Origin of the sequence: Providencia huaxiensis, assembly GCF_002843235.3 — a bacterium.
GTDB lineage: Bacteria > Pseudomonadota > Gammaproteobacteria > Enterobacterales > Enterobacteriaceae > Providencia > Providencia huaxiensis.
On sequence record NZ_CP031123.2, the window covers coordinates 2,133,849 to 2,249,191 of the forward strand.

The 115,343-nt window shown below is 40.2% G+C and carries 96 protein-coding genes, 8 tRNA genes and 2 pseudogenes (2 of these 106 cut by a window edge); 40 read left to right on the top strand and 66 right to left on the bottom strand.

What is annotated here, in order from left to right; translation table 11 throughout:
• From hutU to hutI, 3 genes are all read right to left on the bottom strand, one after another.
• Positions 1–937, bottom strand: partial view of a urocanate hydratase gene (gene hutU, locus CYG50_RS11640; RefSeq protein ID WP_102137602.1) — the 5' portion only. It extends 743 nt beyond the left edge of the window; only the first 937 of its 1,680 coding nucleotides appear in the window; it begins with the start codon at positions 935–937; its stop codon lies off the left edge, out of view.
• A 322-nt stretch (positions 938–1,259) separates the two neighbouring features.
• Positions 1,260–1,997, bottom strand: coding sequence for a histidine utilization transcriptional repressor HutC (gene hutC / locus CYG50_RS11645; RefSeq protein WP_181490110.1), 738 nt, complete (start codon positions 1,995–1,997; stop codon positions 1,260–1,262).
• Between the two features lie 270 nt (positions 1,998–2,267).
• Positions 2,268–3,506, bottom strand: a complete 1,239-nt coding sequence (gene hutI / locus CYG50_RS11650) for an imidazolonepropionase (protein ID WP_102137600.1) — start codon at positions 3,504–3,506, stop codon at positions 2,268–2,270.
• Positions 3,507–3,776: 270 nt separating this feature from the next.
• Here hutI and smrB point away from each other — a divergent pair, with 270 nt between their 5' ends.
• Positions 3,777–4,319 (top strand): endonuclease SmrB, encoded by a 543-nt coding sequence (smrB, locus tag CYG50_RS11655; RefSeq protein ID WP_102137599.1) that lies wholly within the window; start codon positions 3,777–3,779, stop codon positions 4,317–4,319.
• Between the two features lie 18 nt (positions 4,320–4,337).
• Here the strand turns inward: smrB and sixA are convergent, their stop codons facing one another.
• The 4 genes from sixA to CYG50_RS11675 form a co-directional block, all read right to left on the bottom strand.
• Entirely contained in the window at positions 4,338–4,820 is a 483-nt protein-coding gene (sixA, locus tag CYG50_RS11660; protein WP_102137598.1) for a phosphohistidine phosphatase SixA, read from the bottom strand.
• Between the two features lie 360 nt (positions 4,821–5,180).
• Positions 5,181–7,403 (bottom strand): fatty acid oxidation complex subunit alpha FadJ, encoded by a 2,223-nt coding sequence (gene fadJ, locus CYG50_RS11665; RefSeq protein ID WP_102137597.1) that lies wholly within the window; start codon positions 7,401–7,403, stop codon positions 5,181–5,183.
• Positions 7,403–8,722 (bottom strand): acetyl-CoA C-acyltransferase FadI, encoded by a 1,320-nt coding sequence (gene fadI / locus CYG50_RS11670; protein WP_102137596.1) that lies wholly within the window; start codon positions 8,720–8,722, stop codon positions 7,403–7,405. The genes fadJ and fadI overlap by 1 nt, the downstream gene beginning before the upstream one ends.
• A gap of 273 nt (positions 8,723–8,995) precedes the next feature.
• On the bottom strand, positions 8,996–9,292 hold the full coding sequence (locus tag CYG50_RS11675) for a YfcZ/YiiS family protein (protein ID WP_102137595.1): 297 nt from the start codon (positions 9,290–9,292) through the stop codon (positions 8,996–8,998).
• Between the two features lie 353 nt (positions 9,293–9,645).
• Here CYG50_RS11675 and fadL point away from each other — a divergent pair, with 353 nt between their 5' ends.
• Positions 9,646–10,950, top strand: a complete 1,305-nt coding sequence (gene fadL / locus CYG50_RS11680; RefSeq protein ID WP_102137594.1) for a long-chain fatty acid transporter FadL — start codon at positions 9,646–9,648, stop codon at positions 10,948–10,950.
• Between the two features lie 570 nt (positions 10,951–11,520).
• On the opposite strand, the gene mlaA is transcribed toward fadL, so the two are convergent.
• Complete coding sequence (mlaA, locus tag CYG50_RS11685; RefSeq protein WP_102137593.1) at positions 11,521–12,273, bottom strand: phospholipid-binding lipoprotein MlaA; 753 nt, start codon at positions 12,271–12,273, stop codon at positions 11,521–11,523.
• Between the two features lie 353 nt (positions 12,274–12,626).
• Here mlaA and CYG50_RS11690 point away from each other — a divergent pair.
• Together CYG50_RS11690 and CYG50_RS11695 are read left to right on the top strand one after the other, a co-directional pair.
• A tRNA-Arg gene (locus CYG50_RS11690) sits at positions 12,627–12,701 on the top strand.
• A 154-nt stretch (positions 12,702–12,855) separates the two neighbouring features.
• Positions 12,856–13,221 (top strand): tyrosine-type recombinase/integrase, encoded by a 366-nt coding sequence (locus CYG50_RS11695; RefSeq protein WP_102137592.1) that lies wholly within the window; start codon positions 12,856–12,858, stop codon positions 13,219–13,221.
• 154 nt (positions 13,222–13,375) lie between these two features.
• On the opposite strand, the gene CYG50_RS11700 is transcribed toward CYG50_RS11695, so the two are convergent.
• The 5 genes from CYG50_RS11700 to CYG50_RS11720 form a co-directional block, all read right to left on the bottom strand.
• Positions 13,376–13,723, bottom strand: coding sequence for a hypothetical protein (locus tag CYG50_RS11700; RefSeq protein ID WP_102137591.1), 348 nt, complete (start codon positions 13,721–13,723; stop codon positions 13,376–13,378).
• A 72-nt stretch (positions 13,724–13,795) separates the two neighbouring features.
• Entirely contained in the window at positions 13,796–14,218 is a 423-nt protein-coding gene (locus tag CYG50_RS11705; protein ID WP_102137590.1) for a GNAT family N-acetyltransferase, read from the bottom strand.
• 108 nt (positions 14,219–14,326) lie between these two features.
• The gene (locus CYG50_RS11710) at positions 14,327–14,857 is read right to left on the bottom strand and encodes an MltR family transcriptional regulator (RefSeq protein WP_102137589.1); all 531 of its coding nucleotides are present in this window, start codon (positions 14,855–14,857) and stop codon (positions 14,327–14,329) included.
• A gap of 101 nt (positions 14,858–14,958) precedes the next feature.
• A complete protein-coding gene (locus tag CYG50_RS11715; RefSeq protein ID WP_102137588.1) occupies positions 14,959–16,119 on the bottom strand; it encodes a mannitol-1-phosphate 5-dehydrogenase in 1,161 nt (386 codons plus the stop codon).
• Between the two features lie 11 nt (positions 16,120–16,130).
• Positions 16,131–18,080, bottom strand: a complete 1,950-nt coding sequence (locus CYG50_RS11720) for a PTS mannitol transporter subunit IICBA (protein ID WP_102137587.1) — start codon at positions 18,078–18,080, stop codon at positions 16,131–16,133.
• Positions 18,081–18,712: 632 nt separating this feature from the next.
• Here CYG50_RS11720 and CYG50_RS11725 point away from each other — a divergent pair.
• A complete protein-coding gene (locus CYG50_RS11725) occupies positions 18,713–19,948 on the top strand; it encodes an ArsB/NhaD family transporter (protein ID WP_102137586.1) in 1,236 nt (411 codons plus the stop codon).
• Positions 19,949–20,000: 52 nt separating this feature from the next.
• Here the strand turns inward: CYG50_RS11725 and CYG50_RS11730 are convergent, their stop codons facing one another.
• Both CYG50_RS11730 and CYG50_RS11735 read right to left on the bottom strand, forming a co-directional pair.
• Positions 20,001–20,738: a cyclase family protein gene (locus CYG50_RS11730; protein WP_102137585.1), complete on the bottom strand. Its 738-nt coding sequence runs from the start codon at positions 20,736–20,738 to the stop codon at positions 20,001–20,003.
• Between the two features lie 226 nt (positions 20,739–20,964).
• The gene (locus CYG50_RS11735) at positions 20,965–21,807 is read right to left on the bottom strand and encodes a MetQ/NlpA family ABC transporter substrate-binding protein (RefSeq protein WP_102137584.1); all 843 of its coding nucleotides are present in this window, start codon (positions 21,805–21,807) and stop codon (positions 20,965–20,967) included.
• A gap of 213 nt (positions 21,808–22,020) precedes the next feature.
• On the opposite strand from CYG50_RS11735, the gene CYG50_RS11740 reads away from it, so the two are divergent.
• The 5 genes from CYG50_RS11740 to CYG50_RS11760 all read left to right on the top strand — a co-directional run bounded on the left by CYG50_RS11740 (position 22,021) and on the right by CYG50_RS11760 (position 28,431).
• A complete protein-coding gene (locus CYG50_RS11740; protein ID WP_102137583.1) occupies positions 22,021–23,145 on the top strand; it encodes a CMD domain-containing protein in 1,125 nt (374 codons plus the stop codon).
• A gap of 4 nt (positions 23,146–23,149) precedes the next feature.
• Complete coding sequence (locus CYG50_RS11745) at positions 23,150–24,610, top strand: FAD/NAD(P)-binding protein (protein WP_102137582.1); 1,461 nt, start codon at positions 23,150–23,152, stop codon at positions 24,608–24,610.
• 3 nt (positions 24,611–24,613) lie between these two features.
• On the top strand, positions 24,614–25,627 hold the full coding sequence (locus CYG50_RS11750) for a methionine ABC transporter ATP-binding protein (protein ID WP_102137581.1): 1,014 nt from the start codon (positions 24,614–24,616) through the stop codon (positions 25,625–25,627).
• Complete coding sequence (locus tag CYG50_RS11755; protein ID WP_102137580.1) at positions 25,624–26,292, top strand: methionine ABC transporter permease; 669 nt, start codon at positions 25,624–25,626, stop codon at positions 26,290–26,292. The genes CYG50_RS11750 and CYG50_RS11755 overlap by 4 nt, the downstream gene beginning before the upstream one ends.
• A 372-nt stretch (positions 26,293–26,664) precedes the next feature.
• Positions 26,665–28,431 carry a potassium/proton antiporter gene (locus CYG50_RS11760; protein WP_229597465.1) on the top strand — a complete coding sequence of 589 codons (1,767 nt, stop codon included), beginning with the start codon at positions 26,665–26,667 and terminating at the stop codon, positions 28,429–28,431.
• 236 nt (positions 28,432–28,667) lie between these two features.
• Here the strand turns inward: CYG50_RS11760 and CYG50_RS11765 are convergent, their stop codons facing one another.
• Positions 28,668–28,961, bottom strand: coding sequence for a helix-turn-helix domain-containing protein (locus CYG50_RS11765; protein ID WP_102137798.1), 294 nt, complete (start codon positions 28,959–28,961; stop codon positions 28,668–28,670).
• A gap of 1,158 nt (positions 28,962–30,119) precedes the next feature.
• Here CYG50_RS11765 and CYG50_RS11770 point away from each other — a divergent pair.
• Positions 30,120–30,728, top strand: coding sequence for a hypothetical protein (locus CYG50_RS11770; RefSeq protein WP_102137579.1), 609 nt, complete (start codon positions 30,120–30,122; stop codon positions 30,726–30,728).
• A gap of 51 nt (positions 30,729–30,779) precedes the next feature.
• Here the strand turns inward: CYG50_RS11770 and CYG50_RS11775 are convergent.
• The 5 genes from CYG50_RS11775 to CYG50_RS11795 form a co-directional block, all read right to left on the bottom strand.
• Positions 30,780–30,855 (bottom strand) — tRNA-Lys (locus CYG50_RS11775).
• A 37-nt stretch (positions 30,856–30,892) separates the two neighbouring features.
• Positions 30,893–30,968 (bottom strand) — tRNA-Lys (locus CYG50_RS11780).
• Between the two features lie 37 nt (positions 30,969–31,005).
• Positions 31,006–31,081 (bottom strand) — tRNA-Val (locus CYG50_RS11785).
• A 37-nt stretch (positions 31,082–31,118) separates the two neighbouring features.
• Positions 31,119–31,194, bottom strand: a tRNA-Val gene (locus CYG50_RS11790).
• Positions 31,195–31,220: 26 nt separating this feature from the next.
• Positions 31,221–31,296: transfer RNA gene (locus CYG50_RS11795), tRNA-Val, on the bottom strand.
• Positions 31,297–31,718: 422 nt separating this feature from the next.
• Between CYG50_RS11795 and gltX the strand changes: the two genes are divergently transcribed.
• The 3 genes from gltX (at position 31,719) to CYG50_RS11810 (ending at position 33,509) form a co-directional block, all read left to right on the top strand.
• Positions 31,719–33,140: a glutamate--tRNA ligase gene (gene gltX, locus CYG50_RS11800; RefSeq protein WP_102137578.1), complete on the top strand. Its 1,422-nt coding sequence runs from the start codon at positions 31,719–31,721 to the stop codon at positions 33,138–33,140.
• Positions 33,141–33,315: 175 nt separating this feature from the next.
• Positions 33,316–33,391, top strand: a tRNA-Ala gene (locus CYG50_RS11805).
• A gap of 42 nt (positions 33,392–33,433) precedes the next feature.
• Positions 33,434–33,509: transfer RNA gene (locus CYG50_RS11810), tRNA-Ala, on the top strand.
• Positions 33,510–33,579: 70 nt separating this feature from the next.
• Here CYG50_RS11810 and CYG50_RS11815 read toward each other — a convergent pair.
• Positions 33,580–34,332, bottom strand: coding sequence for an SDR family NAD(P)-dependent oxidoreductase (locus CYG50_RS11815; protein ID WP_102137577.1), 753 nt, complete (start codon positions 34,330–34,332; stop codon positions 33,580–33,582).
• A 123-nt stretch (positions 34,333–34,455) separates the two neighbouring features.
• Between CYG50_RS11815 and CYG50_RS11820 the strand changes: the two genes are divergently transcribed.
• A complete protein-coding gene (locus CYG50_RS11820) occupies positions 34,456–34,872 on the top strand; it encodes a MarR family winged helix-turn-helix transcriptional regulator (RefSeq protein ID WP_102137576.1) in 417 nt (138 codons plus the stop codon).
• On the opposite strand, the gene CYG50_RS11825 is transcribed toward CYG50_RS11820, so the two are convergent.
• From CYG50_RS11825 to zipA, 4 genes are all read right to left on the bottom strand, one after another.
• On the bottom strand, positions 34,869–35,084 hold the full coding sequence (locus tag CYG50_RS11825) for a DUF3820 family protein (RefSeq protein ID WP_004912576.1): 216 nt from the start codon (positions 35,082–35,084) through the stop codon (positions 34,869–34,871). The two genes, CYG50_RS11820 and CYG50_RS11825, sit on opposite strands and share 4 nt — an antisense overlap.
• 81 nt (positions 35,085–35,165) lie before the next feature.
• Positions 35,166–36,350 carry a NupC/NupG family nucleoside CNT transporter gene (locus CYG50_RS11830; protein WP_102137575.1) on the bottom strand — a complete coding sequence of 395 codons (1,185 nt, stop codon included), beginning with the start codon at positions 36,348–36,350 and terminating at the stop codon, positions 35,166–35,168.
• A 276-nt stretch (positions 36,351–36,626) separates the two neighbouring features.
• Entirely contained in the window at positions 36,627–38,645 is a 2,019-nt protein-coding gene (gene ligA, locus CYG50_RS11835; RefSeq protein WP_102137574.1) for an NAD-dependent DNA ligase LigA, read from the bottom strand.
• A gap of 57 nt (positions 38,646–38,702) precedes the next feature.
• On the bottom strand, positions 38,703–39,704 hold the full coding sequence (gene zipA / locus CYG50_RS11840) for a cell division protein ZipA (RefSeq protein ID WP_102137573.1): 1,002 nt from the start codon (positions 39,702–39,704) through the stop codon (positions 38,703–38,705).
• Positions 39,705–39,922: 218 nt separating this feature from the next.
• Here zipA and cysZ point away from each other — a divergent pair, with 218 nt between their 5' ends.
• The 5 genes from cysZ to crr all read left to right on the top strand — a co-directional run bounded on the left by cysZ (position 39,923) and on the right by crr (position 44,916).
• On the top strand, positions 39,923–40,687 hold the full coding sequence (cysZ, locus tag CYG50_RS11845; RefSeq protein WP_102137572.1) for a sulfate transporter CysZ: 765 nt from the start codon (positions 39,923–39,925) through the stop codon (positions 40,685–40,687).
• Between the two features lie 239 nt (positions 40,688–40,926).
• On the top strand, positions 40,927–41,880 hold the full coding sequence (cysK, locus tag CYG50_RS11850) for a cysteine synthase A (RefSeq protein WP_102137571.1): 954 nt from the start codon (positions 40,927–40,929) through the stop codon (positions 41,878–41,880).
• Between the two features lie 352 nt (positions 41,881–42,232).
• On the top strand, positions 42,233–42,490 hold the full coding sequence (gene ptsH, locus CYG50_RS11855) for a phosphocarrier protein Hpr (protein ID WP_004264876.1): 258 nt from the start codon (positions 42,233–42,235) through the stop codon (positions 42,488–42,490).
• Between the two features lie 140 nt (positions 42,491–42,630).
• Positions 42,631–44,358 (top strand): phosphoenolpyruvate-protein phosphotransferase PtsI, encoded by a 1,728-nt coding sequence (gene ptsI / locus CYG50_RS11860; RefSeq protein WP_102137570.1) that lies wholly within the window; start codon positions 42,631–42,633, stop codon positions 44,356–44,358.
• A gap of 48 nt (positions 44,359–44,406) precedes the next feature.
• Entirely contained in the window at positions 44,407–44,916 is a 510-nt protein-coding gene (gene crr, locus CYG50_RS11865) for a PTS glucose transporter subunit IIA (RefSeq protein WP_004264878.1), read from the top strand.
• A gap of 131 nt (positions 44,917–45,047) precedes the next feature.
• Here crr and CYG50_RS11870 read toward each other — a convergent pair whose 3' ends face one another.
• Positions 45,048–46,016 carry a fimbrial protein gene (locus tag CYG50_RS11870; protein WP_102137569.1) on the bottom strand — a complete coding sequence of 323 codons (969 nt, stop codon included), beginning with the start codon at positions 46,014–46,016 and terminating at the stop codon, positions 45,048–45,050.
• A 793-nt stretch (positions 46,017–46,809) separates the two neighbouring features.
• Positions 46,810–47,295, bottom strand: a pseudogene (locus CYG50_RS23645) (Tn3 family transposase).
• An 837-nt stretch (positions 47,296–48,132) separates the two neighbouring features.
• Between CYG50_RS23645 and CYG50_RS11885 the strand changes: the two are divergent.
• The 3 genes from CYG50_RS11885 to CYG50_RS11895 all read left to right on the top strand — a co-directional run bounded on the left by CYG50_RS11885 (position 48,133) and on the right by CYG50_RS11895 (position 51,992).
• On the top strand, positions 48,133–48,663 hold the full coding sequence (locus tag CYG50_RS11885) for a fimbrial protein (protein WP_102137568.1): 531 nt from the start codon (positions 48,133–48,135) through the stop codon (positions 48,661–48,663).
• Positions 48,664–48,748: 85 nt separating this feature from the next.
• Positions 48,749–51,232: a fimbria/pilus outer membrane usher protein gene (locus CYG50_RS11890; RefSeq protein ID WP_102137567.1), complete on the top strand. Its 2,484-nt coding sequence runs from the start codon at positions 48,749–48,751 to the stop codon at positions 51,230–51,232.
• 22 nt (positions 51,233–51,254) lie between these two features.
• Positions 51,255–51,992, top strand: coding sequence for a fimbrial biogenesis chaperone (locus tag CYG50_RS11895; RefSeq protein WP_168222851.1), 738 nt, complete (start codon positions 51,255–51,257; stop codon positions 51,990–51,992).
• 326 nt (positions 51,993–52,318) lie between these two features.
• Here the strand turns inward: CYG50_RS11895 and cysM are convergent, their stop codons facing one another.
• The 8 genes from cysM to CYG50_RS11935 all read right to left on the bottom strand — a co-directional run bounded on the left by cysM (position 52,319) and on the right by CYG50_RS11935 (position 60,080).
• The gene (gene cysM, locus CYG50_RS11900; protein ID WP_102137565.1) at positions 52,319–53,203 is read right to left on the bottom strand and encodes a cysteine synthase CysM; all 885 of its coding nucleotides are present in this window, start codon (positions 53,201–53,203) and stop codon (positions 52,319–52,321) included.
• Positions 53,204–53,577: 374 nt separating this feature from the next.
• Positions 53,578–54,666, bottom strand: a complete 1,089-nt coding sequence (gene cysA / locus CYG50_RS11905; protein WP_102137564.1) for a sulfate/thiosulfate ABC transporter ATP-binding protein CysA — start codon at positions 54,664–54,666, stop codon at positions 53,578–53,580.
• 2 nt (positions 54,667–54,668) lie between these two features.
• On the bottom strand, positions 54,669–55,529 hold the full coding sequence (cysW, locus tag CYG50_RS11910) for a sulfate/thiosulfate ABC transporter permease CysW (RefSeq protein ID WP_102137563.1): 861 nt from the start codon (positions 55,527–55,529) through the stop codon (positions 54,669–54,671).
• Entirely contained in the window at positions 55,529–56,359 is an 831-nt protein-coding gene (cysT, locus tag CYG50_RS11915) for a sulfate/thiosulfate ABC transporter permease CysT (RefSeq protein WP_102137562.1), read from the bottom strand. Before cysT ends, cysW begins: the two co-directional genes overlap by 1 nt.
• On the bottom strand, positions 56,359–57,381 hold the full coding sequence (locus tag CYG50_RS11920) for a sulfate ABC transporter substrate-binding protein (RefSeq protein WP_102137561.1): 1,023 nt from the start codon (positions 57,379–57,381) through the stop codon (positions 56,359–56,361). Before CYG50_RS11920 ends, cysT begins: the two co-directional genes overlap by 1 nt.
• 428 nt (positions 57,382–57,809) lie before the next feature.
• Entirely contained in the window at positions 57,810–58,709 is a 900-nt protein-coding gene (locus tag CYG50_RS11925; RefSeq protein WP_102137560.1) for a Dyp-type peroxidase, read from the bottom strand.
• 242 nt (positions 58,710–58,951) lie between these two features.
• Positions 58,952–59,557 (bottom strand): RpoE-regulated lipoprotein, encoded by a 606-nt coding sequence (locus CYG50_RS11930; RefSeq protein WP_102137559.1) that lies wholly within the window; start codon positions 59,555–59,557, stop codon positions 58,952–58,954.
• Between the two features lie 91 nt (positions 59,558–59,648).
• Positions 59,649–60,080 carry a GNAT family acetyltransferase gene (locus CYG50_RS11935; RefSeq protein WP_004264887.1) on the bottom strand — a complete coding sequence of 144 codons (432 nt, stop codon included), beginning with the start codon at positions 60,078–60,080 and terminating at the stop codon, positions 59,649–59,651.
• A gap of 136 nt (positions 60,081–60,216) precedes the next feature.
• Here CYG50_RS11935 and hemF point away from each other — a divergent pair, with 136 nt between their 5' ends.
• Together hemF and CYG50_RS11945 are read left to right on the top strand one after the other, a co-directional pair.
• Positions 60,217–61,134 (top strand): oxygen-dependent coproporphyrinogen oxidase, encoded by a 918-nt coding sequence (gene hemF / locus CYG50_RS11940; protein ID WP_102137558.1) that lies wholly within the window; start codon positions 60,217–60,219, stop codon positions 61,132–61,134.
• Between the two features lie 158 nt (positions 61,135–61,292).
• Positions 61,293–62,429, top strand: coding sequence for a M4 family metallopeptidase (locus CYG50_RS11945; protein WP_166267520.1), 1,137 nt, complete (start codon positions 61,293–61,295; stop codon positions 62,427–62,429).
• A 119-nt stretch (positions 62,430–62,548) separates the two neighbouring features.
• Here CYG50_RS11945 and rluF read toward each other — a convergent pair whose 3' ends face one another.
• The 22 genes from rluF to trmJ form a co-directional block, all read right to left on the bottom strand.
• Positions 62,549–63,418 (bottom strand): 23S rRNA pseudouridine(2604) synthase RluF, encoded by an 870-nt coding sequence (gene rluF, locus CYG50_RS11950; protein WP_102137557.1) that lies wholly within the window; start codon positions 63,416–63,418, stop codon positions 62,549–62,551.
• A gap of 180 nt (positions 63,419–63,598) precedes the next feature.
• Positions 63,599–65,077, bottom strand: coding sequence for a ribosome biogenesis GTPase Der (der, locus tag CYG50_RS11955; protein ID WP_102137556.1), 1,479 nt, complete (start codon positions 65,075–65,077; stop codon positions 63,599–63,601).
• A gap of 130 nt (positions 65,078–65,207) precedes the next feature.
• The gene (gene bamB / locus CYG50_RS11960) at positions 65,208–66,380 is read right to left on the bottom strand and encodes an outer membrane protein assembly factor BamB (protein WP_102137555.1); all 1,173 of its coding nucleotides are present in this window, start codon (positions 66,378–66,380) and stop codon (positions 65,208–65,210) included.
• A gap of 20 nt (positions 66,381–66,400) precedes the next feature.
• On the bottom strand, positions 66,401–67,024 hold the full coding sequence (locus CYG50_RS11965; protein ID WP_102137554.1) for a YfgM family protein: 624 nt from the start codon (positions 67,022–67,024) through the stop codon (positions 66,401–66,403).
• 10 nt (positions 67,025–67,034) lie between these two features.
• Positions 67,035–68,312, bottom strand: coding sequence for a histidine--tRNA ligase (gene hisS / locus CYG50_RS11970; RefSeq protein ID WP_102137553.1), 1,278 nt, complete (start codon positions 68,310–68,312; stop codon positions 67,035–67,037).
• A gap of 219 nt (positions 68,313–68,531) precedes the next feature.
• Positions 68,532–69,650, bottom strand: a complete 1,119-nt coding sequence (gene ispG / locus CYG50_RS11975; protein ID WP_004264895.1) for a flavodoxin-dependent (E)-4-hydroxy-3-methylbut-2-enyl-diphosphate synthase — start codon at positions 69,648–69,650, stop codon at positions 68,532–68,534.
• Between the two features lie 173 nt (positions 69,651–69,823).
• On the bottom strand, positions 69,824–70,768 hold the full coding sequence (gene rodZ, locus CYG50_RS11980) for a cytoskeleton protein RodZ (protein WP_102137552.1): 945 nt from the start codon (positions 70,766–70,768) through the stop codon (positions 69,824–69,826).
• 202 nt (positions 70,769–70,970) lie between these two features.
• Positions 70,971–72,152, bottom strand: a complete 1,182-nt coding sequence (gene rlmN / locus CYG50_RS11985; RefSeq protein ID WP_004912645.1) for a dual-specificity RNA methyltransferase RlmN — start codon at positions 72,150–72,152, stop codon at positions 70,971–70,973.
• Between the two features lie 161 nt (positions 72,153–72,313).
• Positions 72,314–72,739 (bottom strand): nucleoside-diphosphate kinase, encoded by a 426-nt coding sequence (gene ndk / locus CYG50_RS11990; protein WP_004264899.1) that lies wholly within the window; start codon positions 72,737–72,739, stop codon positions 72,314–72,316.
• A 277-nt stretch (positions 72,740–73,016) separates the two neighbouring features.
• Complete coding sequence (gene pbpC / locus CYG50_RS11995; RefSeq protein WP_102137551.1) at positions 73,017–75,338, bottom strand: peptidoglycan glycosyltransferase PbpC; 2,322 nt, start codon at positions 75,336–75,338, stop codon at positions 73,017–73,019.
• Positions 75,339–75,411: 73 nt separating this feature from the next.
• Positions 75,412–80,451, bottom strand: coding sequence for an alpha-2-macroglobulin family protein (locus CYG50_RS12000; protein ID WP_102137550.1), 5,040 nt, complete (start codon positions 80,449–80,451; stop codon positions 75,412–75,414).
• A gap of 315 nt (positions 80,452–80,766) precedes the next feature.
• A complete protein-coding gene (locus CYG50_RS12005; protein ID WP_102137549.1) occupies positions 80,767–81,219 on the bottom strand; it encodes an enhanced serine sensitivity protein SseB C-terminal domain-containing protein in 453 nt (150 codons plus the stop codon).
• 112 nt (positions 81,220–81,331) lie between these two features.
• Positions 81,332–82,627 carry an aminopeptidase PepB gene (gene pepB / locus CYG50_RS12010; RefSeq protein ID WP_102137796.1) on the bottom strand — a complete coding sequence of 432 codons (1,296 nt, stop codon included), beginning with the start codon at positions 82,625–82,627 and terminating at the stop codon, positions 81,332–81,334.
• A gap of 173 nt (positions 82,628–82,800) precedes the next feature.
• Positions 82,801–83,001 carry a Fe-S cluster assembly protein IscX gene (gene iscX, locus CYG50_RS12015; protein WP_004912658.1) on the bottom strand — a complete coding sequence of 67 codons (201 nt, stop codon included), beginning with the start codon at positions 82,999–83,001 and terminating at the stop codon, positions 82,801–82,803.
• Between the two features lie 618 nt (positions 83,002–83,619).
• Complete coding sequence (fdx, locus tag CYG50_RS12020) at positions 83,620–83,955, bottom strand: ISC system 2Fe-2S type ferredoxin (RefSeq protein ID WP_042844637.1); 336 nt, start codon at positions 83,953–83,955, stop codon at positions 83,620–83,622.
• Positions 83,956–83,957: 2 nt separating this feature from the next.
• The gene (hscA, locus tag CYG50_RS12025; protein ID WP_102137548.1) at positions 83,958–85,808 is read right to left on the bottom strand and encodes a Fe-S protein assembly chaperone HscA; all 1,851 of its coding nucleotides are present in this window, start codon (positions 85,806–85,808) and stop codon (positions 83,958–83,960) included.
• A gap of 12 nt (positions 85,809–85,820) precedes the next feature.
• Positions 85,821–86,342 (bottom strand): co-chaperone HscB, encoded by a 522-nt coding sequence (gene hscB / locus CYG50_RS12030; RefSeq protein ID WP_102137547.1) that lies wholly within the window; start codon positions 86,340–86,342, stop codon positions 85,821–85,823.
• An 88-nt stretch (positions 86,343–86,430) separates the two neighbouring features.
• Positions 86,431–86,754 carry an iron-sulfur cluster assembly protein IscA gene (iscA, locus tag CYG50_RS12035; protein WP_004912669.1) on the bottom strand — a complete coding sequence of 108 codons (324 nt, stop codon included), beginning with the start codon at positions 86,752–86,754 and terminating at the stop codon, positions 86,431–86,433.
• Between the two features lie 201 nt (positions 86,755–86,955).
• On the bottom strand, positions 86,956–87,342 hold the full coding sequence (iscU, locus tag CYG50_RS12040; RefSeq protein WP_004264914.1) for a Fe-S cluster assembly scaffold IscU: 387 nt from the start codon (positions 87,340–87,342) through the stop codon (positions 86,956–86,958).
• A gap of 24 nt (positions 87,343–87,366) precedes the next feature.
• Positions 87,367–88,581, bottom strand: coding sequence for an IscS subfamily cysteine desulfurase (locus CYG50_RS12045; protein ID WP_004264915.1), 1,215 nt, complete (start codon positions 88,579–88,581; stop codon positions 87,367–87,369).
• Positions 88,582–88,702: 121 nt separating this feature from the next.
• Complete coding sequence (iscR, locus tag CYG50_RS12050; protein ID WP_004264917.1) at positions 88,703–89,200, bottom strand: Fe-S cluster assembly transcriptional regulator IscR; 498 nt, start codon at positions 89,198–89,200, stop codon at positions 88,703–88,705.
• Positions 89,201–89,319: 119 nt separating this feature from the next.
• Entirely contained in the window at positions 89,320–90,051 is a 732-nt protein-coding gene (gene trmJ / locus CYG50_RS12055; protein WP_102137546.1) for a tRNA (cytosine(32)/uridine(32)-2'-O)-methyltransferase TrmJ, read from the bottom strand.
• Positions 90,052–90,174: 123 nt separating this feature from the next.
• On the opposite strand from trmJ, the gene suhB reads away from it, so the two are divergent.
• Entirely contained in the window at positions 90,175–90,978 is an 804-nt protein-coding gene (suhB, locus tag CYG50_RS12060; protein ID WP_102137545.1) for an inositol-1-monophosphatase, read from the top strand.
• A gap of 85 nt (positions 90,979–91,063) precedes the next feature.
• Here the strand turns inward: suhB and CYG50_RS12065 are convergent, their stop codons facing one another.
• Positions 91,064–92,080, bottom strand: a complete 1,017-nt coding sequence (locus CYG50_RS12065) for a zinc-binding alcohol dehydrogenase family protein (protein WP_102137544.1) — start codon at positions 92,078–92,080, stop codon at positions 91,064–91,066.
• A gap of 143 nt (positions 92,081–92,223) precedes the next feature.
• On the opposite strand from CYG50_RS12065, the gene CYG50_RS12070 reads away from it, so the two are divergent.
• From CYG50_RS12070 to CYG50_RS12115, 12 genes and pseudogenes are all read left to right on the top strand, one after another.
• The gene (locus tag CYG50_RS12070) at positions 92,224–93,129 is read left to right on the top strand and encodes a GntR family transcriptional regulator (protein ID WP_102137543.1); all 906 of its coding nucleotides are present in this window, start codon (positions 92,224–92,226) and stop codon (positions 93,127–93,129) included.
• Positions 93,130–93,492: 363 nt separating this feature from the next.
• On the top strand, positions 93,493–94,938 hold the full coding sequence (locus CYG50_RS12075) for a tagaturonate reductase (RefSeq protein WP_168222852.1): 1,446 nt from the start codon (positions 93,493–93,495) through the stop codon (positions 94,936–94,938).
• A 52-nt stretch (positions 94,939–94,990) separates the two neighbouring features.
• On the top strand, positions 94,991–95,995 hold the full coding sequence (locus CYG50_RS12080; RefSeq protein ID WP_102137541.1) for a C4-dicarboxylate TRAP transporter substrate-binding protein: 1,005 nt from the start codon (positions 94,991–94,993) through the stop codon (positions 95,993–95,995).
• 77 nt (positions 95,996–96,072) lie between these two features.
• The gene (locus tag CYG50_RS12085) at positions 96,073–96,552 is read left to right on the top strand and encodes a TRAP transporter small permease (RefSeq protein ID WP_004264924.1); all 480 of its coding nucleotides are present in this window, start codon (positions 96,073–96,075) and stop codon (positions 96,550–96,552) included.
• A complete protein-coding gene (locus CYG50_RS12090) occupies positions 96,543–97,820 on the top strand; it encodes a TRAP transporter large permease (protein ID WP_102137540.1) in 1,278 nt (425 codons plus the stop codon). The genes CYG50_RS12085 and CYG50_RS12090 overlap by 10 nt, the downstream gene beginning before the upstream one ends.
• Before the next feature lie 419 nt (positions 97,821–98,239).
• A complete protein-coding gene (locus CYG50_RS12095) occupies positions 98,240–98,830 on the top strand; it encodes a fimbrial protein (protein ID WP_036958998.1) in 591 nt (196 codons plus the stop codon).
• Positions 98,831–98,879: 49 nt separating this feature from the next.
• Positions 98,880–99,569 (top strand): fimbrial biogenesis chaperone, encoded by a 690-nt coding sequence (locus CYG50_RS12100; protein ID WP_168222853.1) that lies wholly within the window; start codon positions 98,880–98,882, stop codon positions 99,567–99,569.
• Positions 99,570–99,583: 14 nt separating this feature from the next.
• Positions 99,584–100,138, top strand: coding sequence for a FimD/PapC N-terminal domain-containing protein (locus CYG50_RS23120; RefSeq protein WP_238706850.1), 555 nt, complete (start codon positions 99,584–99,586; stop codon positions 100,136–100,138).
• Positions 100,139–100,188: 50 nt separating this feature from the next.
• Positions 100,189–101,778 (top strand): annotated as a pseudogene (locus CYG50_RS23125) (fimbria/pilus outer membrane usher protein); the annotation flags it as partial.
• Between the two features lie 15 nt (positions 101,779–101,793).
• Positions 101,794–102,087, top strand: coding sequence for a FimD/PapC C-terminal domain-containing protein (locus CYG50_RS23130; RefSeq protein ID WP_238706860.1), 294 nt, complete (start codon positions 101,794–101,796; stop codon positions 102,085–102,087).
• A gap of 11 nt (positions 102,088–102,098) precedes the next feature.
• A complete protein-coding gene (locus tag CYG50_RS12110) occupies positions 102,099–103,178 on the top strand; it encodes a fimbrial protein (protein WP_102137538.1) in 1,080 nt (359 codons plus the stop codon).
• Between the two features lie 13 nt (positions 103,179–103,191).
• Entirely contained in the window at positions 103,192–103,896 is a 705-nt protein-coding gene (locus tag CYG50_RS12115) for a fimbrial biogenesis chaperone (protein WP_102137537.1), read from the top strand.
• A gap of 37 nt (positions 103,897–103,933) precedes the next feature.
• On the opposite strand, the gene CYG50_RS12120 is transcribed toward CYG50_RS12115, so the two are convergent.
• Both CYG50_RS12120 and glyA read right to left on the bottom strand, forming a co-directional pair.
• Entirely contained in the window at positions 103,934–105,085 is a 1,152-nt protein-coding gene (locus tag CYG50_RS12120; protein ID WP_102137536.1) for a 3-phenylpropionate MFS transporter, read from the bottom strand.
• A gap of 81 nt (positions 105,086–105,166) precedes the next feature.
• Positions 105,167–106,420: a serine hydroxymethyltransferase gene (glyA, locus tag CYG50_RS12125; protein ID WP_102137535.1), complete on the bottom strand. Its 1,254-nt coding sequence runs from the start codon at positions 106,418–106,420 to the stop codon at positions 105,167–105,169.
• A 462-nt stretch (positions 106,421–106,882) separates the two neighbouring features.
• Between glyA and hmpA the strand changes: the two genes are divergently transcribed.
• Positions 106,883–108,082 (top strand): NO-inducible flavohemoprotein, encoded by a 1,200-nt coding sequence (gene hmpA / locus CYG50_RS12130; protein ID WP_102137534.1) that lies wholly within the window; start codon positions 106,883–106,885, stop codon positions 108,080–108,082.
• A 189-nt stretch (positions 108,083–108,271) separates the two neighbouring features.
• On the opposite strand, the gene glnB is transcribed toward hmpA, so the two are convergent.
• The 5 genes from glnB to CYG50_RS12155 all read right to left on the bottom strand — a co-directional run bounded on the left by glnB (position 108,272) and on the right by CYG50_RS12155 (position 113,940).
• The gene (gene glnB / locus CYG50_RS12135) at positions 108,272–108,610 is read right to left on the bottom strand and encodes a nitrogen regulatory protein P-II (protein WP_004912721.1); all 339 of its coding nucleotides are present in this window, start codon (positions 108,608–108,610) and stop codon (positions 108,272–108,274) included.
• Between the two features lie 12 nt (positions 108,611–108,622).
• Positions 108,623–110,245: an NAD+ synthase gene (locus CYG50_RS12140; protein WP_102137533.1), complete on the bottom strand. Its 1,623-nt coding sequence runs from the start codon at positions 110,243–110,245 to the stop codon at positions 108,623–108,625.
• 88 nt (positions 110,246–110,333) lie between these two features.
• On the bottom strand, positions 110,334–111,674 hold the full coding sequence (gene glrR, locus CYG50_RS12145; protein WP_102137532.1) for a two-component system response regulator GlrR: 1,341 nt from the start codon (positions 111,672–111,674) through the stop codon (positions 110,334–110,336).
• Entirely contained in the window at positions 111,671–112,501 is an 831-nt protein-coding gene (qseG, locus tag CYG50_RS12150; protein ID WP_102137531.1) for a two-component system QseEF-associated lipoprotein QseG, read from the bottom strand. The genes glrR and qseG overlap by 4 nt, the downstream gene beginning before the upstream one ends.
• Complete coding sequence (locus tag CYG50_RS12155; protein WP_102137530.1) at positions 112,501–113,940, bottom strand: sensor histidine kinase; 1,440 nt, start codon at positions 113,938–113,940, stop codon at positions 112,501–112,503. Before CYG50_RS12155 ends, qseG begins: the two co-directional genes overlap by 1 nt.
• Positions 113,941–114,993: 1,053 nt before the next feature.
• Here CYG50_RS12155 and CYG50_RS12160 point away from each other — a divergent pair.
• A protein-coding gene (locus CYG50_RS12160) for a response regulator transcription factor (protein WP_102137529.1) crosses the window boundary here: on the top strand, positions 114,994–115,343 show its 5' portion. The gene runs 277 nt beyond the window's last position; 350 of the gene's 627 nt are visible here — the first part of the coding sequence; its start codon is at positions 114,994–114,996; its stop codon lies beyond the right edge, outside the window.

A 115,343-nucleotide genomic window follows, 5' to 3' on the forward strand; every position in this document is an offset into this window, starting at 1 on the left:
CCAGCATCGCTTTAACGTGTTCCGCCATGGATTTTTTTGCAGCCAATGCAGTCGCTTGCGGGTCTTGAACACTGCGTTCACGGTACTCTTCCCAGCTCATCCCAATTGGCAAATAACCATTTAGCGGGTCATGGGCACTTGTCTGGTCGGTCACCATATCCGGTTTAACACCGCGTTTGACGAGCTCAGGAAGAACTTCAGCGGCATTAGCACACAGTGCGATAGAAATGGCTTTGCCTTCCGATGTGTATTTTTTGAGACGCGCTAGAGCATCATCAAGATCGACCGCTTGTTCATCCACATAATGGGTTCTTAAACGGAAATCGATACGGCTTTGTTGGCACTCAATATTCAATGAGCAAGCACCTGCCAGTGTCGCGGCTAGAGGTTGTGCGCCCCCCATGCCACCTAAACCCGCGGTAAGTACCCAGCGCCCAGTTAAATCACCGTTAAAGTGCTGACGAGCGGCTTCCACAAAGGTTTCATAGGTTCCTTGAACAATGCCTTGGCTGCCGATATAAATCCAGCTACCTGCCGTCATTTGGCCATACATGGCGAGGCCTTTCGCATCCAACTCATTAAAATGTTCCCAGTTTGCCCAATGTGGCACGAGATTTGAGTTAGCGATTAAAACACGTGGGGCATTTGCATGGGTTTTGAAAACACCGACAGGCTTACCTGACTGAACCAGCAGTGTTTCATCGCTCTCGAGTTGTTTCAGGGACTCAACAATTTGGTCATAGCATTGCCAATTCCGTGCCGCGCGCCCAATACCACCATAAACCACTAATTCATGAGGGTTTTCTGCAACATCTGGGTCAAGGTTATTCATTAACATACGTAATGGAGCTTCAGTGAGCCAACTTTTGGCACTTAAGGTATTCCCCCGCGGTGCCCTAATTTCGATATTTCGATATTTATTATTCAGTGCTGTCACTTGTATACCCTCTTTTATCTGTCCATTAGCTACCTTTTATTGTTCTTATAGATATAGTTGTATATACATGTACGATCAATTAATTTTTTAACATAAAGATTAAAAAAATGTGATATGAAAATGTTTTTATACAAATAAAACAATTAGATAAAAAACAAGGCTGATATTTTGGTGTGTTTTCTTTATTCTAAATATGCCTACCAGATCACATTTTATTTACAATAAATTCACACAAAATAGGTATGGAAGAGAATAACTCGATACGATAAGCGGAAAATAGGTTGTATATCATTCCGCCCATATTTTTACGTGGTGAAAGAACTTATGACGTGAAACTACCTTTAAGCTTATAACGGTGACCAGGAAACAATAGTTTGGTACTTGTCACAGTGAAAGACTGGGACCAAGTACGCCTTGTAATTAACAAACAAGATGCGCCTGTGGTAATTTGCAATAACCTCGCTGAGCGCTCATCAGCTTCTACGGCCTCAACAATATGCTCCCCTTGTGTTAAAGGGGCGACTTGGGACAAATAATCATGGGGGGTAATCGATAAAAAGTTTTGCTGTAAATAATCAGGCGCTGCTAACGCATTGACATATCTGTCTTCAATTTGTACAGGGACATCATTTTCTAAATGTACAATAATAGAATGAAATATCACGGTATCTGGACTAATATTTAACTCATTTGCGAGCGCGGGTGACGCTTGTATTTCTTCGAGTTTAATTATCCTGCAGCTGTACTTATGGTTTCTCGCCAGTATTTCCGCTTCAATACTGTGGATTTCAAATAGCGCAGATTGCCCCTTTGGTTCAGCCACGAACGTTCCCACACCTTGCAAGCGAACCAATAACCCTTCTGCGGTTAATTCACGTAGTGCTCGGTTTGCCGTCATTCGACTACATTGAAACTGTGTAACTAACTCAGCCTCAGATGGAATACGGTCATTTGCCTGCCACTCTGCAGTGTGGATTTTTTCAATAATCGATTGTTTTACTTGCAAATATAGCGGGAGCGGTACCCCCTGCTTATCCTTTTTATCGGCTGTCACAGTCATTTCCAATTTAATGATTAAAATCTTAAGTATTAATATGCTATTTATTGAATAGCATACAACACGACCTTAGTGCTATCGGACATTTTTTATCCTGACAGTCGCGAATAAAAACATCATGCTTAATTATTTAGCATTCACATAATTAAACGATGTAATTTTAATAGAAACAAACAAAAAACAGAAAATATTTAGGGCAAATTGCGGCAAACAACATTATTTACCGCTATTAATTATTATTATTTTCGTAGCTAGAACTGCGAGTCACATATATCACCCGTTTCGATGGGTAATTTTGCCTTCATGGACTCTAATGAACAATGGGTTACTCCCCTGCTCATAAATCATTTCGACTGGCTCTTGCGCGTTCCACACAACAAAATCAGCAACAAAGCCCGTTTTTAATTGCCCATGGCTACTTTCACGGCCTAACGCCTTCGCAGCGTGACGTGTCACACCTGCCCATATCTCCTCCGGTGTCAGCTTAAATAAGACGGCCGCCATATTCATAATAATACGTAACGAGGCAAAAGGACTGGTGCCCGGGTTAAAATCCGTTGAAACCGCCATAGGAACGTTGTGTTCCCTCAACAGCTCAATTGGCGGTAATTTGGTTTCCCTCAGAAAATAAAATGCCCCCGGTAGCAAGACCGCGACTGTTCCGCTCGCTTTAAGTGCTTTAACCCCTTCTAAATCTAAATATTCAATGTGGTCAACCGATAACCCTTTGTATCGGGCAACTAATTCGCTCCCACCTAGATTTGATAACTGCTCCATATGCCCTTTCACAGGAATGCCTAATTTCTGCGCCGCTGCAAATAACTTTTCGCTTTGAGCAAGGGAAAAACCCACGCTTTCACAGAAAACATCGACTGCTTCAAACAAGCCTTTTTCCCATAGTCTAGGCATGATTTTTTGGCAAATCAAATCAATGTATTCATCAGGTTTATCTTTATATTCAACGGGAACGGTGTGAGCGGAGAGCAAGGTTGAACTGACTGAAATAGGATATTGTGCAGATAACCGTTTTGCGACTTGTAACTGTTTTTCTTCATTTTCATAATCAAGCCCATAACCTGATTTCATTTCTATACTTGTCACACCTTCTCGAATTAATGCTTCTAGCCTTGGCTTAGCGCGTTCAAATAATTCGTTCTCGCTCATCTTACGGGTTTCACGCACAGTAGAATTAATTCCACCACCTTGAGAACTAATGGTTTCATAAGAGACCCCATTCATTCGCTGTTCCCATTCAGAAGCTCGGTCACCACCAAAAACTAAATGTGTATGGCAATCGATTAATCCTGGGGTTATTAATTTACCCTTTACATCAATAACCTGGCAGTCATTTAATTCAATTTCCTGAGTAGGAACAATTGCAACTATTTTATTATCACGGACAACTAAATCATGGTGTTCAACAAGCCCATAAGGGACTGATAGTTCTGGATCCATAGTGGCAATACGGCCATTACGCCAAACGATATCTTGAGAGTGTGTTTTGAATACCATCGTTTTTCCTATTGTTATTGAATTCATTGTTATTGAATTCATTGTTATTGAATTCATTGTTATTGAATTCAGTTTTAATCATTGTATTAATAAATAGTATAGATATGTATATACAATTAGACTAGCAAGTCCCCTTTTGTCAATGCTTACCTGTAAAAAGGTTATAAATATGTTACTTAGCGCGAACAATCTACGATTATCACCATTCATTAAAAATGAGTTACACTAGCAATCAGAAAAATTAATCACAAAAAATATATTATTAAAATTATGAAGAAAAAATTTGGTCTAGAAGATGAAGAGATCCGTCTTTTCAAAGAAGCCATTAATGGAGCAAAGAAAATCCATCAGGACCAAGTCCTGCACGCACCTGTTCGTGCCAAGGTGACACAACCATCAAATAAAAAAGTCATGCAAGAACAGGTTGACGCCTCTTTTTATTTTTCAGATGAATTTCAACCGCAACTTGAAAATGAAGGCCCAACGCGTTATTTAAGGCCCGACGCTAACCCTTATGAATTAAAAAAACTTCGTCGGGGTGACTACGTTCCTGAGTTGTTTTTGGATTTACATGGCTTAACACAAATGGAAGCAAAGCAAGAAATTGGCGCGCTTATTGCGGCCTGTAAGCGTGAAAATGTCTATTGTGCCTGCATTATGCACGGCCATGGTAAGCATGTTTTAAAGCAACAAACACCGCTATGGCTTGCCCAACACCCTGATATTATTGCTTTTCACCAAGCACCTAAAGAATGGGGGGGTAATGCAGCATTATTACTACTCATTGAAACCGCGGAGAGCGCTCGCCGTTAAGCGCTCATCCGTTCTGTATTATTTCGCAAATAATAGTTGTGATGGACTCAGCATCCATTCTAAATGACTTTTCTGATGGGCCACATCAATATCAACACATGCAACTGTTGATGTGGTGAACATCGGAGGTTCTTTATGTGGACATAGCTCCGACACTAAATACCCCACCAGCGGTAAATGAGATACAACTAATATCGCATTAGCGCCTAGCACAGCAAGATCTCGAATATGGTCAGCCACAAATGCGGCATTCCCTCCTGGCGTTAATTGCCCTAAAACCTCCGCCTTTACGGGTAAATCGAGGTGCTGACTCACAACCTGCCTAGTTTGTTCGGCTCTTAGATAGGGGCTCACTAACACCGAATCAATCTTAATACCTTGGTTCTGTAACCATTGAGCCATTAATACTGAGTCGTCTTTTCCCTTTTGAGTCAATGGGCGCTCAGCATCGCTAGGCGCTTGTATCGCTGCATCACCGTGACGCATAATGTAAACTTGCATAATCCACCATCTGAGTAACCTACCTTATTAAGGTGGCTATTCTTTTGTTGTTAAGATAATTGTTGTAAAAGTAACCATCAGTTGGGGTGAAATGTGATTCTGCATGAAATGACCAACAAAGAAAATGATTTGAGTAAATTTTTATGCATGTTTCTTTAGCAGGCTATGTTGCGAGCTAAATTTTGGTATTTATTATCAATCAGTTAAAGATAATATAATTAGTTATTCTAACTGTACGAACTTGGCTTAAAAAAGCCTGATAACCAAGGATATATTTGGTATCAGGCCTTGACTGGTTTTATTGAATCAAACAACCATTGGCTAACAGGCTACCCTGCTATGCCATGATTGTTGATGCTATTACTGTTCGTTACTTGATTTTGTTGCATTAACCCCATCTTCTGCATCTGCAGAAAAAAAGGTTCGATTATTTTCTGCCATGTTACATAGCAATTCACAAGGCTGGAATTTATCACCATATTTCATAGCGAGGTTATTCAGGGTTTCCACGGTTTTTGCAATCCCCAGGCTATCCATATACCTGAATGGGCCACCAAAGAAAGGTGGGAAACCGATACCAAATACCGCCCCGACATCCCCATCACGTGCACTTTTAATAATCTTTTCATCAAGGCAACGGGCAGCCTCGTTAAGCATCATCATAACGCACCGCTGTGCAATATCCGCTTTAGTCAATGTATCGTTGGGAACTACACCAATCAGTGAATAAATGGTTTTATCGACTTGACGCTTACTGGCTTTTTTCCAAAACCACAACTTATTAGTGTGGTGACCATATTCATAAAAACCTTTGCCATTTTTCTTACCTTTACGGTCGTCTTTAACGACTTTGTCGAGTAAATCAGGGGCTTTGAAACGCTCACCAAAACGCTCAACTAAAATCGGTAAAATTTTAGTTCCTACATCAATACCGACTTCGTCTAATAGATTAAAAGGCCCGACAGGGAAGCCAAATTCGACTAAAGCACGGTCAATATGCTCTATTGATTCACCTTCAACAAGGCATTGGGCAGCTTCACATAAGAATGGGGCTAAAATGCGATTTACATAGAAACCGGCATCATCCCCCACGACAATTGCTGTTTTGCCTTGGCGTTTTGCTAGAGCAACAACGGTTGCAATCGTTGTTTCGTCTGTGTGTTGATGAGGGATTACTTCAACCAAAGGCATTTTATCGACTGGGCTAAAGTAGTGTAAGCCGATGACTTTTTCAGGATGCGTCGCATTCTGTGCAATTTGGTGAATAGGTAAGGATGATGTATTAGAAGCAAAAATAGCTTGTTGTTTCGACATCTTTTCAACTTCAGCAACCATTTTTTGTTTTAATGCTAAATCTTCAAATACCGCTTCAATGATAACATTAGCGTTTTCCAGCCCTTGATAACTTAATGTGCCTGATACCTTAGCCATAACGGCTGCTCGTTCCCGGGCTAGTAACCGCCGTTTGATAACTCGCTGAGTCAGTAGGTCCCAGCTATAACGCAGGGCTTGGGTGACACCTTTGTCTGAAATATCTTTAATACGAACGGGTAATTTACCTTGAAAAGCGGTGACATAAGCAATTCCGCCGCCCATCAACCCACCGCCAAGCACACCAACTTGGTTAATTTTCAAGGGTGCAGCTTGCGCCCCCGTTTCATTTTTTAACGCGGTAACCGCAAAAAATAAATTACGTAATGCAGCAGACTCTGGTGTCATCACAAGCTCACCGAAGGCTTTCGCTTCTTCTGCATAACCGGCTTGCAACCCTTTATTCATTCCTGTTTTCACAACATGAATAATTTTTTCAGGGGCTGGGTAATGGCCTTTGGTTTTGCTGAGTGCTTTTTGTTTGGCGCTATCGAACACTTTATTGCGTAATAATTTGCTGCTTAATAAGCGCTGTTGCCAATGGATAGCAGGACGCTGAACGCCCCCTTTTTTCACCATTTTAACTGCAACGTCGAGTAAAATAGACTCAGGAACTACATCATCAACTAACCCTATTTTCAGCGCCTGTTTCGCTTTTAGCTGGCGGCCTGTCAGCATTAAATCCAATGCATGTGGAATACCAATCAACCGAGGTAAACGCTGCGTTCCTCCAGAGCCAGGTAATAACCCCAATTGTACTTCAGGCAAGCCTAACTTCGTTTTATCATCATTAGAACAAACCCTCGCATGACATGCCAAGGCAAGCTCTAGCCCGCCGCCTAAACACGCACCATGTATTGCGGCAATAATAGGCAATGGGTAATTATCGATTTTATCAAATAGTACGTGACCTGCTTTTGACAACTCACTGGCTTGGGCTTTATTTTCACAGCCAGCTATCATGCTAATGTCTGCGCCTGCAATAAAACTGTCTTTTTTCCCTGAGGTGATAACTAAGCCTTTCAAACCAGAGGTAGACTGCGCTTGCTGTAAAACTGCAAGGAATTGCTCCGCAAATTCCGCTTTTAATGTATTCACTTTTTCATTCGGTACATCAATGAAGATGACCCCGACGTTTTCATCATGAATTTCTAAGCGAAAAGCCTGTTGTGTTTTTTCTCTTGCAACTTCTATAGCAGAATTTTGAGCCATTATTCCACCTCTAAGATCATAGCTGCACCTAAACCACCCGCAGCACAAGCTGTTGTTAAACTAAAACCACCACCCCGTCTGCGCAATTCATTTAGGGTTTGTGTCACCATTCGTGCGCCTGTGGCTGCAAATGGGTGCCCATAAGCGATAGAGCCCCCTAAGACATTAAATTTATCCATATCCACTTCGCCAATTGCGTTATCTATTCCTAATTTTTCTTGAGCGAATTTACGGCTACCAAACATTTGTAAATTAGCGAGTGTTTGCGCAGCAAAGGCTTCATGCATATCAATCAGGGATAAATCTTGCAGTGATAACCCCGCTCGTTTCAAAGCAAGCGGAGTGGCATAAGAAGGCCCCAAAAGCATATCTTCCCATACGTCTATCGCTGAAAACGCATAACTTCGAATATAGCCTAGCGGCGTATAACCCAGTGATTTCGCTCGGGACTCGGTCATCATCAATACTGCAGCGGCACCATCTGTCAACGGTGTGCTGTTCGCAGCGGTAACACTACCGTGCTTACGGTCAAAGGCGGGTTTTAATTTCGCATAGGATGATAGTACTGAGTTTGTACGCACATTGTTATCTTGGGAAAAAGCTTGCTTAAAGGGCGGCATATATGCGGTCATAACTTCATCATTTAAAGCGCCATTTTCCCACGCTTTTGTCGCTAACATATGCGAGCGATGAGCAAGCTCATCTTGCTGGGCTCGGCTAATTTGATAACTTTTCGCCATTTGCTCCGCGGTATCTCCCATACGCAGCCCTGTAGAATATTCCGCAACACCGGGTGCAACTGGTGCTAGATCCCTCAAACGTAATTTCGCTAACAATGATAATTTTTGCCCAACAGACTTTGCTTTGCTTAATGCTAATAACGTCTCGGCCAATTTTTTTGATACGCCAATAGGAAGCACAGAAGATGAATCTGCCCCGCCAGCAATACCGATAGAAATATCGCCTACCCTCATACTTTGAGCAACATTAACAATTGCTTGAAAACTTGTCGCGCAAGCTCTTGATACACTGTAGGCATCTGTTGAGACACTCATCCCTGTACCAAGAACAATTTCCCGCGCAATATTCGGTGCTTCTGGCATTTGTACCACTTGCCCAAATACCAATTGCTCAATCAGGTTTCTATCTAAATCATTACGGGCTAATAATTCAGCAACTACGGCTTTACCTAGATCGACTGCTGGAATTCCTGCGTATGCCGTAGATTGCTTTGCAAAAGGTAAGCGTAGACCACTGACAATGGCGATCCTTTCATTTGTTTTATCTGTATTTTCACCATGGTTGAGATGTTGATTCATGGTCGCTCCTGCTAAAGCAAAAATGAAAATTATAGTTAATTAGCTCTCTAAGCGGACAAAGAGGTCTGACCTGTAACAATTGTTAACATAAAATTCACAATTATCAATGGGTATTGATAAAAAATGCGAGCAGGTACGCAACTTAGAGTAAAAACCCAACAAATTGCAGCAGAGGAAAACAGGAGGGAAATAAGGAAGCCTTTTATCACTGGGCGTTAATCACGCCATCGTTTTAGTGATAAAAGGCAAATCAGAGCAAATTCAATCGTTTGATTAACGAAGACCTAATTGAAAAATCAAACTTTCTGCTTCACAGCTAAAACTAAACTCCGCCGTAAGCTCAACACCATCCTCTACAGGCTTAATAGAATGGGTTATCGCACAAGGGTCTGACTCAACAGATTTTGCTTTCTCTGTGAGTGTTTTCAACATAGTTTCCGCTTCATTTTGTGTAGCGAATACATGCTGATACGAGGCAGTGCAGTCTTTATTATCTAATACTGTTCCCACATCTACACAGCAGCAGGCTGCGGTTTCATCCGCGCTACAACGGTTAATCGCATCAGTCATTTTACTCTCCAAATAAACAAACTGTTAAGTCGCTATCATAACGCTGAAAAAGTGCTAAAAACTAGTATGTATCAAAATATATCGCTAATAATTAAACATAAGTTTGATCTTACCCCGTATTCGTATACTTTTCGCTCCCAATTCGTCAGTTAATGTTGCCATTTTGTTAAATATGTCGCATTTTTGAAAACAAAGTCACAATAACTGCAAAACAAGCTTGCAACATATCAGGTGGTCAGACCTATACTCTAGTAACTGGTCTGATTTGTCATAACGGCAAGGGACCCTACAATTCTGCGCTTCTTGCGATAGAAGTCGCTTTATTCAAAATAAAACATAAGAGGGTTTTGGTCATGAGCCAGAAAAACCTGTTTTCTAGATCAGCTTTAGCAATAGCAGTGGCAATTGTATCATCCAACGCAGGCGCGGCTGGTTTTTTGCTTAATGAATATTCTACATCCGCACTGGGACGCGCGTTTTCGGGAGCGGGTGCAATGGGCGACAACGCAAGTGAGGGAAGCCGAAACCCTGCTGCCATGATGTTGTTTGATCGCCCTTCTCTTTCTGTTGGTGCCGTTTATATTGACCCAAGCGTTGATATCAAAGGGCGTGATAAAGATATGTTTACTTCAAACAATATCGCACCAAATGCACTGGTTCCTAACGCTCACTTTATCTTTCCTATTAATGATAAATGGGCCGTTGGTACTTCAATGACGACCAACTTTGGTTTAGCAACTGATTTCCCTAAAGATTACGCTGGTGGCCCAGTTGGCGGCAAAACTGATTTAAAAACCGTTAACTTAAATTTAAGCGGTGCATATCGTTTAAATAACCATTTTAGTTTTGGTGTAGGTGCTAACGCAGTTTATGCAGATGCTGAAATAACTCGTCATGCGGGAGTGTTATCCCTACAACCCCCTGTCTCAAGCCTACCCGGTGTTAGCCCAAGCTCAACCATGGCAAAGCTAAAAGGAGATGACTGGGGCTATGGTTGGAATGCGGGTCTGTTGTATGAGATCAATGAAGACAACCGTTTAAGCTTAACTTACCGTTCTAAAGTTAAAGTTAAATTTGAAAATGGTAAATACTCAAATGACCTACCAAATATGCCCCTTCCAAATGGTCTTGTAGGGACTGGTGGTGAAAAAATCAAGGGAACTTTAGACCTTAACTTACCTGATATCTGGGAATTCTCTGGTTACCATAAAGTCGCACCTAAATGGGCACTGCATTATAGCGTTGCTTACACGGGCTGGAGTGAATTTAAAGAATTAACCGCTTATCGTAAGAGCGATGGCCAAGAACTATTCCATAAACCAGAAAACTTTGATGATGCATGGCGTCTCGCTATCGGTACCACTTATTTCTATGATGATAATTGGACTTTCCGTACAGGTATTGCCTATGATGAAAGCCCTGTACCAGCTAAGTATCGTTCAATTTCGATTCCTGACCAAGACCGTTACTGGTTAAGTGCAGGAACCACTTATGCATTTAATGAAAACGCTTCTGTTGATGTGGGTATTTCTTATATGCACGGCAAAAAAGTCAATATAAATGAAAGGCTTGTAGAAAAAGACCCTAGAACTATGACGAGTTTCAAATCTGAAGGTTCTGCTTGGTTATACGGTGTAAACTTCAACTATACGTTCTAATTAATCGAATTTTTAAGTATCAGGGAGTTCTCTCCCTGGTACTATTATCAATGTCAATTGCCCCATCCCACTAATTTTCAAAACTTAACATAAATTTTCTTGACCCTCACCTGCATCATATGTAAATTAAATGTTAAGAATATGAGTTCACCTCATCATTTCTTTATAAAATACACACTATCGCATTTTTAAGATAAATCGCTTTAGATTTCATTAGATTATCATTCATTCTCTGAATGTTCTTATTTGCAAGCACAACCCAATAGCATATTTTATACTGATGATATCCACTAATATATATGGCTTTTCATCAAACTGTATTAATCACGCTATATTCTATTATTGGCTACGGCCACGAAGGCATGTAAAAGAGGCAACAATGACTAAAACTTAGGAGGCTGTATGGGAACACTGTTTACTGTCGGTTTTATTGGTGTATTAGGGGTAATAGCCTTAATTGACACCGTCTCTCAACGAGGAAAGCGAGACAATGATTAGCTTTTTATTTATCACTCTCTAGTATCATTCGTATACAAGAGAGTGATAAACCTTCCAAAACAATTCAATTTACTAATCTATCGAATCAAGCTGGTCTTCAATCGCTGCTGCATTTGGGTTTTCTGTTGCTTTTAACGCGCCACCACTTGATAAAAAGTCATTACGTTGGAAATAGGCTTCTCGCATCATTAAGTACGGGTCTGAAGAGTTCTTCAATAATCCATCTGAATCTAATAGCCTTGCTCGGGTTTCAATTCCTTCCAGTGCCCATTTACCCGCGGACATCCAGAATGTGAGATAGCTTAGCATTGGATATAAATCATCAACTAAGTCCCCCCCTTGTTCCCTCGGTGTTGCACTGCCATACCCCGGTAACACCACATAAGGACCATAGCCCACATCGTAATAGCCTAAGGTATTACCAAAACGTTTTGGCTCTTCTTTCGCTAATTGAGGGTTTGCCATTGTCGCCACATCAATGAGCCCCCCCATACCGAAGACAGTATTAAGGAAAAAGCGGTTAAAATGTTTGAAACCTTGAGTCACTTCCCCACGCAGAAAGCTATTTAACATACTTGCAGGTTCTTCAAGGTTAACAAAAAAATTGGTTAATCCATTACGGGCAGGCATCGGGACATAATCATTCCAAGCAACAGCAACTGGCCTCAAGACATAAGGGTCAAGGACGTTATAGTTGAAATTAAACATTGCTCGGTTGAACCCTTCTAATGGGTCCGAACGTTCATGTGTTTCTGGATCAATGCTACTTGCACAACCTGCAATTAACACCCCTGCCAGAAAAACGCCCGTCATGCGAAACTTCATAACACTTCTCCATTCCCTGTACCGTCCTACTGCGGTACTTTTCCACTGTAATAACTGCTTTGCTTATAGTAAGGCGAAAAAAAGAATTATGTTAATCCTTTTGAGTTATTCGATTATCTTAAAGGCTAATTATACGCCATTTAATAATATTCTTATTATAAGAAAATTGAACAGTTAGTACAAAATAGAAATGCGCCCACTCAACCATAAAGATGATAACCACCCTATTTTCGAATGAAAAACAGTCAAATAAATATTTATGGAAGATAAATTCGATTATTTGTCCGTAACAACTTGATTCAATTAGACCTGAACAGTAAAATGCTTTCGCTATCGTAATTACGACTCCAAAAGTCCCCTTAGTTAAATGGATATAACGAGCCCCTCCTAAGGGCTAGTTGCAGGTTCGATTCCTGCAGGGGACACCATTACCACGTCTAAATACTTCCAATTTTTCAAATAAAAACAACAAATTAATTATTTTGACTTCCAAGAAGATCTAGTAACTTCTAGTGGGGTCTAAGTACTCATGTGTATAGTACTGTGTATAGGTCTAGGTTCGATAAAAAAACTATACACATTATGCTGCTCACTGATATCCAAATTCGTAAAGCTAAGTCTAAAATGATTTCATTTGGTGTGTATGGACAAATTTCTTTAGCCGATGCCAGAAGAAAAAGAGATGAAGCAAAAAGGCAGTTTTCAGATGGTATAGACCCAAGTGATGCGCGCAAATCGGAAAAGATCACACAAAAATACGCTGCTGGAAATACGTTTAAAGCGGTTGCAATGGAATGGCACTCATCAAAATGCTCTACATGGTCAAAAGGCTATGCGAGCGAAATATTGCGTTGTTTTGAAAATGATGTTTTTCCTTTCACACGAAATAAAGTTCTCAACCACGTAAAATTCACTACACCGCACCCGCCTGCACAATTTGGATCATAAAATTATTTCAGTTTCAAAGTGAAGTACATTTAGTGAATAAATTTATAATTATTTGAATATAAATAGTTTTTTATTTTATGTGAGATTTTTACTTAAGAGTATGAGTCGCATAAAAACTGAAAAACTAAACTATTAGCCTCACTACCCTGCTACATTATTTGTACATTGCTTCATTTATAGTTCCAGACACATTATCTAGATCAATACAATTGAATGTCAGTGTTCTATCCTCCATCCACACCCTAATAGAATATAACTTCTCCATTGAAACCCCTATTTTCTGAGGATATGCAGCGTATGGTGTCAACTGTTCTTTTTGCCACTCTTTGCAAGCGTTGAAATCACCTAACTCTTTCACTTTTATAAGCTGCTTATAAGGACGTACTATTTCTGGCTTTTTATTGTTAACTGACATCGCCTGTAGTTCATCCAAGCTATATGTCGTCGCCATTAAAGGCGACTGAAAACACGTAAATAATATAACCGCTAAGGCTCTTTTCATCTCACCATCCCATCAATTAATTTCAGTCATGTTAACTTAACGGGTGTGCGAATTTAAGCAAACAAAAAATACCTACGCTAATTCAGTTTTAGTGAGATAATGCCTTTCCATACCTTTCTCTGGGAAATCAGGCAATGACATTTGTTTCACATATCCTAATTTTTCATAAAATGGCAAGGCTTGAAAACTGAAGGTGTCAACTAAGCTATGAATACAACCTAGTTTAATTGCTTCCCGTTCAGCAGCCTTCATCAATTTACTGCCTAATCCCATTTTTCTGGCGTCTTCACTTACCCATAGAAAATCGATACAGAGCCAATTCGCCTTGACAGAAGCCAGTAATCCTCCAAGCATAACACCAGAATCATTTTTAAAATAAACGCCTAGCTCACCAAAACGTTCTGCACTCAAATATTGGATATTAAAACTACGTAACCCTGCAAGGAGTTCTTCTTTATCTTCAGTGGTGATTTCATGTGCAACAATAATATTCATTCGATGCTCTGCTGATACTCTGCTAATACTCGGCTAATAACGTGTTATTTCAAACATATTTACTTTGATAAGAAAACAGTAAAATAGGAGAGGATTGAATATGCTATTTTAAAATACATCAGTTTCTATAATTTGGGTAATTAAAGCCGTTACAGACAATACCAATGAAGATTTGATCATTTGCTGAAAACGGTGTTTTTGTAATTCAATTAATTGGTTATCGACAAGATCCTCTGGTTGATTGAATCTCATCATTTCTGGTAAAGGTTCCATACAATGGAGCATTTTAATACTGCCTAAAATTTCATCATCCGTAAAATTTATATTTAAATCCTCTGCCGATAACGATTCGTTTAAAGCAAGAAATAATTCTATATCTTCATAGGTTTCGCGAGAAATAGCCCCTAATGCAAATAGGAGTTTCAAACGAACTGATAACTCCCCTAATGGCCCATTTCCAGTTAAAAGTGGTTCAACGGCATACTTTACCGCATAATCATCCTTTCTAAAAACTTTTAACATTAATTTATCAATAGCTTGTGAAATTAAAACAACGACTTCTTGAACAAACAAATATACTTCTGGCCGTTGATTTAACCGCTCAAGGATCTGATTTTCAATGTTTTGTTTATTTTCCATATTAGCTTCTTTTATCACTTTACAGCTATACTACTTACTATCATACAGTAGATAGCCATAAAGTGACTGAACCTCAGTTAATCAATCTATTATCCGTAATATCACTTGTTACTCAATATCAATAACTGGTATTGGGAACTAATTCTATCAACAACCTCGGGATATTTCTCTAACCCACAAAGCTCAACAACCGCTTGATATATACCTTTATCAGCTATTAACTTTGCCATTTTATTTGCTTGAGGATCGGCTTCACATCTGAAATGCAATGCGGCAGCAATTCCTATGATCAGATTTTCATTTGGTAATTGATATTCTAATGTGCCTAGCAAAGGCTTAATTAAGCGATCATTAGAACTTAACTTTCTTATAGGCTGTCGCCCAACTCGACTAACATCATCTTTTAAATATGGGTTTGCAAAGCGACTTAGTATTTTATCTATGTATTGATTATGTATTTGTGAATCAAAACCATAACGTTGAATTAAAACTTGTCCACTTTCTTGCATAGCCGATTTAACAACAGTATAGATCCTCAAATCTCCAATTGCCTCGCTAATTGTCTGGTATCCATATCGCTGCCCTAAATACGCTGTCATTGCATGACCTGTATTTAATGTAAATAGTTTACGTTCAACAAATGCCATTAGATTGTTCGTCAATTCCATTCCATCGATAATAGGAATATCACCAACAAATTGTGTTCGGTCAACAATCCACTCGCTAAAGGATTCGACAGTAACATCAAGTGGGTCATCATTCGCTGCATCCATCGGAGGAACGATCCGGTCAACTGCGGAGTCTACAAAACCAATATGTTGGTCAACCCATTGATGTAATTCTTCCGGCAAATGAACCAACACATGTTGTTTTAATTGGCTAGTTCCCCTTACCATATTTTCACATGCAATTATATTGAGTGGCTGGTTATTTCCCTGCGATTTTCTATAAACTATGCCTTTAGCTATGGTTGACGCTATTTTTTCAAGTACTTGTGGCCCGACAGCAGTTGTAAGCATATCCGCTGTTGCAATAAACTCTATCGTTTTAGGGTCATTACTATTAACAGCGTGAATGTGTTGGACTTTCTCAATACGATTTTCCTGACCAACCACGTGAACATTATAAGATTGCTGATGCGCGAGTTGGTCAATTAATGGCTGATTAACATCCGTAAAAGTCACTTGTGAATTTGCGTCTGCTAATAATTTACCAATAAACCCACGGCCTATATTTCCTGCACCAAAGTGAATGACTTTCATTATTATTCTCCTTATGCTGCACTTTGAGACGCTAAAATTTCGAGTACTTCCTGAACATCTTGGGTTTCACATAAACGCTCAATAACCCCATCTTCATCTAAAGCGGAAGTAATTCGTGTGATAACTTCAATGTGCTCATTATTTTGTGCGGCAATACCAATAACTAGGCGGGCAATTTCATCGGGTTCTTCACCAAATTGTACGCCTTCGGGGTATTGGCAAATAACAATGCCGGTTTTTAATACGCGGTCTTTGGCTTCTATCGTTCCGTGAGGTACCGCAATAGACTCGCCAAGATATGTGGGAGTTAGTTTTTCGCGAGCTAACATCGCCTCAATATAGTCAGGCTCAACATAGCCACCCTCAACTAATTTTTGCCCCGCAAATTGGATGGCTTGCGTTTTATTCTGTGCAGATAGGTTTAAATGAATATGCTTTGCACTCAATGTAAATATCGCATCATCATAATTTTCTATTTCATAGGATTCATCATTTGCTGCAATAATCGTTTGCTTAATCAGTCGTCCGTCATTCGCAGCTTTAGGATTTTTTTTAGCTATTAAATTGGTGACTAGATCATTATACGTTTGGCTATCTAAGAAGTTTGTTAAAGAAATATGCATTGCATTTGGCGCAAATGACTGTGCCCTTTGTGTTAGATCTCTATGAGTAATAACAATATCAACGTTATCTGGCAGGTCGTTAATTGCCATATTAGTGACTGCAATATCGATTAAGCCTGCATCTCGTACTTTTTTGGCTAATACCCCGGCCCCCATTGCACTTGACCCCATGCCTGCATCGCAAGCAACAATAATGTTGCGCACTTGAGCTAAATTGATAGAGATATCTTTACTGGTTGAGCTTGTTGCTGATGACTTTGATTGCGTTTTCATATTGCGCATTTTTTTCGTCGCACTTTCGAGCTCATCATCATCGCCAATTCGTGTTCGTTTTAATAAAAGCACTGAAACGATAAAAGAAACAGCTGTAGCACTTGTGACTGATAAAATAACGCCAATAAGTGATGATTTAGGGGTCATCAGTAGAACTGCAAATATTGAACCTGGTGATGCAGGAGAGACTAAGCCCGCATGAAAAAGGTTCATCACAAATACCCCTGTCATCCCTCCAAGAATTACAGCAAGAATTAATCGAGGATTCATTAAAACATACGGGAAATAAATTTCATGGATACCGCCAAAAAAGTGAATAATTGCTGCCCCTGGTGCAGATTGCTTGGCATTACCTTTACCAAAAAACATATAAGCGAGTAAAACGCCTAAACCTGGTCCAGGGTTTGCTTCAATTAAGAAAAAAATGGAGGAACCTGTTTCAGATGCTTGCTGAATACCTAACGGTGAAAAAATACCGTGATTAATAGCATTATTGAGAAATAAGATTTTTGCAGGTTCAACAAAAATAGACGTGAGTGGAAGTAAGTTATTCTCCACCATCACGTTCACACCAGCCGCTAATATTTTGGATAACCCTGCAACAAGAGGACCTATCGCTAAATAAGCCAAAATAGCTAATAACATGCCGATAATGCCAGATGAAAAATTATTCACTAACATTTCAAAACCCGTTTTAACTTTGCCTTCGATCCACAAATCAAAACGTTTTATTGCATATCCGCCTAATGGGCCAGCAATCATTGCCCCCATAAACATCGGCATGTCAGCACCGACAATGACCCCCATTGTTGTTATTGCACCAACTATTCCCCCCCGCTCTCCACCGACCAAACGGCCACCGGTATAACCGATTAATAGAGGGAGTAAATAGGTGATCATAGGACCAACAAGTTGAGCTAATGTCTCATTAGGCCACCAGCCCGTTGGGATAAATAACGCGGTAATTAATCCCCAAGCGATGAAAGCACCGATATTAGGCATAACCATATTACTGAGGAAACGCCCAAAATTCTGTACCTTTAATTTGATATTTGATGTTACCATGATAGAACCCCGTGGTACGAGAATGATAAAGTTGTAACGTTATCGCCAAATAACGTCTGTGATTTTTTCAACTCTTTCACTCTAGCATGAGCTTTATCAGATCCGCACCACGTGGGCCTTTATGTGAACAAGATCACTATTACCCCCCGGCTCACCCCACCTTTATATTGATGAAGATCACATAAAATTCATGTCACTAAATTACACTGCTCTTTTTTTACACAAAAAAACCATTTTTAGTGATATTGGTCACAGCTTAAAACTCGTTATTTATCTTAGATTAGTGATGAGCATCACAATTTATTTTCTATTTATCTTTTTTATCCTGTGGACTAATGTCAATTATCCAACTGTACAAGTCACTTTTTATATTTTGTAATAAAATTACTAAACGTACTTTCTTCATTTTTCTTTGCATGCTGCAATAAATCACATTATCGTCTTTCGTAGTCAATGCCTGTTATTGCTATTTGAAAACTTCATTTTCTATTTCATTATTACCATCATCTTTTTGCGATAATCTTAAATTGAATTAACGACAACGTATTATTATCAATACATTATTTAACCTTGCTTCGTCTGGTCTTCACCGATAAATTACCTCTAATTTTCTTAATTAAAATGTGAATATCATGACGTCAACCGTTATTGTTTTTCTTTTGGTTTATATTGCGATGGGCTTTGGTAAGCTACCCGGCTTCAAAGTTGATAGAACTGGCGCTGCGGTTATTGGTGCCCTAGCTATGATGGCTATTGGTAGTATTACCCCTCCCCATGCATGGAATGCTATCGATTACCGAACGATTGGGATGTTATTCGGGCTTATGGTCGTTTCTGCTTCTTTTGTTGTGTCTGGTTTTTATAGCTGGACCGCAAATAAAGTCGCAATGCTAAAAGTTTCGCCCCCGATATTACTCGCTGTTTTAATTCTTGTTGGTGGCTTTCTTTCCGCATTGCTCACTAATGATGTTGTTGTTGTCGCGATGACTCCATTATTAGTATCAATTAGTTTATCTCGCGGTTTAAACCCAATTCCTTTTTTACTTGGCTTTTGTTTCGCAGCGAATAACGGGGCCGCAGGTTCATTAATTGGTAGCCCACAAAATATGATCGCAGCACAAGGGCTTGATATCTCGTTTGTTGGCTTATTACTGGCATCAGCAATACCAGCCCTGCTTTCCTTACCATTAACATGGTTAGTACTCGTTTGGTTATATCGTCATCGTTGGTATTTGACTAAAGAAAATACGCTCTCAACTCCCCCTAAATCAACCCAAGAAACATTAGATGTCTGGGAGACAGCAAAAGCGGGTGTCATTACTTTCGCAGTCATCATTACCTTTATTGTGACTGATATTCCTAAAGAACTTATTGCATTAACGGCTGCTGGATTTTTATTATTAAATCGATCTATTGCCTCGAGTGATATGCTTAAACTCGTTGATGGTAATCTTTTATTACTCATCATGGGGCTATTTGTTGTCAATGCCGCTTTTGCCGCCACAGGACTACCTCAGCAATTATTAACTGATTTGCGAAACTACGGTGTGGAACTCAATAACCCATTAGCCCTATTTTTAGTGACAGGCGTCCTAAGTACTATCGTTGGAAACAACCCTTCAGTCATGCTACTCGTCCCCTTCTTAACACCTGAAGGCAATGCCGATTCGTTAGGCGCTGCTCTCGTATTGGGTTCTGGTTTTTCAAGTAACTTACTGGTCTTCGGTAGCCTTGCTGGCATTATCGTCGTTGAGCAATCAGCGGCATATGGCGTAAAAATTTCTTTCGGTGAGTTCTCTAAATCAGGGGGAATTGTCGCGCTATTGTGTATGCTATTAGCCGCTGCTTGGATTTTACTTGCGTTATAGTCGTTTTAACCAATCTGCTATCACACTGGCAGATTGGTTATCATTATATTTCCTATGGCAATATCGCAAAAGAACGAACAGGAAAACCACTGGCATTATTTGGTTTAGCGACGATATTAAAAATTACCGCGCCACGTGTAGGCACTTGGTCTAAATTAGCAAGTAATTCAACTTGGTATGTATCTTGTTCTAATACGTAATACTCACCGAGTAATGCATTATTTTTTCGAAAATCTTTTGCAGCATCAGTATCAAATGTTTCATGTCCAATCGCTTTTATACCGCGTTCTTCAAATAAAAATTTGAGTGCGTCCATTCCCCAACCCGGTATTTGGTTATTGCCCTCATCATCTTTATTATCCATAAGCTCTTGTGATGGCCAACGTTTACTCCAATCCGTACGTAATGCAACAAAACTCCCTGATTCAATTCGACCATTTTTCGCTTCAAAATTAAGGATATCATCGAGAGAAAATGCAAAGTTAGGATCTTCTTTGGCCCTTTCTGACTGGTCAATAACAATCAGTGGCAGAACAAGTTCTTTTAATTCGAGCTCATGTAAATAACGTTTCCCTTCAACGAAATGACAAGGAGCATCAATATGGGTGCCATATTGCCCTGGAAATGTAAATTGCTGTGCAAAGAAACCTTCTGGATAGCCAAATAATGTTTTAAATTCGGCAGAGTCAAACATAAAAAAATGTGGTGAGTCTTTATCGAAGCTATGTGTCAAATCAACCCATTTTTTAGATTTTATTACATTAAATGCATCTATTAATTCATTGCTCATATTTTCCCCTGTCAGTTCTATTGTCTAAATAAACTTATCTACAGACTATTTTTATAATGCCTTTCCTAACCTATTAAATAACGAAAAAACATTCTGTTGTCTACAAATTCAACACGAATCTTTTTCATATTAAATCAGTAAGATATTTAATTTATATAGAAAAAACCACTAATTAATAAAAATTAGTGGTCAACGTAATAATCAGAATAAAAAATAGACTAGGATTTTATTTAGGATATTTGTTCCAGCTGTCAGGTTCAATAAAACCATCATAAATACGCTGCGAACGAATATAATCTGCGTACTCTTTAGACTCAAAAGCTTCTTTCAAATCTTTTGCCCACTGAGCATCTAAATCTTTTTGCATAACAGTCACAATAACGCGATGCTCTAGCGGTGAATTTTCTACAACTAAACCATCAGCAATACGTTGGCCAGCACTTGCCACATAGTTACCATTCACAACAACAAAATCAACATCATCTAATAATCGCAACCCTTGTGCCGCATCGGTTTCTCGAATATCTAAGTTATATTCATTTGGGGAGATATCATTAACACTAAAACTTAATGTACTCACATCTGGATTAATTTTTATCCAACCTAACTTTTCCAAGATCCTCGCGCCACGCTCTGCATTAACGGGGTCATTAGATAACGCAACAATCATACCGTCTTTCACTTCATCCAGTGTTTTATGTTTATTTGACCGCAGACTTTGAGGCGCACTCGGTGAGTCTGTCAATGCCACCATATTAATATTATTTTTTTTGTTATAAGCCTCCATATAGGCACGGCTTTGATTTACAGAAGCATCAATAGAGCCTTCTTCAAAAGCAGGATTTATTTGTCTATTCTGTGAAAATTGGCGCAAATTAACGGTATAACCTTTTTTCTCTAAAATCGGTACGATACCTTTGTCTACTTGGTCAATATAATTGCCAACACCAAAACCTATTGTAATTTGTTTTTTATTAGGATTATCTTTTTCACTATTATCGCCACACCCAGCCAGCACCGCTAAAGCAGTAGTAATTAAAGATAAATTTATTAATTTTTGTTTTAACATAGATAACAGCCCTGTAAAGATATTTTAGGCAGTATAATCATAATTAGAGAGTACAACTTAGACTATATCGTTATAACTTAATACTAAAGTAATATAAGAGTGGCATTTGATTCCTTTTGGTTATAAGCATATAACAAACAGATCGTTCGATTAGTAATGTGATTGATATGTAATGAAGGAGATAAAAAACATTTAAAAAAAGTGAGTTGCTTTATGACTATTTCCTATAATGATGTAATTAATTCTTTAACTAATTTAACACCAGATTCCAGCCTAGCTAAAATTCGCCATGAACGCGCGGTGGCGACTGAAAATACTCAAGCCGTATTTGAAGCCATTTTTTCTGCACCATCGACACTTCTCACAAATAATGTGAAATATTATTTTGCCTATGAAGTTGCAAAAATGACAGGAAGTCCCCGCCTAGCTGAATTTTATTTTCAATTAATAAACTCAATGCCTGATGAACCTCTTAGCAAACCACTGGCTACAGCAAAAGAATATCTGCAAGTTTTAACACAATCACCTAAAGATACCCATTACCAATTAATTGCTGCGTTAGCTGAACAAGGTTGGCAAGAAAGTGACATCATTTTACTTGCTCAATTAATAACTTATGTCACCTATCAAGCTCGGCTAATCGAAGGGGTTCTGTTACTGACGAATAGTAGTCATCTTACACATAACTCACCTAAAGTTGTGGCTGGTAAATGGAACCACCAACCATTAACCCGCAAAGGAAAACCTTCACCAACGGCTTTTACACAAGATAATTTAGGATGGGAAGCTTGGATTTCAGCAAGGGATGCAAAAACGCTATCCGTTGAAGAAGCCCAAGTCATGAAAAAATTTGGTCAATTAAACTCTGAATATTTTTTACTGCTCGCCCATCAAAGTAAAATTTTAGAGTTACGAACTTTAGTTGACCGAGGCGTGTTTTATACCTCAGAAGGGTTACCTCGCTGGGAACGTGAATTTGCTGCGGCCGTAACTAGCAAAGTTAATGGCTGCATATACTGCGCTTCTGTACATGCTAGAAAAGCCAGTCAGTATGCAAAAGAACGACGTGCTGATGTTGATAAATTACTAGCAACTGCGACGGGTTCAGTACTTGCTGAAGGTTTTGATGACAGACTCCTAGCCATCACAGATTTAGTCGCCTCTTTATCTGCAACCCCCATCCAAGCCACACCATCACAAATTAAAGAGTTACAAAACTTGGGTTTATCTGAACTTGAATTACTTGACTTAGTTCAATCAACGGCCTTCTTTTCATGGGCGAACCGCTTAATGTTATCGCTGGGTGAGCCCTTTGAAATAGTAGAGGATAAGGAGTAATTCAATGGAACTGATTATGGGTTTAGAGGCATTAGAAGCGCAAATAAAACAAGATTTGCAGTATTTAAATTTACCAATAACGTCTTGGTCATTATCAAAAAATAACCCTGAAAACCAAATTATTGATGTCGCTATCATTGGTGCGGGTATGTCAGGAATTACAGCCGCATTCGCTCTGAAATTACGAGGTATCAATGCAATTGTTTTCGACCAAGCCCCTGCTGGCAAAGAAGGCCCATGGCAAAGCCCTGCATTAATGGAAACATTGCGTTCCCCAAAACATGTGGTTGGCCCTGCGCTTGCATCCCCCTCTTTAACTTTTCAAGCTTGGTTTAAAGCCCAGTTTGGCATTCAAAAATGGGATGAACTCGATAAAATTCCACGTTTGCAGTGGGGAGAATATCTGCAATGGTATAAAACCATGACAGAACCCTATGTACTTAATCAATACCAATTAGTCGATGTGCAATTAAACGATAACTACCGTGAATTAATTTTTGACACTCCTAACGGTACCGTCAGGTATCAAGCGCAACATGTTATTTTATCGACGGGTATGGAGTCTTTTAGTGAAGCTAATATCCCTAGTTTTATGAATGATATCCCAACGACCTATTGGGAACATTCATATGCAGGTACTGACTATCGTCGTTTTAAAGGCTTAGACATTGGTGTTGTTGGATATAGTGCCGGTGCGATGGATAGTTCAGCAACGGCATTAGAAAATGGTGCTAATTCAGTTGAGATTTTGATCCGCGCTAGCGACATGCCCCGAGTAAATCGAGGAAAAGTTGCTGGAAGTGCAGGATTTACCAATGCGTATGCCTATTTTACAGATGCTCAGAAGTGGCATTACACTGATTATGTTGCCAAAGCCAAAACGCCAGCTCCTCATGGCAGCACGTTGAGAGTTTCTCGCCATAAAAATGCTTATTTCAATTTCAATACCCAAGTTAAATTTATTGAATTGAAAAATAAAAAATTGCATGTCACAACAACAACAGACAAATTCGTATTAGATTATTTAATCTTAGCAACTGGCTATCGGATTAATTGGGCCAAACACAGCGCTTTTCATCAATTATCTCCGCTAGTTAAAACATGGGGGGATGCATACACGCCATCCATTCATGAAGAAAATGCAGAGTTAGCTTCACACCCTTATTTAGGTAATCATTTTGAATTTCAAGCTAAAAACAAGTCAGATACATTAAAAATCAATCAGTTATATTGTTTTAACTTAAGTGCATCGCTCAGTATGGGCCCGGTCATAGGGTTAATCCCTGGAACGAATATTGGGGCAGAACGATTGGCTGACCATATTGCAGCTCAATTGTACCTAAGCTACCAAGAGCAACACCTTGAGCAAGTTAAAACTAGCCAAGAAGCTGAATTATTGGGGGATGAGTGGCAACCCGCTGTACCGCCTTCAGAACGTGTGCAATTAGCTGATAGTGTAGAGTAGATTATGATTACCTTTCAAAACATTCAAAAAGTTTATGAAAAAGATGGGCAGTCTTTAGTTGCATTGCAAGACATTAATTTGCATATCAATAAAGGTGATATCTTTGGGTTTATTGGTTATAGCGGGGCTGGTAAAAGCTCACTGATCCGTTTGGTTAATCAATTAGAAAAGCCAACCAGTGGTGCCGTTATTATCAATGGCCAAAATATTGCTGAGCATACCCCAGCAGAAACGCGCTCACATAAAAAAAGCATCGGTATGATTTTTCAGCATTTCAATTTGCTAGAAACGAAAACTGTTGCTCAAAATATTGCGATGCCCTTATTACTCTCAGGTGTCAATAAACAAGAAATCAATCAGCGAGTTGATAGCATTCTTGAATATGTCGAGCTTAGTGATAAAAAAAACCAATACCCTGGGCAGTTATCTGGTGGGCAAAAGCAGCGTGTGGGTATTGCGCGTGCTTTGATCAACAACCCACAAATTTTATTATGTGATGAAGCCACTTCAGCACTCGACCCGCAAACAACGCGCTCAATTTTGCAATTACTAAAAAAGATCAACCAAGAACAGCATATTACTATTTTGCTAGTTACTCACGAAATGGAAGTTATTGAACAAATTTGTAACCGTGTTGCTGTTATGGGGTCTGGCAAAATTGTCGAAGAAGGAACTGTACTTGATATTTTTGCCAACCCACGCCATGACACAACCAAGAAATTTGTAGGAACCGTATTAAACGAAGAAATTCCAGAACGCGTTCTGCATAACTTAGAACATCAACAAGATGTTTATCGTCTTGAATTTTTAGGGGCTTCCGCACAACAACCTGTCGTTAATGAGTTAATACTCAAAGAAATTGTCAAAATAAATATCTTATTTGCCAATATGAAAGAGATCAGTGGTGTCGTGCTGGGCAGTATGTTTGTCCAATTTATTGGTGATAAAGAAAAAATTGATGAAGCCGTCTCTTTTCTTCGCCAACGCGGAGTTGCAGTCAATCAGGGGGCACTATGACACAATTATTCGAAACCGCTTTAACGGCGAAACAGTTTTTATTAGCGATGTCAGAAACCTTTACGATGGTCAGCATTGCGCTCGTATTAGGTTCTATATTTGGGATCCTATTAGGTATCGTACTTGTTGTAACGAGGCCAGAGGGTATTTGGGAAAATAAATGTATTTATCGCATTGTGAACCCGATAATTAATATTATTCGTTCATTGCCTTTTATCATCTTATTAGTTGCGATGATCCCCCTTACACGCTTTATGGTAGGAACCTCAATAGGAACAACTGCAGCAATTGTGCCATTAGTGATTTTTATTGCCCCCTATACTGCACGTTTAGTTGAAAACTCATTACTCAGTGTACATTCAGGTATTATTGAAGCGGCTGATTCTATGGGAGCAACAAATTGGCAAATTGTTTGGCACTTTATTCTACCTGAAGCGAAGTCATCATTAATTCTAAGTTTAACCGCTGCCAGCATTACTTTAGTTGGTGCAACCGCAATGGCAGGAGCCGTTGGTGGTGGAGGTGTCGGTGACTTAGCACTAAACTACGGCTACCAGCGTTTTGATAATGTTGCAATGGCTATCACCGTTGTTACATTAGTAATTATCGTACAAGGCATGCAATTTATTGGTGACTATTTAGCGAAAAAAGCGCGCTTCCATTAGTCATTAGTTTCGTGGAAAAGGTCGAAAATATATTCGGCCTTCTCTCTTTTACCTTACTTTATAAGTGTCGATTATCCCCCTTAAGACTTGTGGCGAGCCCCAACACCATAATTATCGTTAATAGAAAAAATTAACAATAAAACTCACTCTAGTGCTTACTTATTCATATCTATCAATTTTTTACGTGTTTTAACGCTTTTTTATAGTGAGAAATGCGATAAATAATCAAATTATTTAAATTTATTTATATTATAATCATGTAGATATATATTTTAATGGATGTTATCCGCTTTTCGCTAAAATAATCTATTCTCAATGTATATTTAGTCGTCTTGCTATTTTGTTGTTTTTGCTTTCTACGCGCGCTTTACGATGCATCGTCAGCGTTTTATTCACTTACAGATTAAACTGATTATGCCAACTATTGAACAGCTCATTTTATTGATTTCTATACTCATTCTTTTGGGAATTTTTTCTAGCAAACTGTCCGCTAGGCTCGGTTTACCCATGCTTGTCATGTTTTTATTTGTTGGCATGCTAGCGGGTGAAGATGGGATAGGTAAGATTACGTTTGATAACGTTAATGTTTCGTATGCCGTTGGCTCTCTCGCGCTTGCTTTAATTTTATTTGATGGGGGTCTACAAACATCAGTAAAATCTATTCGTCTAGTTTGGAAACCGTCTTTTACACTAGCAACGCTAGGCGTTCTTGTAACCGCTGGGGTGACTGGTCTCGCGGCTGCTTATATCCTCGACGTCCCTCTTCTGGAAGGGCTATTACTAGGCGCTATCGTCGGTTCTACCGATGCTGCCGCCGTCTTTTCCTTACTGCGCAACGCGGGGATCTATTTAAATGAACGCCTGCAATCGACGTTAGAAATAGAAAGCGCAACCAATGACCCGACAGCCATATTCTTAACTGTTGGCTTATTACAACTCTTAATGAATCCACAAGCTTCAGGTAGTGAATTAATTCTGTTATTTTTTAGCCAAATGGGGATAGGTACAGTTGTTGGCTTAAGTGTTGGCTGGGTTTCAGTCAAAATTATCAATAAGATTAAACTAATCGCAACTGGGTTGTATCCTGTGCTTGTTGCTGCTTGTGGGTTGCTTTCTTTTGGACTCGCGAGTAATTTAGAAGGTAGTGGCTTCTTATCTATTTTTGTTACTGGTGTGGTGATTGGTAACCATCGGTTTGTTTTTCAACGCAATACCTTTTTGTTTCATGATGGATTAGCATGGCTAAGCCAAATTATCATGTTTGTTATGTTAGGGCTACTTGTCAACCCAAGTTCTCTAATTGAAGTCTGGCTTGAGGGTTTAATTATTGCTCTTGTCTTAACGTTTATCGCAAGGCCATTAGCTGTAATACCGGTTCTAAAATTATTTGGTTTCCCTAAACCTGAAATTACATTAATTTCTTGGGTAGGATTACGTGGCTCTGTCCCTATTATTCTCGCCATTTTCCCATTTATCTATGGTTTACCTAATGCCCATCTGATTTTTGACGTGGTTTTCTTTGTGGTATTAATTTCAGCAACATTACAAGGTTCAACCTTACCTTATGTTGCACGTAAATTAAATTTAATGCAGCCACCGCCATTGATCCCTGCAGCAACGTTAGATATTACCGCGGTAGACCAAATAGATGCAGATTTAGTGGAATATACATTAGGTGAGGATTGCGCTGTAGTAGGTCGTCGATTATCACAACTTGCATTACCTGACCAAACTGTCATTGCTATGATCACGCGAGAAAAAAGTGTTTTACCGCCAAGGGGGTCAACTACGCTTCATGCTGATGATCATTTATTTGTTGTTCTTAAACCTGAAAATCGTATTTTTCTTGAACATCTATTTTCAGAAAAAAACATCTCTGAAAACACGCCTATTGAACTACCCGATACCGGGTTAAGTTTAAAAGGAACGACTCGGTTAAATGAGATCCACTCATCTTATGGTATCCAAATTGATAATGGTGATGAAAGAACCCTTAACCAATTTATTTATGCTTCTATATCGGAACCTTTACAAGATACCGTCATGAAATTAGAACAACTGCAATTAAAAATTGGAGAAATGATAGGCACACGCATCATAACCGTAATATTAGAACCTATTAAAGCGCAGGAAGGTTAATTACACATAAATGTGCTAGAGATAATGACTCTAATGTTAAGTAATAATTAGTTCAAAGATACAAAAATAAAAGCCCTTTCGGGCTTTTATTTGTTCTTTTATGAAACCTAGGATAATAATAGATATTGTCTTATTTAAACTATAAACAGCAAATGTATTTAATTTACGTTCCTAATTTAAACAGGTAAGAATGAGAGCTAATTACGTTTCATTCTGGGACAATATGGTTTATTCGGCTATATAAGGGTGTATGCAGAACTTTCAAACCCTTTATTAGCTGTGTCCTCATCTACTTGAGTATCCTCTTGTAGGACTTCACTAAAAAACTCACCCATGTTAACGTCTAAAACTTTTAGCACTCGAACAAGACAGTCTATATCAATACGATTAACACCACGCTCGTAACGAAATAGCTGCTGTTCACTTATATCTATCTCTTTAGCTAACTGAAAAACAGTAAAGCCTTGAGCTCTTCTAAGGGCTTTTATTTTTTGTCCAACTGCACAAGCGACAGGATATTTCGTGTTCATAAACATTCTCGCTTCAATTTATTATTAAGGAAATAAAAATTAACAGATAATTACCTGCATATTTTATTTTTTATATTTATGTGTATAACAGTGATAATGCTATAGACGATTCAGCATATATCGGAAAGAATGATATACTACCCTTATAATTAGTTTCAACTAGTCCTAAATTGACATTGCAACTATGTAACAAAGTATTTCATGCTATACATTATGCATTTAAAAGCAAAATAACACTTTAAAATCACTCAGTTACACCAAATATGTGTAATTTCATTTGATAGTAATCCAAAAGACACCCCTCCCCCCTCGGAATATTCATCTAAAAAAGACCCATATGGCCGATGTATAACCTAAAAATAAAGGAAATAAATAGAATTATTTAACACTGTAACAATATTAATGTTATTGATACAATTTAACATGGTCTGAAATGATAAAACCTGTATTCATGATACTTTTATGTAAAAAATAGTAAAAACAGTCAATTTTATCTCTAAAACTCTCTAATTTGACAAAATATCAGTACATTAAAAAACCAGCCAGTCTGTTACAATTAGTAAAATACTAAATTTTTAAAGTAGCAAAATATGGATTTATTATATTCAAGTACCAAACATAACAAAACCATAACGTTAAGAAAGCTTATTATTCATTTTACTAGATGAATATCACAAAATTATGAAAAATAATTTTCATCGACAATGCGTTTTTGATTTAACTGTTTTTTTGTTTTTTGCTGTGTGCAAACTGACGTAAAACTTCAAAAACAAACAAAATCACAGGATTTATTGCTATATTATAGTATCTTACATTTACTATATAATAATATTCGTTTATAAAAAATTATATTTACTTTTTCTATCCCACACTCGATATTTATCCTCGCAGCTTTATTCTCTCATTTATACATAGTGAAATCATTATATTCTATAACGCACCAAATATATCCTGCTAGTACCATATTGAAACTTAGATGTAAGTACTAAAGGACTTTTATAAGATACATTCTGAATTATTCTGCATATAAAGCGAGTGACGCGATCATTAATTTTTGCCCCTTTATCATGCTACTTAGAGAATGTAACTTACAAAACATGTGTATATTCGTTAGATTTAATTTGTAATAAAGTTATGTTTGATTTCTAATGACTTGAGATGGTGGGTCGTGCAGGATTTAAATTCTGCGAATTTAGCCTTCGGCCTGAACCTGCAACCAGCTTGTCGAGGTATGTCTTAGCGACTGAGTGTTTACTTGATTGGGGATGTATTCGAATTTACGACTTTGAGATGATGGGTCGTGCAGGATTTAAATTCTGCGAATTTAGCCTTCGGCCTGAACCTGCAACCAGCTTATCGAGGTATGTCTTAGCGACTGAGTGTTTACTTGATTGGGGATGTATTCGAATTTACGACTTTGAGATGGTGGGTCGTGCAGGATTTAAATTCTGCGAATTTAGCCTTCGGCCTGAACCTGCAACCAGCTTATCGAGGTATGGCTTAGCGACAGAGTATTTACTTGATTGGGGATGTATTCGAATTTTCGACTTTGAGATGGTGGGTCGTGCAGGATTTAAATTCTGCGAATTTAGCCTTCGGCCTGAACCTGCAACCAGCTTATCGAGGTATGTCTTAGCGACTGAGTATTTACTTGACTGGGGATGTATTCGAATTTACGACTTTGAGATGGTGGGTCGTGCAGGATTTAAATTCTGCGAATTTAGCCTTCGGCCTGAACTTGCAACCAGCTTGTCGAGGTATGCTTAGCGACTGAGTGTTTACTTGATTGGGGATGTATTCGAATTTACGACTTTGAGATGGTGGGTCGTGCAGGATTCGAACCTGCGACCAATTGATTAAAAGTCAACTGCTCTACCGACTGAGCTAACGACCCATCTGGATTACTTCTTTTTACTACTAGAGGCTTTAGATGGTGGGTCGTGCAGGATTCGAACCTGCGACCAATTGATTAAAAGTCAACTGCTCTACCGACTGAGCTAACGACCCATCTAAATTTGTGTTTTAATGCGAGTAATGAATGAAGTGGTGGGCGATAGCGGGCTCGAACCACTGACCCCCTCCTTGTAAGGGAGGTGCTCTACCAACTGAGCTAATCGCCCACTTCATGACTTATACTACCACATTGTAATAAATAATTGGTGGGCGATAGCGGGCTCGAACCACTGACCCCCTCCTTGTAAGGGAGGTGCTCTACCAACTGAGCTAATCGCCCAATTATTTATCATTCATCGTCAACGGTGGTGGGCGATAGCGGGCTCGAACCACTGACCCCCTCCTTGTAAGGGAGGTGCTCTACCAACTGAGCTAATCGCCCCGTCGTCGATGGAGGTGCATTATAGGGATACTGAGTTCTGAGTCAACGCTTTTTCAATAGATTTTTTTCGTTCGTTGCAAAAATAATCAAGATGTTTCAATATTCGCCAGAAAAGCCGCCTTTTTAATCAATTACCTATCATTTTCTCGTTATTCTTTTAAGAAAAAACATAAACTATTTTTAAAGCGTATTTATTTATGTCAAATTTGGCGAAACAAACTAATTTCTTGCCTTCTATTCTGATAACTTGATTGAGGAATCATTGTAGGATGATAGAATAGATATACATTTTAGCAATGCTTAGACATTTCACTGCTTAGAACATCAAACTCGCCATCAAGTCAATTGTGCCTGTTTTTAGTCTTCTAAACAGTAAACAGATAAGCGCTTCAAAAACATGTTTTGCAATTAAGGCAATCTCGATGAGTAAAATCAAAACCCGTTTTGCGCCAAGCCCAACTGGCTATTTACACGTTGGTGGTGCACGTACCGCTCTGTATTCCTGGTTATTTAGTCGCCACAATCAGGGCGAATTTGTCCTGCGTATTGAAGATACTGACTTAGAACGCTCAACTCAGGAAGCTATCGATGCCATTATGGACGGTATGAACTGGTTGAATTTAAATTGGGATGAAGGCCCGTACTATCAGACTAAACGCTTTGACCGTTATAATGATGTCATTGACCAAATGTTAGATGCAGGTACCGCTTATCGTTGTTATTGTTCGAAAGAGCGCTTAGAAGCTTTGCGTGAAGAGCAAATGGCAAATAACGAAAAGCCTCGTTATGATGGCTGCTGCCGTGACCATGCCCACAACCATACACCTGATGAGCCACACGTTGTTCGTTTCCGTAACCCACAAGAAGGTTCCGTTATTTTTGACGACAAAATTCGTGGGCCAATTGAATTTAGTAACCAAGAGCTGGACGATTTAATTATTCGTCGTACTGATGGTTCACCAACTTACAACTTCTGTGTGGTTATTGATGACTGGGATATGGAAATTACCCACGTTATCCGTGGTGAAGACCATATCAACAACACGCCTCGCCAAATCAACATTCTAAAAGCATTAGGGGCACCAGTGCCTGTGTATGCTCACGTTTCGATGATCCTAGGTGATGATGGTAAAAAACTGTCAAAACGCCATGGTGCTGTTAGCGTTATGCAATATCGTGATGATGGTTACTTGCCGCAAGCACTTCTTAACTATTTAGTGCGTTTAGGTTGGTCTCATGGCGACCAAGAGATTTTCACTGTTGATGAAATGAAAGAATATTTCAGCCTTGATGCTATCAGTAAATCAGCAAGCGCGTTTAACACTGAAAAACTACAATGGTTAAACCATCATTATATCAATACATTACCAGCAGAAGAAGTTGCAACCTATCTTGCATGGCATATTGAACAACAGAATATTGATACCAGCACAGGGCCTCAATTAGTTGATCTAATCAAATTACTGGGTGAACGTTGCAAAACATTGAAAGAAATGGCCGAATCTTGCCACTATTTCTACCAAGATTTTGACGAGTTTGATGCAGATGCTGCTAAGAAACATTTGCGCCCAGTCGCTCGCCAGCCATTAGAAGTGGTAAAAGTTAAGTTAGCTGCGATCACTGATTGGACGGCTGAAAATGTTCACCAAGCTATTGAAGCGACAGCAGCTGAGTTAGAAGTGGGCATGGGTAAAGTGGGTATGCCTTTACGTGTCGCTGTGACAGGTGCTGGCCAATCTCCAGGCCTAGATGTCACTGTTCACGCTATCGGCCAAGCTCGTTCTATCGCTCGTATTGAAAAAGCCTTAGCGTTTATTGCTGAACGTGAAGCTTCTGCTCAATAATTTTAATTATTGGCCTCCAATTTATTGGGGGCCAATTCTCTGCCTCAATCTCCCTTCCCTACTCAGCTGACTGCAAAATGTTCTATATTTCAGCAATTAAACCTAAAACCCGATTATTTTATTGACACTCTAACTTAGCTTGAATATGATGCATCCCGTCCAAAAGATTTTGTTTGGGGCTATAGCTCAGCTGGGAGAGCGCTTGCATGGCATGCAAGAGGTCAGCGGTTCGATCCCGCTTAGCTCCACCATCTAATTCCCTGTTAGGTGGCACAATACAAAACATTTCGATTGGGGCTATAGCTCAGCTGGGAGAGCGCTTGCATGGCATGCAAGAGGTCAGCGGTTCGATCCCGCTTAGCTCCACCAATCACTTAAAGACTAAAAGTCGCTATTCACCCCTTCCATTTTAAATCAATAATATCTTTTAGATTATGAATTACTGCGCGGTATAACCACCATCAATAGGAATAAATGCACCGGTTATAAAGCTACTCTCTTCTGATAACAAAAAGGCCACCACATTAGCAATTTCTTGCCGAGTCGCCATTCTGCCCATTGGGTGAGTAGAGGCCATCCATTGCTGCGTTTCCTGGGGTAATACACTGATATTCGGAGTTTCTACATAGCCAGGGCCAACAGCATTGATACGGATACCTTTTTGAGCGTTCTCTAAGGCTGCGGAACGTGTTAACCCCAATACTGCATGCTTTGCTGCCGTGTATGGTGCTATACCCGCTATCCCTGTTACCCCATTGCAAGCTGATAAATTGACGATAGCTCCCCCACCACTACGCAAAATCGCAGGAATACTGTACTTCATACCATGAAATGTCCCTGTTATATCGGTTTCAATCACCTCATGCCAAGCCTCTAAAGGATAATCCTCAATATTGACACCATGAGGGCCAGTTATCCCTGCATTATTCACTAAATAATGTAGAACACCGTATTGCTGCTCAATTTTTTCGACTGTTGTTTTAAAGTCTTGTGCATTTGCGACATCCATTTTTATGGCATAGACACGCTGTCCTGTTGGGTCTATCTCTTTAGCGGCTTGCTGTAAAGCTACCTCATTACGCCCCGTAATTACCGTTATCGCACCAAGTGAATACAGCTTTTGTGCAATAGTAAAACCGACACCCGTCGATGCCCCTGTAACCAATGCCACTCGCTGATTAAACTTACCCATAACTCACCTCAATTATGATTAACTTTAGTTAACTATAATTAATTAACTAAAGTTAATCAACTAGTCGTCTTATTATTAAAATCAATATATACTCAATAGATTGAATGTTACGGAGTTTTCATAATGCCAAATTCTCTTGAAGATGCACTTTCCCTGCTGCAATGTACGCTAGTTGCACGCAGAGTTAGCTTTACCCCTGAGCAAATAACTTGGGGTCAATATGATGTGCTAGAGATATTGAGATTAAAAGGGGATTTAACACCAAGCCAGTTAAGCCAATCACTTGGGCTCTCTCGCCAAAATTTATCGAAGTTTCTTCGAGTTCTGAAATCTTATGAATTTGTCGAGCAATATCAATCTGAAGAAGATAGACGGGAGCTGATCACCCGTTTAACCGACAAAGGGCATCATTTTTTGCAGCGTGCAGCTACAGGGCGTGCTGAAAATGCAGCTAAGGTCAAAGCAGCATTAACCCCCCAAGAACAGAAACTATTTATTGCTTTAAGTCAGAAAATTACTCACGCACTAGGCCACGATTAACCCCGTTTTAAAGGTTTTACCAGCCCTTCTAAGCCTTCTATTTTTAGTCCTAGGGTCATCTCCATTAATTGCCCTAAACGTCCAGCAGGGAACTCTCCTTTCTTATAGAACCATAATAAATATTCTTCGGGTAAATCAATTAATACGCACCCTTTATATTTACCAAATGGCATATACGTATTGGCCATATCAATGAGGTCTTGTTTTTCCATTGTGATTTCTCTTTCGTATCAAAGCATAAAAAAACGGCGCTCATTTGAACGCCGTTTCGTAATCTAGCATGTTTTAATGGATTACAAAACTAACCCAACCACCGCTGCAGATAAGAAACTAACTAAGGTTGAACCGTACAGTAATTTTAAACCGAAGCGAGCCACAGTATTACCTTGTTTCTCATCTAATCCTTTAATTGCACCCGCAATAATACCAATGGATGAGAAGTTAGCGAAAGACACTAAGAATACCGATAAGATACCAACAGAACGCTCAGATAACCCACCAGCAATCGCTTGTAAACCATCCATCGCAACGAATTCATTCGTGACCATTTTCACTGCCATAATTCCGCCAACCTGTAAGGCTTCATCAGCAGGAATACCGAGCATCCATGCAAACGGATAGAACACGTAACCTAACATAGTTTGGAAGTCGATACCGAATACAGCTGAGAAAATACCGTTAATCATCGCAATAAGAGCAATAAAACCAATCAACATCGCTGAAACAATAATCGCTACTTTAAACCCTGCAAGAATATATTCACCTAACATTTCAAAGAAGCTTTGCCCTTCGTGCAGGTTGCTCATTTGAATATCTTCTTCACCTTCCGGTGGGTAAGGGTTAATCAGTGACAGTACGACGAAAGTACCAAACATATTCAGAACCAATGCAGCGACCACGAAACGTGGCTCTAACATGGTCATATATGCCCCAACGATAGACATAGATACCGTTGACATGGCTGTTGCTGCCATGGTGTACATTCTGCGGTCTGACATCCGGTTCAATTGGTCTTTATATGCGATAAAGTTTTCTGACTGACCCAATAACAATGAACTGACTGCGTTAAAAGACTCCAACTTACCCATACCATTCACTTTCGATAATACGGTACCGATAATACGGATCACGATAGGAAGAATTTTGATGTGCTGTAAAATCCCGATCAACGCAGAAATAAAGATGATTGGGCATAACACTTGTAAGAAGAAGAACGCTAAGTTTCCTTCAATCATGCCACCAAAAATAAATTTGGTTCCTTCTGCTGCATAGCCTAGCAAGTGGGTAAATACCCCTGCCACACCAAGAACAAAAGATTCGCCAATATTCGATTTCAAGAACAAATACGCTAATGCAATTTGAATAACGAGCAGTTGAACAACATAGCGAGGACGGATCCCTCTACGGTTACTACTAGCTAAAATGGCAAGAGCTGCGATTACAACTAAAGATAAAACGAAATGCAGGATCGAGGTCATATGCGACTCCAACAAATTTAAGAATCAGTCTATGGTGCATATTCTATGTAATAGGTAACATTTAAATGAGATGGACGTCACATTAATATGAAAGCTTACTAGGTGTATTTTGCAAAAAGAAGAAGGCGATCACGTTTCAACGATAACAATTCCTACCATTCGCTTTTTTTGCACAGAAATTTTACTGAGAATTTAAGTTAAGACTTACAACAACCTGCGTATAAAATTGTTGCCTACAGAGATTGTAGGCAACTAAGCCAAATTGAATATAGTTCACTATTGGATATTCAGCAAACGAATCAATTCATTTTCATCGATAACGCGTATGCCAAGTTCATTTGCTTTCGCTAATTTAGAACCTGCGGCCTCCCCTGCAATGACCAAATCTGTTTTCTTCGAGACGCTTCCTGAGACTTTTGCGCCCAAAGCCACTAACTTGTCTTTGGCTTCATCACGCGTCAATACGCTCATTGACCCTGTTAGCACCACCGTTTTACCTGCAAATGGGCTGTCGATTTCTGCACTATTTACAACTTTTACTTCTGGCCAATGAATGTTCGCCTTATTGATTAAATCATCAATCACTGCTTGGTTATGGGCTTCATGAAAGAAATTAACCACATGTTTCGCAACCACATGACCAATATCTTGAACTGTTTTTAGTGACTCTTCATCTGCTGCCATCACGGCTTCAAGTGTGGTGTAATGCGCCGCTAAATTTGCCGCTGTGGCTTCACCAACCTCTCGAATTCCAAGAGCGTAAATAAAGCGAGCCAACGTCGTTTGTTTAGACTTATTGAGTGCATCAACCAGATTCTGTGCCGACTTCGGCCCCATTCTATCGAGGCCAGTTAAAATGCCTGCACTTAATTGGTACAAATCTGCTGGAGTTTTGACATACTCTTTTTCAACTAACTGGTCGATAATTTTATCGCCCATGCCATCGACATCCATTGCTCGGCGTGAGACAAAATGCTTCAGCGCTTCTTTGCGTTGTGCCCCACAAATCAGCCCACCTGTACAGCGCGCTACCGCTTCACCTTCGACTCGTTCGATATCAGAGCCGCATACAGGGCAATGAGTTGGAAAAACAATTTCACGGCTATTCGCGGGGCGCTTATCAACGACAACACTGACGATTTGTGGAATAACATCCCCTGCTCGACGAATAATGACCGTATCACCGATATGCACACCAAGACGTTCAATTTCATCTGCATTGTGCAGCGTCGCATTGCTGACTACCACACCCGCGACTTGCACGGGCTCTAAACGCGCCACTGGCGTGATAGCACCGGTACGCCCAACTTGAAATTCCACATCTTTTAATAGTGTAACTTGCTCTTGAGCTGGAAATTTAAACGCAGTCGCCCAACGAGGTGCTCGAGAAACAAAACCTAACTCTTCTTGAATCGCAATTGAGTTAACTTTAATGACTACCCCATCGATATCAAAGCCAAGATCAGGGCGAACTTGCTCAATTTCATGGTAAAAATCTAATACGGCCTGATGACCAACTCGTAATTGAACATAATCACTAACTGGTAACCCCCATGCTTTGAATTGCATCAAACGGTCATAATGTGTATCTGGTAACGTGCCACCTTCCACTAACCCAACACCATAACAATAAAAAGTGAGTGGCCTTTTGGCGGTAATACGTGGGTCTAATTGACGCAGAGAACCCGCAGCCGCATTACGTGGGTTCGCAAAGACTTTGCCATCTGTTTTACGTGCTTGCTCATTCAGCGCTTCAAACCCTTTTTGGGGCATGAAAACTTCGCCGCGGATCTCAACACGATCTGGAATATTACTGCCGGTTAAACGCAATGGGATAGCGCGTATGGTTCGAACATTCGCGGTAATATTTTCACCGACTGTCCCATCACCACGAGTCGCAGCTTGTACTAACTCACCGTTTTCATACAACAAACTTACCGCGAGTCCATCAAGTTTAAGCTCACAACAGAAAGTCAGCTCTTGATGGTTTTTCAAACGATCTCTTACCCGCTTATCAAACGCAAGGTAACTCTCTTCGTCAAAAACATTATCTAACGATAACATAGGTATTTCATGGCGTACGGTATCAAACGCCGCTAATGGTGCGGCACCAACACGTTGAGTTGGTGAATCACTCGTAACAAGTTCAGGATGCAGCGCCTCAATCTCTTTTAGACGTTGCATTAGCTTGTCATATTCAACGTCTGGAATTTCAGGCGCATCTAATACATGGTATTGATATTCATGATGACGTAACTGTTTTTTTAATTCGTCTATTTCTTGTTTGGTTGTCATGATCCACTCATACAGATAAAAAACCCCCAATTAATGGGGGCTTTGTTTAATGTTTATTTAACTTAATGTGTTTCTAATTCGAGCATGATACACCTCTATTTTTTGAGGTGTCAGCATTTTGCGTTCGTCATCAAGAACGACGCCTCCCGCATCTGATGCGATACGTTGAGCGGCTTGTAACATCAGTTTGAAATTTTGCCCTGCATCACCATAAGACGGTACCATCATAAACATGGAAACCCCTGGCGTACTAAAGTCAGCCATTGTCTCAGGGTCAAATGAGCCCGGTTTCACCATGTTAGCCAGGCTAAACAGCACTGGTCCCGTACCCGACGGATTTACATGACGGTGGAATATTTTCATTTCCCCGAATTGGAAACCAGCTTGTAAAATACTTTGCAGTAATAACTCACCTTGCAGTTCTTGTCCTTGATGAGCGGCTACGTGAAGTACCAGAACTGTCTCCTTGCTACTTGTTGTAGCAGGAGCTTCCTGCGGCTCAGCTTTCTTCTCAATATGCTGCGTCTCTTGTTCATAGGTGCTCGGCTGAGGCTCTTCTCTTAATTTAGTTGAATCAATATGTGGTTCAGCGGCAATACCCGTAACCGGCTGAGTACGAATTTCAGGCTCTATTGCCACTTCCTCACTCATGTTAATGGTGAGTTGCTCAGGTACATGAACAGGTTCAGTACGTTGATGCGGCGTAGGTTCATTATGAACTGGCGGTTTAGCCTCTGGCTCCCTATTCATAATAATGTCAGGTTCAACCGACACCTGTGGCTGTATATTAGGTTCAACTGGAGACTCATTTTTTACCGGATATACAGGCTCAGTTGCAGCCGGATGAACAGGCGCCTGCTGAGTAGGTTGATTTTCAGTAAATAATGCAGAATCATCATATTCTGATGAGTTCTCTTGCATATCGTTCTTTCTACGTTTTACGGGTCTGTCGCGAAATAACTTTGAGCGCTCTTTACGGCTGGTCCATAAACCATGCAGTAATAAAGCGACAATCGCTATCGCACCTACGACCACTAATATCAGACGCAAATCCTGCATCGCTGCTATCTCTAGTTGATGAATGATAATGCCAACACGGCGGAAACTACCTTAAGATTATTTCTCAATTGCTCTAAGTGCAACCCCCAGAACGATTTTCTTACAAGAAAGAGAATATTCCGCTTTCATTTGCTGCTTTTTTAAGCGAATAATGGCTAGTCAGCCTAATTTCATATCTATATGATACATGGTCAACCGAAAAGGAGAGAACAAGAAGTATGACCCAATCGACATTTTCGACACAAAAAGACCATTCTGGTTTTTATTATTTTACACAAGGCTGGAGATTAATCACTCGTCCCGGTATCAAACGTTTTGTTATTTTGCCCCTATTAGCCAATATTTTATTCTTAGGCGGCGCATTTTGGTGGTTATATACCAAGCTTGGTGGCTGGATTGACCAAGTAATGGGTTACATTCCTGACTGGCTACAATGGCTCGATTATGTTATTTGGCCAATCGCTGTTATCTCAATACTGCTCGTGTTTACTTATTTTTTTAGTACGATAGCCAATATTATCGCGGCACCTTTTAACGGCTGGCTATCAGAAAAACTCGAAGCGGAGCTAACAGGTAAACCGTCGCCAGATACTGGCGTCGCGGAGTTATTAAAAGATGTTCCTCGCATGATAAAACGCGAGTTTGTCCGAATCGGTTACTACTTACCTCGCGCTATTGGGTTACTGATCTTATTTTTCATACCCGGTATTGGCCAAACCGTCGCCCCCGTACTGTGGTTTTTATTTGGTGCTTGGATGATGTCAATCCAATATTGCGATTACCCGTTTGATAACCACCGTGTTGGCTTCGGCGAAATGAAGCAAGCACTTGCCAAAGAACGGATGAGAAACGTTCAATTTGGTGGCGTTATCAGCCTGTTAATGATGGTCCCTTTTGTCAACTTAGTGATCATGCCTGTTGCAGTTTGTGGTGCAACATTGATGTGGGTTGACCGGTATCGTGAGCGTTACGCACGCTACTAATCTATTAATCATTGTCTATTAATCAGTGCGCAGGTTTACCGCCTGCGCTCTTTTATTGACTTATTTTTGTTACACTATAATCATTCTTTAGAATTATTAGTTCTAAAATAACATTTCGTTATAAGCTTATTCTCAAATCATATTTGCATTAATCTGTTCTTAACGTATGTTGAATCCATCTCATTATTTTTAATTAATACCGATTACATTACTGGCTAACCGATTTTTAAGGATATCCCATGAGCAAAATTTATGATGATAACTCGTTGACCATTGGCCACACCCCACTTGTCCGATTAAAGCATTTTGGTAATGGCAATATTTTAGCAAAAGTGGAATCTCGCAACCCAAGCTTCAGTGTTAAGTGCCGTATTGGTGCGAACATGATTTGGGACGCAGAGAAAAAAGGTATCCTAAACAAAGACAAAGAATTAGTTGAGCCAACCAGTGGTAATACAGGGATCGCTTTAGCCTATGTCGCTGCGGCAAGAGGTTATAAGTTGACCTTAACCATGCCTGAAACGATGAGTATTGAACGTCGTAAACTGCTCAAAGCACTGGGCGCCAACCTCGTTTTAACCGAGGGGGCAAAAGGTATGAAAGGTGCGATAGCTAAAGCTGAAGAAATAGTGAATAGCAACCCTAAGAAATACCTATTACTTCAACAGTTTAATAATCCAGCAAACCCTGAAATTCATGAAAAAACCACAGGGCCTGAAATTTGGGAAGATACTGACGGCAATGTCGACGTTGTGGTTGCTGGTGTCGGTACAGGTGGGACAATTACAGGGATTGCAAAGTACCTGAAAAACACCAAAGGCAAAGATGTGACTATCGTAGCTGTTGAGCCAGAAACCTCACCCGTTATCACACAAGCCTTAGCAGGTGAAGAAATTAAACCAGGACCACATAAGATCCAAGGGATCGGAGCTGGGTTTATTCCGGGTAACTTAGATTTAAAATTACTCGATAAAGTCATTCAAATCAGCGATGACGAAGCCATCAAAACTGCTCGTGAACTAATGGAAAAAGAAGGCATTCTGGCGGGTATTTCATCAGGCGCGGCTATTGCTGCTGCCACTCAAATTGCCGCAGACCCTGCCTATAAAGGTAAAAATATCGTCGTTATTTTACCTTCTTCAGGTGAGCGTTATTTGTCTACAGCCCTATTTGCTGACATCTCCGCTGAGTAACATAACTTCGTTACAATATCGTTAAAAAAGCACCTAAATGGTGCTTTTTTTGTGGCATGGATCAAAGTTTAGCACGGATGGAGATGATTTATAATTCGGGGTTTAGTATTAAACATAGTAATTATTTTGCACCTCGAAATTAATCACTTTTTAGCCAACCTCTAGGGCGAGTAAAATAATTTGCCAATGAGAAAAAAGTGGTGAGATCGCAAGAAAAATAGAAAAAGGGTTGATACCGCACAAAGTAGGAAACCTTTTTTCAAGTTAATAATCTAACTTATACGCAAACCTAGTCTATTTCATCTACAATTGGCTGGGTAATTAAAAAAACGAAAGTTATTGAGGAAATACTATGTTTCAGCAAGAAGTTACTATTACGGCACCAAATGGTCTACATACTCGTCCTGCAGCTCAATTTGTAAAAGAAGCAAAAGCATTCTCTTCTGATATTTCTTTAATTTCTGGCGGCAAATCCGCTAGCGCGAAAAGTTTGTTTAAATTACAAACCTTAGGCCTAACGCAAGGCACAGTTGTGACAATTTCTGCTGAAGGCGAAGACGAAAAAGAAGCCGTTGAGCATTTAGTTAAACTGATGGGCGAATTAGAATAATTTCGCACGAAAATAGCATTTACTGATTTCATTCAATGTCCCTGAGTGATGTCATTCGGGGACATTTGTATAATCGGCTATATTCATTGTCGTCTCTGCAACATCAGAACTCCCAGCACTAGCAGCAGTAAGGTAATATTATGATTTCAGGAATTTTAGTATCCCCGGGTTTTGCTTTTGGTCAAGCTTTAATCCTCAAAGAAGATCCTATCGTTGTTAGCACAAAAAAAATCGCTGACGATCAGGTTGATAAAGAAATCGCTCGCTTTATTGAGGGACGAAACAAGTCAGCCGAACAACTCAATTTGATTAAAGAAAAAGCCGAAAAAAATCTTGGAGCTGAAAAAGCTGAGATTTTTGAAGGTCATATAATGCTGCTGGAAGATGAAGAGCTGGAGCAAGAAATTGTCACTTTAATCAAAGGCGACAAAAAAACAGCTGATGCAGCTGCGTATTCTGTTATTGAAGATCAAGCTCAAGCCCTTGAATCTCTTGATGATGAATACCTTAAAGAGCGTGCCGCTGACGTACGTGATATCGGTAAGCGTTTATTAAAAAACATCTTAAATATTCCTATCGTTGATTTAAGTGCAATCAGCGAAGAAGTTATTTTAGTGGCGGCTGATTTAACCCCTTCAGAAACCGCACAGCTGAATTTAGATAAAGTATTAGGGTTTATTACTGATTTAGGTGGCCGTACATCACATACCTCGATTATGGCACGTTCCCTTGAGTTACCAGCCATTGTCGGAACTAGTGATGCCACCCGCAAAATTAAAAATGGCGATTTCATTGTATTAGATGGTGTTAACAACACTATCCACCTGAACCCATCTGAAGCAGAAATCGACAAACTCAAAGCCTTCCGTGATGAATACCTACAAGAAAAAGAAGAGCTCGCAAAATTAAAAGATTTGCCTGCTATCACCCTTGATGGTCATCAAGTTGAAGTTTGTGCCAACATTGGTACCGTACGAGATGTCGCTGGTGCTGAACGCAATGGCGCAGAAGGCGTTGGCCTTTACCGCACTGAATTTTTATTTATGGATAGAGACTCTCTTCCTACTGAAGAAGAGCAATTTCAAGCTTATAAAGCAGTTGCAGAAGCAATGGGCAGCCAAGCCGTTATTGTCCGCACAATGGATATAGGCGGTGATAAAGACCTGCCATATATGAATTTACCGAAAGAAGAGAACCCATTCCTCGGCTGGCGTGCAATTCGTATTTGTCTTGATCGCAAAGAAATCTTACACTCACAGTTAAGAGCTATTTTAAGAGCCTCTAAATTTGGTAAACTGCGTATTATGTTCCCAATGGTCATTTCCGTTGAAGAAGTTCGTGAACTAAAAGCGGAGCTAGAAATGCTAAAAGCTCAGTTACGTGAAGAAGGTAAGGCTTTTGACGAGTCAATTGAAGTCGGTGTGATGGTTGAAACACCAGCCGCTGCTGTGATTGCTCGCCACTTGGCAAAAGAAGTTGATTTCTTTAGTATTGGGACGAACGATCTCACTCAATACACTTTAGCGGTCGACCGTGGTAATGAACTGATTTCTCATCTTTACAACCCGATGTCACCTGCTGTCCTAAACTTAATTAAGCAAGTGATCGATGCATCACACGCTGAAGGTAAATGGACTGGGATGTGTGGGGAGTTAGCTGGAGATGAGCGTGCAACCTTATTGCTACTTGGCATGGGGCTGGATGAATTTAGTATGAGCGCAATTTCAATTCCACGTATCAAAAAGTTAATTCGCAATGCGAGCTTTGCTGATACTCAAGCGTTGGCTGAACAAGCACTTGCTCAACCAACAGCGGATGAATTGATGAAACTTGTAGATACCTTTATCCAAGAAAAAACGTTATGCTAGGAACAGCACATTAGTTCGGTCCCATATAAAACGATTAGGAGAAGGTCCATGGGTCTGTTTGATAAACTGAAATCACTCGTTTCGGAAGACAAAAGTAGCAGTGGCAGTATTGAAATTATCGCACCTTTATCCGGTGAAATTGTCAATATTGAAGATGTTCCAGACGTTGTGTTCGCAGAAAAAATTGTGGGTGATGGTATTGCGATTAAACCCGCAGGTAACAAAATCGTTGCCCCTGTAGACGGCACAATTGGTAAGATTTTTGAAACTAACCATGCGTTTTCTATTGAGTCAGATGATGGTATAGAACTATTTGTTCACTTCGGTATTGATACCGTTGAGCTTAAAGGTGAAGGCTTTAAACGCATCGCTGAAGAAGGCCAAACGGTGAAAAAAGGTGATTTAATCATTGAGTTTGATTTAGCACTGTTAGAAGAGAAAGCAAAATCTGTTTTAACGCCAGTTGTCATTTCTAATATGGACGAAATCAAAGAACTCAACAAACTGACAGGCTCCGTGACAGTCGGTGAAACTGTCATCATGCGTATTAAGAAATAGCTTAAGTGCCAATATTTAGTTTAAACCATCAGGTCTTGCCTGATGGTTTTTCATTTAGCATGATGATTAAAACTTGATAATCAGATTAGGTTTTTTATTTTTATCAACAACATTTGAGAATTATATTTCTATTACTTATATGTAAATAAAACATTTACGGTATTGCTAAATGGCCCCTGCTTAATATTCTCATTATTTTTTTTAGATAACTCAGCTGAATACTGATAATTACCGGGCTTTTGCTTAGTAATAACACCTTTATAATACTCCTGACCAAAACTAATTTCTTGCCCCAAACTTCTATCGGTAATCGCCATCTGCAAACCGTTATCAAAAACGATATATTTATTATTCACTACGCCTTTATTGCTTTGAAATTTAACACTAACTTCTAAAGCAGCATCACAAGTTGAAACTGGAGTTAAAGTTAAATTAAAATTTTCTTTTATTGTTTTATTATTTTCAAATTGATCCGTTGTCAGCTCTTTAAAATCAACTACTTTGTCACTCATCGTAACAATCGGTGTTGGACAATAATTAATTAATGTGCCAACAAGGCGGATAGTGTAATAATCAGCAATACGATTTCCCACTCCATCCGTGTGATAGCCAAGAATGAAATCACCTGTGTCAAATGATTTTAACGGCCCCTTTCCACGTTCTATAGTAAAATTATGCCACAATGATATGTTTTCGGTGCCTACCTTCCAATATCCCACATTTAATGCTGGAGTAGTCGGTGCTGTAATTTCAACTTTCCCCACATAAGATGACTGAAAAACTTTAACTCCGCTAGAGAGAAGGTGAGCTTTAACTGAGCCGGGTGTTTGACTATGAAACCAGATAGTTCTATCTGCTACAGTTCCAGAAAAATTACATCGCCATGATAACGCTGAAAACCCTGAGCCTAATCTTGTTCCTTCAGGAACAGTACCTGGGATTGTATTCATATCAATGGATAATAATGGTAATGGGTACCACGCACCCAAAGGAGTACAGCTAACACCGGAATAAGAAAATGTGCTAAAAGCCATCAGTAACGAGCCAAACACACCTAGTTTTAGTTTATTTTCTATTTTTTTGCTCATAAGAGATTTCATTTAATTATTCCTCAGGGCTAATACTAAAATTTTAAAAGTCACATTTATATCTATGTAATCAACATGCTCAACATTGGACTATGCTAATGTACGTACTAGATATCCATCTCACGCCTCAAATTCAGTAAACCCGTAGTTATTGACTGCGTTTTATACACCCCTTTCTACTACTTTAAATGGGCATGTGTTATTTTCACGAATGGTACTCAATTAGTGAGTAAAATAGTATTAGTAAATTATTAATTTCATCCATAGTATGTAACTAAATATAATGAATTAAAATAAATGTGCCAATAAATAGGGTTTTTGGGGTATATATATCTATAGATATCTATAGACAAAAAATTAAAAACAAAGAGACTACGCACTCTGCTATTCCAACAGGCGGAGAGCTAAAACTGATCATCGAGGAAAGTAGAGATAATACTGCTAACCCTTACGTTGTTTGTCGGTTCTCAATAAAGAAGTCGCTTGATTAGCTCAGCAGTTCATCATCTTGCACAAACAGTATCCTAGTTATCTATGCCGTGTATTTTAAAAAGCAAGAAATAAGGACATTCGCTATGCATTCACCTGAGAAGCTAGGCGTAGATCCTCAATTGAGGGTACACAGTGATGTGAAATCAACTAAGATTTATACGCCAATTCATGTTGAATGGGCCAGCGTTCGGCACGCTGAAGTTAAGGTAGGATAACGGTAGAAAACATGTACCTTAAAAAGCAAATAACACTGCACATGATATATATTTAAGTCATCATGTTATGCATGCCGCAAAAATAGCACCTCCATAAATTAGCCCATTTTTCGTTTCATACTATATTTAAAATTAAAATAATTGTGCTTTATACTAAAGTACATAAATAAATTAAAGATACGATGACCTTCATACTCATTAGATGAAATGATTGTCGTTACCAATGCGACATGATTAGATACAGGAGTTATTGCGAAAACGCCTTTTCCCTTTCTGAAGTATTTGTCTGAAGTATTTGTCTGAAGAACACGCTTTGAATGTATTGATTCAGCAAGTGTGCTTTTGCCCATCCACACTTCCAAATGGCGATTTTTCGTTTATGGTCGAATAAACATATCATTGACATCACGTAATATGCTAAGACTTCGGTCTGATGCAGATGCTATTCGGTGAACACCATAGTTTGCGCTGTTACCAAAGATATAAGCAAGAAGATCATTATTATCGGCTTCTAAACTGTTTTTTCTGGATGAGACTGAATTAAAAACAGACAAAAACCCCGTTTCATTGTTCACAAACTTCATGATATCAATTATTCCAGTATTCTTTATTTGCCTATAAATCGGATTATCAATACTGGTTTTCCACTTTTTACTGGCTAAACCCCATTGTAACCGATTTGACGGCGGCTACTTTTTGACAAAGTCATTCACATCTGAATTTATGTTGAGGCTAACATGACTCAGCTTTGTATTAAAATCTGTCTCTAAATTAGCTAAAGTCTGCTCTATTGGGTAAATCAGTCATTCAAGCCCCGTTTTCTATCAAATTAAGACCATAATATCTTTCTAAGACACAACAAACACTAACCAATTGTTTTATAACTAATTTTAGTTTGTCTACTTTATCGGATAAAAATAAGTGAAAAATAATAGAATATCGCCTTCATTTAAGAAAATTTAAAATAACATTAAAAAACAAGTAATTAGATCACTTCCTTTCATGCTAATGAATGATTTAACGTGATAAAATCGTTTCAAACCCATAAACGGATGTAAATAAATATCTCAAAAACTCGATTTTTGATTATTTAAAAAATATTTTATCACCAAAATACTCTGGTGACGCGTTTATTTGTTTTTATTGGCTATGTTGGAGCTTAATCCTTTCCATTGCTAATTTATTGGATTAATAAACTACATTTAATACCCTAAAGCGGCCCCGGTAATAATACCAATAAATATCTCAATTTATACTTTCCTTTAATTTCAATACTTTAGATTAATATATTTCGTTACATTCTACCGCGTAAATACATACTTTAGCGGTATCTGATTACTCATTTTATGGATATTATTTGTTTCGTTCTTCACAACAGATAAATTTTTTTAATTAAATTATTTAATATAAGGTAAACAAAAATGAATAAGACTTTAATTGCATTATGCTTAGCGTTAACTACAACTTCTATTTCTGCAATGGCTGCGGATGCAGGTTCAGGTAAAATTACTTTTAAAGGCACAGTAAATAGCGGTGCATGTACAATTTCTCCGACCGATGTAAATAAAGAAGTTCAATTAGGTAGTATTGCCGCTGCTAATTTAAGTTCTGCAGGTAAAAAAGGCCCACTAAATACATTTGAATTAAAATTACAAGATTGCCAATTAGACCCAAGTGCTTCAGGTACACCATATTCTAAAGTAAAAATTACTTTTAATGGCCAACCTGATGCAACTAACGCAACTTTATGGTCAAGCACAGGTAGCGCAAATAACGTTGCAGTTTCATTCTTAGACAATGCAGGTAAAGCCATTAAACCAGGTGATACCTTAGAGCAAACACTGAAAGCGTCTGACACCACAATTATTTTATCTGCTCAAGCAGAAGCAACTGGTGCAGCAACTTCAGGTAGCATCAACTCTATCGCTAACTATGTATTAAGCTACGAATAAGATAGCCATCATACCTAAACAAAGCTTTACGCTGATTAGTGTAAAGCTTTGTATTTCCTCTATCGATTAGCATAAGAGTGCCAACATGTATTTTAACAGAAAAAATATAGGTTATATTATCTCACTCATTATGTGTGGTGGATATACGAACGCTGAAACTTTTAATATCAACGCCCTTAATTTATCTGTAGACGATAATATTGACCTAAGCTATTTTGAAAAAAATAGTTTAAGTGAAGGTTTATATGAGTCGGATATCATTTTAAATGATAAAAAAATCATCCGCGGCGAAAAAATTAAATTTATTAATAATGGTGGAATAATTGAGCCGTGTATTACGGCGCAGTTAATAAAACGTTTCCCATTAAATGAAGAGGCGAAAGAAATATTACTTTCCTCTCAAGAAAACGATTGTATTAATTTACTCTCTCTCGATCAAAACGTGGCTATCGATTTTAATGATAGCGAACAAGTTCTGAGTATTTCGATACCTCAGAAATATATGGAATCGACTTATTCTTCGTGGGTAACCCCTGAAATGCGCGATTACGGTATTGCTGGGTTAATTTTAGATTATACGATTAGCGATAATCATTTAACCCGTAAAAACGAAGAAACACGTAACCAGTTATATGCCTTCGGAAATGTGGGCGCTAACTTCGCGCAATGGCGTTTACGGGCAAATTACCAATATGAAAATAAATTGGTTGGCGAAGATGGACAGAGTAGCAAGAAACGCAACTTAGATTGGGACCAAGTCTACGCTTTTAGGGATATTACCAGCTTATCGGCGAAGTTGTTTGCCGGGGAAATTTTTATTAAATCAGATTTGTTTGATAGCGTGCGTTTCAAAGGCGTGAGCATGTTCACCGATGAAAGCATGATGCCACCGAATCTCAGGGGGTATGCGCCTCAAATTACTGGGGTTGCAGCCTCAAATGCAACGGTGACCTTATCACAAAATGGCCGTATCATCAGCCAAGTGAAAGTGCCGGCGGGTCCTTTTGTGATTAAGGACTTAAGTCAATCCATCATGGGAACCATTGATGTAACCGTAGCAGAGGATAACGGTAAAGAAACGAAATTTCAGTTTACCACAACCAATATTCCGTTTTTAACCCGTAAAGGACAAGCGCGCTACACCTTGAATTTAGGTCAACTATCCCCGAAAAATGGTACCCATGCTAACGACAATTTTATGACTGTCGAAAGCTCTGTTGGGGTGTTTAACAATACCTCTGTTTTTGGGGGAATAGTGGCGACAGCGGGAAATAAATATAAAGCTATTAACCTCGGTATTGGTCAAAATATCGGCTTTTTAGGGGCTTTTTCGGTGGATATCACCCAATCTTACGCCGATACCTTACTGGGGCATGAGAAAGGCAAAAGCTACCGTATCAACTATGCCAAAGATTTACCGAGTTTTAATGGGCAGTTGACATTAACCGGGTACCGTTTTGCCGACAGAACCTTTAACTCTTTATCTAATTTTGTTGAGCAAAACTTTGTCGACAGACAAAATATCGATACCAATAAAGATAAACATGTTTTTTCATTGTCTTACGCTCAGCAATTACCTGGGATTAATGCGAGTGCGAATATCACCGCATCCCGTAAAACCTATTGGAATGGTAAGCAAAATAACTATTTCAGTGTGGGGCTAAATAAATTCTTCGATGAAGGTATCATGAAAGGTGGGAACATATCCCTATCTTTAAACCAAGTTCGTGGAGCTAATAATAAAACAGATAACCAAGTTTATTTATCAGTCAGTAAACCGTTAAACTCTGAAAATCATAATGCATCCATATCGTATTTCGCCTCTTATAGTGACAACAACAAGCGCTATGCGAATAATGTGAATTACAGTCGTCATATTGATAGCAATACGAACTATAATTTAACTGCATCAACCCAAGATGGGTTATCGGAAGGGATGGTGAGCACATATGTATCACACAGTGCGGATGCTGGCCAAGTGCAAGTCACAGGGTCATTATCGGACTCAATGACGTCGCTGGGTATGACAGTGAGTGGCTCAGTTACCGCGACACAACACGGTATTTCAGCGCACCGTTTAACATATCGTGACCAATCTCGCTTAGTGGTTGATGTGCCAAATGCGAAAGGCGTGATTATTGAAAATGGCAATGCGACGACGAATAGTCGTGGGTTAGCTACTATCAGTAACGTTCCGACCTACTATAATATGGAGTATAAGGTGGATGTGAACAACTTACCAGACACCGTAAACATTGATGATAATGTTTTAGCGTCTACACTCACTGATGGTGCAATCGGTTATGCTAAAATGGATGCGGATATTGGTAAATCGCTGATAACACGAATTAAGCTAGCTAATGGTCAATACCCACCATTAGGCTCAGTGGTGAAAAATAACGTAACGGGTAAAGTTTCAGGCATTATTGCTGAATCTGGCATCGTCTACTTAACCGGGTTGAACATGGGCGATCAGCTTAGCGTCAACTGGGGAGATGCACAAGCATGCACGTTCTTAGCTGACAGCCTCCTGGCTAAAAGTAGCGATTCAATTACTTGTCGTCACTAATGTGATTTCAATGGGTGAAAAAATGACATTATTTAAAAAAGTATTTTCCGTTGTTTTACTATCAAGCGTCATGAGCCAAGCGTATGCCGTCCTTGGGTTAGATAGAACCCGTATTATTTTTAATGAAGCCGATGGCGGAACCAGTGTCGTTGTTGAAAACCAAGATACCGCTTCTTCATTTTTAGCGCAGACATGGATAGAAAACCAGAAAGGTGAAAAGCTGACTAACTCACTAGTGGCGTTACCTTTTTTACAAAAAATCGGCCCTAAACAGAAAAAACAAATCAAAATTGCCTATATGGATGGGCAAAATACCTTACCAACGGATAGGGAGAGTCTTTTATATTTCAATGTATTAGGTATTCCACCGCAAGGTAAAGAAGCGAATGCGGTTCAGTTTACTATCCAATCACGCTTAAAACTGTTTTATCGCCCAAAAGGTATTGACTACAAAGTCTCTGCCGAGAAAGATTTTCAGCGCGATTTAAAAGTCACAAAACAAGGTGGACAGATTACGTTATCGAATCCAACCCCGTTTAATATTGTGATCACCAATATCAATGTTGACCAAAGTAAGGATAAAGATTTTCCTGAAGTGCTTGTCGCCCCATTTAGTGATTCAACCGTGACATTGAAAAACCCAGCATGGAATAGTTTTGAAGTCGCTTATATTGATGACTTTGGTGGCCTGAAATTTAATAAATACCAGTGTGCTGCAGCGCAGCCTTGCCAATTACTACCACAGCCGAAAAATAAATGAAAAATAACAGAAAATAATCAATAAAAGCACTACCAGTTATATTAGGGATAATGCTTCTAGCCGTTGGTCAAGAACCAATTGAGCAGCTTCAAGCTTGAATCCAGCACTGAACAGTCGTCTTATACGCTTTGCCATAATGGGTGACCAAATTAACTATGCCACTACAGTCAAAGTAACAAAGAGATTAGCTTGAACGAAGAGAAAGCAGCGTCATTTAGGCGCGGTCGGTAATAAGCCCTTATAGGGCTAGAGCAAACCACCCGCATAGCGGGTGGTTATAATTTGTGGAGATTTTTTATTGAGCACAGACTTGCCATTGAATTATCTCACTCATTAAATACACCTGTTGATAAATAACGGTCTCCTCGGTCGCAAATGACTGCCACAATGACCGCTCCTGGGTTAGCCTTCGCCACTTTTAATGCACCGGCAACCGCCCCACCCGAGCTCACCCCACAAAAGATACCTTCAACTTTAGCTAAAGCTCTCATGGTCTCTTCAGCTTCTTGCTGGTTTATATCCAGCACGCTGTCGACTAACGAGTCATCGAAGATACCGGGCAAATAGCCAGGGGACCAACGACGAATACCGGGGATCTGGCTCTTTTCCGCAGGCTGTAAACCAACAACATGTACATCTGAAGATTGTGATTTTAAATAACGGCTTACCCCTGTGATTGTCCCTGTCGTCCCCATACTGGACACAAAGTGGGTAATGCTACCATTAGTTTGCTGCCATATTTCAGGACCTGTGGTTTTAAAATGGGCCAACGGGTTATCAGGGTTATTAAATTGGTCTAAAACTTTCCCCTCGCCTCTTTGTTCCATTTCCTTAGCCAAATCGCGGGCACCTTCCATACCAACAGCCGTACTCACTAAGATGAGTTCTGCACCATAGGCTTGCATTGAAGCTTGTCGCTCTTTACTCATGTTATCAGGCATGAGTAATTTCAGTTTGTAGCCTTTTACCGCAGCAATCATCGCGAGTGCGATACCTGTATTTCCACTAGTTGCTTCAATTAGCGTATCACCTGGTTTAATTTCACCCCGTAATTGCGCTTCATTAATCATTGAAAATGCCGCGCGATCTTTCACTGAACCTGCGGGGTTATTACCTTCAAGTTTCACCCAAATTTCAGCTTCAATCCCTTGTGTTAAACGCTGAAGTTTTACTAATGGGGTATTACCGATAAATTGTTCCAGAGCCGACACGTTACCATCCTTATAATTTTTATATATAAATAAGAAACAATAGAGATAAGATATTACCCCAATATTGGTACGTGAAAGTTGAAATCTCTTCACATTAATATTAGAAAAATAGATTATCTTAATGACCATTTCTGATATAGCTAATTGATATATTATATTACAATAAGCTTATAGAATTACCAGTTATATTTCACATAAAAATACAATGATTAACCCTATTTTATCAATGAGTTAGATGGATTTTGAACATGGAAGGAATTAGGCTGCATATTTTTATATACAAAGCCTAAATATCAGTAATATATGAAGAAAATAATAGAAAATATAACACCAATAATATATTTATCAGTGTTATAAATTATTGAATTTTATATTCATGCACTTTTAGCTAACTGTGGGAAAATTAATTCCTGATCCCCTTGATAAATCTTCGCCTGTTGGCTGCCTAAAAAGTAACGCTCACCTCGAGTTGGTATCGTTTTAGCAGATTGCCAAATCACTGACAACGGTTCTTTACCCCAACCTAAAGGCTGAACGGTTAATTGCCAAAAATGCCCTCTTGGCCCCGATTCGGTGACCCTAACGGGTAAACGGTGCTGCTCATCCACTTCCGCTTGTAATGAAATATCCCAAGGCCGTAAGAATACATCGACTTCACCTTGCTGAGCACCAGTATGCTTTAGTGGGAACGCATATCCATCGATATTCAATGTGGAACCTTTGATATGGGCAGAGATTTGGTTGATTTCCCCCATAAATTCAAGGACAAAACGTGTCTCTGGACGTTGCCAAATATCGCTCGGTGTACCCACTTGTTCAATATGACCTTGGCTCATCACCACCACTCTGTCCGCCACTTCCATGGCTTCTTCTTGGTCGTGGGTGACAAAAACACTGGTAAATTTTAATTCATCATGTAATTGGCGTAGCCAACGGCGTAACTCAATACGCACTTGTGCGTCGAGCGCACCAAAAGGCTCATCCAATAATAAAATTTGCGGGTCAACCGCGAGAGCCCTTGCTAATGCCACACGCTGTTTTTGCCCCCCTGAAAGTTGTGCGGGGTAACGTGAAGCCAAATGGCCAAGTTGAACCATTTCTAGCAATTTGGTTACTTTATCTTTAATAACTTGAGCTGATGGCCGCTGTTTTCTGGGTAAGACAGTTAAACCAAATGCCACATTATCAAATACTGTCATGTGCCGAAATAGCGCATAGTGTTGAAATACAAAGCCAACATGCCTATCTTTGGCGTGGATTTTACTGACATCATGGCCATGAAAACGTAATAACCCCTGACTTTGCTGTTCAAGCCCTGCAATAATACGCAATAAGGTTGTTTTTCCTGAACCAGAAGGCCCTAATAGGGCAACCATTTCACCCGATGCGATATCCAGTGAAATATCGTTGAGTACTTGGGTTTTACCAAATAACTTACCGATTTTTTCAATTTCAATACTCATGATTAATGGACTCCTGATTCAGATTGCTGTCGACTTAAATGCCACTGCAATGCACTTTTAAGAATTAAGGTGATAATCGCCATGACTGCGAGGATCCCTGCGGCCGTAAACGCCCCTACCGTATTATAATCTTGATGCAATAATTCAACCTGCAACGGTAAGGTGTATGTTTCCCCACGGATAGCCCCTGAAACTACCGAGACCGCACCAAATTCACCGATTGCCCGGGCGTTAGTTAAAACGACCCCATACAGTAGTGCCCAGCGGATATTGGGTAATGTCACACGCCAAAACATCTTCCATCCTGACGCTCCCAGTAACACTGCTGCTTCATCTTCTTGGCTACCTTGGCTTAACATCAAGGGCACGAGCTCACGTACGACAAATGGACACGTCACAAAAATGGTCACTAACGCCATACCTGGCCATGAAAACATGAGCTGGATATCAAAACCTTCAAGCCACCCACCAAACCAGCTGTTCGAGCCATAAAAAAGTAAGTACAGCAAACCCGCAACAACAGGTGAAACCGCAAATGGGATATCCACCAAGGTGAGTAATAATTGGCGGCCAGGAAACTGAAATCGCGTTACTAACCAGGCCATCATGGTGCCAAAGACTAAATTTACCGGAACGGTAATTAAAGCGATTAATACTGTTAAACCAATGGCATGTAACATGTCTGGGTCTGCCAGATTTAATAAAACGGTATCTAACCCTTTTTGAAAAGCCGTAATAAATATCCAAACAATTGGAATGACTAACAGTAAAAATGAAAACAATAAACCTATTGCAATTAGTAGCCATTTACCCCAGTTAATTTGAGTACGGCTAGCGGTATGAATTGGTGTAATTTGCGCCATTACTTGCCCCCTAACCGTTTACCAAAGCGGCTTTGTACTAAATTGACACTAAATAGAAGTAACAATGAAACCGCTAAAATAACCGAGGCCACAGCACTGGCTGCCGGGTAGTCAAATTGCTGTAGCTGACTAAAAATCATTAATGAGACAACTTCGGTTTGCCACGCAATATTACCCGCAATAAATATAATGGCCCCAAACTCGCCTAAACTCCGTGTAAAGGACAAAACCGTTCCGGCTAACAAGGCTGGTGAAAGCTCTGGCAGTACCACTCGACGAAAGGTTTGCCAGCGGCTCGCACCTAGGGTTTGAGCAGCTTCTTCGTATTCAGGGCCGAGCTCTTCCAATACTGGTTGAACTGTACGCACAACAAACGGAATACTGGTAAAAGCCATCGCAACCGCAATTCCCAGCCAAGTATTCACGACTTTAATATCAAACTGCTGCAGATATTGCCCATACCAGCCCGAGGTTGCAAACAGGGTTGCCAATGTCAGCCCCGCTACCGCAGTAGGTAAGGCAAAAGGTAAATCCACTAAACCATCTAAGAACAAACGCCCAGGAAAACGATAACGCGTTAGGATCCACGCTAATAGCATGCCAAATACCGCATTAAACAAGCTTGCGACTAGCGCTGACAATAACGTCACTTTATACGCGGCAACCACTTGCGGGTAACTAATGACCGCCCAATATTGCTGCCATGTCATTTCTGATAATTGAATTACCAATGCGCTCATGGGTAATAGCAATATCAAACAGGTATAAAACAGACTGCTACCTAGCGTTAGCCCGAAACCCGGCAAGAAACGCTTTCCTGAACGCTCCATTAACGGCGCCCTTCTGCCATTAATTGGTCAAATTCTCCACCTGTAGCAAAATGAACCTCCATCACTTTTGGCCAGCTCTCAAATTGTGATTCAACGGTAAAGAGCTGAGTTTCAGGAAATTTAGCCTTATTTGCATTCATCACAGCTTTGTCATTCACTCGATAATTATACTGAGTGATGATTTCTTGAGCCTGTGGGCTATAGAGATAATTTAAGTAAGCTTTAGCGACGTCTTCCGTACCATTTTTCTGTACATTTTTGTCGACCCAAGCGACAGGAAACTCCGCTAAGATATCCACTGGCGGTACAATGACTTCATAGTCTGACTCGCCATATTGAGAGCGAATATTATTCACCTCTGATTCAAAGCTAATGAGGACGTCACCGAGCCCTCGCTCAATAAATGACGTCGTCGCGCCACGTCCACCGGTATCGAATACCTCTACATTTTTCAAAAACTGTTTCATTTGTTCACGGGTTTTTGCTTTATCATCTTTATTTTCCTGATTAAAAGCGCCCCATGCTGCAAGGTAGGTATAACGGCCATTTCCTGATGTTTTTGGATTTGGGAAGATTAATTTGACATCTTCGCGGACTAAATCATCCCACGTTTTAATTCCTTTAGGGTTTCCTTTACGAACTAAAAATGCCATCGTTGAATAATAAGGCGAGCTATTATTTGGTAAGCGCGCTTGCCAGTCTGCTGGGATCAAATTCCCTTTCTCATGCAAAATTTGCACGTCAGTGACTTGGTTGTAGGTCACGACATCCGCTTTCAAACCTTGTAAAATAGCTAAGGCCTGCTTAGATGAACCTGCGTGTGATTGCTTAATCGTGAGTTTGTCGTCAGGGTGAGCCTCATTCCATTGCTTTTCAAATGATGGATTCAATGCCACAAATAATTCACGGGCAATATCATAAGAGCTATTAAGTAGTTCAGCGGCAACTAATGGCGAGCTCCCAAGTAATGATACCGTTGCCAAACTCGCTAGTGCTGTTTTTTTCAAAAATGATTTTTTCATTCCACACCTGTTCGTAACTAAACCCAAATGGCTAAGATTAAAACCACTGTATCTGTTTTGGTTATAACTGTGTAGCTATCAATCACCTTTTTATATACCAAATTGGAATAACAAAGAAATGAACGTCATAAGCAGGAAAATTAACTGATTTTTTAATTAGTTAGTGATATGAATATTACTCAATGGAGGGGCATTCTATAAGTTAAATCATTACTAGGTAGTAAGTAGGCATTAATGATAACGGGCTAATAATAATAGAATAAATACAAATCATTATGTTTAAATTGCTAAGTATAAACAGTTACTCTAAATAATTTGTGTTACAGCTAGGCGGCAAGGAAGATTAGCCCTAGAAGCATACAATAGTATGTGACTAGGGTAATCTTACGTAGCCAACAACTCTGTAACGCAAAGAATGACGAGTAACGCTAAAGAGACGTCAATGTCTCAATCGACGGAGCATAGTAATAACTCCCCGAAACGGCTTTCGTCATACGTAGCAAATCATCGTATTTGCCGTCTTTTTCGCCGAACATGCTTAATAATTGCTGTTCAATATTGTGTAACCTTGCACAATAAGCGATAAAAAATAAGCCATGTTTGCCGCTTGCTGTACCATATGGCAAGCTGTGACGCATAACTGAAAGCTCTTCGCCCTCTTCTTCTATCACCACGCGTGAGACATGAGAGGTGACATTACGCGCATCTTCATCTAATTCAACGCTATCTTTTTTCGTACGACCAATCATTTTTTCTTGTTCATGTTCCGAAAAACGATCCCATTTTCTCAAATCGTGTTCATAGCGTTGGACTAAAACATAACTTCCGCCTGTATCTTCACCGTCTTCGATTAATGTGACTTCTGCAATTTCTTCCCCTTGCGGGTTCTCTGTTCCATCAATAAAACCGCTTAAATCTCTGTCATCTACCCAACGGAAGCCATGAATTTCTTCCACTACAGAGATAGATTTACCAAATGCATTTAAAGCTGCCTGCGCTAATGAAAAATTAATATCATGGCGCAGTGATTGAATATGAATAAACATATCCCGTTGAGTGGCAGGAGCTAGCCCTTTACCTAGAGTGCGAAATGGTTTCAATTCAGGGGCAGTATTTGCCTTACCGAGCTGTTTCCAGATGTCAGAACCAAACGCGATAACGGCACCAAGGCGATCATCTGGATATTGCGCTTGTAATTTGGTTAAAGCCTCGACAAAGCTTTTACATCCAGACTTAACTTCATCCAGAGATCCCTCTTGCACTTGCGCTTCAATAAAAATACCAAAACGGCTATGTTCTTTCAAAATACCACTTTGAGAATGAGACATACGGTAAACCTCGTAAAATGAATATGTTATATAACCTATTTTTTATATAAGCGATTTTAATATTCTATCTTATCGCTATGATGTTCGCCTTGTTTTAACGCAAGGGAATATAGGTTTCCGGTCTATTATAAGAAAGAAAATTTAAGAAAGGGGAAATTTCTTTGAAAACAAGGAAAAAGAAATTTTAGTGGGAAGATATCGCCAGTATGAATAGACCTGGCGATATCATTAACGAAATGAGGTTATTTATGCCAAATAATTTGTGAGACTTGCCATGTTTTCAGGTCATTATCTGAAGGCATTAAATCTTCTGGTCCTTGCCATTTACCTGTAAAACGGTAAACCACTTTACTTGATTGCGGTGAATTACATTCAATGGTAGGAACGTCATTGACTCGCTCACCTAAGCCGCAAATACCAAATGCTTTTTGATAAATTTCGCTAAATTCAGTACCAATCGTAGGCCCCCATTCGGTTGCGATATCAGGGTCATTCACCGTAATTCGCGATACATAGCCGTGCTCTGGACCAACTATTTCTAATTTTACTTCATCATCATCCATTCCTTGGAAAATTGTGACCACATCCCCATTTTCCATTTGCATACCGCTGCGTAATGCATAGCGGTCATCCAGTTGTTTCTTAATGATATCCGCTTGCATTGGTGTAAAACTAGTCACTTGACCAAGGCCTGAGTCAGAAACCGTCAGTGGACCACTAAACCAAGTCGACGGTGAAAAAACCTTCACACCCGCACACCCTGATAACAGGGCTGCTCCACAGAGTAGAGAAGCCTTAAACAACGGCGATAATCCATTATTACTATTCAACTTTGCATGTTGGGACATATCATCCTCTTTTATGAGTCGCATAATGCATATTGTGACAATCTATTTATTAAAACATTCCCATGAATAGTTAAATAAATAGTCAATTAACTTAAAAATCCGTTTCGTGAGTTAATTTTTTCGAATAAATTAAACGTTCAGGTTGTTCTTCTTCATACAACATTTTTTCAAACATACAGATAGCCGCATCAGACTCTTCACTCACTAATAGCTCTATTCTTCCGCAGCCTCTGGCGATCAGTTTTTTTTCTAGTCGGCTCACTAGTGCGTTAGCGATACCACGGCCACGGTATTCAGGGTGAACGGCAAGGTAAACAGCAGTACCACGAATGCCATCATATCCTCCCATAATAGTGCCAACGACTTCCCCGGCAACTTCAGCCACTAAAAATAAGTCTGCCCCACACTGTAATTTGCGTTCGATATCGAGCTCAGGATCCCCTGAAAATTCATTGAGAGAACAGCGCTCCCATAGTGTCAGGACATCTTCATAATCACTTTGCCGAAAGACTCGTATTTCCATCTTATTTGCCTGCTTAACCTAATCTTTCTGCCATTATCTCTGCTTTTACGACACAATCAATATTCAATATGCCTTTCTTCGAGCAAAAGGGTATACTTTAACCATTATTTTTTACCTATGGTTCTATTATAAAACAATGAATTACCCAGATATTGATCGTGTAAAAACCTATTTGCAAAGCTTGCAAGAGACCATTTGCAAAAAAATCACTGAGCTAGATGGTAAAGAAACTTTTCTAGAACAAACATGGGAACGCTCTGAAGGTGGTGGAGGTCGCAGCCGGGTACTAACTAAAGGGGCACTATTTGAACAAGCAGGGGTGAATTTCTCTCATATTAAAGGAGAAAAATTACCAGCATCTGCTTCAGCCCATCGCCCTGAACTTGCAGGTCGCAGCTACCAAGCAATGGGCGTCTCTCTCGTTATTCACCCTCTGAATCCTTATATTCCAACAACCCACGCTAATGTCCGTTTCTTTATTGCTGAAAAAGAAGGTTGTGAGCCTGTTTGGTGGTTTGGTGGTGGTTTTGATTTAACCCCTTTCTATGGTTTTCATGAAGATGTTATCCACTGGCACACCGTTGCTCGTGATTTATGTCGTCCTTATGGGCATGATGTTTATCCTAAATATAAAAATTGGTGTGATGAATATTTCTTCCTGAAACATAGAAATGAGCCTCGTGGTGTTGGCGGGCTATTTTATGACGACCTTAACCAAGGCGGGTTTGAGTCTTGTTTTAACTTCACTCAAGCCATTGGCAATGGCTTTTTAGATGCCTATGTGCCTATTGTTGAAAAACGTCGAGAGTATTCATGGGGTGAACGAGAACGTCAATTCCAATTATATCGTCGTGGCCGTTACGTAGAATTCAATTTAGTATGGGATAGAGGTACATTATTTGGCTTACAAAGTGGAGGCCGAACAGAGTCAATTTTAATGTCAATGCCTCCGCTTGTTCGCTGGGAATACGACTATCACCCAGAACCGAATAGCCAAGAGGCCGCTCTCTATACTGAATTTTTAATCTTAAATAAAGAGTGGGTTTTGCCATAATTAATAACATTGGTTTACAAATTAAGGTAGAAAGATAACTGTTCTACCTTTCTAACATAAAATAACAACAATTAACTTTAAAGCTTAGATATCAGGTAGTTACAAAATCATCACGACGAATTATGATTCCATTTCACCCAACTGAATGGAGTTATAATATGAATCAATCTTTAGGCCGTTCGTTACTCTCACCTTGTTTATTGGCCAATTTAGTGACTAAAGCAGGTCATAGTGACTTAAAACCAACGCTCACACATATCAATGATATTATGAGCCGAACCTATTCACATGAAGATGCCTTACTTCATCGCAATAATCTTTCATCTTGCCCTATAGATACAGCTGGAAAGCGTTATAACCGCTTTATTCGTGACGCTCAACTCCCCGTTCCATATAAGCACCACTGGCACTCCGACCTACCAATCTGTGAACGTTCAGGACTTTCTCCAGATAGTCATATGCCACATGATGACTATGCTGTCATTATGTGCGAAGACGACACTCAAGCTCCCTCAAGGCCAGCTGGGCAAGTATTTAATTCAATTGGCGTTATTCGTACCTTTTTTAAGGAAAAATTAAATATTGACCAAATTTTTGGCTGTTCTGCTGATATTAATGCGGTTATTCATTATGGAACAAACTACGCTAACGCATTTTGGAATTCTCAAGCTATTTTCTTTGGTGACGGGGATGGAATCGTTTTTGGTCCATTCTATAACGACATTGATATAATCGCTCACGAACTTGCTCATGGTTTCATTAGTTCAAAAGCTAATTTTAGATACTCTTTCCAGTCAGGAGCACTGAATGAGTCCGTCGCAGACGTACTTGGTATTATGGTGAAACAATATTTGAACAATGAAACAGCGGATACATCTAGTTGGTTACTCGGGGAAAATTTATTTATCGACCAAATAAATGCGCCAGCACTACGTTCTATGATGGATCCAGGCGACGCTTATTATCTTTCTGACGATATTAGAGACCCACAAGTTGGCCATATGGCGCAATATCAGGATTTACCTATTTTTATTGATAATGGCGGCGTACATATTAATTCAGGCATTCCAAATAAAGCCTTTTACCTATTAGCCAAGAGCCTTGGTGGTTATACATGGGATATTGCAGGTAAAATTTGGCTTGAAGCCGTATCTGACAAACGCGTGACCTCGAAGGCAACCTTCATCGAATTTGCTGATGCAACGATCCGCGCAGCTAAGAAACTGTTTGATAATAATATCGCACAAAAAACACAACAGAGTTGGTTAGATGTTGGGTTAGAAGTCAATCTGTAATCATTAATATCGCTAGACAGCATTAAACTATTTAAGAACCATTTACTGAAAAACTAAAGGCCGATATTAAAGAGCATTCGCTAACTCTTTCATTCAGCCTTATTAATCAAACCTGCACGTTAGCGTTTTTTCTTTTTTCTACCTGGTTGTGTAAATTTTTTACGTGTCGGGTTTTCTGTTTTTGCTTTTGGTTTACTTGGCGACGCTTGCTTTGTATTACCTTTACTCGCAGAAGTGGATTTCTGTGGCTTTTTCAATTTTACGTCTGACTCAGATTTTTCCATCATATCAAATAATTCAATTAGTTCATCATCCGTTAAGTCTCGCCACTCACCGACAGGAATGCCGGTCAACTTAACATTCATAATGCGAACGCGTTCAAGTTTTGTGACTTCAAAACCAAAATGCTCACACATACGACGAATTTGACGGTTTAGCCCTTGCACAAGCGTAATTCTAAAAACAAAAGGCGCTTCCTTCTTAACCTTACATTTTTTAGTCATTGTACCGAGGATCGGGACTCCAGCGCCCATTCCACGAATAAAATCATCTGTAACGGGCTTATTGACGGTAACTAAATACTCTTTCTCATGAGAATTTCCAGCCCGCAAAATTTTATTCACCAAATCCCCATGGTTTGTTAGAAAAATTAACCCTTGAGAGTCTTTATCTAAGCGGCCAATTGGAAAAATTCGGGTGCTGTGATTAACATAATCAACAATATTATCTTTTTCACCACTCTCCGTCGTACTAACAATACCGACTGGCTTATTGAGTGCGATTAACACTAAATCTTCTTCATTACGCGGCTCAATTAATTGCCCATTAACTTTTACCACGTCACCAGAAAAAACTTGGTCGCCAATTCCTGCACGCTTACCATTAATAAATACATTACCCTGCTCAATATAACGGTCAGCTTCACGCCTTGAGCAAATACCACTTTCACTAATATATTTGTTTAAACGTGTAGAAGAACGAGTGTCCATAATTTCCCTCAATCTTTAATTCTTACCCTTCGTCCATCATGATGTATTCTGGTCACGTAAGGGCGATATTCTTTCTTAAAGTATCAATCTAGATAATATTAAAAAGCCGTAACAGAATAATTTTGTTACGGCTTTGTCTGTTCAATAGGGTTAATTAAACCTTCATTAACGCCTTACTGACTAACGCTTTTTCAAATGCTGCATTAAACGCTTACGCTTACGTAGCTGGGTTGCCGTTAACTTATTTTTCTTATCTGCATAAGGGTTTTCACCCTCTTTAAACAGAATTCGAATTGGCGTTCCCATCACTTGTAATGAACGACGGAAGTAATTCATCAAATAACGTTTATAGCTATCTGGTAAATCGGAAACTTGGTTACCGTGGATCACCACAATCGGTGGGTTGTGTCCTCCGGCATGGGCATATTTCATTTTAACACGGCGACCACGGATAAGCGGTGGTTGGTGCTCATCTTCTGCCATCTTCATAATGCGTGTTAATAATGCCGTTCCGACTCGACGAGTTGCTGATTCGTAAGCTTCTTGCACTGATTCAAATAGATTCCCCACTCCACTACCATGCAGTGCAGAAATAAAGTGAATACGTGCGAAATCAACAAAGCCAAGACGCAGTTCAAGCATGTCTTTTACGTGTTCGCGGTCTTCTGGCTTCATACCGTCCCATTTATTGACCGCAATCACCAATGAGCGCCCCGCATTGAGGATAAAACCAAGTAAAGATAAATCTTGGTCTGAGATACCTTCACGTGCATCAATGACTAATAATACAACGTTCGCATCTTCAATCGCTTGTAACGTTTTAATTACAGAGAATTTTTCGACTGTTTCAGTGACTTTGCCACGTTTACGAACACCTGCGGTGTCAATCAGGATATATTCACGCTCATCGCGTTCCATTGGAATGTAAATGCTGTCACGGGTTGTCCCGGGCATATCAAACACAATAACCCTATCTTCACCTAATATACGGTTGGTTAATGTGGATTTACCTACATTCGGGCGACCAACAATGGCTAATTTAATCGGTAGTGTTGTTGGGTCAAAGTCATCTTCTTCGTCTTCATCAAGCTCACCTTGAGCTTCTAACTCAGCCCAATAAGCCGCATTTTCTTCTTCTTCGGTCAGCTCAACCTCTTCTTCGTCTTCACCAATAAAAGGTTTTAACGATTGTTCGATTAACTGAGTGACACCACGGCCGTGTGATGCTGCGATAGGATGAATTTCCCCTAAGCCAAGAGAGTAAAAATCCCCGATTGCCGTTGTAACATCGATGCCATCTGTTTTGTTCGCGACTAAATATGTTTTTTTCTTGCGACTACGAAGATGTTTGGCAATACCTTCATCTGCAGGCATTAACCCAGATCTTGCATCAACCATAAACAGAACAATATCGGCCTCTTCAATGGCTTGCAAGGACTGTGCGGCCATGTGCGTTTCTACGCCTTCCTCAGTCCCATCGATACCACCCGTGTCGATAATAATGAATTCATGCCCTTCAACTTCAGCACGACCATATTTGCGATCACGAGTCAGACCGGGAAAGTCCGCTACTAATGCGTCACGGGTACGGGTTAAACGGTTAAATAACGTGGATTTTCCTACGTTTGGACGCCCTACCAGCGCTACGACGGGTATCATTCTTAGATGCCTCACAACTTTTATTAACTTAAGGAATTCTGAGGCTTTAACTCAGAAAACAAAAAAACGAAACGGCTCCTGTCTTCAGGAACCGTTGATTTTATCGATAAATTGGCGGTTTGTCAGAAAATTAACGTGTTAACAGGTAAACTGTTCCGTTTTTTGTCTGAACCATTAGCTTATCACTCGCAACAACTGGGCGACTGTGAATACCTGAGCTGTTTAATTTGTTTTGTGCAACAAACCCACCCGTATTCATGTCTAACCAATGCAGATAACCTTCTTTATCACCGACAACAAGATAGCCATTATACATTTCTGGCGCAGATAACCCACGATTTAACAGGTCTTCCTGCGTCCATAGCGTCACACCATCGCTTTTACGAACAGATAATACGCGGTCACTTTGGTCAACGAGATACAGGTTTTCACCTGACATCACCATGTCATTGATTGATCCCAGCTCACGTTTCCACAGAATTTGACCTGAGCGCATATCCAGTGCTGCCAATGTGCCATTATAAGCAATCGCATACACTTTACCGTCATCAATAATTGGTGTCATGTCGACATCATTTAAGCGGCCGATTTCTGTCGAACTTGTCACTTGCGAAATACGTTGTTGCCAAATTAATTGACCTTGAGACAACAGCACCGCACTAACACGGCCGTTGTCCCCACCGACAATCGCAGCACCAAAAGCAACCGCAGGCGCAGATTCACCGCGTAATGACAACGATGGGGTATCCATGTTAACGGTCCATTTGATTTCACCGCTATTGACGTCTAAAGCTTGCAGTTGGCCATTACTGGTATGAATAATAACAAAATCATTACTCACTACCGGTTTAGAAAGGGCTTCACCGGCAACTTCGACATCCCAAACGACTTGGCCATCTTCTTTGTTCAGCGCAATAACGGTTCCGCGCTCTGTACCCACAAAGATTTTGTCGCCATCGACGGTTAAACCGCCTGACAATAACGCAGACAAGTTAGCAGAAAGAAAACCTGTTCGTTTAGATAAATCGACTGACCAGAGCTCTTTACCGCTATCGAGTTCAAAAGCTTTAACTAAACCTTTACGGTCTGCTGCATAAACCGCTGAACCATCCCAAACAGGTGATAATTCAGAATAAAATTGTTCAACACCATCTCCGACAGATTTATCCCAAACAATTGATGGGCTGAATTGATTTTCAACCTGTGGAAGTGGCGCCATGATAATAGAATCAGTTTCGCTGGAACAACCGGCAAGTAAAGCTGAAGCGACTAGGCCAACTAAAAGTGTTTTGCGCAACTGCATGTTTGTCGTTTCCTTTCTTCTTATGAATTAGATACGTTGTTCAACTTCAGAGTCAAAATACCTCTAATAGATTGAGAGCCTTCACTTTCTAACCCCTGAGCGTAAGCCGCTTTTGCACCTGCTTTATCGCCCTTGTGGAGTAAAGCATCACCACGGACATCCTGTGCCGTTGCTTGCCATGACTTACTTTTAATATTTGCAACTGATGCTATCGCACCGTCCGCATTACCTTGAGCCAATTGAACTCGCGCTAAACGCAGGTTAATTAAATCTTGCATATCCGCGGTTTTTGCCTTCGCTAGTGCATTGGTCAAAGCAGTTTGTGCGTTAGCCAAATCACCTTTATCCACAGCGATTTGCGCAAGCTCTAAGCCCATCATCGCACTGTATACATCGTCAGTTTCAGCTGCGAATTTTTGCGCTGCAACAATACTTTGTTCTGAACCTGAACGTAACTGAGTGTTTACTGCTTCAAACTTTTGAGCGCTTTCTTGCAGTACATTGGTTTTATGTGATTGCCAGTAGTTCCAACCAAATACACCACCCACACCAATTACGAGGCCAACAACTAATGCCACGCCATTATTCGCAAAGAAGCGTTTAATCGCATCGACTTGATCATTTTCGTTTGTATAGACTTCCACTTGTCTCTCCTTAACCTAATAACTCGGCGATGCGTGACGCCATAAGTTGCTGCGAAATGGTTTCTTGTACGCCTGTGCGTAAATCTTTCAATGTGACTTGGTTATTTTGAATTTCATCTTCCCCCAAGATCAGGGCAATTTTAGCGCCTTGTTTATCCGCTCTTGCTAACTGTTTCTTGAAGTTACCACCACCGTGGTTAGTCATTAACCGCAGTGTCGGTAGTGCATCACGCACTTTTTCGGCCACTAATATCGCTGCTTGCTGGCTATTTTCGCCAAATGAAGCAAGATAAACATCAGCCACTGAAGCATCCGCTGTAAATTCAGGATTCACTTCTTGGACTAATAACACCATGCGTTCCATACCCATGGCAAAACCCACCGCAGGTGTTGCACGACCGCCTAATTGTTCAACTAAGCCATCATAACGGCCACCCGCGCAAACTGTACCCTGTGAGCCTAACGCTGTTGTTACCCATTCAAAAACAGTGCGGTTATAGTAGTCAAGACCACGAACTAAACGCTGATTAACACGGTATTGAACGCCAGCGGCTTCTAACAGCTTGCATAAGCCATCAAAGTGCTCACGTGATTCGACATCAAGGTAATCAAACAGTTCAGGTGCATCATTCAATAAAGTCTGAACGTCTTGATTTTTGGAGTCCAAAACACGCAGAGGATTTGTGTACATCCGGCGTTTGCAATCTTCATCCAGCTTGTCTTTATGCTGTTCTAAGAAAGCAACTAAGGCCTCACGGTAATTAGCACGCGCTTCTAATGAGCCAATCGAATTCAGCTCTAATGTCACATGCTCACTAATACCTAATGCTTTCCACCAGCGCGCTGTCATTAAGATGACTTCCGCATCAATGTCAGGACCCGCAAGACCAAACACTTCGGCACCTAATTGGTGAAATTGACGGTAACGGCCTTTTTGTGGGCGCTCATAACGGAACATTGGCCCTAAATACCACAAACGCTGTTCCTGATTGTACAGCAAACCATGCTCAATACCGGCACGGACACAACCTGCGGTATTTTCAGGGCGTAATGTCAGACTTTCATCATTACGGTCATTGAAAGTGTACATTTCTTTTTCAACGACATCCGTCACTTCACCTATCGCTCTGCGAAATAGCGGGGTCTGCTCTACAATCGGGGTACGAATTTCACTAAAACCATAACCCTGTAAAATATTTTTTAATGTTGCTTCGATTTTCTGCCATACACGCGTGTCAGCTGGTAAGTAATCATTCATGCCGCGAATGGCTTGGATATTTTTTCCCACTTTATTTCTCTATTTTCAGAATTACATAAGTTTGATTATAAGAGCGAAATATCATCTGGTTCAATCAACAAACACCAATTACTGATACTAATCGGGATTTATCTGTCAATTTGTACGGTGAGCGACCGATTTTAGAAAAAAATGCGGATAATTGATATAGCGTTTGTTCTAAATATGCCAAACGACACTATGAATCGTTTGGCACTAGATTAGACAAAATTAATCTTTTAAATTGACTTCAATCCGCTTGCTTTCATCCATCATCGCTGCTTTGGCTCGAATTTTAGCTTCTAACTGGTCGATAATGTTGTCATTATCAAAGCGCTCTTTTTGACGTTTACCGTCTTCATAGAAACCACTCTTGGTTTTTGCGCCTGCAACACCTAGCGTGGACACTTCCGCTTCACCGGGACCATTGACCACACAACCAATAATCGACACATCCATTGGTGTAATGATATCTTCTAAGCGCTGTTCTAACTCATTCACCGTGCCTATCACATCAAACTCTTGCCGTGAACAAGTTGGACAAGCAATAAAATTAATACCACGTGAACGAATACGCAGTGATTTTAAGATATCAAAACCGACTTTAACTTCTTCAACCGGGTCCGCCGCTAAAGAAATACGCAAGGTATCACCAATACCCTCGGACAGTAGCATTCCTAAGCCAATTGCCGATTTTACTGAACCTGCACGTGCACCACCGGCCTCGGTGATCCCTAAATGCAGTGGTTGATCGATTTTATTCGCTAATAAACGGTAGGAGCCGACAGCGAGAAACACATCTGATGCTTTTACACTGACTTTAAACTGGTCGAAATTCAGTCTATCTAAGATATCCACATGGCGCATTGCTGACTCAACTAAGGCTTCAGGTGTCGGTTCGCCATACTTCTCTTGAATATCTTTTTCAAGGGAACCACCATTGACCCCAATGCGAATAGGAATATTGTAATGGCGTGCACAATCAACCACTTGGCGAATTCTTTCTTCGCTACCAATATTACCTGGGTTAATACGCAAGCAATCAACACCGTATTCGGCCACTTTTAATGCAATACGATAGTCAAAATGGATATCAGCCACCAGAGGAACACTAACTTGCTGTTTAATCAACTTAAACGCTTCTGCCGCATCCATCGTAGGAACAGAAACGCGAACAATATCCACACCAACACGCTCAAGTGATTTAATTTGGCGGACTGTGGCTTCGACATCAGTTGTGCGGGTATTGGTCATTGACTGGACAGCGATAGGTGCGCCATCGCCTACTGGTACGCTGCCTACATTAATACGAGTGGATTTACGTCTTTTTATCGGTGATTCATTATGCATTTTTGTTTAATTCTCCGAACGTCCATGTGCTCTTTGTTACCGTGGTACTCTTTGCTACCGAGGTATAGTTTTAACGATTATTTTTATACGCTCAACTATACACAAGAAAGCAAACCATAGCCTATCAAAAAAGATGTTTTCGGATATAGTTTGCTTCTTTTTGTCTTTCTAATTTAGGCTTCAGGTAACTTCAATTTTGCCGGACGTTTCGCTTTGATGAAGCGGCTTAAATCAACGGCATTACCTTGGAACTGTACAGTGACATTTGCTGGTGCACCGATGTTCAGACGATAAGGCTGCGGGCCATCAAGCTCCAGCTTATCGCCATTATTTTTGGTGCCACTGAATAAGATTTTATTATTCGCGTCACGAATTTCTAACCAGCACTGGCCAGTAAAGTTTAAGACCAAAGCTTGGCTGCTAACAGCAACAGGGTCAGTCGTTTCTGTGTTTTGTGTTCTATCTAATGCAACAGAAGATTGCGGTGCATTAGGTAATGGAATGGTTCTGACAGGCTCAGTAATCGGGTCTGTGGTTAATACAGGCTCTTGAACTTGTAATTCAAGCGCATTTTCCTGTGCGGCAGGGGCAGTGTCAGTTGAGACAATTTCTGTTGAAGTCGACAATTCAACCGGTGTTGTGCTGTTATTTTGCTGAGACAAAATCAAATCATTTTGATTTGCAATTGAAACTAGCTCATTTTTCTGTGCGTTATGATCTTGCCACCACCACACACCAACCATTGCAATCAGCACAATCACAATCAACCACGTCAGTTTCATTAGCCAACCTTCACGCTTTTTACGTTTTTTCCCTAAAGAATAGCTTTGCATAGGAGAAACTTTGGCTAATGTGACAGGTTCTTCCGTTTTCAAATACGTTTTTAATTCGTTTTCTGATATGCCGACCATTCGAGCATAAAGGCGAATATAACCACGTAAAAATGTCGGTTCTACACCAGCGGGAGCAATATCTTGTTCTATCTCTTTTACCGTACTGATTTTAAGGCATAATCGTTCTGCAACAATATCTTGGGTTAGCCCCATGCGCTCACGTGCTTGCGTCAATAATTGTCCGACTGTCGTCGTAGTCTGTTCGGTATTATTTTCGATAGTCATTTGCTGGCAACACTATTTCCAAGTTTAAAATATATAAAGCAAACATTGAGCAGCTTTACTCGTCAATAATTTATCATCATGTTGAAACAACAATTAAATTTTTCTTATTGCTTCTACTATTGTAGGTTAACAAGGGCGTTTTGCCTAACTCTAAAACGCCCTAAATCATAACCTAATTCACTAATTCAAACATATTTATAAATCAGACTGTTTTTACCTTAATAGGTTCCCCTGCTAAGCGTTTTTTCAACGTTCGCTTCGTTCTGTCAATCACGTCACCAGCAAGTTGCCCACAGGCAGCGTCAATATCATCACCGCGTGTTTTGCGCACTATCGTGGTAAAACCATAGCCCATCAACACTTTACAGAAGCGGTCGATACGACTATTCGAACTTCTACCGTAAGGGGCCCCTGGGAACGGGTTCCACGGGATTAAGTTAATTTTGCTCGGTGTGTTTTTTAAACATTCTGCTAATTGATGAGCTTGTTCAACACTGTCGTTCACGTGATCTAACATCACATACTCTACAGTTACTCGTCCTGCATTCGCATTCGATTTGGTTAAATAACGATTCACGCTGTTGAGGAAAGTTTCAATATTGTATTTTTTATTAATTGGAACAATATCGTCGCGAATATCGTCTGTTGGTGCATGTAGTGAAATCGCTAATGCAACGTCAATCATATCCCCTAGTTTATCTAATGCAGGTACAACCCCCGAAGTGGAAATCGTGACACGGCGCTTAGATAAACCAAAACCGAAGTCATCTAACATAATCTCCATTGCCGGGACGACATTATTCAAATTCAGCAATGGTTCGCCCATTCCCATCATTACGACGTTAGTAATTGGACGACGTCCACTGGATTTCAGTGAACCAATAATTTTTGCAGCTCGCCAAACCTGGCCAATGATTTCGGAAACACGTAAGTTACGGTTGAAACCTTGCTGTGCCGTAGAGCAGAATTTACATTCCAGTGCACAACCGACCTGTGAAGAGACACACAGTGTTGCCCGATCTGCTTCTGGGATATAGACGGTTTCAACCAGTTGGTCACCCACTTTGATGGCCCACTTGATGGTGCCATCTGATGAACGTTGTTCATCAGCGACTTCCGGTGCACGGATTTCTGCAACTTCTTTCAGTTTTGCTCTAAGGACTTTATTAATATCGGTCATTTGGTCAAAATCATCATAGCAATAATGATAAATCCATTTCATGACCTGATCAGCGCGGAACGGTTTTTCACCCATTTGAGCAAAAAATTCGCGCATTTGTTTGCGGTTTAAATCGAGTAAATTGGTTTTTTGGTTCGTTTTTTCTGGTGTGACAGAAATAGCGGAAGAAGTTGCACATTGTGCATCTGTCGTCATATCAGACATGGTGTATTGCCTCGTTGTTACACTTTCGGCAGTGCTATTGATGAGTATAGCACGACGTAATTTTTGCAGCCTTAAAAATATAATCGCCCCGCTAATCATAGCAGGGCGTCGCATTGTACAAACTTTATAACAATAATGCTAATGCATTAGTTAAAGAAGTCTTAGCGTGGGCAGATTTCATCCGCAGTGAAGAAATATGCGATTTCACGTGCCGCAGATTCTTCAGAGTCTGAACCGTGAGTTGCGTTTTCAGTGAAGCTGTCTGCGTAGTCTGCGCGTAAAGTACCCGCTAATGCGTTATCTGGGTTAGTTGCGCCCATCAGGTCACGGTGACGTTGGATTGCATTTTCACCTTCTAACACTTGCAGCATGATAGGGCCTGAAGTCATAAATTCAACCAGACCTTCAAAGAAAGGACGGCCTTTGTGTTCAGCGTAGAAGCCTTCAGCTTGCTCACGAGTCAAATGCATCATTTTAGCAGCGATAATAGTGAAACCGGCGCTTTCAAAACGGTTGTAGATTGCACCAATAACGTTTTTCTTCACAGCGTTTGGTTTAATAATAGAAAATGTACGTTGAACAGTCATAAATAACCTCTTAGCGATTCATTAGGCCTTTATTCTTTATTCTTCCCTGTAACTTAGGATGTAAGAACTTAAAATAGGCATGTTGTAGTTTTTTATATTATTTCTAATTCTATTGTTAGACCTTTAGACTTCAAAGGCAACCCTATCTAGGAAAAAGAAAAATAAGGCGATGATTATAGGGGCTCTGATTACAATTTCCTACAGTCACAACAACATTTTGTTAAACTTTTTATAGCAAAAAACACTATTTTTTCGGGTAAGTCACGTTTTTCATCTATTACTTCACTCTAAAGCTTATTGCCGTTACTTGGCCGCTTAAATCTAATACTGAAATTTGGTAGCTTCCACTTTTATCGAGTGTTAGCAAAATAGAACCGTTTTGCTCGGTTGTATTCACTTGTTCTCCGTTTAAAAACCACCATTTCTGCCCTTGCCCACCCTGTGTGACTAAACGCAAGTCTAAGCTAGTTTTACCAGGTAAACGCTGTAATACTTCACCATCACGTATACCAGAAATCAATAATGGCGGCATTTCTAACTTCATAGGAGGACAAACTGAATCCGCTTTAGGTAACCGATTTTCCCGTTTTTCACTGTTTGGTAACCATGACTCCACCGTAATTGGCCATAAATGCACTTCTTTTTCTTGGGCATTCGGGCAATCAGCCGCAACTTGGAGCCCTTTCTCATTGACCCAAATTTTTTGCCTTAATCCTAATAACGACTCTTGGTCTCGCGCCATTAAAGTCGGTGGGATCGTATTATCCAAGATCCAGCTAAGACGCCTTTGGCGGCAATTATTGTCATCTTTCAGCAATGCTGTGCCACCCGGCCAGCAAATCACTGCTTGGCTTACACTGGCAGGTTTCACATCTTTTGGTAACGGCTCATGTGATTGGTAAATTTTGCTCAGTAACATGCCATTTATTTGATTCATAATAGGGATCGCTGTGGCGAAACCTAACTGCCCTGCAACAGGCGTGGCATCAGGCCGCCCAACCCAAACACCGATGGTATAACGTGGATTAACACCAATCGCCCACGCATCACGATAACCATAGCTGGTCCCTGTTTTCCATGCCAAATTTATTTGCCCTGATAAGTTAGGATCCGGTACAGGACGAGCTTCCCCACCCATAATTCGGCGCACTATCCATGCTGCGCCCGGTGACATCAGCGCTCTATCACGAATTTCATCGGTGGGTTTAAAGCGCAGCGGTGACACATTACCTTTTCGCGCAAATGCGCTGTAAGCGGAAACCAAATCTTCCATCCGTGTAGCTGTCCCGCCTAAAATTAGCGACAAATTTGGCTCGCTGCCTAACGGAAAGCGCAGTTCAGTCCCAACATTGCGGAGTTGAGCCGTAAATCGTTTACTGCCATACACATCTAACAACTGCACTACGGGTAAATTCAATGAGCGAACTAATGCATCGCTGACACTCACAGGGCCATTAAAACCACTGTCAAAGTTACCGGGACGATAATCATTAAAGCGCCGCGGAACATCTTGTAATAACGATTCCGCGTGGATAAGCCCATCATCCATCGCTAATGCATATAAAAATGGTTTTAACGTTGAGCCGGGGGAGCGCCAAGCGCTTACCATATCGACATGCCCAAAACGGCTATCATCTTGGAAATCAATGGAGCCAATATACGCTTTCACGGCCATATCCGTATGATCGACCACCAAAATCCCAAGTGACGTTTGTTTTGGCAGTTGGTTTTTCCAATTCATTGCCATATCTTCCAGCTGCCTTTGTAAGCTGGCATCGATAGTGGTTTCAATGATGGACTCTTGCGTCCCCTTGGTCACCCGCCTTGCCAGCAAGGGGGCTGAATGTGGATTCTTTCGCGGTGCTAACCAAATCTGTTCTTGTTTAATATCAGTAACTTTTTCAGGGCTCCAGACCAGGTATTCCTCTAACCGGTCTAACACCTTATCACGAGCGGCTTGTGCTCTTTCTGGATAACGGTCTGGCCTTAAGCGGCTAGGGGCTTGAGGTAAAACAGCAAAGAGAGCCGCTTCACTCGCTGTCAATTTTGCCGGTGACTTATTCAAATAAACCCAGCTAGCGGCGCCAATCCCTTCAATCGTTCCGCCATACGGAGCGCGGTTTAAATACATCCCTAAAATTTCATCTTTTGAATAGTGGTACTCAAGCTGAGCCGTACGCCAAAGTTGTTTTAGCTTACCACCCAATGTTCTTTCATGGGGGTCAATTAAGCGTGCGACTTGCATCGAAATGGTACTACCGCCTGACACAATGCGCCCCGAACTCACAAACTGCCCCGCAGCCCTAACTAGCGAAAACGGGTTTACCCCCGGATGGCGATAAAAATGGCGATCTTCATAGGTTAATAACGCTTCAATAAAATCAGGAGAAACCTCTTCGAGTGTAACCGGAAAGCGCCAAATACCTTCTTTGTCTGCAAAGCGCCACAATGGTGTGCCATCCGCTGCAACCACGGTTCGTGCCATTTCAATTTGCTTAATCGGCAACGGCCAGATTTTATCAGCCGCTAGAAAAGCCAGTGGCAAAATAATGACCAATAGAACCAGTGTAATGCCTGTGCGGCGTAACCATTTTTTCATTGATGGGAGTACCGAAAATAAATTAAAAGAGCCCTTATATCTTGAGTATTAATATAAGGGCTTTAAGAGGAGATTAACGAACGATTTCTAATTGGCCATCAGAATAGCCAGTCGCACGCCAGTCAGGGACATACATTGATTCAACTTGTGGTACTGGAATGCTATACACACCCGGTGTCACTGCCCGCGCTAAGTAGACTAATGTCGTTGGTCGATATTGCTGTACTTCAACGGCAGCCACAAAACGGTCATCACGGTATTCCATATGGCGAATTTGTGATTGTTGCATATCATCAATCAGTTCTTGCAGGTTCGGTGCAGATTCACTCAAATTAGCGCTACTGTTCGCTAAATTTTGGTTTTCTAGTTCTAAGCCCGCTGGCAGCAAGTCAACCACTAGCGCATCTGGCACACTTTGGGATGCCTGAACTTCCAGCTTAACCACCACCATTTCACCGCTTCTTAGTCTATCTAATGAAATGCGATTGCCTTTCATATCATAGTAACTACGAGTGATACCTAATACGTTCGAACTTGGTTTCGGTGAATGTTGCGGATACCCCACTACGTTTAAGCGTGTATACAGGGTATTGGTTCCACTGTTTTCGATGCTATAGCCTGTTTCTAATTGACCTTTGCTCAGGAACTCACTCACAGGTTTATCTGAAACCATCGGAGGTTCTTGGCCATTAATCGTTGCTTTCCATGGAGCTTCACTTTCATTTAAGTAGAAACGGCCCGCTAAGTACAACGCGTTGCTCTCTTGTGTCGAGAAATAACGTTGAGAAGTCAAATTATTAGACAAAGTTTGCAGTTTTTGGTCGCGCGATTTTGGCATTAAATTATATTCATTTAACAGCGCAACAATCATCGCATCGTCACGGATCACTGAGCCGTAATCCCCGACATAACTGTAGCGATTACGCTGTTTTTTCATCCCGTCAATTACCGCGCTCTCACCACGTGATTTATCCCCCATCAAGTTCAACGCAACGCCTAACTGAACAAGTGGTAAGCCACTCGCGGCATGATCTCTTTGGTTATAAAGTTGACGTAATGCACCTAGAGGTGCTTTTTGCTGTGACGCCAATACTAAGCCTGCATAAGCTTGGGTTGCGAAACGCGCGCCTGCCTGATTTTCCGTATAAGGATAATTGATTTGGTTGCCATCTTGTAAATAGCTCAATAAGCGCGTGTTTGCGTTACTGATAGCTTCTTGGGGAACCGTAAACCCACGCTGATTCGCTTTATTCAAGAAATCCGCTGCATATGCGGTTAACCAATACTCTTCGCGGCCGTTTCTATCCCATAACGAGAAACCGCCATCATTACGTTGCATACTTAACAAATGCGGAATACCAATTTCAATCGCTTTATGGCGGTCTGCATCCGTCTGCGTTTTAATCCCTATCTTATTCAGCTCAGCTTGAGTTGAGAATAATGATGGATATAACCCGCTGATAGTTTGCTCCAAGCAACCATATGGGTAAGCAAATAACTCTCTAATATAACGAGAAACATCTAACGGTGGACGGCTCGTTAATAGCACTTGCCCTTCAATGGTATCTGGTTGTAGGCCCGCAATCTGGTTAATTGGCAGTGCCCATGAGGTACCTGGCTCAATAGCGGTTGCAAACGAAACGGTTTCTGCCGGTTGTGCCGGACGAACGCCAACTTTCCAACTGTTGCTGTAATCTTTATTGGCTTCGCCTTGAATGTTAATGCCATTAATGGTCATCGACACTTCGCCTTCACCAAAGCCGTAGTCTGCTTTGACTGGTAAGTTAATCGTGGTGCGTTTGCCTTTCGGTAACGCTAACTCACGGCTACTGACACCATCAAGTTTCACCATTCCTGATGCCTTGAAGTTGACGGTCACATTCTGCGTGTTATCCGTCATATTGGTCAAATCAAGTGCAAAATAAGACTTATCACCGCCAGCCATAAATCGTGGCATCGACATTTGTGTCACTAATGGTGCCGCGACAATCACTTTGCTATCTGCATGGCCGAACTCTTTTTCATTCCATGCTTGCGCCATCACGCGGAGTTCGCCGTTAAAATCAGGGATAGCAAGGCTAATTTCACCCTCACCGTCTTTATTTAATGTGACAGGCTTAGCCTGCTCAGCAATAATTTGCACTTCAGTGAGTGGCTTCATACCACCACGCTCTAATGCCGCCTCTTCGCTGTCACCACCAAAGCGCAGGTTAGCAACCTTACCTTGGCCTTCAATTAAGTGACCATAAACGTCATATTGGTCAACACTATAGCGCTTACGGCCAAAGAAAGCGTCATACGGGTCTGGGGTTTTGAAATCCGTGATATTCAATACACCAGTATCTACCGCTGATAACAACACATTCACTTTTTCAGGTAATGGTTTTCCGTCTTGTGCGGTCGCTTTAATTTTTACCGTCAAGTCTTGATTAGGACGCATTTTGTCTGGCGTCGTTAGAGCCAACGCTATTTTACGGTTCTCATCTGCAATCGGTAAATGCAACACACCCACCGCACGTTTCACCGTGGCTTCTTTAGAGTCATCTCCTGGGCGAACCACAACTGCTGAGACGTAGAGGTCATGACGAGCCCACTCTTTATTGACTGGAATTTCAACGTCTAAGCCCTTTTCTGGCACGTCTATTTCTTCCCACCACAGTGGGCCATTACTCGACTCGAGCAATATATATCCCTTACCTGCTTTAGGGGATTCAATGCGAACTTTGGCTTTTTCACCCGGTAAGTACGCAGGTTTATTTAGGCTAAGTTTCACTTGGTCAGGGCGAACTGAACCACTTCCCCCCGTATTATCTTGCCATGAATACCCTGCCCAGAACTGGACACTCGACACGAGCTGATTTTCTGGGTTAACGACTTCTAGGCGGAATGCGCCCCAATCCACAGGGAAAGACACTTTCGCAGTCCCGTCTTTGGCGATGACAATATTTTCATTCGCCATAACGAGGTCTTTTTGGTCATAATTTGAAGACCAGCCACCACTTTCAGACCAACTCCAATAATAATCACGGCGTTCGTACACTAAACGCGCTGTTAAGTTTTCTGCCGCCAGTTTATTACCCGCCGCATCTGCCATGACTAATTCAAACTCAGCAAGCGAGTTTTCATCCACATTATGGCGTTTGACATAACGGTCTGTGCGGTAATCATAAATTTCTTTCTTAGCAAATAATGGGCGAATACCGACCAATTTTTCCGCAGGCCAAATGGCTTGCTCAGCACGACGCGTCACTGGACGGCCACCAGCTTCAAGCAAACTTGCTTGTAAAACAGCTGAAATCGGTGAACGTGTTGAACTCCAATTACTGTTTGGAATTGAAATCACCGTTTCACCGTTGCTGTCCAGCGTCAGGTCAAACTCATCCAACTTACGTGGTAAGCCCTCTTCGTTGACAGCACCAAATTCAAAGCCCGGTAATTTTGCTACCGCTTCACGATTGGCCTTTAACACAATTTGGCCTTGTAACTGGTTATCTGCCGCTGGCGCACCATATAAATAACGCCCTTGAATATCAAAATCCACGGATTGATCAGTTAAACGCGGCACATCGCTACCAACGATTTCTAGCGCCATACGTTCAGGCATGAAATCTTCAACATTAAATTTGTAATAACGCAGTGGCGAACCATCACCTAAATCAAAGCGCAGTGACCAACCGCCTGTCTCTGCATTTTTAGGGATTTCAAATTGATATTGATATAGCCCATTTTGGTTTTCTTCCGGCTGCCAAACAAAGCTACGAACCACTTGCCCATCCGTTTTTAATACATCAACTTTAACTGGTTGAGTTTTAACCGGATTACCATCACCATCACGCAATAAACCATTGACCAGTAGCAATTCACCCGGACGATATAAATCACGAGGCCCAAAGGTGAAAAATTGTTTTGCGTAGCCTTCCGGCCCTGAAATGTCGAATTCAGATAAATCAAGTGCAGGCTGAGTTAAATCAATCATACTGGTTTGCCCTTCGTGGGTTGCCAGTAATAATTTTCCACCCGCTAATTTATCTAACTGGGCATGACCATCGCCATCTGTCGTGCCTTTTGTCACTAACTGGCCTTTTTCATCCAAAATACGCAGCTCAACACCTTTAATTGCGGAGCCTTTCGCTAAGGATTGGGTGAAAATGTCGACACGGTCTTGGTAGCTGTGTAGTGACACACCAATATCACTCAATGTGAAGACGGTCGCAGGGAATTGATAACTATAGCTGCCTGCTTTTTGCATGATGGCCAAATATACGCCATCTTGCTGCAACTCTTTGACATCTTTGAGTGGCAGCAAAATGGTTTGGCGGGTATTTTTATCTGGGTTTAAATCAAAGCGGCCGGTATAAGCCAGCTCCACTTTGTCGAGAAACTCTTCTGAATACCAATACTCATAATTACTGCGATATTGCCACTGCGCTAAAAATTGTGGCAATTGCTTTTCATCTACACGGAAGAAATTGACGTCGACTTTATCAACGTTCAAGGCTATCACAGGTAAGCCTTGGGCGACCTTGCTCGGTAATAAGGAGCCTTTACTTGCAAAACCAACCGTTGGGATAATTTGTGCTGTGGTCAGTTTTTTCTCAAAACTGTCGGTCGTCGTACGCTCATTAACCGCTTTAATACCTGGGTTAATGGTTAAATTTAATTCTTTAGAGGGTGGAAGGTGACGGAAACGTAGTTCCATCTGGTTATCAGACAGCTCCCAAGCCCCATCCAATTTTCCTGATTTAACATCAATAAGGTTAATAAACTGGCCGAAGTCTTGGTTGGCTTGCAATGGCACGGAGAATGTCACCACCATGGCACTTGCACCATCAAGTTGTAATTCAGATGCATCCAAAATGGTTAAATCTTTCCCTGCATATTTTTTTACCATTTCTTCAGTGGAAAGTTTCGGTGCTACTTTTTTCTGTTCTGCAACTGGCGCTGTTTTGGTTTGGTTTTCTGGCGCTGTTGTTGAAACATTTGGCTCATTTTTGGTTGTTTCATCTGCATTATCACAACCGGCCAATGCCACGACCGATGCTAACGCAAGTGCTAAATAACGTTTTTTGGTTTTTAGACCCGCCAATGAAGCCCAACTTGATTGTTGTTTCATTACCGCCCGCCCTTTAATTAGTTAAAATGTATTCTATTTTTACGGTTTTAACAGAAGGTTAAAACCACACTATATACGTTTAAATCGTTTAAAATACACACAGATAAATGCTGCTGATAGTGTTTTAATTATCAATATAATTTAACAGAATGTAATAAGAACACCTATCAGACAAAACGGAAAAAATGATGGGAGAGAAAAACAGAGAAATGAAATAATATTTTTTAAATAGTAAGCAGAATATATATTTAATTAATGACCAATATGCATTTTATGAGTGAGAAAAGTATTTTCCTCACTCTATACATGAAATTATTAGGTATTTTTTACTGGGATTGTATCTCGTAAGAAGCTACCAAGACGACGCTGATAAAAAGGTTGAACGTGTTGAGTAATAAAGTGGCTAACACCTTGCTCATTTTCATTCACCACACAAAAATCAATAGATTCGTCATCAGCTAAGAACTCACAAGCAAGTGTTCCCGCCTCATGAATAATGGTATCAATATTTTCCGCTCCTGCGGTAAATTCCAATGCTATCATTAAGATAGGCGTTTCTTGCGCGTCATCGTTCTCTATTGCGGAAACCATAAAACCGCGTCTAACCACTTTGTATTGTTTAAAAAATTCAGTCAGCGCCTCAACAATGGCTTGTGGCTGTTCTTCTAACACACTTAATTTAAGTGATGAACCTTTTGGCACGGTTAATTCAGTAAATTGGATCTCAGTTTCTTGGTTGGAACTGTTATTATTCGATTGCTGCGACATTGCCAATCCCCTGCTATTAAAAAGAATCGCTTATTATACTCGCAAATACGTCAAGGTAAAAAAATAGGCACGAAAAGTCACCTTCCCGTGCCTGTTATCAATCAAACATTCGCTACTTTGATTTACTGATTAATAAGTTAGCCAATGTTCTTACACCTGTACCCGTTGCGCCCTCAGCCCATAAGCTAACAGCGGATTTACGGTAAGTCGCGGAGCAGTCAATATGCACCCAGTTTTGACGATAATTTTCAACAAAGTGCGATAAAAAGGCTGCCGCTGTACTTGCACCCGCGGTATGAGATGGCGCTGCAATGTTGTTTAAATCGGCAAAGCCTGACGGTAATTGTTGGCGATGGAATTCAGCTAATGGTAAACGCCAAAATAATTCGAACTCTGCATCTGACGCATTCATTAAGTCAGCGACTAACTTATCATCGAAGCTCAATACTGAATGGTAGTCATTACCCACAGCCATTTTCGCTGCGCCTGTCAAGGTTGCTGCATCGATGATCAACGTTGGTTTTTCTTTGCTCGCATCAATCAGACCATCGGCTAGTACTAAACGACCTTCCGCATCTGTATTCATAATTTCAACGGACTTACCATTACGGTAACGAATAATATCACCCAACTTGAATGCATTGCCGCTAACCATATTGTCAGCAATACACAGGAACATTTTCACGCGTTTTTGTAAGCCACGCGAAATCGCCAATGCCAATGAACCCGCTAATGTTGCAGCACCGCCCATATCCGCTTTCATTGAATTCATTGAAGAGGAAGGTTTGATGCTATAGCCACCTGAGTCAAAGGTAATACCTTTACCCACTAACGCAGCAAAAACAGGGGTATTTGGGTTCGCACCTGGGTTGTAATCTAACGCTAAAAAGACCGGTGGACGACTTGAACCGCGACCAACCGTATGAATACCGGTATAACCTTGTTCTAATAAATCATCACCTTTAATAATACGGTAACTAATGTCTTGTGCGCCCACCGTGCAGAGTAAATCAATGGCGCGTTGTGCGAGTTGCTCTGGCCCTAACTCTTCTGCCGGTGCGTTAATGACATCACGTACCCAATCAATGGTACGAATACGGTTTTCTAACTCTTTACGATCCGCTTCTGGCAATACAGGCCATTCAATCGTTCTAGCCCCTTTTGGTGCACGAAAACCTTGCCAAAATGCCCAGCTTTTTTCTAAATCCCAGCCTTCGCCAGCCAAAGCAACATTGCGGATCCCTTGGCCATCTAATTTACGGCCAGCGCTTTGTACTGCACATAATTTACCTGCATGTTTCAGGTGGATTGTCATCCCTTTATCGCTAGAGCTTAACAATGCGCCTTCGCCCCAACAAGGTGCAGCTGGCTCACAAGAAATCATTACTGGCATAATTTGTTTTGTCATCGTTTTTCTCACTTTGTCTATTTTTGCAGACAGCAAAAGCCCATTTATTCTGTCAGCAGATGGCATTACCTTAACTGATAAATGCCAATAGGGATATCATTATAGTGCTGATATAAAATAAAAAACCGAGCACTATTTCTAATAGTCGCTCGGTCTTTAGAATAAATCCCTCGTTATTCGAATTCATCCAGCCAAACTAACAAAATCGCTTCTAGGATTTTTTCATTCGATTTTTGCGGATCATCATCAAATTCTTCTAAATCGCAAATCCACTGGTGCATATCGGTAAAGCGCACCGTTTTTGGATCAACATCGGGAAATGCGTCATACAGTGCCTCTCCGATTTCACGGCTATTTGACCATTTTAAGCTCACGACACCCTCTCTTATCTATATCTGTCAGAGACATTTATGTACTTCATACAAGTCATTCAGTGCTCTAATTTTAGTCATGCTCTAAATAGTTTGTGTGTAGCTAGGCGGCAAATTGAGCTAATCCCTAGGAGCATACAAAAGTATGTGACTAGGGTTAGTGAAAGAAGCCAACAACGCTACAGCGTGAAGTATGACAATGCATAACAAGCACTTCGATTTTTTAAATAATTCACGTTGTAGCTAGGCGGCAAATGAGCTAATCCCTAGGAGCATACACAAGTATGTGACTAGGGTTAGTGAAAGAAGCCAACAACGCTACAGCGTAAAGTATGACAATACATAACAAGCACTTCGATTTTTTAAATAATTCACGTTGTAGCTAGGCGGCAAATTGAGCTAATCCCTAGGAGCATACACAAGTATGTGACTAGGGTTAGTGAAAGAAGCCAACAACACTACAGCGTGAAGTATGACAATGCATAACAAGCACTTCGATTTTTTAAATAATTCACGTTGTAGCTAGGCGGCAAATGAGCTAATCCCTAGGAGCATACAAAAGTATGTGACTAGGGTTAGTGAAAGAAGCCAACAACGCTACAGCGTGAAGTATGACAAAAATCAGTGTTCGCGGGCGTGATTGATAGTATATTTTGGTATCTCTACCACTAAATCCTCATCCGTCACCAGCGCCTGACAACTTAGACGACTTTCTGGCTCTAGTCCCCATGCTTTGTCTAGCATGTCATCTTCGAGTTCACTACTTTCTTCCAGTGAGTCAAAACCTTCACGAACGATACAATGACAAGTTGTACAAGCACAGGATTTTTCACAGGCGTGCTCAAGCTCAATACCGCTGCGTAGTGCAACATTTAAAATAGATTCGCCTTCTTGTGCTTCGACAACCGCACCGTCTGGACATAAATCACTATGAGGTAAAAAAACTATTTTAGGCATAATTATATCTCATCCACAGAATGGCCTGACAACGCTTGGCGAATGGAGGTATCCATACGACGCGCGGCAAACTCCTGCGATTGCTTATCCAGTTGTTTAATGGCATTTTCAATTGCGATTGGGTCTGTACCCTCAACCGCTTTAATTAACTCATTGACCGCATTATCAATTCCTGACTCTTCTTCTGGCGTCAGTAAATTGCCATCTTGGGCTAATGCGCTCGTTAAACTTTCAAGCACTCTTGCTGCTTCAACTTTTTGCTCCGCTAGGCGGCGCGCATTTAAGTCATCTTGCGCGTTAGTCATTGAATCTTTAATCATGTTTGAAATTTCATTATCCGTTAACCCATATGATGGCTTAACTTGAATAGAGGCTTCTACACCCGTGGATTTCTCCATAGCGCTAACACTTAATAGCCCATCCGCATCCACTTGGAAAGTCACACGAATATGCGCACCACCAGCTGCCATTGCAGGAATATCACGCAAGGTAAAGCGAGCTAATGAACGACAATCTGCTACCATTTCACGTTCACCTTGCACCACATGAACGCTCATCGCCGTTTGCCCATCTTTAAATGTGGTAAATTCTTGAGCACGAGCAACTGGGATCGTCGTATTACGCGGGATCACTTTTTCAACCAATCCCCCCATGGTCTCTAGACCAAGGGATAACGGGATCACGTCCAATAACAACATTTCGCTGTCGGGTTTGTTCCCTACTAAGATATCCGCTTGAATGGCGGCGCCAATCGCTACGACTTTATCTGGGTCGATGGATGTCAGAGGTGATTTACCGAAAAACTCCCCGACTTTTTGGCGTACTAATGGCACGCGAGTCGAGCCACCGACCATAACAACGTTCAGTACCTCTTGCGCTTCAACACCTGCATCTTTTAACGCACGACGACAAGCCATCAGTGTGCGCTTTACGTAAGTTTCAATTAACGTTTCAAACTGCTCACGACGAATTTCCCCTTGCCAGTTGGCAAGCTGGATAGTCACTGTTTCTGCATCACTAAGTGCAACTTTGGTTTCTGTCGCCACATTTAATAACTGACGATTTAAATGATGATCACCTTGTAATGAGACGCCTGCCTGCTCAGCAATCCACTGAGCCAATACTTGGTCAAAGTCATCACCGCCAAGCGCGGTATCACCGCCCGTTGCTAAGACTTCAAAAACACCGCGGCTCAGGCGCAAAATGGATACATCAAACGTACCACCACCGAGGTCATAAACGGCTATTACACCTTCTTGCCCAGAGTCTAATCCATAGGCAATCGCAGCGGCAGTCGGTTCATTCAGTAAACGTAATACATGTAAGCCTGCAAGACGAGCCGCATCTTTCGTACCTTGACGCTGAGCATCATCGAAATAAGCAGGTACTGTGATCACTACGCCATCCATTTCCCCACCTAAGGTTTCTTCAGCACGTTTTGCTAGTGTTCTTAGAATGTCAGAAGAAACTTGGATTGGGTCAACTTGGCCAGCCACGGTTTGAATAAACGGCAAACCATTTTCACTGGCAGTCAATTGATAAGGTAAGTCAGGGTAGCGTTTTTGAATATCGGCTAATGAACGCCCCATCATACGTTTCACTGAAATAATGGTATTGACCGGGTCTTGCTCGGCAAGTTGTTTCGCTTCCCATCCCACTAATTTGCTTTCGGGTTGATAATTAACAATCGATGGTAATAAAAAGCGCCCTTGGCTATCAGGCAAAGCTGCAGCTTCACCACTGCGCACTGTCGCAATCAAAGAGTGGGTGGTACCTAAATCAATGCCTGCAGCCAATTTGCGTTGATGCGGAGCTGCTGTCATACCGGGTTCGCTGATTTGTAGTAACGCCATAATCGTTTTCTCTTAAAATTCATCTAGTAATCGTTCTTCGAGTTGCTCTGCTTGCTGCTGAAGCTTATCGAGAAAACGTAGTTTACGTACTGTATCAGCGGCTTTTTCCCACTCCATGGCATCCAGTTCTGTCACCATCAGGGCACTTCGTGCTTGCTGCATTTGTTTAACGTTTTGCATAAATTTAGCCAACAGATCAAGTGCATCATCACTGTTCTCAATATTGTCTAACTCTTCACGTAGCTCAAGCTGCTCCATCAAAAATGCCGTGTCATGCATAATATGTTGTTCGTTATTAATATCAAAACCATGCAATGAAAGCATATATTCCGCGCGTTTTAGCGGATGACGGAGGGCTTGGTAGGCAGCATTAATATTTGCTGCTTTTTGCAGTGCTTGCATTTTCTCCTGTTCAGAACAGGTTGCAAAACGGTCAGGATGGTATTGACGCTGTAAGTCTTGAAAACGTAACGTCAGTTGTTCGCTATCGATGGCATAGATGGGAGTCAACCCAAAAAGAGTAAAATAATCCATAAGTGCTCAGTTTCTCGAACCGGTTACCAATACCACTAATAAAATAAAATTAGTAAGATTGGCCAAAAATTAGGCTTAATAAAACGCATTATACGTGAAAACTTTCACCGCATCCGCATTCACTATTGACGTTAGGGTTATTAAATTTAAACCCTTCGTTTAAGCCTTCTTTCACGAAATCCAGCTCAGTACCATCAAGATAAACAATGCTCTTGCCATCGATGATGACTTTCACACCTTTATCTTCAAAAACTGTGTCTTCTTCATTGATTGTATCAGCAAATTCAAGAACATAAGCCATTCCTGAACAACCTGAAGTTCTTACACCTAAACGCAAGCCTTCGCCTTTTCCACGATTTTGCAGAAAGGATTGAATACGCTGCGCAGCACTTTCTGTAAGAGAAATAGACATTGCAAACCTCACTTTAGAAACAAACAAGGCAGATGCTACTCATGAGTCGCATCCGCCTTCAAATTATTTTATACCCACCCGATTTCTAAACTAAGAAACTCAGCGATGTTTAGCCTAGATGGCATGAGTATTGTTCCAGTTATAGGACGATAACTTGTTGTTATTTATTAATATGGGTTGCCCTATAGACTGATTAAAAACTTATTTGCTTTGGCGTTTGCTTTTGTAATCAGCAATAGCAGCTTTAATTGCGTCTTCCGCTAGAATTGAACAGTGAATTTTCACTGGTGGTAATTCTAACTCTTCTGCAATTGCTGTATTTTTGATTGACTCCGCTTCATCCAAACTTTTGCCTTTCATCCACTCAGTCACCAGTGAACTTGATGCAATTGCTGAACCGCAACCATAAGTTTTAAAACGTGCATCTTCAATAATGCCGTCATCATTTACTTTAATCTGTAATTTCATGACGTCACCACAGGCAGGTGCACCTACCATACCGCTACCGACGCTTGGGTCGCTGTTGTCAAACGAACCAACGTTACGTGGGTTTTCATAATGATCGATAACTTTTTCACTGTAAGCCATTTTTAAACTCCTGAAACCGTCTGATTAATGGTGAGACCATTCGATGCTGTTAAGATCTACGCCGTCTTTGAACATTTCCCATAAAGGAGACAGCTCGCGTAAGTGGCCAATTGCGCCATGAATCATTTTGATTGCATAGTCAATTTCTTCTTCTGTCGTGAAACGACCTAAAGAGAAACGGATTGAGCTATGTGCCAGCTCATCATTCATCCCTAAAGCGCGCAGTACATAAGAAGGTTCTAGGCTTGCAGAAGTACATGCAGAACCTGAAGATACAGCCAAATCTTTTAATGACATCATCAGTGATTCACCTTCAACATAGTTGAAGCTGACGTTCAGAATGTGCGGCGCACCGTGTTCTAAATCACCATTGAGGTAAACTTCTTCGATATCTTTAATGCCGTTCCACAAACGTAACCGTAAACCGCGTAAGCGTTCAGATTCCGCAGCCATTTCTTCTTTGGCAATACGGTAAGCTTCGCCCATACCAACGATTTGGTGTACAGGTAATGTCCCAGAACGCATACCGCGCTCATGACCACCACCGTGCTGTTGTGCTTCAAGGCGAACACGTGGTTTACGGCGGACATACAGTGCCCCAATACCCATTGGGCCATAGAGTTTGTGCGCAGAAAATGACATTAAATCAACTTTTAACGCATTCAGGTCGATGGGCAATTTGCCCACGCTTTGAGTTGCGTCAACGTGGAAAATAATCCCTTTACTACGGCATAATTCACCAATAGCTTCGATATCCTGCACCACACCAATTTCATTATTAACATGCATAATAGAAATTAAAATGGTGTCTTCACGGATAGCGTCTTGTAGGTCTTGCATAGCAATTAAACCGTTGCTTTGCGGTGACAAGTAAGTCACTTCAAAACCTTCACGCTCTAATTGGCGGCAGGTATCTAAAACGGCTTTATGTTCCGTTTTACAGGTAATAATGTGGTTGCCTTTCTTTTTATAGAAATTAGCAGCGCCTTTAATCGCTAAGTTATCAGACTCAGTTGCGCCTGAAGTAAACACGATTTCACGTGGGTCAGCGCCCACTAATTCGGCGATTTGATTGCGAGCAATATCTACCGCTTCTTCCGCTTGCCAGCCGAAACGATGAGAACGGGACGCTGGGTTACCAAAGTTCCCATCCATTGTTAAACATTGCATCATTTTTTCAGCCACACGCGGGTCAACCGGTGTTGTTGCTGAATAATCAAGATAAATTGGTAATTTCATTGCTCACTTACTCCAAAGGACAAGGTAACTTGCCTTTAATTTTTAAAGATACAAATGGCGGAAATTAGCTCTTCGTCTAACAACTCACCGAGGTGTACCGACTGCAATTTTTTTAATATTTTTAAGCACGTACATTGATAATCGATTCAGGTGTAATCCCATTAGGCATGGTTTTACGCTGTTCGTTATCTTGTCTATCAGCAACAACCATGACTTCTTGGTTTTTAACCAGTTCATCAAGGCTAATGCTGCTAAGGAAACTTGTAATTCTATCGCTTAAATCACGCCATAATGCGTGAGTTAAGCAGCGGTCGCCATTTTGGCAACCTTCTTTATTACCCTGACAGCGGGTGGCGTCAACAGATTCATCTACCGCAGCGATTACTTCAGCAACAAAGATTTGGTCTGCGTCTCTACCAAGCAAATAACCACCGCCTGGACCGCGCACACTCGAAACCAACTCGTTTTTACGTAAACGAGAAAAAAGTTGCTCAAGATAAGAGAGGGAAATCCCCTGACGTTCAGAAATATCAGCTAAAGGCACTGGACCTGACTGAGAGTGTAATGCGACATCTAACATCGCAGTTACTGCGTAACGCCCTTTGGAAGTGAGTCTCATAACATATTACTCCATGGTAAATTATGGTCAGATTGTGACATTCCTGAGTAATTTAGTCAACTATTTACCTGACTAATTTACTCAAGTATTATTTGCCTGTTTTTACCGTGGATTTCGCCTCACTTTTTCGCCCATTTTTCCATTGACGTTAAAATACCCCGCAGGATATGTAACTCTTGGGTTTCAATATGTGCACGTGTGAATAACCGACGTAACTTATTCATAATTAAGCCAGGGTGTGCTTTACGAATAAAACCCGATTCATTCAACACGCTTTCAAGGTGAACATAAAAACGCTCAACGTCTTCAGATGGCGGGTATTCTACCTCATCATCTGTTGAAATTACCGTATTTTTTTCATCCATTGAAAGATACGCCATGCGTATCTCATAACTCACCAGTTGAACCGCCATCGCTAAATTCAAAGAGCCGTATTCTGGGTTCGTGGGGATATATAAATGATACTGACATTTTTGTAGTTCTTCGTTGGTCAAACCCACTCGCTCGCGGCCAAAAACGATAGCAACGGGAGATTCCTTCGATTGCTCTACAGATTTAACGCCACATTCACGCGGCTCAACCATTGGCCAAGATAAGGTGCGAGAACGAGCACTGGTGCCGATCACTAACTTACAACCTTCTAAGGCTTCATCGAGGGTTTTAACGATTGTTGCATTACCAATAACATCACTCGCCCCCGCAGAAAGCGCAATAGAGTGTGAGTCTGGTTCAACAAGAGGATTAACAAGATAGAGATTAGAAAGCCCCATGGTTTTCATTGCGCGGGCCGTTGAGCCCATATTACCAGTGTGTGAGGTCTCAACAAGAACAATACGGATATTATCTAACATGGTTTATACGTTTCATGAAAAAATTATCGCAATAGCTTAACACAAAATTGCTTATTGTGACGAACATCTATATACTTCGGCACTCAAGTTTTTCGTTCTTTAACATTCCAGTGGAAAAAGCCCATGCATCCGATGCTTAACATCGCCATACGTGCAGCACGTAAGGCCGGTAATCACATAGCTAAAAACTATGAAATGCCTAGCAATATCAAAGTCACTCAGAAAGGCACTAACGATTTCGTTACTAACGTTGACCATGAATCTGAGCAGCTAATTATTGAAATCATCCGCAAGTCATATCCAGACCACACGATTATCACTGAAGAAAGTGGTGAGTTAATTGGTAAAGATGATGATATTCAATGGGTAATCGATCCACTGGATGGCACTACCAACTTCACAAAACGCCTCCCTCATTTTTCTGTCTCTATCGCTGTACGCGTTAAAGGCCGTACAGAAGTTGCTGTTGTTTACGACCCAATGCGTAATGAATTATTTAGCGCAGTACGTGGACAAGGCGCTCAGCTTAACGGTTATCGTATTCGTATCGATGAAAAACGCGACCTTGATGGCGCTATCGTTGCGACAGGTTTCCCTTTCAAACAAAAACAACACGCTGCGGTATATATGAATATCATGACTGCAATGTTCGACAAATGTGCTGATTTCCGTCGTACGGGTTCTGCCGCATTAGACCTATGCTATGTTGCTTCCGGTCGTGTTGATGCATTCTTTGAAATTGGCTTAAAACCTTGGGACTTCTTAGGTGGTGAGCTGATCATGCGTGAAGCTGGCGGTATTATGACTGACTTTATTGGCGGCCATAATTACATCGCATCAGGTAACTTAGTCGCAGGTAGCCCACGCGTTGTTAGAGACATACTGTCTGTCATGAAAAATGAATTATCGGAATCATTAAAACGTTAATCCGGCAACTTATTGAATTTTCACACCCACACAATTCGACTGTTTTGTGTGGGTGTTTTTTACTGATTAAATGGCTTGATGTGTATTAAAATAAGATAACACCTTTAATTAGCTCACGGTTATTAATCACGTCTTGCTCATAACTATCACCAATAGAATTAAAATCAAATTGATGAGTTAGCATCATTTCACTCGCGAGTTTCCCTTCCGCCATCAACCTTGCAACTTTATTAAAATCTTCAAGCGTTGCATTACGACTTCCCATCATTGTTGTTTCTTTCTTATGAAAATCAGGGTCTGGAAACGATAAATTACCTTTAAATAGCCCAACAAACACTATCAAGCCGCCATGACGAATTAAATTCACTGCAGTGTTCATTGCGTGTTGGTTCCCCGTTGCATCAATGACTTTCTCTGCAAGCATGCCTGAAAAATGGCTTTCAATACTTGATAAGTAGTTTTCAGCCGCTGGGTCACACGTTTTTAAACCTAATACCTTTTCAACATGTTGGCGACGTGCCTCACTGGTATCAGCAACTAATACGTTAGCACCGTCCGCTTTAGCAATCGCAGCGACACCAAGCCCTATCGGACCCGCCCCTACGACTAGAACAGTATCTTGAGGCTTAACTTGTGCACGCCTCACGGCATGAGCACTAATCGAAAAAGGTTCAATTAACGCCCCATCAATATCAGTAACGGTATCCGCAATGGCTAACACATTGTTTTGTGGGACGTTTAAGAACTCACAAAAACCACCATCTTCATGAACACCAATCACCGAAATTTTTTCACAGCAATTTGTTTTACCACTTTTGCAAGCCCCACACTCATAGCAAGCCACATAAGGCATCACGGCAACACGTTGCCCTACTTTCCATTGAGTGACATCAGAACCAACCTCACAAATAGTTCCAGAAATTTCATGGCCTAATACACGTGGATACTGGAAAAATGGCTGATTTCCTCCCCATGCATGAATATCAGTTCCACATATTCCAACTGCATGTATTTTTATTTTTACGTGCCCAACTTGAGCTGTAGGTTCAGCGACTTCTTGGTAGACTAATTTTTTAGGTTCCTGGCAAATCAATTGTTTCATGTTTTCCTCCATCAATTTATCTGTCTTTTTTAATTTAAAAAACATAGACTAGATACTTAGCAACCAAATTTTGTGATTAAATGTTTTTAAATCGGTTTTAAATCGGTCTTTAAAGAATAAAAAACAGCTTAAGGGGCATTTAAATGGTAAGGAGTAAAAATATACGTTATGGGTCAATTAACGAATTTTTAGATGCGATTCATAAAAATTTATTAACGTCTCCCTTCCCATCACAATCTTCTTTAGCGGAAATGTTTAATATCAGTCGAACCACCGTTAGACATACCCTTGAATATTTACTAGAAAAGAAAATCATTGAAAAACAAGGGAATGAATACCATGTCATTCGCTATCCCAATAAAACTGATTTTTTCCCAGTTGAGTCAAGCCTTCCAGATCAACAAATCGTCTTATTCGAAAAAGCGTTTTACCAAATGATAAAACGCAAAGAGTTGATGCCTGGAGATACTTTTACTGAGTTACAATTGGCGAAAAAAAGCCATGTGAGCTCTAGCGTTGTCCGAGAGTTTTTAGTGGAGTTTTCTCGTTATGGGTTAATTAAAAACACCCACCGAGGAAATTGGCATATGATGAAGTTTTCACGTGAATATGCAGAAAAACTTTTTGAGTTCAGAGAATTACTGGAAACCAACGCCCTTACTCACTTTTTAAATTTACCCGCAGATGACCATCGTTGGATTTTAGCGAAAGAGCTATTACTCAAGCATAGAACACTGCGCGAAACGGTGACTATCAATTACCGCGACTTTTCCCAACTCGATTATGAGCTACATAGCCTTATTTTATCGGGTGCCAACAACCCATTTTTTAATCAGTCTCTTGAGATCATCACTGTGATATTTCACTTTCAATACCAGTGGGATGAATCTGACTTAAAAGAAAGAAATGTACTGGCAATTGAAGAACATATGACCATTTTAAGTGCTTTAATTAGCCGTAATGACATTGTTGCGATGAATGAACTTCGTCACCATTTAGATACCGCTAAACGAACGATGATCAATTCCATACAACAAACTTATGAATAAATAGCACCAACATGCCAGGCCAATGGATGGCCAACAACAGTATTTCATTTTCTCGATAATTGTACACATCAAATAAAACCTGAATTTTTTAGTAAAAAAACAACTCAATTATAAAATTATTATTATTCAAAATTATAACAACCTAAAATATTTGTTATTTTTCAATTAATTAAAATAAATACTTATTAAACACATTTAATCCATCAATAACCTGTCTGTTTTTAACTGATAAAAAACACATTAAAAACATCAAAAAGCCATTCATTCCACAAAATTGATTCAATTAATAGTCCATAGAAAAAAATACTTCTAGTCTGAGTCAACACCAGATGATTAATACACATAATAACTAGAGGAATGGTCATGGATTACTTAAATCGACAGTCAATGGCTAACAAGCAATACCCAGAAAGAATTCTACAATTCGGAGAAGGTAATTTTCTACGTGCTTTTATCGACTGGATGGTTGACCAACTGAATGAAAAAACAGACTTCAATAGTGGTATTACTATTGTTAGGCCAATTGACTCATCACATCCCTCAATTAATCAACAAAATGGACTTTATACCGCCATCACCAGGGGAATTAATGAACAAAAACAAAGCGTTTCTAATATAAGAATAATTAATTCCGTTAATCGTGAAATACTTATTTACTCTGAATATGATAAATTTTTAAAGTGTGCAGAAAATCCTGACTTGCAATGGGTATTCTCTAACACAACTGAAGCAGGGATCGTATATAAGCACGATGTACGCCTAGAAGATACGCCGGCAAGTAGTTTCCCTGCTAAACTTACGCAATTTTTATTTCACCGCTTTCAATATTTTAATGGCGATAACAGTAAAGGGTTAATCATCATCCCATGTGAGTTAATTGACTATAATGGCGACAAGTTACAAGAGTTTGTGAATAAACATGCGCAAGACTGGAAACTTCCCGCAGATTTCATTGCTTGGCTAAATGACAGTAATACGTTTTGTTCTACATTAGTCGATAGAATTGTTACTGGTTATCCAAAAAATGAAATTGAAAAACTAGAAAAAGAATTAGGTTATAAAGACGATTTTCTCGTCACGGCTGAATATTTCTACTTGTTTGTCATTCAAGGACCAAAAGTATTAGAGCAAAAACTAAAACTAAATGAATTACCATTAAATATCAAAGTTGTCGACGATATAAAACCCTATAAAGAGCGTAAAGTGGCAATTTTGAATGGTGCACACACTGCGATGGTTCCCGTTGCTTACTTAGCAGGCATTAGAACTGTTCGTGATGTCACTACCAACCCCATTTTCTTATCTTTCATTAAAGATTTAATTGATAATGAAGTTATTCCTGTTTTATCTCAAAGCCCTTCGGAGCTCGCAGCTTTTGCTTCCGCAGTGATTGACCGTTTTAATAACCCATATATAGAACATGAATTAATCTCAATTTCGCTTAACTCACTAACTAAATTTAAAACTCGCTTATTACCCCAATTAATCTCTTACGTTAATAAATACAATAAAATCCCTTATTGCATTTCATTTTCACTTGCTGCGTTGATTGTTTTCTACCGAGGAGAGCAGGCTGGGAAAATCATTCCTTTAAATGATGATGATTATTTACTGGAACGCTTTAAAGCTTGGAATGAACTCTATGACTCAAATGTAAAACAACTTACTGAAAATGTGCTAGCGATGTCTGATTTATGGGGATTAGACCTCAACGAAATACCGAAATTACAGGATGATGTGAGCCAGAAAATTACTGAGATTCTGAGTAATGGTACAGAATCAATGCTACGCAAAAAATACGTTTGTTAGAAAGAAATAATAAATACTTAAAACAATAAATCCCCCTACAGGAGATACATTTATGAAACTGAGCACATTAAACGGAAAAACACTTCTTAGCTTAACACTCAGCACAATGCTATTAATGGGCAGCATGACAGGAGCAGCATTTGCAGATGCTAAATATAAGCTAAAAGTTGCTTATGAAAATAACCCCGGAGAGCCATTTGACTTAGCTATCCACGAATGGGCAAAAAAATTCAATGAAAAAACCAATGGTGAAGGTGAATTAATCCCTTATCCAAGTTCGCAATTAGGTTCTAAAAAAGATGTCATCGAACAAATGAAGTTAGGTAGCCCATTAATTACTTTAGCGGATGGTGCCTTCTTCTCTGATTATGTACCTGATTACGGCATTATGTTTGGACCATATTTAGGGCTATCTTATAAAGATATTTTTAAATTGAACGCCTCGCCTTGGTATGGTTCTTTAGAACAACAATTAGATAAAAAAGGCCTTCATGTCGTTTCTAAAGATTGGCTATATGGTTCACGCCATATTTTAGCCAATAAAATGATCCAAACCCCAGATGACCTAAAAGGTTTAAAAATTCGCGTTCCCAATAATAAAATTCAAATTAAAGGTTTAGAGGCAATGGGTGCCACACCCACACCATTACCTTTAGCTGAAGTTTATACTGCACTTAATCTTAAAATTATTGATGGCGCAGAAAACCCAATCCCAGTGCTATATGGGCAAAAACACCATGAAGCAGCTAAGTTCTTGATCCTAACGGGCCATGTAGAGAACGTGACCAACTTAGTCATGGGCAGTAAAACTTATGATAAATTACCCGAAAATATTCAACAGGCTTTAGTTGAATCAGGCAATGAAGCTGGGCAATTCTTAACAGATTTAGTCCTACAACAAGAAAAAGAAATTATTGAAAAAATGAAAAGTGAAGGCGTCACGGTTGTTGAAGTAGATAGAGCGCTCTTCAAAGAAAAATCTAAACCTTTCTATAATGAGTTCCCTGAATGGTCTGCGAACTTATATCAACAAACTCAAGATATTATTAATAATTAACCCTATGACTTGGCGGTACTCACCGCCAATATTTTAACAACACAAACGGTTAACTATTGTTCTCGCAAGGATCTTTTATGTTTAAATTTCTGGGGAAATTAAGTGATATAGTGGCATCACTTGCCGTTGCCGCTATTGTCATTATTACTATTCTTGCTGTATTCATGCGCTGGCTTCTTAATGACCCTTTAATGTGGAGTGAGGAAGTTTTAATCATTTGCTACATTTGGTTGGTGATGATTGGTGCAGCATCCGCTGCGGGTAAAAGAATGCATGTCAGTATTGATGCAATTACCTCTTTATTTCCTGAAAAAGTACAATTAGCTATCGCGGTTATCACTCATATTATGGCCATTATTGCTTTATCAATTTTTGGCTATCTAGGATATGAACTCTCGATTATCGCAGAAGATAAAATAACACCAATTATTGGTGTTTCTTATTACTATATCGACCTTTCTGTTCCTATTGGTGCATCCATCATGGTGTTATTTTCTATTCAACATTTACTGGAAGACATGAGTAAATTAATAAAAGGAGATAAACCATGTCAGTAGTTATCGCCTGTATCGTATTAATATTTTGCTTTTTAATTAATGTTCCTATTTTTTTAAGTGTGCTTATTGCATTGCTCACTTATTTCTTTTCTGTCGGTGATATCTCTCCTCTTATTGCCGTGCAGCGCATTATTGGGGCAGGAGAAAATGTCACATTACTCGCAATCCCTTTTTTCATTCTGTTAGGTAACCTTTTGAATTACACCGGTATCACTAGCCGAATGTTAAAATTTACTGGCACACTGTCTGGTCACTATCCAGGGGGACTTGCCCAATCTAACGTATTATTAAGTACAATGATGGGTGGGCTTTCTGCATCTAACCTTGCTGACTGTGCAATGTTATCTAAAATGCTAGTGCCCGAGATGACCAAATTAGGTTATGGGAAAAGCTTCTCTGCCGCTGTTACCGCTGCAGGGTCATTAATAACACCTATTATTCCACCCGGTATTGCATTAATCATCTATGGATTTGTTGCTGATGTTTCTATTGGCAAGATGTTCATGGCCGCGATCATTCCAGGTTTAATGTGCTGCGTTGCTTTAATGTTTGCCATTTATCTTATTGCAAAAAAACGTGGATACAAACCTGCTAGAGATAAAGCTCCTACATTTGCTGAAGTTTACCAAACAGGTAAAGGGGCGATGTCTGCTTTCCTTTTAGTGCTCGTTATTATTGGTGGAATTCGCTTTGGGATCTTTACACCGACCGAAGCGGGTGCGATAGCTGTACTTTACGTTATTATAATTGGTACTTTCTTTTATCGCGAAATGAAGTTAAAAGACATTGCCGCCTCATTTTTAGAAACAGCGCGTTCTACAGCAAGTATTATGTTGATTATCATGACTTGTTCTGCACTAGCTTGGGTATTGACGAATGAGCAAGTGGCACAAGATGTCGCCAAAATGATGACCAATTTCTCTGACAATCCATATGTTTTCTTAATGATTGTCAATGCTGTGCTCTTAATTTTAGGTATGTTTATTGAAGGTAATGCCGCAATTATTGTTCTTGTTCCATTATTAATGCCTACGGTAAAACTTTTAGGAATTGACCCTATCCATTTTGGTATTGTCATGATCCTTAATTTAGCTATCGGCTGTTTAACACCGCCAATGGGAACAGTCATGTTTGTTGCCACATCGATTACTGGTGTACGTATTTCTGATTTTATTCGTGAAGTTATGCCATTATTCTTAACATTAATTATCGTATTACTCTTAGTCACTTTTATGCCTGTATTTACGACCTTCCTGCCAAGCTTATAAGATAAGATTATATCTCAATGGCAAGTCATTAACTATGACTTGCCATTTTATTATCAATTAATTTTTTATAAATTAAATTTTATTTGATCCCACAAATTAATGTAACTTTTGTTTATTGTTAAGTTAATTTATCTTTATCCTTGTCACAATAACATGCACAACAAAAAATACTCAAAAAGATAAATTACTGATCATCAAAAAATTACACTTATTACGAGTAATATTGAAATAATTAGAAAAACAATATCACATTAAATTCATATATATAAAAAAGACATTAATCTCATTAAATATTTTTTTGACTTTTAATTTGAAAAAAATATATTTTATATCTAGCATAAAATAACACAGCTAATTTACATTCGGCTGTTAATCAAAGTTATATCACTTTATTTTACTTTGACCTTATGGGGTTAATTATGTCTAGATATATACTACCTCTGTCTTTACTTTCGTTATCTGTTATATCAGGTTCAGCACTTGCAATAACTAATAGTGCTGGAGGAATTATTTCAATTTCTGGAGCAATAAGCGATACAACTTGTACTATTAATGGCGGAAATAGTGCCGATATGACTGTTGTTCTTGACCCAATAACCGTAACAGATGCAGGGACCACTGCTGCGACGGTTATTTCTAAAAATCAAAAACAATTTTCTTTAACTTTCTCTGATTGCGCACCTGCGAGCACTCCTGTAAGTAATCTGAAATTACACTTTTATTCATCAAGTAATATTTCCCCTTCCGGTTTGTATTTAGTGAATACTTCCGTCAATGAAAATGATGCTTCCGTTGCTAAAAATGTTGGATTTAGTTTATCTAAAACCAGCACTCCAACAACCGCAATTCCACTCAATGTGGCCTTTGATACTAACCTTACAGGGGCTGACACTGGTGGTGCAACAGGAGCTACACTCAATTTAATTGCCAGTTATTATAAAACTAATGCAACTGCTGCCAAAGTCGGTCTTTTACAATCAAATGTAATATATACAGTTTCCTATTTATAATTATGACTTAGCCAGGCTTTTATTAGCCTGGCTTTAAATGGATACTATTATGAAAACTCTAGTTTTATTACTCACTATTTTATTTTCGAGCTCAACATTTTCTAATGTTATTATTACAGGCACTCGAATTATATATCCTGCTGACGCTGATAGTATTACTGTACAATTAACCAATAATAGCAAAACATCGTCTCTTGTTCAGTCATGGATTGATAACGGTGATGAAAGTTCCACACCTGAGAATTCTGAAGCGCCTTTTTATTTATCCCCTCCTATTGTTAAAATTGAAGGTTTACAAGGTCAGCAATTAAAAATAAAAAAAATACCCGGAAAACTTCCTGACAATGTTGAAAGTGTATTTTTCTTAAATGTTTTAGATATTCCTAAAACTCCAGAATCTGCTAAAGGCAAGAATGCAATTCAGCTAGCCACACGCTCACGAATTAAAATTTTTTATCGTCCTATTGGGCTAACCGAATCCTCCGATGAAATAATTAATCATGCGAGCTACCAGATTAAAAATAATAACATATTAGTTAAAAATAACTCGCAATACCATTTAACTATTGCAGCTATCACACCATCGGACGATAAAAATAATTCATTAATTGATTCTGCGATGATTGCCCCTATGTCTGAAAAAGAATTACCTATTAAAGGAACAATGAAAAACCACGATCTTATTTTAATGTATGTGGATGACTATGGTGTTTTCAAATCTAAAAACATTAAACTTTAATAGAAGAAATCATCGTGAAAAAAGAAAACTATCTCTACCTCCTAATCTTAATAGGACTACAAAGTTATCAAAAGAACTCAATAGCGGACGAGTTTGAGACTTCCCTATTGGTAGGTAAATCTGCACAAGGAGATATTTCACGATTCTATACCGACAGTAAAATTCCATCAGGTAAACAATTAGCCGAGCTTTATGTAAATAATAGTTGGAAAGGCCAATTTGAAATTGATATCAATAATGATGGTAAACTGATTAGCCTTGCTGCTGATGATGTGCAGAAATTAAACCTGAATTTATCTTCTGAGGTGATTGAACAAACCAAACAACAGCCATTTATTCCTATTGATGATTTAGTGGCCAATATAAAATATAAATTCAATATCAACGACCTACGACTCGATATTACCGTCCCTCAAGTCGCTCTGAAACAACTCGAAGCTAACTATGTTGACCCCAGTCTCTGGAATTATGGCGAACCTGCAATTATTTTTTCTTATAATACAAATTATTATAGTTACAAAGAGAAAAAAACTCTAAAACCAGCAGTGACAATTTTTTTGCTACCTTAAATTCAGGCGTTAATTTAGGCGCTTGGCAATTTAGAGATGAATCCAGCTATCGACATAGCTCTCATAGTAGCCAAAAATGGAAAAACAATACCCGTTATATTTATCGTCCTCTTAGTGCAATCAAATCCGGGTTGAAATTAGGTGATTTTTATACACCCGCAGCCCTATTTAATAGTATTCGAGTTCGAGGGATTGCATTGGCAACAGAAGCTAGTATGTTGCCAAATTCAAGTCAAAATTTTGTACCTATTATACGCGGTGTCGCTCAAACAAATGCCTTAGTCAGCGTGTACCAAAATAATAATCTGGTTTATCAAGAAAGCGTTCCCCCTGGTGAGTTTGCATTTAATGACCTTCAGCCTAGTGCTGGTGGAGGTGACTTATTCGTCGTTGTCCAAGAAGCTGATGGAAGACAAGAAACCTTTACTGTGCCCTATTCTGCTGTACCTGACATGCTCAAACAGGGCGTTTATAATTACAGCCTCATTGCTGGGCAAACTAAAATTGACAATACCCATTATCAACCCAAATTTACTCAAGGTGAGTTTCACTATGGGTTAAATAATTTAGTGACGCTTTATGCAGGAATGCTATTTAGCGAAAAATACTATTCTGGCGTTATAGGGAGTGGTTGGAATTTTAGTTTTGGAGCCATTTCAGCTGACATTACGCAAGCAAATACTAAATTGGATTCAGGAAATCACAGTGGGCAAAGCTACCGCCTGACTTATAACAAATATATTAATGCAACATCGACCAATTTAACCTTGGCGTCATATCGTTATTCCACAAGTGGTTACTATAGCTTTATTGATGCCATTTATTCCCAAGATAATTATCGCGCTTGGAAAGCTTATCAAGACCAGTTATCAGAAAAACTCGGCAATAATATTCCACCTGAGCTTTCACTCACTAATTATGACGCTTTACGTGGTTCACGTGCTAAAAATACATTTACGTTGAATTTAAACCAACAATTAGCTGATGGTTATGGTTCGGTATTCATATCGGGTACACACCGTGATTATTGGAATGCAAACGGTAATAGCCGTGAATATCAAGCCGGTTACGCAAACAATTATAACGATATTTCCTATAGTGTGTCTGTTTCACGTGTTCGCAATTACGACAGCGAAGAAGAAACTCGTATTTATGCCAACTTTAGTGTTCCTTTTTCTTTATTTGAAAAACGCGCCAATATTAGTATGGGAAGCTATTTCACCGACTCTCGTTATCAACAAACTACGCTGAGTGTCAGTGGTATTGCAGGTAAAAATGACCAAGTCAATTATACGTTAACTGCAACGAACCAAAGCGGTGGTAATAACTTAGTTGGTGGGAACGTCAGCTATCAGCTTCCCTCTAGCACACTTTCAGGATCTTACACAGAGGCCAATAATTACCGCCAAACGGGTTTAGGCGCCAAAGGAACTCTGGTTGCTATTCCTGGACATATTGTTTTTTCAGGGGAAACAGGACAGACCTACACCATCATTGATGCACCAATGGCCAGTGACATGATGGTCAATGCCGATAAAACCACCTTAACTAATCAACAAGGTGTTGTTTTAGTCGCTAACTCCACCCCCTATAGAACCAATACCTATACCTTGACAGATACAGAGAAAACCGCAGGCGCTGAGGTGCTCGGTAATATGGCAAATGTAAGTCCATATCAAGGGGCGGTAAGTTACATCAAACTCGAAACTGATACTCGACAAACTTATATCATCCGTGGCGCTCTTGCTAATGGCGATAGCTTACCTTTTGGAACAGAAATCACAGATGCTAAACAACAGAGTATTGGTTATGTCGGTCAATCTGGCGTGATGTATATCAAAAGTGAGCAATTACCGATGGCATTGCACATAAAGCTTAAAGGGAAACAGACATGTGTTATCGAGCCGCTACTCAACACGATGGATAAGAACAAAAACCTCTGTCGATAAAGGAAAATATGATGAAAAAAATCACTTTAGCACTGATGCTTTCCAGTATATTGGCTTACAGCCAGTATTCCTCAGCGCATTGTAGACAAACTTCTACCGTGACGGCTCCCGCTCTTACTTTTGATTTATCGACAGAGCTCACTAGTACATCGACTCAAGTTAGTAAAAATAGTAGAACCATCTACCCTGGAACTTTTACCTGTACTGCAAGAGGGATACTTTTTCCTAACTCTATTGGTATCGCATCTCCTTTCCAAGGTAGAACCGCCACTATTGGTTTTAATGGTGGAAAGCAGTTTGTCTCAATTACAGTCACTGCATTAGAAAAAGATAGGGTTATCGGCCTTACGGAAGGTGTACATCAAGGTAGTGAACTCGATACAAATTTTACCGTTCAATTTAATTTGCTTGCGACTAAACCCGGAACCAACTATGTCGAAGTATCAGGAAGCACCGCCACAGTTACCCCTATTGTACTCGCCTCTGATGCATCCAGCTTGGGAATTCTACAGTGGTTATTAGATATTGTAGTCAAATTAGTCACTTTTCTGTTAACGCTACAATGGCCAACCAGTGCCGATGATATCTACTTACAACCAATTACCTTAACTTATAATCCAATCCTCACTACCTGTAATTTTGTTAACCAAGGTTTAGTCGTTTCGCTACCCCCAGTAAGCATCAATGTAGTGAAAACTGTAACCAGAGCGGGCTACACGCCATTCACACTTAATTTTACTTGCCAAGACTTTTTAGCAGGCGGTAATGCTTCTCGTGATGTATCTATTTTTTTATCCAGTAGCAATTTGCTCTCAAATGATAAAGCAACATTGAATAATACCATTAGCCAAGGCGCTAAAGGCGTTGGCTTCCGATTAGTTAGCGCAAGTAATCTCAATACACCGTTAGTGCTTTCAGATAGTGTGGCAGCTAAAAATGGAGCGACAAATATTTTTTCTGTCCTCAAGGGAAATCCAATCTCCCCTTCTTTTTCAGTAAATTTAGGAGCTTATTACCATGCATACAACACAAATAGTGTCACTCAAGGGCAAGTCTCAAGTACGGCAACAGTTGTGATGTCATATAATTAACAAGGAAAATACCATGGTGGGATTCATTAAAATTACAGGGTTCGCTACATTACTATTTTTTAGCTTCCAAACAAGTGCAAGTCTTGTTTTACAAGGAACACGAATTATTTTTCCTAGTGATAAAAAGTCCGTCGGAATTCAACTTACTAATTACAGTGAACAAGCCACATTAACTCAAAGCTGGGTGGATGAAGGTAATCCGGACTCGACACCAGAAACGACGAACGCACTATTTATTGTAACGCCCCCCGTCACTAAAATCGCAGCAAATGACGGAGTTCAATTACAAATACGTTTTATTGGTGACAAACTCCCTACGAATAAAGAGTCTGTATTTTATTTAAATGTATTAGACATTGCGCCAAAGCCAAAACAAATAAATAGTGCCAATATGCTACAGTTTGCCATTCAAACACGAATTAAAGTTTTTTATCGCCCTACAAACCTCACAGAAAAGCCAAACAATGTCATCAAAAACATCCAATTTCATTTAGCTAAAGACGGTATTGTCGTCAACAACCCGACCCCTTATTTTTTAAATATTGCCAATATCTATCTGGCTAATAATAAAAGTCGTTCTATTGCAAAAAGCTCGATGGTAGAGCCATTTTCATCACAAACTTACTTTTCAACCGCTGATATTAATCACGGAGAAAATATAACAATGATTTATATTGACGATACTGGAAAACAAATTCAATACCAAACCAAGCTATAAAATAGGTTTAACACCTTTCATAGCTTGGTTGGTGATTTTAGGATTGAGCGGTAACTTTAGGCCGAATAAATAATGCAGGAACAGCAAGAAGCGCCATTAAATAAAAAACTACGCCATGATGAGCAGGTACTCGTTCATAAATGTATCCGACAATAATAGTCAGTACAGCTAACCCACCACCAGTTGCAAGTGCAGAGTAAACACCTTGTAATGGGATAATTTCATTTTCTTTTCTTGCACTTATAAAACGCATTGCCGCTAAGTGGCAAACCGTAAAAGTACCACTGTGCAGGATTTGCACCACAATTAACACCGGTAATGCCGTAAACGCGCCCATCAAGCCCCAGCGAATAATTCCACAAAAGGCTGATAACAGCAGTAAATTGCGAGCACTCCAACGCCTAAATAAACGGTGGCTTAACATAAATACAATGACTTCAGCAACGACACCGAGCGACCATAAATTACCAATCACTAAGTCTGAATAACCAGCTTCTTTCCAAAATAGGGAAGCAAAGCCATAATAAGCCGCGTGAGCCCCTTGCAGTAACGTGACACAGATGAGAAACCTAACGACGTTTTTGTCTGCTATCAATTGTTTAAATGTAACCTTATTACCGCCATCCGCTTTCGCCGCCCCCATTGGCATAATTGCTGGTTTCAGCATTGCGCCTAGTAATAATGCTAAACAGCTTACTATCAAGGCCATCATGATGGCTTTATTACCCCAAACACCAGCTAAATACCCCATCAATGAGGAGCCGATAATGAAGGCTATCGACCCCCAGACGCGAATTTTGCCGTAGTCAAAGGTAAATTGTTTTTGCCATGCCCCCGCCAGAGAGTCTCCCAGTGGAACCATCGGCGCAAAGAATAGGTTAAACCCAATCATCACAAATAATAGCCATGCCCAGTGAGACCCCAGAGCAAAGCCAACAGAGAAAATGAGCGAAAGCCCAGCAAGTAAGCGTAGAGCCGTGATCAACTTCGAGGGCTCTTTAACTAAAGGAGTAATAAACATCGCGCCAAGGAAACGGGCTGCTAGCCCAACCCCTAACAAAACGCCAATCATTTCTGCATCAATTCCCTCACCTTGTAGCCAAACTGACCAAAATGGTAAGAAAATACTGTAGGCAAAAAAGTAGGTAAAATAATCAATAGCTAGCCAACGCGTTGATGGAATGACCATCACTCCTCCGTTTTTTCAATGCAAAAAACCCGCTCATACATGCATGTAGAAGCGGGTTTAGGTAATTAATATTACGTTATGTTATGCGTAAACTGGGTGTTTTTTGCAAATTGCTAATACTTTTTGCTTCACGCTCTCAATGGTCGCTTCGTCATTGAGGTTGTCTAGAATATCACACATCCAGCCAGCTAGCTCACCCGCTTCTGCTTCTTTGAAGCCACGGCGCGTAATCGCAGGAGAACCAATACGTACACCAGACGTTACAAATGGGCTCTTAGGGTCGTTCGGTACACTGTTTTTGTTAACAGTGATATTCGCACGGCCAAGTGCTGCATCTGCATCTTTACCAGTGATGTCTTTATCAACTAAATCAACTAAGAATAAGTGGTTTTCAGTGCCGCCAGATACCACTTTATAGCCACGTTTTTGGAAAACATCGACCATCGCCTTCGCATTCTTAGCAACTTGCTGTTGATAAACTTTAAACTCAGGTTCCATCGCTTCTTTCAGAGCAACCGCTTTACCTGCAATAACATGCATTAAAGGGCCACCTTGAGAACCAGGGAACACTGCTGAATTGATTTTTTTGTATAATTCTTCGTCACCACCTTTAGCTAAAATTAATCCACCACGTGGACCCGCTAAAGTTTTATGTGTCGTTGTCGTCACAACGTGTGCGTGAGGCACTGGGTTTGGATAAACACCCGCAGCAATCAAACCTGCAACGTGAGCCATATCAACAAACAGGTAAGCACCAATGCTGTCTGCGATTTCACGCATTTTTGCCCAATCAACCACACCTGAGTACGCAGAGAAACCACCGATAATCATTTTTGGTTTGTGTTTTTCCGCTTGCGCTTTGATATCGTCGTAGTCAATTTTACCGCTTTCATCGATACCATAAGGTACGATGTTATACAGTTTACCAGAGAAGTTAACTGGTGAACCGTGGGTTAAGTGGCCACCATGTGCAAGGTTCATCCCCAGAACGGTGTCGCCTGGTTGTAATAACGCCATATAAACTGCAGCGTTAGCTTGTGAACCTGAGTGTGGTTGTACGTTTGCGTAGTCAGCACCAAATAGCTCTTTTGCACGGTCAATCGCTAATTGCTCGACCACATCAACATGCTCACAACCGCCATAGTAGCGTTTGCCTGGGTAACCTTCTGCATATTTATTGGTTAGCTGAGAACCTTGAGCCTGCATGACTCGTGGACTGGTATAGTTTTCAGAAGCAATTAATTCAATATGTTCTTCTTGACGTTGTACTTCTTGCTCCATTGCTTCCCATAATTTTGGATCGTAGTCAGCAATATTCATTTCACGCTTTAACATTCGCTTCTCCTGCCTCAGCAATTCAATAGGTTGAAAATCGATTCATCGCAATGACACACAGTGTAAACTCTTTTTCACTCTTGAGATAGCCCTAAAGAAAAAATATACGCAAACGATTGCATTAATTTATTTCACTTCATTTGCTTCTGAAGGCTTCATTATAAAATAGCCCAAATTTTAATTTTTGACGGACAAACCTCCAGATTTGTAATCCCCTTCTCATTATGTGCCTAAATTCACCCTATTTTCCCAGTTTGAGTCTTTACATAAACCCTTAAATATTATAAGTTGTATTTAAAATACATCTTTATAAATCGCCTTCATGGATCTCAAAAAATAGAGGTTAACTGAGATGAAATAATATTATCTCACTGATGTACAAAGAGATATTTTTGATATTACAAAAAATAGCTTTTTACCTTAACGATAACGAGAACATGAAAATAATTCAGGAGCACCTGTATGCTAGATAGCCAAACCATCGCCATTGTTAAATCCACCATTCCTGCCATTGCTGAAACAGGGCCAAAACTGACCGCACATTTTTATGATAGGATGTTTAAACAGCATCCTGAGTTAAAAGATATTTTTAACATGACTCACCAAATGAATGGGGACCAACGTGAAGCCCTTTTCAATGCTATCTGCGCATATGCTGTGCATATTGAAACTCCTGAAGCTCTCATTTCAGCTGTCGAAAAAATCGCCCAAAAGCATGTAAGCTTAAATATTAAACCTGAGCACTATCCTATTGTCGGGGAAAACTTACTCGCGGCTATTGATGAACTCCTTAACCCAGGCCAAGAGGTGCTTGATGCATGGGGAAGAGCTTACGGTGTTTTAGCCGATATTTTTATTGGTAGAGAAGCTGCGATTTACCAAGAAAATGCAGATAAAAATGGGGGTTGGGAAGGCTTACGTGAATTTAAATTAGCGCAAAAACAGTCACAAAGTGATGTGATCACAAGTTTTGAATTTGTTCCTGTCGATGGGCAACCTGTCGCTGATTACCGCCCAGGCCAATATATCACGATTTATGTCAACAACCCGGGATTTGAAAACCAAGAAATCCGCCAATACTCACTGACTACTGCCCCTAATGGTCGTAGCTACCGTATTGCGGTAAAACGTGAAGACCAAGGCGCCGTTTCTAATTTCTTACATCAACAATTAAATGAAGGTGACAGCGTGCATCTCGCACCTCCATGTGGGGATTTCTTTATCGATGTTGATAATACAACGCCTGTTACGCTAATTTCGGCAGGGGTTGGCTTAACCCCAATGTTAAGTATGTTAAATCATCTAACGGAACAAGCTCACAGCGCACAAGTAAATTGGTTCCATGCCGCTGAGAATGGTGCAGTTCATGCCTTCAGGCACGAGATTCAACAACTACTAGCAAAACAGCAAATTAGCCAATCTGCGATTTGGTTTAATCAACCAAGAGAGGAAGATCGCCTCGGGTTTGATTACCAATATGAAGGTTTAATGAATTTAGAATTGGTACGTGAATGGATTGAGCAACCGAATATGCAGTTCTATTTCTGTGGCCCTGTTGGTTTTATGCAGCACGTAGGTAAGCAGTTAATTGCAATGGGTGTCGATGCCGATGCGATTCACTATGAATGTTTTGGACCACACAAGGTATTGCCCCTCAATTAATGCACAAAAAAATGCTCTTCTGTTTAGGAGAGCATTCTATGAAATATATTAACTGAAGAAAATTGGTTAAATAGTTAAATGTTCGTAGTTTTCTAATTTAGCGGTAACGGGCTCGCATAATAAATACGCAATTCTAATCCCATTCCTGTGTATTTTCCGTTACCGCATTTTCATATCAACTTAAATTGACTAAATCGCTTCTTCGTCTTGCTCACCAGTACGAATACGGATCACGCGGGCGACATCATAAACAAAGATCTTCCCATCACCGATTTTACCTGTTTGTGCCGTTTGCATAATGGTTTCGACACAGTTTTCAACAATGTCATCAGGGACAACAATTTCAATTTTTACCTTAGGTAAAAAATCGACCATATACTCTGCACCGCGGTAAAGTTCAGTATGCCCTTTTTGACGACCAAAACCTTTCACTTCAGTTACGGTCATTCCTGTAATACCGACTTCTGCCAACGCTTCACGGACATCATCAAGTTTGAATGGCTTTATAATTGCATCAATTTTTTTCATAAATAATTCCTGTTATGACCAGTTTTTACGGCCAAAACCTGAGGTGATCGGATAGCGGCGATCTTTGCCAAAATTACGCATCGTAATACGTGGCCCAACCGGAGCCTGACGACGTTTATATTCATTAATATCGACAAGACGCACAACTCTGCGTACTACGTCTTTATCGAAACCAAGTTTGATTAGGTCATTCACTGACAAGTCTTTTTCCACATAACCTTCTAATAAGGCGTCTAGCACATCATAAGGCGGTAAACTGTCTTGATCTAATTGGCCTGGCGCAAGTTCTGCTGATGGCGGCCTATCAATCACACGTTGTGGGATTGCAGGAGATAATGTATTACGGTATTTAGCCAACTCAAAGACAAGGGTTTTAGGCACATCTTTTAACACATCAAACCCACCCGCCATATCACCATAAAGCGTTGAGTAACCGACTGCTGACTCACTCTTATTACTGGTAGTCAGCACTAAGCGACGGCGTTTATTCGACATCGCCATTAAAATAACCGCTCGGCACCGTGCTTGTAAGTTTTCTTCAGTTGTATCAACCGCAGTCCCTTCAAACATAGGCGTTAACTGCGCCATAAATGCATCAAACATCGGCTCGATAGATACGATATCAAACTCAACACCAAGCAAATCAGCTTGTTCTTTAGCGTCGTGAATACTCATTTCAGAAGTATAATGGAATGGCATCATCACTGCTTGCACATGCTCTTTCCCTATTGCATCAACAGCAATAGCCACTGTCAGCCCTGAGTCAATACCCCCTGATAGCCCTAAAATAGCCCCATTAAAACCATTTTTATTGATGTAGTCACGAGTTGACATGACTAAGGCTTGGTATACCTGTGCAACAGGGTCATTTTCAATAAATACACTACCTTCGCTCACCAGTGCAAGTTCATCAAATTGCACTGTAATAACCTGCTCTTTAAACTCTTCCAATTTAAAGGTTTGCTTGCCTTTGTTTGCAATGATTTTTGAGCCGCCATCAAACACCAATTCATCTTGCCCACCCACTTGGTTGAGATACACAATTGGCATATGAGTGCGTTTACAATGTTCGACTAATAAATCGGTTCGAATATGTTCTTTATTAATGTCATAAGGAGATGCATTGATTGTCAATAATATTTCAGCGCCAGCCCCTTTGGCTGCATCTACCGGCTCGTCATACCAAATATCTTCACAAATCAATAAGCCAAGCTGATAGCCTTTAAATTCAACGACACAGGTTTTTTCATCTGCGGTAAAATAACGAGGCTCATCAAACACGCCATAATTGGGTAGCTCTTGTTTAAAATAACGTGCGTGCAGTTTACCTTGGTAGAAAAATGATAATGCATTATAGATATCATCCCCTTCATACCATGGGTGACCAACGATAATCGCTGTCTCTGAGCTTGCTTTTTGTAAACGTTCTAATTGTGCGACGCAACGATCTTCAAAATCGCCACGAAAAATCAAATCTTCTGGTGGGTAGCCTGTCAAAGACAGCTCTGAAAACATGACAATATCTGTGTTTGGTGCTTGTTCACTCACAACTTGCAACATGCGTTCGCAGTTGCCTTCGATGTCACCGACTAACCAATTAAGTTGTGCTAGTGAAATATTAAGCTTACGGCTCATAAGGTGTTTTTTCTCCCGGAGCGTGAATATGAATTGCCTTATTCCACATAATGTAATCGATAACAACCATGTGGTAAATAATTCTTATTTATTCTTTGAAATCATTGGCTTCTAAATCATGGCGGCCAAGTAATTTATAAAATTCTGTACGGTTTCGTCCTGCCATTCGAGCTGCTTGGGTGACATTTCCCTTCGTCATTTGTAATAACTTACGTAAATAATTCAATTCAAATTGATTACGTGCTTCAACGAATGTCGGCAAGGCCGTATTTTCACCTTGCAGGGCTTGGCTAACCAACGCTTCACTGATAACTGGGGACGTAGTTAATGCAACACACTGTTCAATAACATTCACTAATTGGCGGACATTACCCGGCCAGCTCGCTGTTATTAAGCATTTCATTGCATCACTGGAAAAACTGCGTACGAAAGGTTTATGTCGTGATGCAGATTCACGTAATAAGTGATTAGCTAATAAAGGAATATCTTCTGAACGCTCATTTAACGCAGGAATACGTAAATTAACCACATTCAGGCGATAGTAGAGGTCTTCACGAAACTCATTTTTTTCCATCGCTTTAGGAAGATTACGGTGAGTTGCAGACAAAATACGCACGTCAATGTCTAAATCGCGGTTACTGCCTAAAGGACGAACTTTGCGCTCTTGCAATACCCGCAATAATTTAACCTGCAATGGCATTGGCATATCGCCAATTTCATCTAAAAATAACGTACCACCACTGGCTGCAAAGAATAACCCTTCGCGGTTACTGACTGCACCGGTAAAAGCCCCTTTCGCATGGCCAAATAATTCAGACTCTAATAATTGTTCAGGCAGTGCACCGCAGTTAATGGCAATAAATGGCTTACGAGCCCTAGGACTAGCTTTATGAATAGCCTGAGCTAATACCTCTTTACCTGTACCACTTTGCCCATTAATTAATACGCTAACATCAGATTGCGCCACCATATGTGCTTGTTCTAATAGCCGTATCATTAAGGGGCTACGTGTGACAATGCCAGAGCTCCACTCTTCATCGCTAATCGGTGTCGAAGAGAGCGCGAGTGCCTCATCAATCGCTTTATACAACGCGTCTTTATCGACAGGTTTAGTTAAAAAACTAAATACGCCCCGCTGCGTTGCTGCTACCGCATCAGGGATAGAGCCATGTGCCGTTAATATAATGACAGGCATATTTGGATGCGCTTTTTGAATTTCATCAAATAGCGCCATGCCGTCCATTTCGTCCATGCGTAAATCGCTGATCACTAAATCTAACTTTTCTTTTTGTAAGATTTTTAGTGCTTCTGGACCACTTTCTGCTGTAGTGACTTTAAAACCTTCACTACTCAAGCGCATACCTAACAGTTTAAGAAGGCTTGGGTCATCGTCAACTAACAATAAACTTGCTGACTTGCGATTCGTCATTTTTGTTCATTCTCCGATGAATTTTGTTCTACTGGAGAAGATACGCTGTTACCCGGCTTTGGCTCTTCTGAGGAAATAGGTTTATCTCCTTCCCCCCCATTTTCCACGTCTTTTTCGGTTTCGTTCGTGCTTTTTTTGCGAGAAGAAAGCTGACGTTCAATATCCGTTAAATTTTCAAGCTTACGGGAGGTCGTATTCAGCTCGAAAGCCAATTTAGCATTATCTTCCTTTAAACGGTCGAGTTTGCTATCCATTTCTTGCTGTAAGCGTTTATAGCGGGCCCCTGAGTCTGACAAGTTGATAATTTGCACTTGTTGCTCACGCCATAATTGTAATAATGGCCTTACGGCTGTTGGAAAATTCAAACTATACGTATTTATGCTATCAAGCATTTTACGGCGCTCTGCAATGGACGGATCCGCAGAATTCAACAAAATATTATGTTGAAATGCGCTCGACCAGTTTGTTACTTCTATTTTGCTTGCGTCTTCACGTGCTTGACTGGTTTCAGTGCGATCAGCACAGTCCATCATTCGCAACCAAAATAGTGCATTTTCCCGTGCAGTTGGCTGGTCATTATTCCAAATCGTTTCACATGATGTATAACGGTAGTCTGTAACTTTAACTTCTGGCACAACGACTTGGGCCAGAGTTTCGAGTGGTGACTGACCATTCTTGACTACACAACCACTTAAAATTAGGGAAAATAAAACCGCCCCAAAATTGAGCCCCGTACGTCTCATCACATAAGGTACTCTTTGATTATGTTTATTTAACGATGCGTTACGGTAAAGTACCGCCCAAACACCTGTAGACCGATTTACCATTATTCATTCTCTGCGGTTAGAGGCAGTTCAATTCTAAAACAGACATCTGCTGATTTATTGGGAACGAGAGAAAGTTCTCCTCCCATTTGTTTAATACAATCTTGCGCAATACTTAGCCCTAGCCCACTTCCTTTAACAGCACCTTTTCTTTGTAATGAGCCTTGATAGAACGGCTCAAAAATCATGCTTTGCTCAGATTCAGGAATTGGCGTTCCTGTATTCGCAACTTCAATCAGAAGTTTATTACCTATTTGGCGACTAGAGATCCAAATATTACCTGATTCGCCACCATAGTGCACCGCATTGGAATAGATATTATCAATAACTCGCCCAAGAAGTGAGGGTTCAGCTAAACAGCTATCCACTTTTAAACGCACTTCTGTTTTGATGTTCTTAGCCCGTGCAGGTAAGTTATGTGCTTTGACGATATCTTCAATGAGTTTTTGTAAATCAACGATCTGTGCTTCTGGTGGGTCATCTACAAGCTTACGATTATAATCAAGTAATTGCTCAATAAGTTGCTGAAGATGCTTACTGCTGTGATCAAGAATTTCTACAACCTCTTTTTGAGACACGGTTAATGGCCCAGCAACCTCGTCCGCGAGTAACTCCGTCCCTTCACGCATGCTTGCAAGAGGCGTTTTTAATTCATGTGAAATATGGCGGAGAAATTCGTGGCGCTGTGATTCAAGCCATGCGAGTCGTTCACTTAACCAAATAATGCGCTGTGCGATTGTCCGTAGCTCCCTAGGGCCTTTAAAGCGCTCAATATTATTGGCTATCGTACGCCCAGTACCGAGACGGTTAATCATTCGCTCGATAGCTTTAACGGGGCCAATAATCATCCGAGTGAATAGTGCCACTAGCAATGCGCTTAATAAGAATAAAATTAAACTTTGCCAACCAAATAGTTGGCCTTTATTCGCAATCGCTTTTTGCAACTGTTCCCCACGGCTAAAAATCACATCTCGAGTTTCTTGCACTAATAAGGCATTCTCAGTAGAAAATTGTTCTAAAGCCCGTGTGATTTTTTCTGTTGGTTCATTGTTTTCACATGTGACCGTCTTAAGCGCATCCAATGTTTTAGTCAACGCGGAAGTATCTGACGAGGCGGGTAAGATAGTACTCTGGCGTTCAAACATTTGCTGGTAGTCAGCAAACTGTTTCTGATATTGGGTTTTCAATGTGGCATCTTGCAAAACACAATATTGACGATAGCTCCGCTCCATTTCTAATGCGAGGCTACTCATCACTTCACTACGCCGTGCGTCAAGTAACGTGGTTTTATTGATATTGGCTGCTTGGTTACTCAGTTGCTCAAGGCTTTGATATGCTTGATAGGCTAATACTAATAAAGGAAGCAGTACAAGCCAAAATGCCATCACAACTAGTTGACGCAAGGAGCGAGGGAAAAAACGCCATTTACTCAATACATTCATCTCATACCCATTAAACGTATTGCAATGGTAGCAGAACTCCCTGTAATGCGAAAAGCACAATCCAAATTCTGTGTCCCATAGCGTTAAAATCAGACTAAGTATAAGAGTGAAATAGCAATGAACGTGCCAAGTTAATTGGTAAAAGACAATAGTTTTCAGGTAGGTATATTCTATAAAGCGAATTGTTTAATATCTGACTCGTCTAAAATATCTTCAGCTATGCCCTAAATAATTCGGATTGCAGCTAGGCGACAAGAGAAGATATCTCTATGAAGCATACAAAAGTATGTGACTAGAGTAGCTGAACGCAGGTAACAACGCTGCGGTTCGAAGTATGACGGGCATTATGATGGGCATAAAACAGGAAGGCGGGATAAAGGACTCACCTTTACCCCGCCAGCGATAACAACTACTCTGATGGTTACTGCTTTATATAATTATGTCTTTACATTAAAGATAATTATATAGGTGGTGCCTCACTCCACGTGTCGCCCTGTGTTTGATAAGGCCCTAAGGCGAATATCTGTGCTGTTGGACGGTAGGCACCTTACTTTGGCGTCATTCTTAGTTTATGTGGTATGTACCCAACTAATTTTGGACCTACATAAGAAGTTGAATGAGCAACTGAATATTATTATGCACAAGCCGTGCCAACTTTTCAATTTATTTTTTAACACATTAAAAAATAAGACAATTTATCTTTTACAGTCCATTCAGTGATTCTGGATACACTGAAACGGTTTATCTCTTTCTCAATATTGTCGCTAATTTAAGACACCCTAAACACCAATCTTATAAATCTATATTTATCAACAAGATAAATGTCTCCTTTTGGAGACACCCCTATGGGGGGTTTGTCGCTATTTTTATACACCTTGTTTTTTGGTTATTTATTATTCAATATAAATAAGTTTACGTGAAAATTTTACCCCAATAAAAAAATTGCTCGTCATTATGGATGAACAGCAGAATTTTACATTCTGCTTCTAGCTTATCTTTTCCTATATTGATATAAGATTTCCCAATACCCTACTCATCAAATTGATAAAAAATATGATAAAAATCGCGTTAGTTGATGACCACATCGTTGTGCGTTCTGGTTTCGCACAACTTTTGACACTTGAACCTGATATTTCGGTTGTCGGGCAATATGCCAATGCTCAAGAGGCTTGGCCCAATTTGCTTAATTTAGATATTGATGTTGCCATCATGGATATTTCGATGCCAGATGAAAACGGTTTACAACTTTTATCACGGTTACGCCAAAAAAAACCTGATTTTCGCACCATTATATTGAGCATTTATGATACCCCTGCCTTTGTACAAAGTGCTTTAGATGCAGGTGCCAGTGCTTACTTAACAAAACGTTGTGGCCCTGAAGAGCTAGTCCAAGCGGTTCGCTC

What these genes read in the sequence shown, in the direction of transcription:
- hutC (WP_181490110.1), bottom strand. Translation starts at nt 1,997, where the DNA reads ATGACTGTGACAGCCGATAAAAAGGATAAGCAGGGGGTACCGCTCCCG.
- hutI (WP_102137600.1), bottom strand. Translation starts at nt 3,506, where the DNA reads ATGGTATTCAAAACACACTCTCAAGATATCGTTTGGCGTAATGGCCGT.
- smrB (WP_102137599.1), top strand. Translation starts at nt 3,777, where the DNA reads ATGAAGAAAAAATTTGGTCTAGAAGATGAAGAGATCCGTCTTTTCAAA.
- sixA (WP_102137598.1), bottom strand. Translation starts at nt 4,820, where the DNA reads ATGCAAGTTTACATTATGCGTCACGGTGATGCAGCGATACAAGCGCCT.
- fadJ (WP_102137597.1), bottom strand. Translation starts at nt 7,403, where the DNA reads ATGGCTCAAAATTCTGCTATAGAAGTTGCAAGAGAAAAAACACAACAG.
- fadI (WP_102137596.1), bottom strand. Translation starts at nt 8,722, where the DNA reads ATGAATCAACATCTCAACCATGGTGAAAATACAGATAAAACAAATGAA.
- CYG50_RS11675 (WP_102137595.1), bottom strand. Translation starts at nt 9,292, where the DNA reads ATGACTGATGCGATTAACCGTTGTAGCGCGGATGAAACCGCAGCCTGC.
- fadL (WP_102137594.1), top strand. Translation starts at nt 9,646, where the DNA reads ATGAGCCAGAAAAACCTGTTTTCTAGATCAGCTTTAGCAATAGCAGTG.
- mlaA (WP_102137593.1), bottom strand. Translation starts at nt 12,273, where the DNA reads ATGAAGTTTCGCATGACGGGCGTTTTTCTGGCAGGGGTGTTAATTGCA.
- CYG50_RS11695 (WP_102137592.1), top strand. Translation starts at nt 12,856, where the DNA reads ATGCTGCTCACTGATATCCAAATTCGTAAAGCTAAGTCTAAAATGATT.
- CYG50_RS11700 (WP_102137591.1), bottom strand. Translation starts at nt 13,723, where the DNA reads ATGAAAAGAGCCTTAGCGGTTATATTATTTACGTGTTTTCAGTCGCCT.
- CYG50_RS11705 (WP_102137590.1), bottom strand. Translation starts at nt 14,218, where the DNA reads ATGAATATTATTGTTGCACATGAAATCACCACTGAAGATAAAGAAGAA.
- CYG50_RS11710 (WP_102137589.1), bottom strand. Translation starts at nt 14,857, where the DNA reads ATGGAAAATAAACAAAACATTGAAAATCAGATCCTTGAGCGGTTAAAT.
- CYG50_RS11715 (WP_102137588.1), bottom strand. Translation starts at nt 16,119, where the DNA reads ATGAAAGTCATTCACTTTGGTGCAGGAAATATAGGCCGTGGGTTTATT.
- CYG50_RS11720 (WP_102137587.1), bottom strand. Translation starts at nt 18,080, where the DNA reads ATGGTAACATCAAATATCAAATTAAAGGTACAGAATTTTGGGCGTTTC.
- CYG50_RS11725 (WP_102137586.1), top strand. Translation starts at nt 18,713, where the DNA reads ATGACGTCAACCGTTATTGTTTTTCTTTTGGTTTATATTGCGATGGGC.
- CYG50_RS11730 (WP_102137585.1), bottom strand. Translation starts at nt 20,738, where the DNA reads ATGAGCAATGAATTAATAGATGCATTTAATGTAATAAAATCTAAAAAA.
- CYG50_RS11735 (WP_102137584.1), bottom strand. Translation starts at nt 21,807, where the DNA reads ATGTTAAAACAAAAATTAATAAATTTATCTTTAATTACTACTGCTTTA.
- CYG50_RS11740 (WP_102137583.1), top strand. Translation starts at nt 22,021, where the DNA reads ATGACTATTTCCTATAATGATGTAATTAATTCTTTAACTAATTTAACA.
- CYG50_RS11745 (WP_102137582.1), top strand. Translation starts at nt 23,150, where the DNA reads ATGGAACTGATTATGGGTTTAGAGGCATTAGAAGCGCAAATAAAACAA.
- CYG50_RS11750 (WP_102137581.1), top strand. Translation starts at nt 24,614, where the DNA reads ATGATTACCTTTCAAAACATTCAAAAAGTTTATGAAAAAGATGGGCAG.
- CYG50_RS11755 (WP_102137580.1), top strand. Translation starts at nt 25,624, where the DNA reads ATGACACAATTATTCGAAACCGCTTTAACGGCGAAACAGTTTTTATTA.
- CYG50_RS11760 (WP_229597465.1), top strand. Translation starts at nt 26,665, where the DNA reads ATGCATCGTCAGCGTTTTATTCACTTACAGATTAAACTGATTATGCCA.
- CYG50_RS11765 (WP_102137798.1), bottom strand. Translation starts at nt 28,961, where the DNA reads ATGAACACGAAATATCCTGTCGCTTGTGCAGTTGGACAAAAAATAAAA.
- CYG50_RS11770 (WP_102137579.1), top strand. Translation starts at nt 30,120, where the DNA reads ATGGTGGGTCGTGCAGGATTTAAATTCTGCGAATTTAGCCTTCGGCCT.
- gltX (WP_102137578.1), top strand. Translation starts at nt 31,719, where the DNA reads ATGAGTAAAATCAAAACCCGTTTTGCGCCAAGCCCAACTGGCTATTTA.
- CYG50_RS11815 (WP_102137577.1), bottom strand. Translation starts at nt 34,332, where the DNA reads ATGGGTAAGTTTAATCAGCGAGTGGCATTGGTTACAGGGGCATCGACG.
- CYG50_RS11820 (WP_102137576.1), top strand. Translation starts at nt 34,456, where the DNA reads ATGCCAAATTCTCTTGAAGATGCACTTTCCCTGCTGCAATGTACGCTA.
- CYG50_RS11825 (WP_004912576.1), bottom strand. Translation starts at nt 35,084, where the DNA reads ATGGAAAAACAAGACCTCATTGATATGGCCAATACGTATATGCCATTT.
- CYG50_RS11830 (WP_102137575.1), bottom strand. Translation starts at nt 36,350, where the DNA reads ATGACCTCGATCCTGCATTTCGTTTTATCTTTAGTTGTAATCGCAGCT.
- ligA (WP_102137574.1), bottom strand. Translation starts at nt 38,645, where the DNA reads ATGACAACCAAACAAGAAATAGACGAATTAAAAAAACAGTTACGTCAT.
- zipA (WP_102137573.1), bottom strand. Translation starts at nt 39,704, where the DNA reads ATGCAGGATTTGCGTCTGATATTAGTGGTCGTAGGTGCGATAGCGATT.
- cysZ (WP_102137572.1), top strand. Translation starts at nt 39,923, where the DNA reads ATGACCCAATCGACATTTTCGACACAAAAAGACCATTCTGGTTTTTAT.
- cysK (WP_102137571.1), top strand. Translation starts at nt 40,927, where the DNA reads ATGAGCAAAATTTATGATGATAACTCGTTGACCATTGGCCACACCCCA.
- ptsH (WP_004264876.1), top strand. Translation starts at nt 42,233, where the DNA reads ATGTTTCAGCAAGAAGTTACTATTACGGCACCAAATGGTCTACATACT.
- ptsI (WP_102137570.1), top strand. Translation starts at nt 42,631, where the DNA reads ATGATTTCAGGAATTTTAGTATCCCCGGGTTTTGCTTTTGGTCAAGCT.
- crr (WP_004264878.1), top strand. Translation starts at nt 44,407, where the DNA reads ATGGGTCTGTTTGATAAACTGAAATCACTCGTTTCGGAAGACAAAAGT.
- CYG50_RS11870 (WP_102137569.1), bottom strand. Translation starts at nt 46,016, where the DNA reads ATGAAATCTCTTATGAGCAAAAAAATAGAAAATAAACTAAAACTAGGT.
- CYG50_RS11885 (WP_102137568.1), top strand. Translation starts at nt 48,133, where the DNA reads ATGAATAAGACTTTAATTGCATTATGCTTAGCGTTAACTACAACTTCT.
- CYG50_RS11890 (WP_102137567.1), top strand. Translation starts at nt 48,749, where the DNA reads ATGTATTTTAACAGAAAAAATATAGGTTATATTATCTCACTCATTATG.
- CYG50_RS11895 (WP_168222851.1), top strand. Translation starts at nt 51,255, where the DNA reads ATGACATTATTTAAAAAAGTATTTTCCGTTGTTTTACTATCAAGCGTC.
- cysA (WP_102137564.1), bottom strand. Translation starts at nt 54,666, where the DNA reads ATGAGTATTGAAATTGAAAAAATCGGTAAGTTATTTGGTAAAACCCAA.
- cysW (WP_102137563.1), bottom strand. Translation starts at nt 55,529, where the DNA reads ATGGCGCAAATTACACCAATTCATACCGCTAGCCGTACTCAAATTAAC.
- cysT (WP_102137562.1), bottom strand. Translation starts at nt 56,359, where the DNA reads ATGGAGCGTTCAGGAAAGCGTTTCTTGCCGGGTTTCGGGCTAACGCTA.
- CYG50_RS11920 (WP_102137561.1), bottom strand. Translation starts at nt 57,381, where the DNA reads ATGAAAAAATCATTTTTGAAAAAAACAGCACTAGCGAGTTTGGCAACG.
- CYG50_RS11925 (WP_102137560.1), bottom strand. Translation starts at nt 58,709, where the DNA reads ATGTCTCATTCTCAAAGTGGTATTTTGAAAGAACATAGCCGTTTTGGT.
- CYG50_RS11930 (WP_102137559.1), bottom strand. Translation starts at nt 59,557, where the DNA reads ATGTCCCAACATGCAAAGTTGAATAGTAATAATGGATTATCGCCGTTG.
- CYG50_RS11935 (WP_004264887.1), bottom strand. Translation starts at nt 60,080, where the DNA reads ATGGAAATACGAGTCTTTCGGCAAAGTGATTATGAAGATGTCCTGACA.
- hemF (WP_102137558.1), top strand. Translation starts at nt 60,217, where the DNA reads ATGAATTACCCAGATATTGATCGTGTAAAAACCTATTTGCAAAGCTTG.
- CYG50_RS11945 (WP_166267520.1), top strand. Translation starts at nt 61,293, where the DNA reads ATGAATCAATCTTTAGGCCGTTCGTTACTCTCACCTTGTTTATTGGCC.
- rluF (WP_102137557.1), bottom strand. Translation starts at nt 63,418, where the DNA reads ATGGACACTCGTTCTTCTACACGTTTAAACAAATATATTAGTGAAAGT.
- der (WP_102137556.1), bottom strand. Translation starts at nt 65,077, where the DNA reads ATGATACCCGTCGTAGCGCTGGTAGGGCGTCCAAACGTAGGAAAATCC.
- bamB (WP_102137555.1), bottom strand. Translation starts at nt 66,380, where the DNA reads ATGCAGTTGCGCAAAACACTTTTAGTTGGCCTAGTCGCTTCAGCTTTA.
- ispG (WP_004264895.1), bottom strand. Translation starts at nt 69,650, where the DNA reads ATGCATAATGAATCACCGATAAAAAGACGTAAATCCACTCGTATTAAT.
- rodZ (WP_102137552.1), bottom strand. Translation starts at nt 70,768, where the DNA reads ATGACTATCGAAAATAATACCGAACAGACTACGACGACAGTCGGACAA.
- rlmN (WP_004912645.1), bottom strand. Translation starts at nt 72,152, where the DNA reads ATGTCTGATATGACGACAGATGCACAATGTGCAACTTCTTCCGCTATT.
- ndk (WP_004264899.1), bottom strand. Translation starts at nt 72,739, where the DNA reads ATGACTGTTCAACGTACATTTTCTATTATTAAACCAAACGCTGTGAAG.
- pbpC (WP_102137551.1), bottom strand. Translation starts at nt 75,338, where the DNA reads ATGAAAAAATGGTTACGCCGCACAGGCATTACACTGGTTCTATTGGTC.
- CYG50_RS12000 (WP_102137550.1), bottom strand. Translation starts at nt 80,451, where the DNA reads ATGAAACAACAATCAAGTTGGGCTTCATTGGCGGGTCTAAAAACCAAA.
- CYG50_RS12005 (WP_102137549.1), bottom strand. Translation starts at nt 81,219, where the DNA reads ATGTCGCAGCAATCGAATAATAACAGTTCCAACCAAGAAACTGAGATC.
- pepB (WP_102137796.1), bottom strand. Translation starts at nt 82,627, where the DNA reads ATGACAAAACAAATTATGCCAGTAATGATTTCTTGTGAGCCAGCTGCA.
- fdx (WP_042844637.1), bottom strand. Translation starts at nt 83,955, where the DNA reads ATGCCTAAAATAGTTTTTTTACCTCATAGTGATTTATGTCCAGACGGT.
- hscA (WP_102137548.1), bottom strand. Translation starts at nt 85,808, where the DNA reads ATGGCGTTACTACAAATCAGCGAACCCGGTATGACAGCAGCTCCGCAT.
- hscB (WP_102137547.1), bottom strand. Translation starts at nt 86,342, where the DNA reads ATGGATTATTTTACTCTTTTTGGGTTGACTCCCATCTATGCCATCGAT.
- iscA (WP_004912669.1), bottom strand. Translation starts at nt 86,754, where the DNA reads ATGTCTATTTCTCTTACAGAAAGTGCTGCGCAGCGTATTCAATCCTTT.
- iscU (WP_004264914.1), bottom strand. Translation starts at nt 87,342, where the DNA reads ATGGCTTACAGTGAAAAAGTTATCGATCATTATGAAAACCCACGTAAC.
- CYG50_RS12045 (WP_004264915.1), bottom strand. Translation starts at nt 88,581, where the DNA reads ATGAAATTACCAATTTATCTTGATTATTCAGCAACAACACCGGTTGAC.
- iscR (WP_004264917.1), bottom strand. Translation starts at nt 89,200, where the DNA reads ATGAGACTCACTTCCAAAGGGCGTTACGCAGTAACTGCGATGTTAGAT.
- trmJ (WP_102137546.1), bottom strand. Translation starts at nt 90,051, where the DNA reads ATGTTAGATAATATCCGTATTGTTCTTGTTGAGACCTCACACACTGGT.
- suhB (WP_102137545.1), top strand. Translation starts at nt 90,175, where the DNA reads ATGCATCCGATGCTTAACATCGCCATACGTGCAGCACGTAAGGCCGGT.
- CYG50_RS12065 (WP_102137544.1), bottom strand. Translation starts at nt 92,080, where the DNA reads ATGAAACAATTGATTTGCCAGGAACCTAAAAAATTAGTCTACCAAGAA.
- CYG50_RS12070 (WP_102137543.1), top strand. Translation starts at nt 92,224, where the DNA reads ATGGTAAGGAGTAAAAATATACGTTATGGGTCAATTAACGAATTTTTA.
- CYG50_RS12075 (WP_168222852.1), top strand. Translation starts at nt 93,493, where the DNA reads ATGGATTACTTAAATCGACAGTCAATGGCTAACAAGCAATACCCAGAA.
- CYG50_RS12080 (WP_102137541.1), top strand. Translation starts at nt 94,991, where the DNA reads ATGAAACTGAGCACATTAAACGGAAAAACACTTCTTAGCTTAACACTC.
- CYG50_RS12085 (WP_004264924.1), top strand. Translation starts at nt 96,073, where the DNA reads ATGTTTAAATTTCTGGGGAAATTAAGTGATATAGTGGCATCACTTGCC.
- CYG50_RS12090 (WP_102137540.1), top strand. Translation starts at nt 96,543, where the DNA reads ATGTCAGTAGTTATCGCCTGTATCGTATTAATATTTTGCTTTTTAATT.
- CYG50_RS12095 (WP_036958998.1), top strand. Translation starts at nt 98,240, where the DNA reads ATGTCTAGATATATACTACCTCTGTCTTTACTTTCGTTATCTGTTATA.
- CYG50_RS12100 (WP_168222853.1), top strand. Translation starts at nt 98,880, where the DNA reads ATGAAAACTCTAGTTTTATTACTCACTATTTTATTTTCGAGCTCAACA.
- CYG50_RS23130 (WP_238706860.1), top strand. Translation starts at nt 101,794, where the DNA reads ATGGCAAATGTAAGTCCATATCAAGGGGCGGTAAGTTACATCAAACTC.
- CYG50_RS12110 (WP_102137538.1), top strand. Translation starts at nt 102,099, where the DNA reads ATGAAAAAAATCACTTTAGCACTGATGCTTTCCAGTATATTGGCTTAC.
- CYG50_RS12115 (WP_102137537.1), top strand. Translation starts at nt 103,192, where the DNA reads ATGGTGGGATTCATTAAAATTACAGGGTTCGCTACATTACTATTTTTT.
- CYG50_RS12120 (WP_102137536.1), bottom strand. Translation starts at nt 105,085, where the DNA reads ATGGTCATTCCATCAACGCGTTGGCTAGCTATTGATTATTTTACCTAC.
- glyA (WP_102137535.1), bottom strand. Translation starts at nt 106,420, where the DNA reads ATGTTAAAGCGTGAAATGAATATTGCTGACTACGATCCAAAATTATGG.
- hmpA (WP_102137534.1), top strand. Translation starts at nt 106,883, where the DNA reads ATGCTAGATAGCCAAACCATCGCCATTGTTAAATCCACCATTCCTGCC.
- glnB (WP_004912721.1), bottom strand. Translation starts at nt 108,610, where the DNA reads ATGAAAAAAATTGATGCAATTATAAAGCCATTCAAACTTGATGATGTC.
- CYG50_RS12140 (WP_102137533.1), bottom strand. Translation starts at nt 110,245, where the DNA reads ATGAGCCGTAAGCTTAATATTTCACTAGCACAACTTAATTGGTTAGTC.
- glrR (WP_102137532.1), bottom strand. Translation starts at nt 111,674, where the DNA reads ATGACGAATCGCAAGTCAGCAAGTTTATTGTTAGTTGACGATGACCCA.
- qseG (WP_102137531.1), bottom strand. Translation starts at nt 112,501, where the DNA reads ATGGTAAATCGGTCTACAGGTGTTTGGGCGGTACTTTACCGTAACGCA.
- CYG50_RS12155 (WP_102137530.1), bottom strand. Translation starts at nt 113,940, where the DNA reads ATGAATGTATTGAGTAAATGGCGTTTTTTCCCTCGCTCCTTGCGTCAA.